Here is a 115343-nt window from a genome sequence, read left to right on the forward strand (position 1 = left end):
TCATCTTGGTTGTAGACGCCATCCGCACCCATGCCTTGGAACTCAACCGTTGGCGTCGGCGCATCCACGTTATCCACCAGATAATCACGCTCACCCGAGCCGCTAAACGGATTACCCGCCCAGTCGTCTCCCGTTACAGTAGCGGTAACTTTGTCGTCCTGAGCTAAGTCAGATCCTGAAACAGACACTTCCCATGTTTTATTACTCAATACCGAAGTAGTGTAGGTTACACCATTCACCACAACGGTCACTTGATCACCAGGCCTTGCATCGCCTCCAACGGAGCCAGTTACTTTTACTAGGCCTTCGCTTTCTGCTTTATTGACCACATTGTCATCTGTGATTAGGTCGATCTTGATCGTTCCACGTGCAAACGTATCAACTAGGTAGAATTCCGTAGAAGTCGCTGAGCCAATATTACCCGCCGTGTTTACAACATCTACTTTGGCATCGACGACATTATCTGAATCTGCGCTTAAATCTGAGCCCTTAACTTCTATACTGTATTTACCGTCGACAACTTCACCAGTGTATTCAACGCCATTGATAGTGAGAGTAACAACGCCCGACGAGAAAGATTCACCAGTTACCGTACCGGTCACTGTGACTAAGGAGTTTACTTCTTGGGCATTAATCACAGAATCAGAGGTGATTGGATCAATGTCGATGTTCACGTTAATTGGCGTGTCATCAAATCTATGAACTGACTCACCTTTAGACGTGACTTCGTTACCTGCTGCATCAGTTGAATTAACGGTAACTTCAAAAGCTGTGTCGACAGCAAGGTCTGAACCGCTTACTGATAGCTCCCACGAGCCGTCTTCAGAAACGCTACCTTTGTATTCGTTACCGTTAATGATTGCGGTAACAATATCTCCAGTTTTGATGTCACCACCCATCGCTGAACCAGTCACTGTAATAGTCTGATTTTTCTCTGTTTCTGTAATCGCATCATCTGAAGTAATTGGATCAACAGAAACCGTACCAGCCTGAGCTGTAGTATCAAGAGTAAACGTCAGTGTGCTGCTGCCAGAAGTGTTGCCTGCTGCATCGGTTTGACGAACGATGATCGTATTGTCGCCTTCCACTGGTGTTGGCGCGGTGGTTGTCCATTCACCATTAACAAAGTACTCCACCGTCGCACCTTCTTCGGTGCCTGCAACAGTGAAATCACCTTTATTGGTCAGGAAATCGTCGGCTAAGCTGCCGCTGTCTGTATCGAGCGAAATCCGCGGCGCATCTGGCGCTGTGGTATCGAGAGTAAACGTCAGTGTGCTGCTGCCAGAAGTGTTGCCTGCTGCATCTGTCTGGCGAACGATGATCGTATTATCGCCTTCCACTGGTGTTGGCGCGGTAGTTGTCCATTCACCATTAACAAAGTACTCCACCGTCGCACCTTCTTCAGTACCCGCAACGGTGAAATCGCCTTTATTGGTCAGGAAGTCGTCGGCCAAGCTGCCACTGTCAATATCGAGCGAAATCTGCGGTGCATCTGGCGCTGTGGTATCAAGAGTAAACGTCAGTGTGCTGCTGCCAGAACTGTTGCCTGCTGCATCGGTCTGACGAACGATGATCGTATTATCGCCCTCCACTGGTGTTGGCGCGGTGGTTGTCCATTCACCATTGACAAAGTACTCCACCGTCGCGCCTTCTTCGGTGCCTGTAACGGTGAAATCACCTTTATTGGTCAGGAAGTCGTCGGCTAAGCTGCCGCTGTCAGTTTCGAGCGAAATCTGCGGTGCATCTGGCGCTGTGGTATCGAGAGTAAACGTCAGCGTGCTGCTGCCAGAAGTGTTGCCTGCTGCATCGGTTTGACGAACGATGATCGTATTATCGCCTTCCACTGGTATTGGCGCGGTGGTTGTCCATTCACCATTGACAAAGTACTCCACCGTCGCACCTTCTTCGGTGCCTGCAACGGTGAAATCGCCTTTATTGGTCAGGAAGTCGTCGGCTAAGCTGCCGCTGTCGGTATCGAGCGAAATCTGCGGCGCATCTGGCGCTGTAGTATCGAGAGTAAACGTCAGCGTGCTGCTCTCAGATGAATTTCCTGCATCATCGGTTTGGCGAATAATAATGGTATTTTCACCTTCAACAGCGACAGGTTCAGTTGTTGTCCATTCACCATCCACAAAATATTCAACAGTTGCGCCATCTTCGATATCTGTGACCGTGTATGAACCATCATTTGTTAAAAAGTCATCAGCTTTGGAGCCACTGTCCGTATCTAGTGTGATAGTCGGCGCCGATGGTGCAACGGAGTCAATGTCTTGTAATGCTGTGTTAGCATCATTTAGTAGATCAAATAGAGAGAGGCTTTGTGCTTCGTTTAAGCCCAGCGCTTGTAATCCTTGAGTGCTAAAGTCCGTACTCGCCAAAGATTCTGCACCAATACGCGAAATCGTTCCGCCAGCCACTAAGCTTGAACCACCTGTTTCGCCTGCGGCCGTCGCAAAATCGTCACCCAGTTGCGTCGGGTCCTGTCCTTCTTCTAACGCAGCAAAAATCTGTTGAATGTCATCAGTGATGTTGGTTTCACCAGCATCGGTTGCAATGCGAAATTGGGGTACATCTGTTTCTTCCAGCGTTTCAATAACTAATTCGCCCGGAGCAATGGCTTGTCCTGGCGCAAGAATTTTAATGTTGCCGTTTAAATCCAGAACAACAATACGACCAGCAGTGAGAGACGCTCCTGCAAGGAAGGCTGTGAAATCCATAAATAACCTCTGAGATGACTGTAGTACTTTCGTCAATTTTTTGACTGGCAGACTAGTTCTATTTTCTTACCCTATAATATATCAAAGCGACATAGATGTGACATCTCAAAATCCCGTCCAATTTACATTTACGTCACTTATTGGCGACTTTGATCACGCAGTCTCATTTTTGAAGCAGAATCACAGTTTGATTCGCTTCGTTAAAAAAGCCAAAACGCTATATAATTCAATTTCAATAAGTTAGAATTTGATCAATAAATCCACTACAATGTCAGAAAATGAGACTTTTCATCTCTTTTGGCACATTCACACAAGTAATACTAGTGTTAAAAAATTGACGATTTGCCTTAACAATCTCAAAATTAAGACAGTTAATGCTTTAGAATTAGTACAAGTTAATGCTTTAGAATTAGTACAAATAGATTAGTAGGAGAAACACAGTGAAGTGGACCCAAATAAATGCATTTGCCTTAGGTGCAATGCTGACACTTCCTGCTACAGGGCAAACTCTGGAGCAAGCTATCTCGATTACATTAGCGACCAATCCTGAGTTAAAAAGTGCATTTAACGAGTTTGTGAGTAAACGCTATGCCAATGAAGCCTCATCCGGCGCGTACTTACCTCGAATCGACTTAGACGCTGGTATTGGTTATGAATCCATCAATCCAGCAGAGGGAGAATCTACCGATCTCACTCGAAAAGAAGCCTCTTTAACCTTCACCCAGTTGATTTGGGATGGTTCGTCGACGCTAAACGATATGGATCGCACTGCGGCCGAAGCCGAGTCTCTTCGTTACCAGTTACTCGCAGATGCTCAAAACAAAGCGCTTGAAGTAACAAAGGTTTACTTAGATTCTGTTAAAGCGTATGAAATTCTTTCCCTTTCAGAAAGTAACCTCGCTACCCACAAACGTATCTATAGTGATATTAAAAAGCGCGTGAATTCTGGTATTGGCTCTACTGCCGATCTGTCACAAGTTGAAGCTCGACTAGCAAAGGCACACGGAAACTTGGCAGCAGCTCAAAATAACTTATTTGACTCACACACCATGTTCACGCGTCTTGTTGGTCAAACGCCGCAATCGCTTATTTTTCCGCGCGCCGACCAAACTCAAATTCCATTCACTTTGGATGAAGCGGTCAGTCAAGCGTTTAATCAACACCCTGTGATTAAAGTTTCGCAAGTAGATGTCGATTCTGCTCGTTATCAGTACAAGCAGACCAAAGGTCGCAACTACCCAACGTTTTCTTTTGAAGCCTCACAAACTTGGCGTGATGACGCCGGCGGCGTAGAAGGAAACAGCGATGAGTTAACCGCAATGTTGCGCATGCGTTACAACCTATATAACGGCGGAACTGACTCTGCAAACTCTGAAAGTGCAGCTTACCAACTCAACAAAGCGAAAGATTTACGTGAACGCACATTTCGTAGTGTTGAAGAAGGTTTGCGTCTCGCGTGGAGTGCCTTGGATTTAACTCTGCAACAAAAAGAGTTCTTATCTGATCACGTGGACTCCGCGTCAGATACTGTTATTGCTTATGAGAAACAGTACCGCATTGGTAAACGAACATTGCTGGACTTGCTCAATACTGAAAACGAGCTATTTGAAGCACGTAAAGGTTACTTGGATGCGAAGTATGCCGAGCAATACGCTAAGTTCCGTGTGATGAATGCAACTGGCCAACTGTTAAATGCACTGCGTGTGGATATTCCTAAAGAATGGGTTGAAGGGGTGGAGTACTAATATGAAAGCATTTATTTTGCCTCTCGCTTGTTTAACATTTGCGGCAACGCCCGTGATTGCAAGCGATAAAGCTGATGAGTACGACTACTTGGCGACACCACGCGCCGATCAACTTGCCGATCTGCAAGACCAAGATCGAGACGGCGTGATCAACGCGAGAGACTTGTGCCCTGATACACCAAGTACTGCTGAAATTGATAATGACGGTTGTGGTACTTACGTTAAAACCTCGCAGCAGATGCAAATCCGAGTTTTGTTTGCGAATGACTCAGATAAAATTAATCCTGTTTTCCGTAAACAGATTAAAGAGATGTCAGAGTTTTTGAAGCTTTACCCATCAACTTCAATCGAATTACAAGGCTACGCAAGCCGCACAGGTAATGCAGAACATAACTTAGATCTCTCAAAGCGCCGAGCTAATAACGTACGTGAAATGTTGATTGGTTATGGTATTGCTCAAAGCCGAGTACGTATCGTCGGCTTCGGTGATAGTGCCTTAGCCAATGAAGGGACAGATGAAGTCAGTCACGCACTTAACCGACGTGTCGTCGCCTCTGTTGTAGGATACAAAGGGGATGTGAAAGAAGAGTGGACTATTTTTACTAGCATACCGAAAGCGAAGAAGTAGTTTTTCACGTAAGGGGCATTTCGCCCCTTTTCTTTTACCCAGAAATTAATCTCGCATTGGTAACTCTTGGATTAAGTGATACTCTTAGCGACGGTTATTCATAACGAGATTTTACAATGAGCAAATTGACCGCAGATACCCAAGCAAACCTAGAATTATTTATTGAAGAGACTCAAAGCACCAAGTTGGTTTGGGGTTTGCGTAACGAAGAAGGATGGCTAGCTTGTGACTCAACAGAGTTTGAGCAAAGCGAAGTTATGCCTTTCTGGTCAACCAAAGAAGACGCTATGGCACATAACGTTGAAGAGTGGGCTGACTTTGAAGTGTTAGAAATTCCTCTAGACATCTTCGTTGAAGATTGGTTGATCACCTTAGATGAAGACGGTGTTCTTGTTGGTGTTAACTGGAATGCTCAACTTGAAGGTAAAGAAATCGAACCGTCAGAATTGGCAAAAATGTACCTGTAATCTTCAGATTCGTTTCATTTATCTATTTCAGACCAGCATTACAATGCTGGTCTTTGTACATTGGAACATTAAATCTCTTCGCTCTATCGAAAAACATTGAAATCATATGCATATTTTATTGTTAGTTATCGAGTGGATCACACCGTTCTCCGTACGTAAAAGATAAGATAGACGACTGGCTTCCCCTTTCTAGCACCATGTTTATACGTAAATTACTTTTATGGATCGTTCTGCTGTTTTGTTCCGTACCCGCTTTCGCGGAAAGCAGCAGTTTTCATCATTGGTATCAGTTCTATCAACAGAAACTAAAAGCCGATGACGGCGCAGCCTTTGACTTGCTACAAGAGCGTTACTCAGCACTATTGCCGAGCGCCGAGAAGCTCTACGTCAGCGGGCTACTGTTTGATTACCTTTCAAATAGAGATCAGCCCTACTATGGTGCAAGTCAGCATCGAGATAGCCACTTTGCTCGCCAAGAAGCTCTCTATGTGGATGCAATGTATTTGCGCAAAGAGGGGCAATACGATTCTGCCGTTGAGAAATTCCGAGCCGTATTGAATCATGCCGCTCAACTCGATGAAAAAAACACCAAAGAACTCATTTACTATCAGCTTTGCTACACGCTGAACGAGCAAGGTGAACTCCACAAAGCGAAACACTTCTGTTCAAAGCTGCAACAGCAGATAGATAGCAATGACAGTACATTACTGCCGAAATACCTGAGCTATCGTATCATCGCCAACAATTTCAGCTACCGAGGCGAGCCCCATCTTGCGCTAGCAAACTACCAGAAGATGCTGCGCACCCTACCCGCTAACGCCGATCGTTCAGGCGCTTTTAATGATATTGGCAACCAGTTGCGTGAAGTCAGCCAATTTCAACAATCAGAAAACTACCTTCTCGATGCTTTGGCAATTAGACGAAATGCAAGCACGCCAACAGAGCTCGCTCAAGTGTTACACAGCCTCGCGCAACTCTATGCTGATTGGCATAAACACGAGCAAGCGGAGAGTTATTATCAACAAGCACTTGCCCTATTACGTAAAGACCAGCATACCTTCGGTCTCGCGATGACCTATTCCGGACTTGGCTCTCTGTATATTGAACAAGGGGAATTCGCTAAAGGGAAGGAACTGCTTAATCAAGCGCTAAATGAAGCCAACTTAGGTCAAAATCACCGTTTAAGCGCGGAAATTCATTATCGCTTTAGCCTTGCCTACTTACAGGCAGGGGAACTTCAGGCGTCACTTTCTCATGCCGACCAAGCGTATCAGTCTGCGGTTTCAATGGATTTTCTTTCGCTTCAGGCAAAAGCATCACTACAACTTTCTGAGACTTATAAGGCACTGGCTGATTTTCCCCGAGCCTACGAGTGTTACCACCGATATGCCGAGATCGAGTTTCGATTAAGAGACAAAGACACTACCAGTGCACTTGAAGCGTTGGATCTTGCTCAGCAGCAGTTTGAATACCAGTTGCGCATTGCACAGTTGCAAAGTGACAACGACAAAAAACTGATTGAGCTGCAAAACTACCAACAGAAAAAATCACTGTATAGCTTATTGATCGCGGCAGCGCTTATCGTTGTTGGGTTATTTTTTCTCACCAGTCAGCAAAAAAGAAAGCAATCTCAGCTCGATATGATGACGGGAGCATTGAATCGTGGCTCAGCGATCAAAGCAATTAAGCAAGCCAGCTCAGCAAAGCGTCCACACAGCAAAAACGTTTTGATTCTGTTTGATCTCGATAACTTCAAATGGGTCAATGATCAGTTTGGTCATCCAACGGGAGACAAGCTGTTAATCACTATTTGCAAAACTTTGCTTGGTGAGCTGCAAAGAGGCGATATTCTTGGCAGATTAGGTGGTGAGGAATTTATCTTGTTGCTGCGAGAAGTCGAAGATATCGATGTGCAATTTCGCGTTGAAAAGTTACATGACCTGATTAGCGAGTGTCGTGTCGCTTCTCCATCGAATACCGCAGTGTCTGCTAGTGCTAGTTTCTCTTTTCTCGCTACTCCTAGAGCGCTTTCAGATTTCGATGAGCTCTATTCTATCCTGGATCAAGCGCTTTATCAGGTGAAGAAAAACGGCCGTAACACCATCATTGATGCCTACAACGCCGCGATTTAAACCCATATTTGATCGAACAGAAAATGAAAAAGCGATAATTCCTGTGCGCTAAAGCACCAGAGAATTATCGCGACTCAACAGCAATGCCGTCATCTTGTGTTTCGTTTATTAAGATTCGGCGTGCTGCTTTTCAACTAGAGAAGCCATGATCGCCTCACGGTTGTCTAAATAGTCATTGAGACCCACTTTACGTAAGTGACAAGAAGGACAATCACCACAACCATCACCAACGATGCCGTTGTAACACGTTAAGGTTTTTTCTCTGACCAATTGCAAAGCGTTATTTTGATCCGCAAGCGCCCACGTCTCTGCTTTGTTGAGCCACATGAGTGGTGTTTGGATCACTAATGGCTTATCCATGCCCTTCACAAGCGCACTGTTCATCGCTTTGACAAAGTCATCACGACAATCTGGATAGCCAGAAAAATCGGTTTCACACACTCCAGTAATGATCGTCTGTGCGCCAATTTGATAAGCGTAAATGCCCGCCAAAGTGAGGAAAAGAATGTTACGACCAGGAACAAACGAGTTAGGTAAACCATTCTCCTGCAGTTCATGAGATACAGGAATATCGTCGCGAGTCAGTGAACTGATGGCCAACTCATTGAGCAGCGTCACATCCATCACTTTGTGTGCAGCCACACCCAGTTCTTTCGCCAGATTTTGCGCCACTTCGATTTCAAGACGGTGACGTTGGCCATAATCAAACGTGATGGCATGCACTTCATCAAATTCATTGAGTGCTTTGACTAAACAGGTCGTCGAATCCTGACCACCACTAAAAACCACAACGGCTTTGTTCATAAACAATCCCTCTTACGCGATACTCAGGTACTTATGTGTTTGAATCGACAAACGCCAATTGCGCTTAATACAGGTGTCGATGCACAACTGAGTGGCTCTCTCTTTTTGACTAATAGGTTGCAGTGCGATCACCGTTGTTGCAGGCACTTGAGCACGAAGCAGTAAAGCGTCTAACTGGTCGATGTCTTTCTGGGTACCGACCGGATGTTTGATCTCGTTGGCTCGTTGTAATGCACTGTCTAAGATCGGCAACTTACCTTTCATCGCGACTTTAGGCGATACCGTCACCCAAGTGTTTTCGCTTGCTTTGACTTCGTAAGTACCACTGGTCTCTATCTGACATTGGCAGCCAATGGCTTCAAATGCTTGTGTCAGCTCGGTGAGATCGTACAAACAAGGTTCACCACCAGTAATGACGATGTGCTTGGCGCTGTAACCTTGACGTTGGTACTGCTCAACAATAGCTGCAGCATCCGCTTGACACCAAGTCGGACTGTCCCCTGTTTTAACGATGATCTCAGCAAAGCTTTGTTCATCTTGCTCTGCTGCTTCCCACGTTTGCTTGGTATCACACCAAGAGCACCCTACAGGACAAATCTGCAAGCGCACGAAAACCGCTGGAACACCAGTAAACACACCTTCGCCCTGAATGGTTTCAAACATCTCGTTAACTTTGTACAACGTCACTACAACCCTAAAAATTTTTGCAAGGCGCAGACCTTAAATGAGACTCGCCCCGAGGTCAAATGAATCTCTTCTCAACGAAAAAATTCATTGTTAATTTGACTCATTTTATAGTTTCATACGCCTCAGTATTCTTTTCTCTTTTTCATTTTCATTAAGTGTAGGTAAGCATGTACAAGTTGATTGCGCTGGATATGGACGGCACATTACTCAATAGTGACAAACAGATCTCTGAACCCAATAAGGAAGCGATTCGCCAAGCTCGCGCCGCAGGCGTGACCGTGGTACTTGCTTCAGGCCGCCCGTTAGAGGGGATGCAAAGCAAACTGGAAGAATTACAGATCGACTCAGACAAAGACTTTGTTCTTTTTTACAATGGTTCGATGGTTAAGAACGTGGCAACGGGTGAGATCATCCATGAGCAGATCATCGATGGCAAAGCTGCGAAAAAAATCGCTCGTTTGGCTGATAAACTGGGGGTATTTGTACACGCGTTCAGCAAAGAATTTGGCCTGATTACTCCGCAAAACAATCCTTACACCGATATTGAAGCCAACATCAATGGTCTCAATATTATCGAAATGAATTTTGATGCCTTAGCGGATGACCACCCAATCATCAAAACCATGATTGTGGCTGAGCCCTCAGAGCTCACCAAAGCCATCGCCGCCCTACCCGCCACATTGCATGATGAGTTCACCATTGTTCAAAGCGCACCATTCTTCCTAGAGTTTTTAAACCCAGCCAGTAATAAAGGAATTGGCGTGGCGGCGATTGCGGAATATCTGGGTATTCGCGCGGAAGAAGTGATTTGTATGGGAGACGCCGAAAACGATCATCACATGTTGAAATACGCAGGTCTTGGCATTGCTATGGCTAACGCGATGGAAGAGACCAAGCAAATCGCAGATTACATCACTGACAGCAATAATGACCATGGCGTCGCAACGGCGATTGAGAAGTTTGTCCTCAATGCCTGACGCTCCTACCGGAGGGCTCATGCCCTCTGGTCTATCTCACATTTTGGGACCGAGTTAAAACTTTATCTTGCTCAACCAAATTTTACCGTACAAGACACTGCCAAGATGATAGCATTAGTGTGATTACTTTAATCTCAACAAAGTGAGCACTAAATGTTTGTTAATCTTTCAATAAAACAAAAAATCATCTTCCCTGTTTTTCTTATTATTTCTCTATTCGCCGTTAGCTCTGTGTTGAATATTCTCGCTTCTCAAAAGCAAACCGAGCTAACTCACACCCTTCGTGATGACATCATGCCAACGCTCTTCACCATTGAAGATGCGTATCGTGATATGTATCAGGCGACTTCCGCGATCCAAGGTTTGGTTCTTTCTGATACCAAACAAGAAATTGAACGCGAGCAGTTTGAATACAAAGACAACGCGCACAAAGCTATTCCTCGTATGAAAGCGGCGCAAAAGTTAATCGATTCAGGACTTTTGCCTTCCAGCGCGCAACGTGAGCTCGACGTGTTAGTCACACTGGCCAATAGCTGGCTAAAGGATTACGAAACGCTACTCAGCCTACCTGAGGATCAGTGGTTTACGTATTACGATGAAAACAAGGGCACATTCGATAAGAAGTTTTCAGCAACTCGTAAACAACTCAATGTCGTGAAAGAGCTGATTGAAGCATCACAACAAGAGTTACAAAAGCAAGTTAATGATGCCTCCGCACAAGCCGAACGCACTTTGGAACTAGGCACTCTATTTGTTATTGTCCTTGCGACTGCGATGTGTTGGTTCCTTATTAAAGCCATCGTGACGCCAATTGAACATATTCGTACCGCCATGGATGAAATTGCCTCTGGTGATGGCGATTTGCGTCAACGCATCAAAATGGATAGCAATGATGAAATCGGCCAACTTGCTGGCGCGTTTAACGTGTTTGTCAGCAAAATCCAAGCAACCATTGAGCAGGTAGTGAACACGGCCAATAATGTCCGTAGTGAAATGAACCAGCTAACGGAAATCACTCGCTCTGTTGCAGATTCAACCTATCGCCAACAGCAAGAAAGCGAAGTGGTGGCCGCTGCCGTGCATGAAATGCAAGCAACCAGTCAAAGCGTGAGTGACAACGCAACGGATGCCGCAACAGAAAGCCACAACGCTGATCAAGAAGTGCAAAACACCAGTCAAATTGTTGATAGCACTGTGGACGCGATCCGCCGCCTTGCTGACGATATCAACAACGCAAGTCATGTGATCCACACACTTGACGATGATGTGAGTAACATCGCTTCTATTTTGGACGTGATTCGTGGCATCGCAGAACAAACCAACCTTCTGGCGCTAAACGCAGCCATCGAAGCGGCACGTGCAGGTGAGCAAGGCCGTGGATTTGCTGTTGTCGCAGATGAAGTACGTTCACTCGCGAGCCGCACTCAGCAAAGTACAGGTGAAATCCAAACCATGATTGAACGCTTACAAAGCGGCGCTCGCCAAGCGGTATCGGTAATGGAATCAAGCAAACGCAGCAGTGACTCCACGATTGAGTCCGCGCAATCTGCAACCCATTCTCTGCAAGAGATTTTGCGCGCTATCGCCAATATGAGTGAGATGAACACACAAATCGCCACCGCAGCGAATCAACAAAGCAGCGTAAGTGAAGAAGTCAACGCCAACGTTCAACGCATTGCAGACAACAGCAGCGCGATCGTGAGCGTGGTTCAAAATGCCGAGACCGCTATCCAACGTCTATCACAGCAATGTGGCCAGTTGGATCGCCTTGTGTCGCAGTTCAAATGCTAATTTGCCAAGAGTAAAAAAACGCCTCGGACAAAAAGCCGAGGCGTTTTTATTTCTTCACTTAATTCTGTTGATTGAAACGCTTTGCTAAAACTGCAAACAATAAGGCGATGAGTGGATAACGAAGAGTCTCGACAATGAAAGAATAGAGACCACTGTAAGCGATAACACCTTGAGCCAAAGTGACGATCAAGTTGAAGGAAAGCAACGCCACAACAATGATCAACGTATGACCTTGAGAGAGTGATACCTGTGAGGTTTTGAAAAACACCACCAACAGTGAAATCACAATTAATGTGGCTAACCAAGCGGAAAACACCGGTAATGGCCACATGGCGGTTAACACTGCTGCCAACACGGCCATCGCAATCCAAACGCTTTTTGCGCCAAGCAACTGAGCGACGTTCACATTCGGTTTGCTATCCAAACGAATGATGTGCCACGCCACTAAGCCACCGAGTAAACCACCAATCATCATATCGGCGATAAACGCGGCGCCAGAGTAGAATTTGCCAAACATCACCACGCTGATCACTAACGAAGTCAATCTTAGTGCTCGTCCACTTCGCAACCAGCCTAGTCGGTGTAAAATCAAAGCAGATAAACACGCCCAAACCGCAATAGGTAAGCTCGGAAAACCGAAACCATAACTTTGCGTCATCTCAAGCACTGGCCAATAGACATGTGGCCTAGGAAGAGCAAACCCTTGTTGAGCAACCAAGCAAAGCAGTGACGTAGCAACAACGGCAAAAAACAATTGATAGGTGAAATCACGGCCAAAACGCCACATAGCTAATGGCATTACCACTAAAAGTATTTCAGGCGAAGTCAGATAAATCGCGAAGTAGCTGAGCAACAAACCCAATGCGCTCAGCGCTGGAGACGATGCAACAAACGCTTGCAGTTGCATTAACCAACCCAACTCCACTTGATGATAACTTGGCGCTGATTCAACCAAATCATTGACGTAGGCCACCGCTTGATCCGTCGCTTGCCCAAACATCTGTTGCACCATTGGCCATTGTTGCGGATAACGGTATTGACTCGCTTCAAGCGCCAAAGGAGACAGTAGCATTGCAGAGGCAATTTCGACGCCGTAGTGTGGGGCGAACCAAACCGGAAGCTCATTGCCATCTAAACTATTGTTGAAGTTAAACGCCACTACCGATGAATCAGAAATACAGTCATAGAATACCGCCTGTTCATTGTAGCCAAGCACTTTACCTACGGTAACCACCAGCCCGGTTTCTTCCCAAGTTTCTCTTTGCGCGGTAAGCGCAGGGTCCTCACCCGCAATGATCGTTCCTCCAGGAAGAGAAATTTGATGAGTTAAGATCTCATTGACTAAAACCAACTTGTCATCTGCACGGACGATACACAGCGCCCCTTTCAATCCCTCAGGTAATGAGGTTGAAGAAGTCGCAAAAGAGAAAGTGGAATACACCAATGAAATAATGAGACTGAATACAACGAAAAATGACCGCTTATACACGCCAGACAACCTTTACTTTACCTATTGTTTTATTTGTATCTTTTGAGAACGAAGCCATCGATTCCTACACCGAGATCTCTTTACTCAAAAGAGTTGGCGCAATAATGACAGGAAACTCGATATTTTTCGACCTAAATTAACTTCAATCTGCGAGATGAAAGCCGTATTGAACGTCGTATCTATCGTCCCAAACCATAGCCACGTCTCTCGGTTGACACCCTACTTCACTCCTCTGTGTCTTTAGCCGATAAAAAGAAACAAGCCTCGCAAACGAGGCTTGTGGGTAAGTTAAAGTTTTGTCCAAGCTTGTTGCCAATTAGTGCCCACGCCTGGCTCATAGGCACTCGGGGTTGAACCACACCATAGGTTATAAGGCCATGACTTACACTGGTATGTCGAGCCTACATTAGTCACAACGTCACCCGCACTGTAGTTTGTCCCCGCCACATAAGCATTGGCATCGGTTGGCGGTGTTGGCTCTGGTGTTGTTGGCGGTTCGGGCGTCGTTGGAGGCTCTGTTGGTGTGGTGCCAGAGCCCGAACAATCTGAGCTACCGACAACTTGCCATACTCCCCACGGGCCAGAGTCAGACGGGTTATCCCCTTGAGTCCACCAGCCGGCTTTCCAAGATTGACCAGCCCAGCTCACCACGTCCCCCGTGTTGTAGACTTTGCTTGCCTGTCATTCGTTAGCGCACGTGCCATCTGGTGGTGTGGTGGTATCTTTCGCGCTTGCCGAGACTTCCGCGCGATAGATCGTTGAGGTTTTGTCGATTTCAAATGATAACGCCGCTTTGGCCGTACCCGCGGAGCTTGCCCCGAACTCAATAGAGACACGACAGGTTTGGCCATTAGAAAGCGTCGATAATGTACAGAGATCACTACTGATCACTGGCTTAGTAGCAACGCCAGATCCGGTCACACTCAAGCGGTCAACCGTAAAGCTGCCTGTGCCTGTGTTTTTGATCGTGAAAGTGTGATTTTTCAACTCACCAACATTGAATGCCGTGAGTGTTTGAGAAGGCGTATAGCCAACTGAAACGGTCTCTGAAGGCGGTGTAACATTACCGACAATGCCATCGACAAAGCTGCGAAGCGCAGCAATATCACTGTAAACGCCGTATTTACCTGGGCGAGCGCAGCCAATGCCCCAACTGACGATGCCAAGTTGCGTGATGGAACCTGCGCGATTGATGACAATCGGCCCGCCACTGTCACCTTGGCAAGAATCGATGCCACCTTGTGGCACGCCAGCACAAAATGCTACATCCCCCACATTGGCGTAACTTCCCCCCGCTTGGCGGCACGTGGCATCCGATATCAATGGAACATCCACTTCTTGCAATACCGTTGGTGAGCTGCCTCCTTCTGTCGTACGACCTAGCCCCGCCACCGTCAGCCAGTCACCCACCGCAGCGTATTGACTCAAACTGCCCGCCGCAATATCAACCGCCGTCACACCCTGCGGTATTTGACTAAGTTTGAGTAGTGCAATGTCATTTTCAAAGGTCGATTTGTTGTAGGCGGGATGCATGTAGATTTGGCTGACGTTGGATCGCACCCCATCCGTACCGTTGTAAACCACGCCACCGATTTTGACGGCGATCTGGCTTGGTAAATCGCCATCAACACAGTGAGCAGCCGTCAGCACATAACCATTGCCAATGTAACTTGCCCCACAATAAGAGCGGTTGCTGTTACGGCTGACAATTTGCGTGTAGAACTTCCATTCACTGGCATTGGCGGGGGTTCCACCAACGATACGGGGCTGAATGTCATTCTGTTGAAAAACGTTTGTTTGCGTCTGTGAAAGAACCTCTGCGCTAACCGATGCAGACAACATCATCAAGCTAAGCAGAGTAAGTTTCCCTGTCGATTTCAATGTCATTTCCTCTTGTTTAATCGGGCGCTTATTGCGCCACATATTAGACAAGCAGATAAAAACCGACCTCCCAACTCGATTTATAAATTATTTATAGAGCTTGCGAGAGACGTGCAACATTCGAGCTAAACATCTTGTTACATTCACACAACAAAATGATCCGTTTCACATATTTATCTTACAAATCAATCGGTAATAGTCTTTTCATAAGCGAGACTGTTGCAATAACAGCGCAAAATGAGTTGATCTCACCCAGAGTAACCACTCAGTTTTTCAGCGATTTTCTCAACCAGTGGATATGCGGCTGAAAGCCATTCTTCTCGTACAAGGCAATCGCGGTTTGGTTGAAATCCCACACTTCAACAAACACTTGTTCAACACCATAATCACGGAAAGTTTGTTCGATTTTGGCTAATAGCGCCTCAGCAATCCCTTGTTGGCGAAACGGCTTACCAACGTATAACTCATCGACACTGCCCATAGGTAAAGGGCGGCTCACTGTCGAAATCAGCTCGCAAAAATGCCCTGACACAAACCCCACCACTTCCTCATCTACTTTGGCGACAAACACCAAACATTCAGGGTCATCGAGATAGCGAGCAATGCTTTTCTCTTGCTCGATCTCTTCTGCGCTTTTAAAAAATTCAGGGCACTGTAGATGATGCTCATCATGCAAATCGAACATCAAATCATTAAGGGCTTCAAGGTCTGAAGGACGTGCCGCTGATAAGACGACTTTATTCATGGCTTATCTGCTACATATTCATAAAGTCTACATTGTAGTGAAACTGAGCGTAAAAATCCTTCTTAAGCACTTGAACTGTTTGCTTGTAGCCTGCCTTGCAACCGTTTTTCGAATCTTCAGTCGCGTTATCAATCTATCCAGCGATGAACATCATTTAAACCTTCGCTTGATGGCAGATTAACGAATAGATCTTGTGCTCGCTTTTGATAAACAACGCACAGTTCCGCTTAGGATCGAGTAAAGACAAATATAATCACGAAAACTGAAAAATCGTGAATTGCTCAAAAAGTCCTATCTCTCGTAAAAATATACAAGCATCGCCACCTTATAAAGTAATTTTATAATCAGATAATATTGACAAATGCAACACTAACCATTTGTGTTGTTTTTTCGAGCTTGAGGCCAATTAACAATTAAGTCATTTAACAACTTACCTTTATATTGATAATTTCATTTCGTTGTCCATTCAGATTCAAATAATAAGACAAAAATTAAAACAATACTGTTGCAATAAATAATGTCGAAAATTAAACAAGTCAAATGCAAGCTATTAAGTAAACGTAAATTTTACATAGCAATACATTTGAACGATTAAAATCAATTTATTTAATCTTAATAGGAAACTAAAATGAAGAGTTCATTTTGTTACACGACGTTATCTTTGATAATATCAGGATGCCTTTTCTCAACCGCATCTTATGCTCAAAAGCCCGTAGAAGAAACAGCCACATCAACAACTATTCGTGCCGTCAATAAGGTAGGTGGATTTGTCGCTAATATCAGCGCCTATACAAGTAATATCACACCCTATAAAGTTTCGTTTATTTCAGGAAAAGCCGGAGCGTTGGGTGCATCGTTAGGCGTTGTTAATACACTGACTAAAATCATTGTCGAGGCGTCGATTGAAGCTCAATGCCAATCAACTGAAAGTAATGACCAACTTGAAAATTATTGTGAAACACCACCAAGTTTCGTTCAAGATAAATTCTGCATCGCGAATACAGACAATGTTAATAAAAGCGATATTCAGGTTTTAATCACTGATATTATTGTTCCCCGCTCAAATAATGGCATTCAGCCTCAACAAAGCATCAACGTCCCCCATGGCTCAGAAGCTTGCATCAGCATTCCTAAAGAAGTGGGCAATGTCTCAGTGGTAAATGGCAAAAATCAGATGGTCGTTGACAGAGTGCTACCGATAGACTTTTTCTCTGGTAATTACGGTATGGTGATAAAAAACGGAAAACCATGGTTGAAAAAGAAAGCACCGAGAGCTTTCTATAATATGACTCTTGCTCATAAGGCTTGCTACAGCATCATGCTCAACAGCTCATTTGATCTCGATGGCGGCGTGAGAAAATGCATGGATAAACTCGCAAATGGCGACCGAGCCAAGCGCGCAGAGTTAGAAAAAATCTTCACCATCACAATGGACCACGCAGATTATCAAGAAGTAACCCGCACTTTGAAAAAGCGTGAATTGAATGATTTTTTACGTCATGCAGTCTATCATCAGAAACACCCATCTAATCCGGATATCTTTGTGCTAAGTGGTACTCTGATGATCGACGATAATACATACGCGACAATTGAGCCTATGGATATCTTCCGCGAAAATGGAGAACTCCTGCTTCCTGATAGCATTGCGGTATACAAAATTAATACCACACCGAGAAATGCACCGAATCTTTTAGGTGAATCATCTGCACCCGATCCAGCAGTAATTGTTGATACAAATAGTGGACCGCTTGATTTTGCCACAGCAACCCCAGTGGAAAATAATATCCCTGGTAGAGTTGAATCTATCGATTTTTAATTTTTTCACTTGCAAAGCAGCACACTCGTGCTGCTTTAATTTAGTTAATCATCTTAAACATTAAAAGAATAATATTATTTTCTACACACCCCGTTCATTTAACATTTTTAACAAAGTCATAAGTACGTATTTTTACAATCTCAAAAATTTAATAACACCAACAAACCCAGCAATTATAATTTAAAAACATCTCAATTTGGCAATAAAAACTCAAACACGAACCAATATAAATCGAACAAAAATCATATGGCAATCATAAATTAGTTTTATCACACGATAAGCCCCACCCAATATCGCTATAAATATTGGGTGGGAATCGTTTATTTTTCTGGAAATAATCTGATCAACTCATTAAGACTGGTTGGATCGTCAATGGTGGATGGCACAGCGTATTGTTCACCATCGGCAATTTGACGGATGGTACGGCGCAAGATCTTACCTGAGCGCGTCTTAGGTAAACGCTCCACCACCAAGGCTTGTTTAAAGCAGGCAACGGCGCCGATTTCATTACGCACTTTGCCGACGAGTTCTTGCTCCAGCTCGGTTGGGTCGATTTTCACCCCATCTTTGAGCACCACAAACCCCAGTGGCAACTGCCCTTTGAGCTCATCGTGCACGCCAACCACCGCACATTCCGCAACGGCAGGGTGCGCGCCAACAATCTCTTCCATTTCGCCGGTAGAGAGACGATGCCCAGCCACGTTAATCACATCATCGATGCGACCCATGATAAAGAGATACCCCTCTTCATCCAGATAACCGCCATCACCCGACACATAGTAACCTGGGAACTGGCTCAGATAACCCGATTCAAATCGATCATGATTGCGCCACACGGTTGGTAAGCAGCTTGGCGGCAAAGGTCTTTTCAGTGCGACAAAACCTTGCTGCATCGGCCCCGCTCTTAACCCCATTTCATCGAGAATGTCCACTTGATAACCCGGAATAGGCATGGTGGCCGACCCCGCTTTGACGGACATTAGCTCAATACCCACCATGTTGCCTGCAATCGCCCAGCCGGTTTCCGTTTGCCACCAGTGGTCAATCACCGGCTTGGCCGTTTGGCTTTGAACCCATTCCAAGGTTGGCGGATCAAGCCTTTCTCCCGCCATAAAAATCGTATCAAGCTTGGAAAGGTCATAGTTCTTTAGATGCTCACCTTGTGGATCTTCTTTTTTAATCGCTCGGAACGCGGTTGGCGCAGAGAAAAGGACGTTAACCCCATACTCTTCGCATACGCGCCAAAAGGCGCCAGGATCCGGCGTGCGTACTGGCTTCCCTTCAAACAAGATCGTGGTGCAACCATGAATTAAAGGGGCATAGACGATATAAGAGTGCCCGACAACCCAACCCACGTCAGAGGCGGCCCAAAACACGCCATCCTGCGGCATATTGTAAATGGCGCTCATTGAATACTTCATGGCCACGGCATGGCCACCGTTGTCACGCACCACCCCTTTCGGCTTGCCCGTCGTGCCTGAGGTGTAGAGGATATACAGAGGGTCCGTTGCCAATACCGGAACACAAGCGTGCGGTAGCGCGTTTTCAACCGCTTGATGCCAATCAAGATCGCGTTCGCTGTTGAGCTGGGCATCACACTGAGGACGTTGCAGTACCACCACTTTTTCCGGTTTCCAGCGGCTATCCATGATCGCTTTATCCACCAAAGGCTTATAGGCGATGACTTTGTTGATTTCGATACCACAAGACGCTGTCAGCACCACTTTGGGCTCTGCATCTTCAATGCGCACCGCCAGCTCATTTGGGGCAAAGCCACCAAACACCACGGAGTGAATCGCCCCTAATCGCGCACAGGCAAGCATCGCCATCGCCGCTTCTGGGATCATCGGCATGTAAATCACCACGCGATCACCTTTCGTCACGCCTTGGTCAGCCAACATGCCAGCGATACGAGCCACGCGATCTCGCATTTCGAAATAGCTGTAAACCTGCTTAGTTTCGGTCACAGGTGAATCATAGATCAACGCCGCTTTATCGCCTCGACCTTGTTCACAGTGGTAATCGAGTGCCAACCATGAAGTATTGAGCAGTCCATCGGGGTACCAACGCTCAATACCATTGGGATCATTGGCAAGAATGGTTTTAGGGAACTCAAACCAATCGATATTCTTTGCTTGGGCTTGCCAAAAGCTTTCCGGTTGCTGCTTCGCCCATTGATATTCTTTCTGATAAGCAGACATAGTGCTTCCTCCAGTATGTCTTAACGGTCCTTTTCACCTTGCTCTTTGAACAAGTAAGCTAAGATTTATTCAAAGAGATCGGAGGGAACACGCACAAAGCCCTCCATCAGTATGCGAGCGCTGCGGCTCATAATAGCTTTTTCTACCACCCAACCTTGTTCAGTGGCTTTTGCTTGAGCACCGACTTTGAGCGTTCCAGACGGATGGCCAAAGGTGACGGCTTGTTTCTCGCCACCACCGGCAGCCAAGTTCACTAAAGTGCCCGGCACGCAAGCGGCTGCTCCAATCGCGACCGCTGCGGTCCCCATCATGGCGTGATGCAGCTTGCCCATTGAAAGGGCGCGAACCAGCAGATCAACCTCTCCTGCCTCCACCACTTTGCCACTTGAGGCTTGGTAACTTTTCGGCTTCGCGACAAACGCCACTTTTGGGGTGTGCTGGCGACCTTCTGCTTCTTCAATCGAAGTAATCAAACCCATTTTTAGCGCGCCATAAGCACGAATGGTTTCAAACTTCGCTAACGCTTGCTCATCATTATTGATCTGCTCTTGCAGTTCCGTCCCCAAATACCCCAACGCCTCAGCATCAAGGAAAATGGTGGGAATGCCCGCATTAATGAGCGTGGCGTTAAAGGTGCCAATACCCGGTACGACAAGATCATCCATCAAATTGCCAGTGGGAAACATGCTCCCCTCGCCATCGGCTGGGTCAACGAAATCCACTTGGATCTCTGCAGCAGGAAATGTCACGCCATCAAGAGAAAACTCGCCCGTTTCCTGCACCAAACCATGTTGAATGGGCACGTGCACTTCAATGGTTTTGCCAATGTTGGCTTGCCACACTTTCACCGTCACCACGCCATTTTGAGGAATGCGTTTTTCGTCAATCAAGCCAGCATGGATGGCAAATGGGCCAACCGCAGCAGACAAGTTGCCACAGTTACCGCTCCAATCGACAAACGGTTTGTCGATAGAGACTTGACCAAACAGGTAATCAACATCGTGATCGGCGCGGCTACTTTTGCTCACAATCACCGTTTTGCTGGTGCTGGATGTCGCCCCGCCCATGCCGTCAATCTGTTTGCCGTAAGGATCTGGGCTGCCGATCACGCGCAGCAGCAGTTGGTCACGTTTTTCCCCGGCAACTTGTGCCTCTGGCGGTAAATCCGCAAGGTTGAAAAACACCCCCTTGCTGGTGCCGCCTCGCATATACGTGGCAGGCACTTTCATTTGGCTCATCCGCGCATCGCGTTGCGGGGAGCTTTTGGTGGAGCTATGCGTAGAGGATTGTCTAGAAGGTTTCATCGTTACGCTCCTTGCTCGGAGAGAAAATCTTGCGCGAACCGCTGCAACACGCCGCCAGCTTGATAGACATGCACTTCATCTTCGGTATCAAGACGACACGTCACCGCGACATCGATTTTTTCCCCAATGGTACGAGTGATGACCAGTGCGAGGTCGGCTCCGGGTTTGATTTCCCCCATCACGTCATAGAGCTCGGTGCCATCCAGTTGCAGGCTGTTACGATTCACACCCGCTTTAAACTGCAGCGGCAATACGCCCATACCGACGAGGTTGGTGCGGTGAATGCGCTCAAAACCTTCCGCAACGATCGCTTCTACGCCAGCAAGTCGAACCCCTTTTGCCGCCCAATCGCGAGAGGAGCCTTGTCCGTAATCCGCCCCTGCGACAATGATCAATGGCTGCTTGCGCTGCATGTAGGTTTCAATCGCTTCCCACATGCGAGTAACTTTCCCCTCTGGCTCCACTCGAGCGAGCGATCCTTGCACCACTTGGCCCTTTTCTTTCACCATTTCATTAAACAGTTTCGGGTTAGCGAACGTTGCACGTTGCGCGGTTAAGTGATCGCCGCGATGGGTGGCGTAGGAGTTAAAGTCCTCCTCTGGCACGCCCATTTTTGCCAAGTATTCGCCCGCCGCCGAGCTGGCCAAAATCGCATTCGATGGCGAAAGGTGATCGGTGGTAATGTTGTCCCCCAAAATGGCCAAAGGCCGCATGCCTGAAAGCGTACGCTCACCAGCGAGTGCGCCCTCCCAATAAGGTGGCCGGCGAATATAAGTGCTCATCGGACGCCAATCGTAAAGCGGCGATTCACTACGTTCACTTTCATCCAGTTTGAACATTTGAATGTAGACTTGGCGGAACTGTTCAGGCTTCACTGAGCTGCCCACGACCTCGTCGATCTCTTCGTCGCTTGGCCAAATATCGCGCAGATAAATCGCTTTGCCGCTGCTATCCATCCCCAGCACATCGCGCTCAATATCAAAACGCATCGTGCCAGCAATCGCATACGCCACCACCAAAGGCGGAGAGGCAAGAAACGCTTGTTTGGCATAGGGGTGAATACGGCCGTCAAAGTTGCGGTTACCCGACAACACCGCAGTCGCGTAGAGATCGCGGTCGATGATCTCTTGCTGAATCTTAGGGTCGAGCGCGCCACTCATGCCATTACAGGTGGTACAAGCATACGCGACGATGCCAAATCCGAGCTTTTCGAGCTCGGGCAATAACCCCGCTTCTTCAAGATAAAGCTTGGCCACTTTTGAGCCGGGTGCAAAGGAGGATTTCACCCAAGGTTTACGAATGAGACCCAACTGGTTGGCTTTCTTCGCCAACAACCCTGCCGCGACAACATTGCGAGGGTTACTGGTGTTGGTGCACGAGGTAATGGCGGCGATGATCACTGCGCCATCTGGCAGTTCACCTTCTTTTTCTTGGTATTGCCCGGCAATGCCACGGCTGGCCAATTCAGAGGTGGGCAAACGGCGATGAGGGTTAGACGGCCCAGCAAGATTGCGCGTGACCTGAGACAAGTCAAACTCCAGCACACGCTCATAATCGACCTGATGCAAATCGTCGGCCCATAATCCGGTGTGTTTGGCGTAGTTTTCCACCAAAGCCACTTGCTCTGGCTCGCGCCCTGTTAAGCGTAGGTAGTTGATTGTCTGCTCGTCGATGTAGAACATGCCCGCGGTCGCACCATATTCCGGCGTCATGTTAGAAATGGTCGCGCGATCGCCAATCGTCAGTGCTTTCGCCCCTTCGCCAAAGAATTCAAGATAAGCGGAAACCACCCGTTCTTGACGCAGAAATTCAGTAATGGCTAACACAATATCGGTGGCGGTAATGCCCGGTTGACGCTGACCTACCAGCTTCACACCGACGATATCGGGCAAACGCATCATTGATGGGCGGCCGAGCATCACGGTTTCCGCTTCTAAGCCACCGACGCCAATGGCAATCACGCCAAGGGCATCGACATGTGGCGTATGGCTGTCGGTACCAACACAGGTATCAGGAAAGGCGATGCCCTCTTTTACCTGCACCACTGGCGACATTTTTTCCAAATTGATTTGGTGCATGATGCCGTTACCCGCCGGAATCACACTGACGTTTTCAAACGCGGTTTTACACCACTCGATGAAGTGGAATCGGTCTTCGTTACGACGCTCCTCGATGGCGCGATTTTTCTCAAACGCCTCTGGGTCAAAACCGCCATATTCCACCGCCAACGAGTGATCGACAATCAGTTGGGTTTCCACCACAGGATTGACGTTCGCTGGATTACCACCTTGCTCGGCGATCGCGTCACGCAGACCGGCAAGGTCGACTAATGCGGTTTGGCCCAAAATATCGTGGCAAACCACGCGTGCTGGATACCAAGGAAAATCAAGATCGCGACGTCGTTCAATCAACTGTTTCAGACTGTCGGTGAGCACGCTAGGTTCACAGCGGCGCACCAGTTGTTCTGCCAATACGCGCGAAGTGTATGGCAAACGCGCGTACGCGCCTGGAAATATCGCCTCGACCGCTTCACGCGCATCAAAGTAATCCAGCGAACTGCCCGGTAGAGGTTTGCGATATAAGGTATTGTTTTTATTGCTCATGGACTTGCTTCCCATGCAAAAGGGCGGAAAACCTCCCCTCGCGACGAGGAGAGGTCAATCTCTAGGCGCTAGCGCTGTTCAATCGGTACCCAATCTTGGTGATCTGGGCCAATATAATCAGCACTTGGACGGATGATTCGGTTATTGGCGCGCTGCTCAAACACGTGCGCCGTCCAGCCTGTTAAGCGACTCATGACGAAAATCGGCGTAAACAGCTTGGTGGGAATGTCCATGAAGTGATAGGCCGAGGCATGGAAGAAATCGGCGTTACAAAACAGATCTTTCTCGCGTTTCATCACCGCTTCCACACGTTCTGAGACGGCGTAAAGATGGGTATCGCCCACCGCTTCTGCCAAGGCTTTTGACCAACGTTTGATCAGAGCATTACGTGGGTCGCTTTCGCGATAAATCGCATGACCAAAGCCCATGATTTTCTCTTTGTTGGCCAACATGCGCAGGATGTTGCTTTCCGCCTCTTCTGGTGTTTGCCAGTTTTCGATCATCTCCATCGCGGCCTCATTAGCACCACCATGCAAAGGACCACGCAAAGTGCCAATCGCCGCGGTTACACAAGAATGAATATCAGACAGCGTTGAGGCGCACACACGAGCGGCAAAGGTAGAGGCATTAAACTCGTGCTCTGCATACAAAATCAGCGAACAATGCATCACCTGTTTATGCAGTTCACTGGGCTCTTTGCCCGTGAGCATTTTGAGGAAGTAACCACCGATGCAATCTTGCGATTGGTCTTGCGTATCGATGCGCACGCCATCGTGGCTAAAGCGATACCAGTAACAAATGATCGCTGGGAACAGCGCCAACATGCGCTCTGTCGCGTCAAGCTGCTGCGAAAAATCGGTTTCTTGTTCTAAGTTCCCCAGCACAGAGCAGCCTGTACGCATCACATCCATAGGATGCGCAGAAGCAGGGATCAGCTCCAGCGCTTGCTTCAACTCTGCCGGTAAGCCACGCAGGCCAATCAGGCGAGTTTTGTAAGCATCCAACTCTTGCTGCGTTGGTAAGTGACCGCGTAACAGCAAGTGCGCCACTTCTTCAAATTGCGCATGGTTGGCCAAGTCTGTGATGTCATAACCACGATAGGTTAACCCTGTCCCCGTTTTACCGACAGTACATAAAGCGGTGCTTCCAGCGCTTTGACCACGCAGGCCTGCGCCACCTAACTCACCTTTCTTCGTTAAAGAACTAGGCATTTTGAACTCCTTTTCTGTCTGACGTTGCTCTCTAGTGGAGCGTTTATCATCAGACGGTTTCACGTTATTGGATTAAGTTAATTCCGACGGTATTCTTCTTGAACTTCCGTTTTTTGTTTTTCTTATCTTGGGCTTCCCCACTTTGCTCTCATCTAAAAAGCGCGTTGGGATTATTTTCCTTCTGAAAACAGCTGATCGAGCTTGTCTTCGTACGCGTGATAGTTGAGATAGTCATAGAGCTCTTTACGCGTCTGCATGGAGTCGATTAACGCCTCTTGATTGCCCACTTCCAACAAGTGGCGATAGACCATTTCCGCCGCTTTGTTCATCGCGCGGAAGGCACTCAACGGATACAGCACCATATCCACGTTGGATTTGGCCAATTCTTCACAACCATACAAGGGGGTTTGGCCAAATTCGGTAATGTTGGCCAATATCGGCACGTGCTTGCCCGTGGCTTGCGCCAAAGCAGCAGAAAATTGCTGATACTGCTCAAGTTTGTTCATTGCTTCGGGGAAAATCATGTCCGCGCCCGCTTCTACACAGGCAATCGCACGCTCAATTGCACTATCAATCCCTTCCACCGCCAGCGCATCGGTACGCGCCATAATCACAAAGTTGTCATCGACTCGTGCATCCACCGCCGCTTTAACGCGATCGACCATTTCTTGCTGAGAAACAATCGCTTTGTTTGGGCGGTGGCCACAACGTTTTTGCGCCACTTGATCTTCCATGTGAACCGCGGCTGCGCCAGCTTTTTCCATCGCTTTGATGGTGCGCGCGATGTTGAATGCGCCGCCAAAACCAGTGTCAATGTCCACCAGCAGAGGCAAATCACAGGCGTTGGTGATGCGCTCTACGTCCACCAGCACGTCGTTAAGTGTGGTGATGCCTAAGTCCGGCAAGCCGTAAGACGCATTAGCGATACCGCCGCCAGAAAGGTAAATGGCTTGATGGCCGAGGCGTTTGGCCATCATGGCGCAATAAGGGTTGATGGTGCCGACGATTTGCAGCGGATCGTTTTGTTGTACGGCGAGTCTGAACTTCGCCCCCGGAGTTAAGCTCATAACACGTTTCCTCTAATCCTTTAGGATCTGTTGTTCGATTAATTTTCGGCTGCCGGAGATGTGTCTTCTCATCAACATTTCCGACAACTCTTCATCTCGATTGCGAATCGCTTGCAGAATGAATTTGTGCTCTTCCAACGCTTCTTTGGGTCGTGATTGGGCACGCGGTGATTGATAGCGATACATGCGCAGTAAGTGGTACAGCTCGTCACACAGCAGCGCGATCAATTCGCGGTTGCGACTGGCTTTGATGATGCGGTAGTGAAAGTCGAAATCACCGTGTTGATGGAAGTAAGAGGAACCTTCTACTTCATCAATGTGTTTCGAATGTGTCGACAATAGCAGTTCAAGGCTCAACAGCTCTTCTTGGCTGATGTAGCGAGCGGCAAGCCTCGCGGCCATGCCTTCTAGTGCTTCACGCACCGCATACAGCTCCACCAATTTTTCAGGTGAAAGAGTTATCACACGCGCCCCAACATGAGGAACACGTTCGATCAAGCCAAGCCCTTCTAGTCGCATCATCGCCTCACGCAGTGGGCCTCGGCTCACGTGATAATGCTTGGCTAACTCGGGTTCCGAGATTTTGCTTCCCGGTGCGATTTGTCCATTCACAATCGCTTCAACCAAGGATTCGGTCAGCGATTCGGATTTGGTGTTTTCCTTGTCGCTGCCCGCAAGTTTGCCAATGGCTTTGGTGTCTACATTCATATTCAAATACGTTTCCTGACTGCAATCTGTCAACAATGTCTGTCTCTGAATATAAAATAGTCGATCAAATTGTCGACAATCAAGTAAATTGTCGACAATTTAGACTAAGGTATAAGCGCTCACCATCTCTTCTAATTCGCCATTACGCCGCCAGAGTGGCATTAATGTATTTATTGATATCAACGCTATCTATCTGTTTCTCACGCAAAAACATCTGTGCGTATTCAAGGTAAGTTCCGCTTTTCAAGAACAGTAAGAACAAATCCATGTCCAAATGCTCATCAAGGGCCATTTTGTACATAATGTCGACAGCTACACTGAGTGGTTTGGCTTTCTTATAAGGGCGATCAGCCGCCGTCAGCGCCTCAAAAATATCGGCAATCACAAGGATACGCTCCGGAATGGAGAGCTGATCGGCACTCAGTTTGCGCGGATACCCCGTGCCTTTGAGCGTTTCATGGTGAGTCGAGGCGTAGCGTGGCACTCGCGCAAGTTCCTCGGGGAATGGCAAAGATTCCAACATCTTAATGCCACTGATCATGTGCTCATTGATTTTGAAGCGATCTTCACGTGTTAATGTCCCTGCGCGAATCGAGAGGTTGTAAATCTCCCCTAAATTGTAGAGGTGCTCTGGCACGTCGATGTTGATGCCATATTTGGCATCAAACTGCATCGGTCTGTCGCGCTCAATGATGTGATCAACCCTATCCACCAATAGTGGCTCAATGGCTGGTAGTGGCGCAGACGGTGTGGTGAGTCGGGATTCTTCCAACGGAGACAAACCTAAGCGATCGTCAAAATGCCGCAACCAAGTTTGCGCTGCGATTTGCTCAATTCGCTCAATCGCCTCTTGTTGCATGAATTCACCACCGACATTACAACGGGCAATAAACGCAAACTCTTCTTGTAACTTTTCTCTGCGTTGTAAGAGTTGCGCTTCGGCCTGCTCTTTTGGAGCGCTTCCCGCAATCAGGCGATTGAGATATTCAATCTCTGCATCACGCCACAACACTTCAAAGCGAGTGCGAATTTCATGAATACGGTTGTAGTTGGCTTCGAGCTTAGAACCTTTGTCGACAACATGCTCTGGGGTCGTTATTTTGCCGCAATCGTGCAACCAAGCCGCAATTCTAAACTCTCTACGCTCGGCATTGTTTTTGAATTTAAACGCTTTGAATTTACCTTCTTGACACTCTTCCGCCACTTTCGCCAACATCAGCCCCAACTCGGGAACACGGTTACAGTGACCCGCGGTATAGGGTGACTTATCATCGATGGCTCCAGCGATGAGTTGGATAAAAGCTTCAACAAATTCCTCCTGCGCTTTTTGATGCTTTTTGATTTCCGCCACCATGTCCATCATCGCTTGAGATAACTGCGAGACCTCTTTGATGCGCGTTTCAACCGGCACTACCTCATCAAAACGTCGTTGTTTGATCTTGCGTGTTTGCGCAATCAAAGCAGAAATCGGGCGAACAATTGGCGAGCCAAAAATCCACGATGTTGGCAATAGAATCACCATCGCAGCGATCGTGATCGCCAGTGAGCGCCATAACTGCTGCATCACTTGGCCCATCACCACATCCTCTGGGACCACAACAGCAAGAAATTCTTGGTTGCTGTTGATGGGTACCAAATAGACATAGCGTGTCGCACCGCCAATTTCGACAACGTTCATCTCGCCGTGTAAATCTGGCTGAGCCGCCATTTCAAGTAGCTCACTGTAAGGGACAAAGCTGTTGTCGCGATAATGGTTGAGCCATTTCTGTGCGAGCCACGCTTTTTGCGCCTCACTGAGCTCGCTTAATGCCTTATTAATCACCTCTAGCAACGCAGGTTGCGTCTGGTTGAGATAAAGAAATACCGGGACCTTCTCTGCCATCGGCATTTTTTCTAACTGGATGGTTCGAGCTAAGCTACTTTCTTTACGCTGTTTCAAAGAGTGATAGCTGTGCACCACACTCCCCACCTCGCCTTGCAGCAACCCGTTTAATGCCAAGGTCAAATCGGCATAGGTACGAATCTCTGTTGACGACTTTTGCAGCGCAAAGTTCTGCCCTTGTACCATGCCGACGCGCACCTTGGCATCCGAGATTGAATGTCCGCTTTGATTGGTTTCACGATTGAGCGTCGCCACCGCTGGCTCAAGGTAAAACAACGGTTGGCTGGTTAAGCCATTTAACGATTCGGACGCAAACACTGCGTTTAAAATGTCCACCTCACCATCGTGATAACGCTGCTTAAGCTCTGCCGAACTGAAACCGTTAGTGAACTCAAATTGCAACCCCGTCATCGTGGCAATCATTTTCAAAAGATCGACCGCGTAACCTCTTGGCTCACCCGATTGGCTAAAATCAAACGGCATCCAGTTGAGTTGGTTCGAGACTTTAAGCACCCCAGCCGCGACAATGGCCTCTTTTTGCTCGGCGGTCAGTGCAATCGGCGATATGGCTGGCATTCGTTGTTCATCACGTTGCTCTTGACGGCTTTCTGCAATGATTTCGCCTTTGCGATTGAATAAAAACGCCGAAATACCTTGCCCTTCGCTAAGCCCCATCGCTTCTGGCGTCATGTGAGAAGCAACAGCGGAAAGCACGATATCAATACCAATCACCGAATGGCTACTGCGGATGGAATAGGTCTGCCCTGTGATCTTCAAATGCTGGAACAGATACGGTTCTGTCTTGGTAATGCGATCCGCCTGCGCCGCATCATACCAAGGGCGCTCCGTTGGCAAGTATCGGCTCGGCTCACGAATGGTGCGAGTCACGGCACGATTCACGTCATAGTATCGGGTGACACGAGTGCGCTTAATGCCCTCACCTCGGATATCCATCACCACCCAACGTTCATTCTCCGTTGCCGACATTTTTTCTCGCACAATGGGGGACGAATTCAGATTGATGATTTGATAGAAATCCTCGTTTTCTTTGCCATAGTAGATGCTGTAGAACATCGGATTGTCCTCGAGCACCTCGGTGATCAAAGTTTGGATTTCTTGCTGAGTGAATTTGTTCTCCGTGGCCATCGCAACGCTTTTTAAGATCCGCGCGCTGTTACTGGCACTCAGTTCAATTTCTTTGACATAGTCACTAACATCGGCAGAAGCCAGCGTCAATTTCGACATCACTTGTTCTTGGGACATGGCTTTACCGAAGTGGTACTGCAAAGAAATGGCGACAAGTGCCGTCATCATGGTCGCAATCAAAAACATGCTACCAACGGTAAAACGTATGGAAAACTTTCTAGCCTGACGCAATGAACTCTTCATAATTGCTGCCCTCCATTGGCAAATATGCGAGTTTTAAGCCTATTTATCGTTATTCAACCTAATGCATTAGGTTGCATTTTAGTATTTACTCCACCTCATATAACCACAAGTGCATATTGGTTTTTTTGCCAAAGTTTCCGTGAACTTTATGAACAAAATCGACTTTATGACCGTTATTTTTTTTAACTGCCTATTAGAGACAATTCGTTAACACCTTTTTAACCTTTCATCATTCCTAACCCGCCACAGCGAGTAGGAAGCACTGATAACAAGAACCACAGATAACAGTAAGTTCGCTTCATCACCGAAGCGCCGACATAAGGAACGTGAAACATGTTTAAGGCACTCAAACCTACACTGGCCGCATCGATCATCGCCGCCTCTTTTTCTTTTAACGCTTTCGCGGCAGAGATCGAAAAAATCCACTTTCTCATCCCCGGGGGTGCAGGTGGTGGCTGGGACATGACCGCTCGTGGTACGGGTGATGTTCTACAAAAAACCAATTTGGTGGAGAATGTCTCATACCAAAACCTATCTGGTGGTGGCGGTGGTAAAGCCATTGCACACCTGATCGAGACGGCAAAACGTCAAGAAGACACGCTGATGATCAACTCAACACCGATCGTTGTGCGTTCACTGAGCGGTGTTTTCCCACAATCCTTCCGCGATTTAACGCCTGTCGCTGCCACCGTGGCTGATTACGGTGCCATCGTGGTTGCGGCGGATTCCAAATACAATAGCTGGGAAGAAGTGGTCAAAGATTTCGAAGCAAACCCACTGCAAGTGAAAATCGCGGGCGGCTCGGCGCGCGGTTCTATGGATCACCTCGTTGCTGCGGCGGCATTTAAAGGCCAAGGTTTTGATGCGAAAAAAGTACGCTACATCGCCTATGACGCAGGTGGTAAAGCGATGGCCGCACTGCTTTCTGGCGAGACACAACTGCTTTCGACGGGTTTAGGCGAAGTGCTTGAAATGTCGAAATCAGGACAAGTAAAAGTGCTGGCGATCACCGCACCAAAACGCATCGAAGCGGCGCCAAACATTCCTACTCTAACTGAATACGGCAACCCAACCGTCTTTGCTAACTGGCGTGGTTTCTTTGCCGCACCAGGGGCGAGCCAAGAGAAGATCAACGAATGGAACGCGGCTCTGACCAAGATGTACAACACCGATGAGTGGAAAGTGGTTCGTGACCGTAATGGTTGGATCGACAACTACAAAGCGGACAAAGAGTTCTACGCCTTCCTAGAAGAGCAAGAGAAGCAGATGGGTGACCTGATGCGTGAGCTCGGCTTCCTCAAGTAAGCTCGCAACACCTCATATGGGGTTAGACAGGCTCATTCCATGTACTAACCCCATCCAGTTTCGCCGTTATTGAGGAGCTGCCACGAGCAGTAGAACTACTCCTTTGTTTATTGAAAGTCCTGCTTGCTACTGTGTCCCTGTTATCACGAGTAGCACGCCTTGTTGATGACCCTCTTTTTCATTGACGCTTCAATAACGGCTTTTTCCTCTTTTGTCTTTGCCTCAATGATTGGAGTTGGATATGTCGGATTTACCAACCAGTTCGTTTAAAAGCAATAAGCTGCTCTCAACAGAGTTTCTCCTTAGTCGCGACCGTGTCGGGGCGTTGATTTTTCTTCTACTCTGCTTGGGCTATGGCTACCAAACCTATCAAATCCCATTATTCCCGGGGGATGAATACGAGCCGTTCAACGCTCGCACCCTGCCCTTCATTCTTACCGTGATTGGTATTGGGCTTTCGTTGCTGCTGTTAGTGACGGGCGAACCAGACAGCAAAAGTGGTGCTGTGACCAAGTTTGACTGGAAGCTGTTGATCGCTTTCTTGGTGCTGATGGCACTGTATGGCTTCGGCTTGACCTATATTGGCTTCGTCTTAGCCACCGGATTTTTCCTGTTGGCGGGGTTCTACCTACTTGGCGAACGACGCAAAAGCGTTTTGTTTGGTGCTTCTTTCCCATTCGTATTGGCGTTCTATCTACTGCTCACCAAGGGGCTGGATGTTTACCTCGAACCGGGCCTGATTTTTACCCTTTGGTAATTGGCATAAGGAACTGATTTTATGTTAGACGGAATTTTACAAGGTCTATCGACCGCAGTGATGCCAATGAACCTGATGATGGTGATCATTGGTTGTTTTGTCGGTACCTTTATCGGCATGTTACCGGGTTTAGGCCCAATCTCGGCCATTGCGCTGATGATCCCAATCACCTATGGCCTAGAGCCCTCTTCGGGCATGATTTTGATGGCGGGTGTTTACTATGGCGCGATTTTTGGCGGCTCAACCTCTTCTATTTTGATCAACGCTCCGGGCTGTTCTTCAACCGTAGTCACCGCGTTTGATGGCTACCCAATGGCGCAAAAAGGCCAAGCGGGTAAGGCGCTTGCTTTGGCCGCTTACGCCTCGTTTACTGGCGGTACACTATCGGCTATCATGCTGTTAGTGGCGGCACCTGCACTGGCCACCGTGTCACTCAGTTTCCAATCCTCAGACTATTTCGCGCTGATGTTGGTTGGGCTTTCTGCGGTAGCGGCTTTTGCGGGCAAAGGACAAGTGATCAAAGCATGGATGATGACCATCCTTGGCTTGATGCTCTCAACCGTCGGCATTGATAAAGGCGTTGGTGTAGAACGATTTACGTTCGGCCTGACTGATTTAATGGATGGCTTCAGCTTCTTGCTATTGGCGATGGCGACCTTCGCTTTGGGCGAAACATTGATGGGCATTCTCAAGCCGGATCAAGACAACAGCGCCGAAGAGCAAGAGCGCATGAGCAACATTGGCTCGATGAAAGTGACTCGTGAAGAGATCAAAGAAGCGGCTCCCGTCTCCATTCGTTCTTCTATTCTGGGCTTTTTTACCGGTGTTCTACCGGGTGCAGGCGCAACCATCGCGGCTTTCCTCAGCTACGGCATGGAGCGCAATTTGGCACCGAAAGAGAAACGCGAAGAGTTTGGTAAAGGCAGCATCCGTGGCCTTGTCGCGCCTGAGTCGGCCAACAACGCAGCCTCAAGCGGTTCATTTGTGCCACTGCTAACGCTAGGTATTCCTGGCTCGGGCACCACAGCCATCATGCTTGGCGCGTTGATCGCTTATGGTATTCAACCGGGTCCTCGCTTGTTTGTTGACCATCCGGATGTGTTTTGGTCGGTGATCATCTCCATGTACGTCGGCAACATCGTACTGCTGATCCTGAACTTGCCGCTGATCCCGTACATCTCGCGCTTGCTGGCAGTACCAAGAACCGTACTGTTACCGATGATTCTGTTCTTCTCTATCACCGGCGTTTATTTGGTTTCATTTAACACCATGGATGTGTTTGTGATGCTGCTGGTGGCGATGGGAGCGATTGCGCTTCGTCTTGCCAACTTCCCACTCGCCCCTCTGCTGCTTGGCTTTATTTTGGGTGGCTTGATGGAAGAAAACTTACGCCGCGCATTGATGATTTCAGATGGACAGATCAGCTTCTTGTGGGAACGTCCGTTAACACTGGCCTTCACCGTGATTGCGATTTTGATGGTTAGCAGCCCGCTATTAGGTGCGATCTACCAGAAAATCAAGCCCAACACGGCAAAGTCGAACGTCCCCCAAGCAACCAAATAACAATAACCATCTCCATATTGCACTACGTTATACCGCCTCGATTGAGGCGGTTTTTTTGTTCGCGTTCGGCCTCAAACATGACGACTCAAAAAGCCGTCAGCATGATGGTCATTTCATCCTCATAGAGCCCTTCTCTTGCCGATGGCATAGGCGTATTTTCGAACTGTAAGCGAAAGCGTGTTTCACGCTGCTGATGAGGACGCAAGTAATGTGGTGCGTTTAATCTTAGCGGCTGACCATTAAGAGAAGTGGCATACGGAATTTTATAGCGTGCATTTTTAACGTTGACCATGTCACCTTGGTTTAGCGAGTCCAGTTCCAATTTGACACTGCCATTGCTCACCACAATCACATCGAGTTGACGTTGATTCTTTTCGGTTAAGTTGCCCATATCAATACTGACGTTGGTGCCAGACACCGAGACATGTGCTCCCTGACGGCTTTCCACTCGCGCCCTTACAAAAGGTTTAACTTGGTAATTGAGAGACACGGCTCGACCAAACTCGTTACCAGCCGCCTTGACTTTAAACTCAAAATCACTTTGATATAGCCCAGAAAGTAGCACTTTTCCTTGAGGAATATGTACCCAAAACTCACTTCTCTTTCGACCATGGAGTGGTAAAATAAAATTGCCTTGCTGATCACGATGCAGGCTTTTTCTTTGCCCATCCAATAGGCTAGACGCCACTGCGCCTTGAGGCCCAACAATCGGCGCCTTCCAGCCGTTTTTGGCGTGAATCACCAATTGAGGAGAGCAAGCGAGCAGCGCCCCTTCCAACTCAACATAGCCTTGGAACCACAATGCATTATCGGAACTGCTTGCGTTGTCCACAGGATGACTGGACAACTGCACAACAAATTCGCCTTGGCAGGCTTGCGTTGCAGGCTCTGCCGCTGCCAGAGGCTGGGAAACAAAACAGATCAGAGTGCCAAACAACACCCGTGTGATGCGCCGAGTGAGAGAGTTATCCATCTTCTCCTCCTTACCAATTTAATGTGCTGATTTGTCCATCAGCACCACGTTAATCTGACCAAGATTGATCAAGCTGTTGTCTGACTCAGGGATCACAATCCACAAAGTTTCAGCGCTTAAACCTGATAGTTCTAAACGATACTCTCCGGGAGCGATGCCTTGAATGTAGAATCGACCTTGTTGATTGGTAAAAAACGCCATTCGTTTGTCGTCCACTATCAGGCTCGCTTGACGATAGGCGATCGCTTCACCTTCGGTTGTCGTCAAAAAACCCGTTACCGTGTACGAGGCATCCGAGCCCATGATGAGTCGATACCCTGTCGCAGCCCCTGGCGACACATCGACTTTTCCCGAACCCCAGTCATAACCCAGCGGGGCGTTGTGCACGTTGTACTCGATGATATTGATGCCATAAGGCTGCGAAATCGAAATCAAACCGTTAATACGTGGTGTGGCCAGCGCGGTGGCTCTCCCTTCGCTATCCACATCCAAATACGCGGTCGCATCCGTCAAAGCGGGATGCATGCTCGCCACCATAAAAGGCCCAGAAAGCGCTCGGCCCCATCCCCATTCACCGTCCACCATACCAAGACTGGTCGCGAGCCTGACGGAACCTTGATACTGCGCTTGGTCATCGAGGCGGTTTTGTTTTCGAACAAGCTCGCTTTCCACTCGAAAACGGTTGGCCGTATAACTGAGCATGGCTTTTTGACTCTTGATGCTTTGGTCCTGCTCCGTTTCAATACGCACGCCAATGTCATCGACATAGTTGAGCCCTTCGTTGTTGAAGTAGAGTCGGCTTCGCTCCGTCAAACTGTTGTACGACGCCCCAATACGGTGGCTCTCTTGTTCTGAATACCAGTTGTATTCAAACGTAAACAACAGACGGTTATCGCCCTCAACATATCGCGCTGACTCTTCATACTCTGAACCAAGGCCAACGGTAAGCCCTTTGTGACGCCAGTTAAGCAGCACAGAGGTCTGCACTTCGTCCTCTTTTTCGTCAAAAAGGGTGTAGCGACCTGTCAACGTGAGATCGACAGCGTCGCTGATTTGCCAAAAATAGCTGCCCAAAATCTGAGAATACTGATTCCCCTCTTCCCCCACTCTCCACGGTTTGCTTTGAAATTGCTCGGAATACTCATACGCCAGGCGCAAATTGGGAGATTGACTCTCGCCATTACCAATCACGCTATTTTCATAGTCCAGAGAAGCTATCCAACCTTGCTCTTGAGTGTGGCTCCACGAAAAACGACTGGTGATATTTCCCAAGCCACTGCTGACCGTGGCCAGCATTCCGATCACGCCGCCCTCTTTTGCCCACAGTGCATTGCTGCCCAAAGTGAGCCAATCTGCCACCCCATACTCTAAATAGCCAGTCGCCAGCCATGCGTCTTCATATTTAATGCCTTGCTCTTGGTAAACAATCGGTCGGCCAACCGAAAAGGCGTAATCCAGCAAACCTTGTTGCAAAAGGCGCGCATTGTAGAACTGAGTAAAGGTCAGTACCTCTTGGCGGCCAGAAAGGTAATTCACCACGACGGTGATCTCGTTCGCACCATTATCTAAAATCAAGTTCTGCAAGTTGTACCTTCCAGCCTCTAAGCGGCCAGAGGAGACTCGCTCTCCATTCACATACACTTCAACTTCTGCCGATTCTTGCAGCAACAACTGTTGGCTGCTTTGCGGGCTGATCGAGCGTTCAGGCTGTAAATCGGCGTAACGGCTTTCTACGGTAAATCCCCCCAATGCCAATCCATAAAGATGGCCGGACTCACCACTGAACACATCGCCTACCGATGCGCGAAGTGGCAGATCAGGATCGTCGTAAAACGCCAGCCATTCTCCGCGAACGTAGTCGTGACTCTCCTCATCCATTTGCAGGTGATTGGCCAGTTGAAGATTAATGCCAGAGACGCCACCCACGTTCATTTGGCTTAGCCAGTCGATGCTCGAATACCAGCTTTCACTCTCATTTTGCCAATGGCGGTTGTAAGCAAAATTGAAGCTGTTGAGCCAGCTGACACTGCCACTCGCCGATGCTTGAAAAGACGGATATTGTTGTGAAGCATTCAAGGTGCGTTCGCTTAAAGCCTCTTGCGGCAGCATGAGGTCAATGGTGAGTGACTCTAAGTTGAGGTGAAAATTAACGCCAAGCGCGCGCCATTTGTCGACGTGGATAAAATCACCACTTTGGTGTGCAAATCGCTCACGCCACCAAGCGTCGGAAATTCTGTCTGCCAATAGCACATTTAGCGCCTCTGCTGACACAGATTTCAGCGTCATGCCTTCAATTTCAATCGGCAATTCGCCCAATTGCGTCTCGGAATACCAAACTGGCAATGAAAGCCGATATTCCGCACAAAACCCGCTCACCGGGCATAAACAGAGAAATAGGAATGCATACCACCATCGCTGCATGATCGACCTACTTGGCCCCTAAGGCCGTGATTACTTGACCAGCAAAGATTGCACATTAACGACAACACTTTGATTTGGAACCAAATATTGCATTGGCAATAGCGGTTCTAACTCAACCCAAGACCAGTTCATCTTCTGATTGTGCCAAGTGACTTCATGGCTCAGTTTGGTCAGCTCAAGCACACTGGTGCCTTCATTACGAATGGTTAACTGTGCCGCGTCATTCTCGCCTTGAGTCAAATGGCTTGAATAGTCAGTTCGAACATCCTGAGGTGAGACAAAAATCAGTGCGCCAATGCGGAAAAGCATTTGAATGCTGTCGTTACTGGATTCATTTTTTAGTGGCAGTTGACTGGCGATTAAACGATAGGACGCCGCGCTTTGCTTCGGCTCCCCAATGTATTGCACTTTAATGCTCTGCGATTTGCCAGGTTGAATCAGCACTTGTGGTGGAAACACCATTAGCTCATCGGTTTCTGACAAGGTTTCATTGTTGTTGAGCGAGACTTCTCTTTTGATTGGAATGAGTTCCACTGGTAGTGGAGCAAGAGAGGTATTGGTGATTTTGAAAAAAACCGTGGTTCCTTTACCGGCATCGTCCAAAAACTGCACCATAGGGAACAGCTCAAATGCCAGTGTTTGACCATGAAAGAATGAGAACAATATCGTCAATAAGCAAATCCGTTTCATACGACACCTCAATTAAAGGGGGACATGTCGTCCCCCACAAAGTGAATTACATATGGTAGAGCGATACCCACATGTAGCCTTCGTATTTACCCCAACGAGCGCCTTTATGAGGAAGCGATCGGATGGTCAATTTGTGTTTGGATGACATTTGCTTGTCAAGACTGTTGCTGACATCAATGGTGTCGACGATACGTGCTGCCATGGTTTCCGTTTCTGCATCTTTCACTGACACTTTGTCGTTGAATGAATATTCCATTGGAATTTCATCGCCGTTGCCGTTCTTAAACGCATATGGATCTACCAGCAAAGTGCCTTTTGTTCCGTAAGAGTTGCACCAAGCTTTAAACGCGAAAGTTTTTTTATCTGACTTTTGCGTCAAATCGAAATTTAGCGTTTCGAGCTCTTCACTTGCTCTCATTTCACAGCGCTTAGGCACTTCACCGCTAAACTTCACCAAAAAGTCAGCGCGTGCTTCGTCACTCACAACCCAAGAATTAGCGGCTGCGCCTGCGGAATAAAGAAGGGTTAACGCGACACAAGTTGCTAAACGTTTCATGATTGTTCTCCTTTACATAGTGTTCCTGCGGTGTAGTTCGTTCGTTGCAAGTTAAATTTACGCACATACGACGTTTTTACCATCGGTCATCTGACCAGTTAGAAACACGCAAAGGGATGAGGAAGGGCTAATTAGAAGGAAAAATTGATTTAAAACAAACAATATACAAAGAACTTGGCAGGAACTCGTCATTCCACTGCATTCTCTTTCTTGGACTGAATCAGAATATGAAGCTCTGAATCCTAGAAATTGAGTCATTTGGGTATATAGAACTACTCAATCATTAATGTCGCTAATTGCGATCGGCTTTGTTTTCCTGTTTTACATAAAATATGTGATACATGACTTTTGACTGTACTTAAACTGACATTCAATTGTTCTGATATTTCTTTATTGGAATACCCCTGAAGCAAATAAAGAAATACTTTTTGCTCTTTGCCTGACAGTTCATATTTGCTGCCAATCACATCCACTGAACAACTGGATGTAGCTTGAGTACGAACAATATTACGCAGCGCATAAGACATGGCTTCTCGACTGAACCACAATTGACCCGACGCCACCATTCGAATGGCTTTATGTAAGTTTTCCAGCGTTTTTTCTGCCTCTAAAAAGCCAAACCAGCCAAGTGAAATCAGCCCTTTCACGCCATCCAAGTCTTGCTGCGTCGCGTTGGCTAAGATCCACGCGCCACCGCGTGTAGTGGGAGAAATTAAATATTGAGAAGGATTTCCTAAGGTGAGGCGATCATAAATCACCAGCGTATTGTCACTTAATTGCCAAAGCGACTCTAGTGACGACTGCACCAAAAACTCATAATGGATAAAGGTATGTGATAATCCAGCAACCACTAACGCCGCCCACTCCGGATCTTTTGAAATAACCCATACCTTATGTGATTCCTTCATCGTAAATCCTTCCTGGAAATGAAAATAAAGTACTATCGAACTATAAGCCGTCTTTATGCATACTACTTTATTAGCAGATTTTGTTTTTGATTATCCTCACAATCCTTTTTTATTTATATAGAACTCATTTGTCATATCGCTTTATTTAAATGAAATTTAATAAAATCGGTTGTAACCCATATTTTTCTCGTATAAATAAAAACGCCCCCAAACAAGTCGCGTAAATAAAGAGCAGAGTTAAAAAATAAGAGTTAAGAGATAAGAGTTAGAAGATAAAGATACGTGATAACAAAAGACGTTCGATGACATCATTTTTGATGTCATCGACGAAAGAGGTCACTTTACTCATCAACAAGCAAAGCAAAAGAATAGGTGACGTTCATTCACATGCTTTTCGACGAGCGCGCCAAAAGAGCAATAAACCTAAAAGGCTAACCCAATTGACGCTGCCGCTACTTTCCGATCCTGCACAGCCTAGACCCACCTCTCCACCGCCAACACTGGCAGACGTATTACTCGAACACTCGTTGGTTTGGCCTCCACTCTCAGTGGTATTGTCATCTGGCGTTTCTTGGCTAGCCGTCGTCATAAACGTGGGTTTAGTGATTTGCTGATCGGGGGGTGTTGCCGAATCAGTGTAAGCACTTATCCAATCGAGATAGGTCACCACATTGGTATACCAAGTGGGATAAGTGACCGAGCTACAAACGGTATTGATCAAAGGCGATGCACTGATGATACCCACTTGGAACTGATTTCCCACACCATCCGACCACACTAGTGGCCCACCAGAATCCCCCAAACACGCACCGTGACCGTAGGTTTCATTGCCAATATGAATTAGCTGCTTTGGCAGCGTACACAGTTTGGTCACATCGGCTGAAGAGGCAATATAGAGCGGCAACGTGTTGGCTTGCTCCAACATATCGAAGCAATCCGCAATGGGAACCATCGCGATATCGGCCTGTTTAAGTGGAATCACCTCAGGAATGGGCGGTGGCGTGTCAACACTTGGCGAGTTAGGAATATCAGTCCCCCATCCTAATACCAGCGCGTTTTCGTTTCGTATGGCATCGTCCCAGCTTGCCACTTGCGTCAAAAAATCTTGATAACTGGTTGTATTAATTAAGGTGACTGGTGTGGCTGGTAAGTCCCGTTTCACTCTAATAAGCGCTAGGTCATTCTGATAAGCCGTACTGACTAGCTCCTCTCCTTGAGCCGTTTGCTTGGTGGTTCTTAAAGGCATGTAATCTGGATGGATCACCACATGGGAGACATCATAAATGTGTTCCACTTGTGACTGAAACAGGTCGAGAATGCCTGCTCTCACGGTGACTTCTTTTAACGCCACGATCTCGTAATTAGTAAATGACTCGGGGTTACTATCTGACGTTTCTTGAGTCGATTTGGACTGAATTAAGCAGTGAGCCGCGGTTAAGACCCAACGCGAGTTAATGATGGTGCCTCCGCATCTGGATTGCTCCGCAAACGAGCTGGCATCCACACTCACCACATAGTTTTCACTGGAATCGATACCCGCCACAATCGCTTGCGCCATCATAGGCAAGCACAGCGCTATGACACCAACTGACAGTTTTGTTTTCATCGCATTGCTTCCATATGCATCTTTATCCATAAAAGAATAAGACAAGGTTGGAAAATTCGCCTGTTGAGATCACTGTTTTTCATAATATTAATGTCTGTTATGTAATCAGTTTGTTAACTTGAGGAAAGCAGAACGTCGACAACGACTCTACAACGTCAGGGATAAAGGGATAGAAGGATCGCTCACAACACATGGACATCATTTTGCTTTTCTTTGCCGGGGTTTTTGGTGGCATGCTCAACTCTATCGCGGGAGGTGGCAGCTTCATCACGTTCCCAGCGCTTATGGCGGTGGGAATTCCCCCAGTGGTGGCCAATGCAACCAATACGTTCGCTAGTTGTGCTGGTTACATTAGCGGTGCATGGGGATATCGTCGTGAGCTCTATGCGCAAAAAAACATTCTGCTCAAAACCATCGTCTGTAGCCTTCTCGGCGGCATGCTCGGTGCCTTTCTATTGCTCAATACCAGTGAGTCAGACTTCTTAAAAGCCATCCCTTGGCTATTACTGTTTGCGACCATACTGTTTGTGTTTGGCGGTAGAATAAACCAAGCAATCGGTCATCGTGCCGACCGCCCTAAGCACCCAATCATTCTTTGGCTGCCCGCGCTCTTTTTGGTCCTTGTTTCCGCGTATGGTGGATTCTTTAACGCAGGGTTGGGCATTGTCACGTTGAGTTACCTTACGCTTTCTGGACACCGCGATATCATTACGATGAACGGTTTAAAACTGCTGATTTCCACCAGTGTTTCGTTGATCGCCGTGATCATCTTTATCTTCGATGGTTCAATTGATTGGTGGAATGGCTTCATTGTCATGCTGGGCAGTTTACTCGGTGGCTATGTTTCTGCGGTTGTCGCGCGACGCCTCAATAAACTTTGGGTCCATCGTTTTGTTACCGTGACTTCTTTTGCCATCACGGGCTACTTCTTTGTAAAAATCTATGCATAGCGACCATTAATCCTTACACAGCTCCAAGTTATCTCTGCAAACGAATGCAACTTATTTGCAACAATGGCACAGCTCACTTAATATTGAGCCAATTATTAAATTGAACAGCCACTCTACGACGCAGGAATGCTTCGTTTTCATTAATCACTTTTAAGGATGTAAAGTGTTATGACTCCGCTTTCTTTTAAGAACAAGATAATTGCGCTGATTATTGCCATTATCTCGCTCACCATCATCACCTCTTACTTTAGCGCTAACTATTTTATTAGCCGTTACATCCAAGACACTGACAGTAAAAACATCACGCATAATGTGGATCTGATTCAGCGCAAGCTGGAAAACGAACTGAACGGTAAATTGGCGCTGGCAAACAGTCTCAATTTCAGCATGATGGACATCAGTGAAACCAAGGAAAGCTCTGGTTTTGACAAGATCATTAAAATCGTCAATGGCTACGCATTCGATGACAGTGGAAACATGAGCGAGGAAGATGCCCAACAGTACATCAACCTGGCCGAGTCGCATGGTGATGCCACGGTAGTGAGCCCCGTGAGTATGCTCAATGGAGAACCTTCCATTACCTTTTCACTCAAACGTATTGATGATTCGGTTGATTTCTTTGTTCTCAATCTGGGTCAGTTTAGTCAAGTCATCGCCGATTATGCGGCAGAAGGCAGCTACGCTGAATTGCTCGCCAATGGCAGCGTTATTTTTAGCAATAAACAAGGCAGCAACTTAACCCCCATCGCCCGACCAGTGGAATTTGCAGGCCAACGCTGGGAACTTATCGGCTACATCGATCTGGATAACATTCAGTCGAATACTGACCAACTCAACTGGATGATCACCCTCGCGCTCTTGGTGTGTGCCGCGGTCATCATCGTCTCCAGCGTCATTCTTTTGCAGGTTTCCTTTAAACCGCTTAGCCGCCTCAACTCGGTGGTGGCTGATCTTTCTCAAGGCAACGGCGACCTAACCCAACGTTTGGCCATTGAATCCAAAGACGAAATTGGCCAAATCTCTCACTCAATTAACCTGTTTATTGAAAAATTACAGCAGATGTTCATTGAAGTGGCCGATTCCTCCAAAGAAATCGACCACGCCGTCGTGAATTTAAGTGAACAGTCGCGATCAAACCTTCACACGCTTAATCAGCATACCCAAGAGACAGAACAGGCCATTACCGCGATTGAAGAGATGAGCGCCAGCGCTAATTCCATTGCGCAAAGCGCCGACAACGCCGCGCACCTGACAGAGACCACCACCCGTTATGCTGATGAGTCAAAACAAACGGTGACGGGTGCAGTGGAGAGCGTGAACGGATTGGTGACTCAAGTGGTGGCAATGTCAGACACCATTACGCGCATGAGTGATGATACCAAGCAAATTAGCACTGTCCTTCAGGTGATTGGTGATATCGCCGAGCAAACCAACCTACTCGCGCTCAACGCAGCGATCGAAGCGGCTCGCGCTGGTGAGCAAGGCCGAGGATTTGCTGTTGTCGCAGATGAAGTACGCGCATTAGCCGCGAGAACGCAGCAAAGTACCGCTCAAATTAACGAAATGCTGGCGAAGTTGAAAAGCACAACCGAAAACGTGGTTAACGAGATGGGCTCCACTCGGACTCGTTGTGAAGAGACCGCAGAGCGAACCAACCATGTGATGGATTCGCTGAATGTGGTCACCGACTCAGTCGCAGAGATCAACAACCTCAATACTTTGATGGCAACATCGGCCATGGAGCAACGACAGGTGACACAAGAAGTGAGCAAAAACATGGCAGCGATTCAGGAAATCGTTCGCCTGCTCAACGAAAATGCCGCGCAATCGACCTCCATCAGCGATGAGTTGCAAAACACCTCTCATGCGTTAACCGATGTAGTCGGCCGCTTTCGCGTACAGTAGCGTCTCCCTCTCTTTCTTAAAGCCCCCTCTACCCGCATTAATGGTGGAGGGGGATTTTTCTAATTTCCTGATTTCAAAGAAACTGTGCAGAGGTGCACATCATTTTGCATCTCCGTTCTCATTAACCACATTTTCTATGATGAAATTCTAACTTCATGATATTTTTCGTTAATCACATGTAGCATTTTTGATACATTTTCAGCTGTTAGTTGCGAGGCAGGTTCCATTTTTATTTGGAACAGCCTGTAAAAGGAACAGAAGCCCCATGTTAGATTATCTCGCGATGAACAGCATCGCCGCTCAAGATAAAGACATCGTCACCATACTCGATGAACTCTTCCTGCATTGTGTCGAGCGCTATCCCACATTCAGTCGTTTTTCGGTGGCGCTCCTCGGTGACAAAAAAGCCTCCAACTATTATGTGCAGGATCGCCTGCTCTCTAAGCAAACGTCCCAGCAGTTGGATTATGTCGATCATGAGTTAAGGATTGACTCTGCACTCACGGGTCTTGCCTACAACAACAGCATTCGCATCGTGGATAATTTAAGCACCATGGTGCAAACTGAGCGTGTCTCTCGTTTATTGAGCATCGGCCACCGTAGTAGCTATACCGTTCCACTGAACTACCGCAATAAAACTCTCGGCTTTATTTTTTACAACGCGGCGACATCAAGCTTCTTTTCAAACGACAATATTCAAAAAGATTTTGCCTTTCTTTCCAATCTTGTCGCGCACCTTTTTATTCATTTACATGAAAACCAAAAGCACTTTCAATCGGCCCTCTCCATTGCGCTGAACATGGGCCATGCTCGCGATCCTGAAACCAAAGAACACCTCATTCGCATGGGTAAGATCAGTGAATTGCTGGCACGATTACTGGCCCATCAGAAACCCGAGATTACCCACCAATTCATCCATCGCATTCGCCTTTACGCGCCATTTCACGATATTGGTAAGTATAAAATTCCCGATCACATTCTCTTTAGCGATAAACGTTTTACTGCCGAAGAGCGTCAGATCATGAATATGCACACTATTTATGGGGAAGAGATGATTGAAGAAGTCATCCATTTGGCCAACGCTGAACTGGTTTCTGATGACGAAGTGGCTTTTATCAAACACATTGTTCGTCACCATCACGAAGCCTTTAATGGTGAAGGGTTGCCCGATCAACTCGCAGAACAATCCATTCCACTAGAAGCACGAATTGTCACGCTGGCCGACGTGTTTGACGCACTACTGAGTCGCCGCGCCTATAAGCCCGCGTGGTCGGTGGATGCGGTTATGGACTACATAAGAGCCAACACTGGTCGTCTGTTTGATCCTGAATGCGTTAGTGCCTTAATCGATAATTTGGAACAGTTCCTCGCTATTCGCGATAGGTATCTCGATCAAGAAGAACTCCCTAAAGGATGTGTGGCTTAACCTTGTGTTAAGCCATTTTCTCTCCATGTAAAAGCGTATTTTCCCTCACTTTTTGTTTCTTTCTTCTTTCAGTTTTCTCTCTCACTTCATTAAAGCTTCATTTTTCTGCCATCTAGTTTGCACGTTTTTGCAACATTTCTCCGCCAGCATAGCTTCAAACGAAACAACATTAGTCTCGTACGAAAGCAAAAGGAACATTCAAATGAACAAGGTATGGGTTAACGGACTTCTCTGCGCTGCGGTGTCTGGCGGTTTTTCTGCAACAGCGTTTGCGACCACGGAAATTACTTGGTGGCACGCGATGGGCGGCCAACTGGGTGAAACGGTCAATCATTTAGCGACTGAGTTCAACGCCTCACAAAATGAATACAAACTGACACCGGTTTACAAAGGTTCGTACACCGAAACACTCACCGCGGGCATTGCCGCGTTTCGTGCGGGCCAAGCACCCAACATTCTGCAAGTGTTCGATGCGGGTGCCGCGACCATCATCAACAGCAAAGGGGTAGCCAAACCTGTCCAAACGCTAATGATTGAGTCAGGCTACCCATTCAGCGCACAAGATTACATTGCTGGCGTACGTAACTTTTATGCTGATAGCCAAGGTAAAATGATTGGTATGCCTTTCAACAGCTCAACCCCTGTGCTGTATTACAACAAAGACATGCTGGCCGAAGTAAACGCCAAAGCACCGCAAACTTATGAACAGCTTGAGCAAGTCGCCGCGAAGTTGGCTTCTAAAGGCAAAGCTGGCTTTTCTCAATCTCTCACGCCTTGGATCATGTTTGAGAACTTCAAGTCTCGCCATAACTTGCCTCTGTCCGATAAACAAAACGGCTACCAAGCCCTTTCTACCAAGATCATGTTCAGCACCGACGACATGCTGATGCACGTGAAGAAGTTGAAAGAGTGGTCAGACAAAGGCTACTACAAGTATTACGGCAGTGATTGGGATGCGAACCAAACCCCATTTGAGCGTGGTGAAGTGGCAATGTGGATGGGCTCTTCTGGTTCATTTGGTGGCTTGCGTAATCGCGTGAAGTTTAACTTGGGCACAACGTATCTGCCTTACTGGGAATCCATCACACAAAAGCCGACTCACACCTTTATTGGAGGCGCCGCGCTGTTTGCCTTAAACGGCCATAGCTCCAAACAAGATAAAGGCGTCGCCGCTTTCTTTGATTACCTCACCAAGCCAGAAACACAAATGTACTGGCACAAAACCACCGGTTACGTACCTGTTACGCAAGCCGCCTATGAACTGACGAAGCAATCTGGCTACTACCAAGAAAACCCAGATGCAGAAGTGGGGGTAAAACAGCTTAGCCTGCCCGATGGCGAGTGGACCAAAGGTTACCGTTTAGGCTACTACCCACAAGTTCGTGAAGTGATGCACCGTGAATTTGACAACATTTTCTCTGGCCGCTCGACGGTAGAAAATAGCTTAAACAAAGTGGAAAACGAAAGCGAAAAACTGCTTAACCGCTTTGCTCGTACCGTGCAATAACCCCTTTGCCGCCGGCTCTCTGGAGTCGGCGGCATTTTTTTATTTCCGTTTTACATAGAGAATTACCGTGGAACGCCGACAACACTTTTCCCACACTCCGCTCCCCTATCTGCTGCTGGCGCCGCAGATAGTGATCATCGGGGTGTTCTTTATCTACCCCGCCGCACAAGCCATTTACCTCTCGTTTATGTTGGAAGACCCATGGGGCCTCTCTTCCACTTTTGTTTGGTTTGAAAACTATCAACTGCTGTTCACCTCGAGTGATTATTTGGAATCCTTAGGCTTTACCTTACTGTTTTCCGTGTTGGTTTCGTTTCTTTCGCTCGCGCTCGCGTTGTTGTTGGCGGTGAAAGCAGACAACATCATTCATGGCCAAGGCCCTTATCGCATCACCTTAACGTGGGTTTACGCTGTCGCCCCTGCCGTCGCGGGGATCATTGGCGGCTTTCTGTTTAACCCTCATATTGGCGTGTTAACGGATCTCTTCGAGCGCCTTGGTTGGCAGTTTAGTTTTCAAACCGATCCGGTCGACGCCACGATTGCATTGGTGCTGGTTTCGGTGTGGAAACAGGTTTCCGTCAACTTTGTCTACTTCTTAGCGGGGCTTCAGTCCATCTCTTACGCCGTGCGAGAAGCCGCACTGTTGGACTGCCAAAGCGACAACAAACGTTTTTGGACCATCACCTTTCCGCTGCTTGCGCCAACGGGCTTTTTCCTTTTGGTGATCAACCTAACCTATGCCTTCTTCGAAACCTTTGGCGTAATTGACACCATGACCAATGGTGGTCCGGGCGGCAGCACCACATCATTGGTGTACAAGGTGTATCGCGATGGTTTTGTCGGTGCAGACCTTGGCGGTAGCTCCGCACAATCGGTCGTACTGCTGGTATTGGTGCTGCTGCTGACATGGCTGCAATTTCGTTTTGTCGAAAAACGCGTTCATTACTAGGGAGCAAGTATGAAAAGTAATCGACTCTCTGATCACTTAATTTTGATCGCTGGCGCACTCTTTATGTTGCTGCCACTTTGGCTGATCTTCGCCAGCTCCACCCACAACCCAAACACCATCGTCTCGGAAGGATTGCAATGGACGCTAGGAGACAATCTGCAAGCGGTTTACGCCGAGGCATGGAACAAAAGTTTGGGCTTTGCTGGTAATGTGACCGCTCATACCATGATCGTCAATTCCATGATCATGGGGCTGGGTTTCGCGATTGGTAAAATTATCATCTCGATGATGGCAGCGTACGCACTGGTTTATTTTCGTCTACCCTATTCGACCGCGTGGTTTTGGCTGATCTTCATCACACTGCTGCTGCCGCTGGAAGTGCGTATCATCCCTTCTTATGAGGTGGTTTCTCGCTTAGGCATGCTCAATAGCTACACCGGTTTAGTGTTGCCTCTTATCGCCTCCGCCACTGCCACGTTTTTCTTTCGTCAGTTTTTTAAAACCATTCCTGATGAACTGCTTGAAGCGGCACAACTCGACAACGCAGGGCCGATACGATTTTTTATCGATATTTTGTTCCCTCTGTCCAAAACCATGATGGCCGCTATCTTTATCATCATGTTTGTCGTGGGTTGGAATCAATATCTCTGGCCAATCATGATGACCACCGATGAGCAGTACAACACCATCGTCATGGGCATCAAACAGATTCTCAATAACATCAATGAAACCAGCTTACCTCGTTATGACTACGCCTTTGCCATGGTGATCCTCGCCATGTTGCCACCTGTTTTGGTGGTGGTCATCTTCCAGCGTTGGTTTGTTAAAGGATTAGTAGAAAGTGAAAAATAATCAGAACTCCAATATTCATCCGATTCGCCGCTCAATTTCTGCGGAGCCAATAATGCTAGACATTCAACAACTGGTAAAAACATATGAAAATGGCCACCAAGCGGTAAAAGGTGTCGACCTGGCGATCCATCAAGGCGAATTTATTGTCTTAGTCGGCCCATCGGGATGTGGAAAATCGTCAATCTTGCGCTCTATCGCTGGGCTAGAAGCGATCACCTCGGGAGAAATTCACCTTGCAGGTCGACGCGTCGATAACGAAAAGCCCGCCAATCGTGATATCGCCATGGTGTTTCAAAACTATGCACTCTATCCGCATATGAGTGTGTACGACAACTTGGCGTATGGGCTGAAAAATCGTGGCGTCAATAAAGCCACCATCGCGGAAAAAATTGTCAAAGTCGCCAAAACGCTCAAGATTGAAGAGTATCTCGATCGTAAGCCCGCCAAACTCTCTGGCGGCCAACGTCAGCGTGTGGCGATGGGACGAGCGATTGTTCGCGATCCGCAACTGTTCCTATTTGACGAGCCCCTCTCCAACCTCGACGCGGCCTTGCGTGCTCACATGCGGCTGGAAATCAAAAAATTGCAGCGAGAGCTTGGCGTCACTAGCGTCTACGTCACCCATGATCAGGTGGAGGCAATGACCCTTGCCGACCGTATCGTGGTTCTCAAACAAGGTGAAATTGAACAAATTGGCACGCCCGCAGAAGTGTATCACCAACCTGCGAGCACCTTTGTCGCCAGTTTCATTGGTAGCCCTGCGATGAACTTCCTAGCTGCCTCAATCCGTGACGGGAAATTGCAATTGGCGGGAAAACAGTGGTCAGTACCATACGATGCCAACTTAAACTGCAACACACTCACGTTGGGCATTCGCCCCGAACACGCCTCACTACAACCCGTCGATGATGCCATCGAGCTGAGTCTCAACATCCAAGTGGTTGAACCCTTGGGCCCAAATCAATTGGTGCATGGCAAAATTAATGGTGAGTATGGTGACGAAGACTTTATTGCGGTTACCGCAGAAATGCCGCTGACCATCGGTGACAATCTGCCAATTTGGGTGCGCGTTGAACAGTTGCATCTCTTTGATGAACAAGAAAAACGCATTCCGATCTCAGCTCAATCGTCGTCTGTCGATGCGCGTCAGCAACAGAGACAACAGCAATGAGGCTGGCAGTGAGCTTATCCACTCGACAAAAACAGATCCTCGCGTATTTGCAGCAAACCCATGGGGTACTTTCCAGTGCCCTGCTTTCTGAGCGTTTTGATGTGTCGGTGCAAACCATTCGCAAAGATATGAATGACTTGAGCGATAAAGGCATGGTGCGTCGTGTGCATGGAGGCATCTCACTTCCCAGCGCTAATGACAATCTCTCTTTTACCAATCGCGATCTAATCAATCTCTCCGCCAAGCAGCGTATCGCGCAAAAAGTGGCGCTTGAATTGCCAGAAGGCAGCAGCATTTTCTTAGGCATTGGCACCACACCTAAACAGGTTGCGCAGGCCTTATTGGATCACCCAGGTTTAACGGTGGTGACCAACAATCTCAACGCCGCACTGACACTCAGTCGCAACCCCAACATCACCTTGCATCTAGCTGGAGGGCTGGTGCGACACTCTGACGAAGATACGGTTGGCGAAGTGACCACACGTTTTTATCGCCGCTTCAACATTAAAATTGGCATCTTCGGCGTCGGTGGCATGACACACAATGGGCAACTGCTCGACTTCACCCCCGAAGAAGCGAATCTCACTCGCGCTATTATTGAATGCAGCGAGCAATGCTGGTTGGTTGCAGACAAAAGCAAATTAGGGCGCTATGCTCCGGTAGTAAGCGGTGAACTGTCTGAAATGCAAAAGCTTTTTGTGGATGAAATCACACCCGAGTTTCTTCAGCTGTGTCAGGATCACCAAGTTACGCTCATCCCTTCTCGATGAGGTGTGATTGAATTAAGGAAACCCAATGCCTCCAATGATTGTCGGCCACCGTGGTGTGGCTGGTTCTTACCCTGAAAATACCCGAGTTAGCGTCCAAGCCGCGATTGATCTTGGCCTAAGCTGGGTTGAAATAGATGTACAACCGACCAAAGATAATGTGTTGGTCGTCTGCCACGATCATACGATTGATCGCTGCAGTAACGGCAAAGGCCGTGTCGATGCTTACAGTTTGAAGGAACTGCAAGCGTTCGATTTTGGAGGATGGTTCGATGAAGCATTTACTAGCGAACCAATCATGACCTTGGAATCGTTGCTCAATCTGGCGGCAGAATACGATTTAGGGCTCAATATCGAAGTGAAAGTCGACAACCACGATGTGGCTGAAGTGGCTTTGAATCTGAAAAACCTTTTGGATAAAAGCCCCCTGACCGCCGATAAAATTCTGCTCTCGAGTTTTAGTCACGACATCATCTTACAGCTTCATCAGCACTGCCCTGGTTACAAGCTCGGCGTGCTCAGTGAGCGATTGTCCCAACGAGACCGGCAAGTGCTCAAAGAAGTCAACGCATTTAGTTGCAACCTCAACTACCGCTGGATCACAGAAAAACACATTCGCGATTTAAAAACAGGCGGATATCAAATTTGGTGCTATACCGTTAATCAGGCAGATAAGTTCCGCTATCTCGACAAAGTGGATGCCATCTTCTCTGACTATCCCGAACGTTTTATCTAGCGTTCTCCCCTATCGAACCACTCGTTTTCGGATGAGTGGTTTCAAAACATGACCTTACTGTGAATGTTTAAACAGAATTTACCTATCAAAGGAATAGAGACAACGAATTAGATAAAACCCTACATAAGACATAGGATTAGTTTCATCAAGGTGCAGCACTCGTCGTCAACTGATTCTTCGGCGTTCTGACACCTCCCTTAGAATAATGCGACCGACAAGGAGCAACACATGGAACACAAACCTACCCACACCAGCGGCCAATGCCCAGTAATGCATGGCGGCGCCACTTCTTCAAACTCATCCAATGTCGCTTGGTGGCCAAAGGCCCTCAATCTCGACATCCTTCATCAACATGACCGTAAATCCAACCCAATGGGGGCTGATTTCAGTTACCGTGAAGAGCTCAAAAAACTGGATGTTGAAGCACTGAAACGCGATCTCAAAGCGCTGATGACTGACAGCCAAGATTGGTGGCCAGCAGACTGGGGACACTACGGCGGTTTGATGATCCGTATGGCGTGGCACTCAGCTGGCTCTTATCGTGTGGGTGATGGCCGTGGTGGTGCGGATACCGGTAACCAACGTTTTGCTCCGTTGAACTCTTGGCCTGATAACGCCAACCTTGATAAAGCGCGACGTCTACTTTGGCCAATTAAGCAAAAGTACGGCAACAAAATTAGCTGGGCTGATTTGATGATCCTTGCCGGTAACATGGCGTACGAATCAATGGGTCTGAAAACCTTTGGCTTTGCCTTTGGTCGTGAAGACATCTGGCATCCAGAAAAAGACATTTACTGGGGTGCAGAGCAAGAATGGTTAGCGCCATCTGGTGCAGAAAACAGCCGCTACTCTGGTGAACGCGACCTAGAAAACCCGCTTGCTGCTGTGATGATGGGCCTTATTTACGTTAACCCTGAAGGTGTGAATGGTAATCCTGACCCACTAAAAACAGCCAAAGACATGCGTGTGACTTTTGCTCGCATGGGGATGAATGATGAAGAAACGGTCGCGCTGACGGCGGGTGGTCACACGGTTGGTAAAGCACACGGTAACGGCAACGCAGCAAACTTAGGTGCCGATCCAGAAAGTGCGGATTTGGAAGAGCAAGGCCTAGGTTGGAACAACCATAAGTCGCGCGGTATTGGTCGAGACACGGTGACCAGTGGTATTGAAGGCGCATGGACGACAAACCCAACACAATGGGATAACGGCTTCTTCCATCTGCTATTTAGCTACGATTGGTGGTTACAGAAGAGCCCAGCAGGTGCTTGGCAATGGGAACCAGTGAACATCAAAGAGGAAGACAAACCGGTTGATGTGGAAGATCCAACGATTCGCCACAACCCCATCATGACCGATGCAGACATGGCGCTGAAACTGGACCCAGAGTACCGTAAGATTTCTGAGCGATTCCACAAAGATCCCGCTTACTTCTCTGAAACCTTCGCTCGCGCCTGGTTTAAGCTGACTCACCGCGACATGGGACCAAAAGCTCGCTACTTTGGCCCAGATGTCCCTGCAGAAACGTTGATTTGGCAAGATCCAGTTCCGACTGGTCGTAAAGACTACGACGTAGATGCAGTGAAAGCGAAAATCATCGCCAGTGGTTTGAGCATCGGCGAAATGGTTTCAACCGCATGGGATAGCGCACGCACTTTCCGCAACTCAGATAAACGTGGTGGTGCCAACGGTGCTCGTATTCGACTTGCGCCACAGAAAGATTGGTTAGGCAACGAACCAGAAAAACTCGCGAAAGTGCTTAATGTCCTTGAAGCAATTGCCTCTGAGTTCAACATCAGTGTTGCAGACACCATCGTGCTTGCAGGTAATGTGGGTGTTGAGCAAGCCGCGAAAGCCGCTGGTATTGCAATCACCGTTCCGTTTGCAGCAGGTCGCGGCGATGCCACCATTGAGCAAACCGATGTGGAATCTTTCGAAGTCCTTGAGCCGATTGCAGATGGCTTCCGCAACTGGCAGAAACAACACTATGCGGTCAACCCTGAAGAATTGCTGCTGGATCGAGCTCAATTGTTAGGTTTAAGCGCCCCAGAGATGACGGTATTGATTGGTGGTTTACGTGTACTAGGTACAAACCATGGCGGTACTAAGCACGGTGTGTTTACCGACAATGTCGGTGCACTAAGTAATGACTTCTTTGTGAACTTGACAGACATGCGTTACACCTGGAAGCCAACCGGTCGCAACTCTTACGACATCGTCGAGCGTAACAGCGGCAATGTGAAATGGACAGCTACTCGTGTTGACTTAGTATTTGGTTCCAACTCTATCTTGCGTGCTTACGCTGAAGTGTACGCTCAAGATGACAACAAAGAGAAGTTCGTGAAAGACTTTGTGGCCGCTTGGACTAAAGTAATGAACGCGGATCGCTTCGATATCTAATCGAATCACTTATCAGACTTGCACTCAAAGCCCCCTAGCTTACATGCTCGCTAGGGGGCTTTTTTTTATGAAAACTTACTGCGAAACGCAAAATAGACGGCGCCAACCAAACACAAACCAGCCCACAGGTAATCTAGTTTCAGTGGTTCACGTAAATAGAACACAGAGAACGGCACAAAAACCATCAAGGTAATCACTTCTTGTAGAATTTTAAGCTGGCCTACATTGAGTGCAGTGTATCCAATGCGGTTCGCGGGTACTTGGAGAAGGTATTCAAAAAGTGCGATCCCCCAACTCACCAATGCTGCAATAATCCATGGTTTATTGTTCAACTCTTTGAGATGGGCATACCAAGCAAATGTCATAAAAACATTGCTACAAATTAATAAGCCAACACTAACAACAATAGGGTTCACTTCTACTCTCGCCCACAAAAAATTCGTTTAGATAAACTTTCTCTAAATACCAACGAAAAACGGGTGCTCTTTCGAGCACCCGTTTAGTATTCTTCTCGTGGTTAAACCACAAGTAAAATAAGCTTAGATAACTGTAACGTTAGAAGCTTGTGGGCCTTTTTGACCTTCTTCAACGTTGAAGCTTACTTTCTGACCTTCAGCAAGAGTTTTGAAGCCTTCAGAAACGATAGCACGGAAGTGTACGAATACATCTTTGCCGCCGTTGTCTTGAGAAATAAAACCAAAACCTTTAGTCTCGTTGAACCATTTTACTGTACCAGTCATTTTACCAGACATAGTGACCTCTATTAAAAATTTACATTAAACATTTCTGGCTATTACAAGTGCATGAATGGTCTATCGAGAGAAAGTTTACGCAGGTTTAACGAGGTATATCGAGAACTAACTGAGAAGGAACTTTTACTTAATCTAACACATGCACTCTTTGTAAGAGCTGAGCAACACTATACTTGGTTCTTGGAAAAGAACAAGTGTTTTTAACAAAAAGAATGAAATCGTTTACCTTTGGCTATCTTACCGCCAGATAAGAAAATTATTTTTTCTGTAATTACTGTCGTTTTGTCTCGTTACAATCTCATTTTTGCTTCAAACCAAAAGGCCATATCTATTTATTCCTTTGAAAACAGCATGATAATGAATGACATATGAGTTTAAACTTCACTAGAGTGCAAGTTAAATAGGAGCGAACACAAGCAATAGAACATTCTTTCTTCAATTTGGTCACTTAAACAACACATAGAAGATTTAAGATCACTAAATAGAACATATCACCCTCATTAACTTGCCGCTAACTGGGCGATAACATAAAATCTTTTGACTGCTTTAAGAGGAATATGTCAGGGAATGACTTTCGTACTTGATCTCAGAACTTTGTGTGTGATCACAGCGGCTATTTGTTTGTCTTATGGCGTTGGCCTCGCGCTGTTCAATCGCGCCCACATTAAACGCCACAATCTTATGACGTTTGTTTGTGCCTTAACGCTCATTGGCATGGCCACGGCTTTGATTGGCTTGCGAGGGGTCGTTAGCGACTTTTTCTCAATCGTCGCGGCTAATGTGATGCTGTATACCGGTTTTTCGTTTTTTCTGTATGGATTCAGTCAGTTTAGGCAAATCAACAATCGCTTCAGTGCCCTTTCCTTTGCCCTCATTGTTCCACTCACTTTATCGTTTATTTACTTTACTTATCTTGCCCCATCACTCAATGCTCGGCTGATTATCATCTCATCATTTTTATCTTTGACGCTTTATATGACGGCGTACAATGTACATCGAGGCTCTGCCAATGACACTCGCTTGCCCGTGAATGTGATTGTCACGTCTTTTTGCATTGTCGGCACTATTGAGCTCATCCGAGCGATCAACTTTATTCTTGTTCCAGAGGATCGTTTCTTTAATGCATCTCTGCCCAGTATTTACATTCTCCAGTTGTCGTACCTACTCGGTACGCTGAATGTCACCATCACGGCCTTTAGCTTAGTTTGGATAATCAACGAACGTTTGCTGACGTCATTACAAGAAATGTCGCTCAAAGACAACCTCACTGGATTCTTTAATCGTCACGGGCTTGAACAAAAACTGCCAGCACTGATTTCGTCTGCACAACATCGGCAGCAGCCATTGATTGCGATGATGTGCGATATTGACCACTTCAAACTGGTTAATGACACTTATGGCCATCAAGAAGGCGATATTATTTTGCAACGCTGCGCCGAAGCAATTCGAGCGCAACTACCACAACAGCATTTAGCGTTTCGATATGGTGGCGAAGAGTTTCTGATCATTTTGTCGCAATACGAACTGGTCCGTGCTAAGCAGCTCGCTGAAACGATTCGAATGACGATAGAACAAAGCCAGTTTGTGCAACTCCCAGAAAGGCACTTAACCATGAGTTTTGGCCTAACAGAGCTCAGTACACTGGATAATGTAGAAAGCATGGTAAAAAGAGCGGATCAAGCGCTCTATATGGCGAAGTCTCAAGGTAGAAACCAAGTAGTGGTTCATCAGTAGGCAGCAATTTATTAAGCGGAAGCTTACGGGGCAGTAAGAAATAAACCTAAAGCAGGCAATTGAAATGCTTATCACGCTATGGAACGCAGAAACGACAAAGCCCGCTCATTTGAGCGGGCTTTGTGTTTGTTCTAAAAGAACGAATATGGTGCGTCCAAGTGGACTCGAACCACCGACCCCTACCATGTCAAGGTAGTACTCTAACCAACTGAGCTATGGACGCTTTACGCACTGTTCTCGACTAACCATTCTTTTGAATGGTGCGTCCGAGTGGACTCGAACCACCGACCCCCGCCATGTCAAGGCGATACTCTAACCAACTGAGCTACGGACGCATCTCGTGAGAACGAGGAGGATATTACCCAGTGACGGTGTTAGGCGCAAGCATATTTTTTCCCTTTTAGTGCCGTTTGCTCTATTCCTAATCTTTTTGCTCTGTTTTTAGCCTTTTTCACTTTTAGTGATTTGATCTAATTCACATTTCATGGCGTGACAAGCTTGAGCACTTTGCGTTTATTCAATTGGAGCTGGGTAATCTCTGTCGCCCAATATAGATCGATCAACCGCTGCAATAAGCCACTTTGCTCCGCTTTGAGCAGTGCTCTCTCCAGCAATACTTTGTGCTGCTTTGCTCCTTCACTTAAGTAAAAACGAAAATCACGCTGATAAATAAGCAGCAAGTGCTGTTCGATTTCCAACTGAGGATTGAGTCTCGATTCGGCCATTACCTCGTTTACACCACGCGGGAAATAGTTAATGGCCCCTTGAGTTGAGAGTTTGTTATACAGCATTCGCCACTCACCATCTTGCTCATAAAATGGCAAATCATTGTGCAACCACACATCGGCATCGTACCACGCATAACCAAGCCCAGCCGTTAACCCACTTTGACGTAACTCATCAAGGCTATTGATTGAGTCATATTGGGGCTGAGCGCCTTTGGGAATAAGCAAAACGCGTTTACCAATCAAGCCATTGGTGACGGGCGCATTTACATAAGTGTATTGTGCATCTCTCTCTTTTGTTTGCAGTAACCACATCAAAGAAAGCTGGTTATTCTCCACCATCTTGACTAAGCGTTTTTGTGGAATGTGCTCAAAAGGCGTTTTGATGGTTAGCTTTACGCCAATGCTATCGAGCGATTGGCGCAATAACTCATGGTAAAAAAGATGGGAGCCATCGAGTTGGGTGGGAAGAACTAAAGTCAAGGTTTTGGGCTGAGCGGCCACGGCTGAAAAGTGAAACACGAACAACGCTATCGCAAACCATCTCATAGAACGCCCTCATTCTTATCCTTATATACAATATAGGCCGTTTTGGACGGTATAGGGATGAAAGATCAATCATCCTCATCCACATCGAACACCACATTGTAGTTTTCGGTGTAGGTACAATTTGGCTGACGGCTACAGGTGAAAAAGCGGCGACCTTTGAATTCTCCCTGGGAAGCAATTTTAATGATCATCGGACTGCCGCACTTTTTACAAAAGCGCACTTCTTTGTCTGGTTCAATCAAGTCGATATGCGCGGCGAGCAAACGTCTTAATCGTCCCACTTGATAACTGTGCTTAATCGACGTACCAATCAGTGGGATATTGGCGGTTTTGCACACTTGCATCAGTAACTTTTCCCGCTCAACTTTGACTTTGTTGAGCTCTTTACCGTTATCCAATTCAATGATCACACGTGGCTCAAACGTGCGCGGATCGCAAATCACATAGTCAAAATACATACGTGAAATACGGTTGCTGGCGATAAACAACTGCTTTTTGCTATTGATATCGCGTGGCGCAACCACATTACTCATATTCACTTTGGCAAACACAACACCATGTTCGCCAACCGCGGTTTTCAATGCATTGAAAAATGCCACTTCATGCCCTTTCAACACCGAGCCTTTCGAACGATAGGCATATTCCTTGGTATCATCCTGTTTGACGACGTATTTCTGTATTACGAAAAAAAACAAAATCAGTAGCGCGACAATAATAAAGATATTCGTCATCGGTTAATTACACTCAAAACATAGCCTTACTTGTTAAATACACTATGTGTAAACCGGATTGATGACAAGTGAAAACCCACCCAAGCTAGGCTCGCTTGTTACTACTTTGGTAGAGTTCACGTTTCAGATTGATTTAGATCAAACAATCACGGCGCAGCACTGATTACAGTGAATTTGGTTAATGAATTGTTAACCAAAGACATGTTCAGATAAAAGACAGGGATGTAGGAGATAAATCATGGAGTTGAAACAAGATCCACGCTGTTACACCGATGTGTGTATCGAAGGAAAGTGGTATCACTACGATCATTGCGGCACCACAGCGTATATGTTGAAAGGTGGTTGTTCAGAAGAGATTCAGCTCTCGCGCGAACCCAGCACCGAAAGTGAGTTGATTGAGCTACTAATGATGAGATGATTGAACGACGCCTATGCTGGGCGTCGTTAAACATTGGCCAATAAACACGAATCCCACTTTGCTAGCGATATTTACCCACGATGCTTTGATAGAAGGTTTGATTTTCATCATTGCTGGTGTGTTTTAGTGCATCAATGGCTTGCTGCAATGCTCTCACTGAGGCGCCATCAACGTCTTTGTTAAACGCATAATAGAGCTCCCCTTCTTGCAGAACATACACAGGTTCAAAATCCGCAGAGTTGAATCCACCTTTGGATATCCACCATTTCGCGACATTTTCTTCATAAGCCCAAAGATCGATCCGCCCTTTGTAAAGTTGCTCCGCCAAAGTAGAGGCATAGGAGCTCTCTTGCATTGAGTTACGCGGAACGCCCAGTTCAAGCAGGAGCTGTTCACCAACATCATCACGAATCACACCGATACGATATTGAATCAGGTCATTGGGGCGCTTAATGGAAATCTGCGCGCTTTTCTTAGCCATGACAACAATACGAGTGGCACTGATCGGCCCTACCCAATTGAACAAGTTTTCTCTCAATTTGGTGCGCGTGGTCGAAAAAAGCACCGTGTCTTTATTGATCAGCACGGTACGGTATGCTCTAGCCCAAGGTTGGACGGAAATGTCTTCTTTAGCGACAGGTTGCGTTGCCCTTGCCGTTGCAGCAACCAACAAGTCCACAGCGATGCCGTGCAGTTCACCATTTTCGGTAAAGTTATAAGGCGGGTATTCTTCTGTCAGATAAGTGATCGATTGAAGATCCGATTTCGCTATCGCGACTGCTGCCAACAAGGATGCAAATAGAAACAAAATTGAACGGAACATAACGCCCCCTAATTGTGATCCCTTGCAAGTAAATGTAGCCCCGAATTGACACATCTACCAACAAGGAATCACACCGCCACCTGTAAATTCAAAGTTGAGCGTCAGGCTGATTTTCGGGTTTGGCGAGATCGAATGCGGGCAGTTGATTGCAAGCGGCAACGACGGCATTGATGGTGGGATACGGTGTCATGTTTACGCCAAAACGGAGAGCGTTATACACCTGAGGGACCAAACATATATCGACGATACTTGGACTAGAACTGACGCTAAAAACACACTCGCCATAGTGTTTACGGTGAGCCAATAGCTTCTCTTCCACCGCTTTAAAACCCATATGAATCCAATGACGCACCCACAAGCGTTTTTGCTCTTCATCCACCTCCAAGCTGCCTTCAAGATACTGCAGGACCCGAAGATTATTCAGAGGATGGACATCAATCGCGATGTCTTGCGCCAACGCCAACGCTTGATACTTGAGTGGCCCCATAGACGGGATCACTTGAGTCGATGAATAGTTATCATCGAGATACTGAATGATAGCCAACGACTGATTGAGTACCAGATCCCCATCCACCAACACGGGCACCAGCTCATTGGGGTTCAGAGCATGGTAATGCGCGAGATGCTGCTCTCCGCCATTTTTCACTAAATGAATCGAGTGGTTTTCATAGCGGAGCTGCTTCAGGTTTAAGCAGATCCTCACGCGATAGGCGGCAGACGATCGCCAATAACCATAGAGTTTAAGACTTGTCTCCATACCAACCTCATTTATGCTGATAACGACTCACTTGTTGTTCAATCGCACCAAAAATAGATTGCCCTCGCGCATCAAACATTTCTAAGCGAATAGAATCGCCAAAACGCATAAATGACGTGCTGGCTTGACCATCACGAATTGTTTCAATCATACGAATTTCGGCAATGCACGAGTAACCAACACCACCTTCTTCAATCGACGTGCCGTGATCGGTTCCTTGCTTATTCGACACCGTACCAGACCCGATGATGGCCCCTGCAGACAGCGGACGCGTCTTTGCCGCGTGCACAATCAGATCGGCAAAATCAAAGGTCATATCTACGCCGGCATTCGGTTTGCCAAACGGTTTATGGTTGTAGGTTGAGATCAGCGGCAGATGAAGTTTGTTTTCATACCAGGCTTCACCCAGTTCATCCAAAGTAACGGCGACGGGAGAAAACGCAGAAGAGGGTTTGGATTGAAAGAAGCCAAAGCCTTTGGCGAGTTCAGCAGGGATCAGGCCACGCAACGAAACATCATTCACCAGCATCACGAGACGAATCGCGTCTTCTGCTTGTGCAAAACTGGCCCCCATTGGCACGTCACCTGTGATCACCGCCACTTCACCTTCAAAATCAATGCCCCACTCTTCACTGGCAAATTCAATGTTGTCACGTGGTGCGATAAAGGCGTCGGAGCCCCCTTGGTACATGAGTGGGTCTGTCCAAAAACTTTCTGGCATTTCAGCACCGCGGGCTTTGCGCACTAATTCCACGTGATTGACGTATGCAGAGCCATCGGCCCACTGATAAGCACGCGGTAACGGTGAATGGACCAAGGTCTCTTCGAACGGCAAGCTTCCCGTCACCTCGCCTTGATTGAGCGCTTGATAAAGCTCTTTCAGCTTTGGCTCGCACACAGACCAATGATCCAGTGCAAGCTGCAATGTCGGCGCAATGTCAGCCGCGGAAACATAACGGCTCAAATCGCGACTGACGACGATCAACTCACCATCGCGATGCTCATTCTTCTTGGTTGCTAATTTCATCTCTCTTCCCTTCTCAAATCTTGCTGTTCTGTCGTCCGTGTTATTTTTGATTTTCACGCCAACTGTAGACGTATTCTTTGTTTTCTACACTGTCGAGTTCTTGTGCAAACGTTAATGCATGGCGCGTATCAATCATCACCGCGACTTCGTCGGTGAACTTTTTCTTATACTCTTGGCCAGCTTTGAATGCCTTAGGATGCGGCCCGTGGGTAAAGCCTGCCGGGTGAAACGTCACCATGCCTGCTTCAATGTTGTCGCGGCTGAAAAAATCCCCCGCATGATAGAACAACACTTCATCATAATCGTCGTTGTTGTGATAAAACGGCACTTTCAACGCGCCTGGGTCACTTTCGATAGGACGCGGCACGAAGGTGCAAACAACAAAGCCGTTCCCAACAAAGGTGGTGTGTGCCGACGGAGGCAAGTGATAACGATGAGACATCAATGGGCGTATATCGCGCCAGTTCAGTTTCACTACAGAGAGATCACCATGCCAGCCAATGGCATCCAATGGATTAAACGGATAGGTAATCACGCTCACCTTGTCGTGGCGTTTCACTTCCACACGCGTCTCTTGCTCTGAGTATTGCGCTTTGAACTGGTCGTTGATCGACGGCGTTTCAAGTACCGCAGGGTCAAATACCGCATGATTACCAACTAACCCTTTCTCTGGCAGTGAATACGCCGCATCGGTGTTTTCAATCATCAAAATAAACATCGCCTCTGACGGCTCCAAGCGCCAGTTGGTTGAACGCGGGATCATCACGTAATCCCCTTCTTCTACTGACAAATGGCCATAGTCACAGTAAAGGTCGGCCTTACCTTGATGGATAAAGAGCAGCTCGTCGCCATCGGCGTTTCGCGCCAGAAATTCCATTTTAGTTTGGGTTTTCCAGACTCGAACTTTACATTCGTGATTGTGAAGCAAATGCGGCACACTCCAAGGAGAGGCTTGATTGGCGCTGGTCACGCGAGTGAAATCAAACGCTCTCGGTCTTAAATCGCCTTGCCAATCGGTCCAGCCTGTTGGGGCATGTTGATGATGAAAATGCGCAGCGGGGCCAAAGAACCCACTACGCCCCGCTTCACGTTCGTAAATTGCCTCTTCGGGGAAATCGGCATGTGCCTGCTTGGAGCAGACACCTTCCCGATGAGGAAAGGTGATCCATTTATGCATTATTGAGTACTCCACGGCGAATTTGATCTTCTTCTATCGATTCGAATAGCGCTTTGAAGTTACCTTCGCCAAAACCTTCATTGCCTTTACGCTGAATGATTTCAAAGAAGACAGGCCCGATAACCGTCTGGGTAAAGATCTGTAGCAAAATGCCATCTTTTAGCGGTGCACCATCGATCAGGATGCGTAAATCACGCAATCGAGACACATCTTCTTTGTGTCCTTCAACACGGCTATCTACTTTGTCGTAATAGGTATCCGGCGTGGGCATAAAGTCCATACCTCGGTCGCGCAGCGTTTGAACCGTTTGGTAGATGTCGTCCGTGGTGAGCGCGATGTGTTGAATGCCTTCACCATTGTACTCACGAATGAACTCTTCGATTTGTGACTTATCGTCCGAAGATTCATTGATTGGGATACGAATTTTGCCACATGGTGCGGTCATCGCTCGGCTCACCAGACCGGTGAGTTTCCCTTCAATATCGAAATAACGAATTTCACGGAAATTGCCAATACGCTCATAGAATCCCGCCCAAGTATCCATGTTGCCGCGTTTTACGTTGTGGGTAAGGTGGTCAATTTCATATAGGCCAACATCCGACTTCGCTAGGCGCTGAGCGGCGTCATCATAAAAACGAAAATCGACATCGTAGATACTCTGCTTACCGTAGCGATCGACAAAATAGAGCAAGCTGCCACCAATGCCATACACAGCAGGGATACTCAGTTCCATCGGCCCGATTTCTGTTTTGTATTCTTCTGCGCCATTGGTCAATGCGTGCTTAAGTGCTGACGCTGCATCCTGCACTCGAAATGCCATCCCACATACTGAAGGTCCATGAACTTTTGCAAACTCCTCAGCCTGACTGTGCGGCTGAGCATTAACGACAAAGTTGATATCGCCCTGGCGATATAGCCAAGCTTCTTTCGAGCGATGCTTGGCGACTTCTGCAAAGCCCAGCGAGGAAAACAAATGCTTAAGCTGCTCGATACCTGTGTTATCTGCGGCGGTGTATTCGACAAACTCAAATCCGTCTGTGCCCAGTGGGTTGATTGCATCCACCATGACTTTCTCCTTTTAGACTGCTTTTTATTTTGGTTAACACTTTGTTAACTTGAACCAGAGTCAGAAGAATTGGAATAGCGCCTGTCTACTCAAGAAAAACTCAATCCCCCCGCAAAAATGTAAAGCATTTGTTACACTACAAGCCAATAACCATAATTTGACTCAAAAGCGTGTCATTCCTTCTTCGATTACCCCTTTGCGTTGTACGAGGCAATTTACACACCCATCGCAAATGTAAACATTATGTTAACCAATGACTGATGGTTATTTTTTCGCTGTTTAAAACGTCATTATTGTGTCAGTCAGTCCGTTTATTTGATTCAACGCAGTTTTATTGTCTGCCAACTATGCACAATGGAGCATTCTGTTCCTACACGGGCGCTGCCCACAGCAAAAGAGAGATCAGCCGAATGATTCCAGTAAACCAAGAACGTCTTATCGAGCATTTTTGTCAGTTAGTGCGCATCGACAGTGAGTCGATGAATGAAAAAGCGATTGCCGAAGCGCTGGCAGAACAGTTGGGCGACATGGGTTTTACCGTGCACAAACTGCCTGTGCCAGAGCACATCTCCAATGGCTTTAACGTCTATGCACGCCTAGAGGGTGAGCTTGAAGGTTCCATCTTGTTAAGTTGTCACATGGATACCGTGGCGCCGGGAAATGGCATTGAGCCTGTGATTGAAGATGGCATTATCCGTTCAAAAGGAAACACCATTCTTGGTGGTGATGACAAATCGGGCATCGCCGCCATTATGGAAGCGGTCCGTCTGTTGAAAGAGCAGAATCAACAGCACAAAACCATTGAGCTTGCCTTTACTGTGCATGAAGAAGGCGGCCTGTTTGGTTCCGAATATTTTGATATGAGCTACGTCACTGCTCAGCAAGCGATTGTACTGGATACTGGTGGCCCAATTGGCTCTATTGTCACGGCGGCACCTGGCCAACAGAAAATCGTCGCCACGATTAAAGGCCGCCCAGCCCACGCAGGTTTGGCACCAGAAGAAGGCATCAGCGCCATTATGGTTGCCGCCGATGCCATCAATCAAATGAAGTTGTTGCGTATTGACGCGGAAACGACCGCCAACATTGGCACGGTTCACGGAGGTCAGGCGACAAACATCGTCATGCCAGAGTTGAAAATTGTCGCGGAAGCTCGCTCACTCAATGCAGAAAAGCTCGATGCGCAAGTCGAGCACATGATCACGACTTTTGAGCGTGTCGCCGAAAAACATGGTGCGGAAGTGGAGATTGAGTCCAGCCGTGCGTACAACGCGTTTGTGCTTAGCGATGACCATCCTCACGTCGTGGAGATTAAGCAAGCTTTTGCGGACATTGGTGTGGACGCGATGACCAAAGGCACTGGAGGTGGTAGTGATGCCAATAACTTCAATGCCAAGGGTTTAACGACGGTCAATCTTTCCACCGGCATGTCAAAAGTACACACCACGGAAGAGTTCATTGCCATTACGGACATGGTCAAAATCACCGAATTTTTGACTCACTACTTAGCCAAGTAACCCCTTCGACGCACTGGCCTCGCCAGTGCGTTTTCTCTGTTGTTTGTTTCCTCTCCTATTTTTCTCTCGGATCCAAGTTCTGATCACCCATTGCGTTGAAAGTTCTTTAGATCTCGCAAAGCAATGAAACGAGAGCTTATCTTTCATAGATTTATCGATAATCATCACATTTAGTTGCTATTCAAATGATTACTATGCATTTGGTTTTAATTAATAACGTGATAATCAAATGAAAAAGACCCTGTTAACCAGTGCAATAGCGCTCTCCCTGACTTTTCCAGCCCTCGCCGCGAATGGCGATATCCATAACGTTACTATTCTCGGCACATCCGATCTTCACGGCCATTTTATGCCTTGGGACTACGCTGCGGACAAACTCAATATGAGCGGCAGCCTGAGCCAAATCGCCACCAAAGTAAAAGCGATTCGCCAAGAACAAAATAACGTCATCTTGGTCGACGCTGGTGACACCATTCAAGGCAACTTTGTCGAAACGTTTAAAGAAGAGCCGATCGATCCGATGATGCTCGGCTTCAATGAGATGAACTATGACGTTTGGGTATTAGGCAATCATGAGTTTGATTTTGGCTTGAACGTGCTTAATCGCTCTCTCACCCAATTCAAAGGCACCTCTCTGGCAGGCAACATTCAACGCCCTGATGGCAACCCGTTTTTGCCGGGTTACACCATCATTGAGCGTGGTGGGATAAAAATCGGCGTGATCGGAATGGACACCCCCATGACGCAAGTCTTCGCTGAAGGAACCAATCGCCTTGAAGGGATGACCTTCACCAACCCGACGCTGGAAGTGAAAAAAATCGTCAAGCAGATTGAGGGCAAAGTTGATGCGATTGTGCTAGTTGCCCACATGGGCCTCGACAATGAAAACGACATCGCAGACACCGGTGTCACCGACATTGCCAACGGCAACCCTGAGCTCGATGCCATTGTGGCCGGCCACATGCATACGCGCATTGATAAAGCCGTGGTCAATGGCGTCATCATCACCGAGCCCGACAAATATGGCCGCGCGCTGTCACGCATTGACTTGCAGTTTGAAGAACAAAATGGCCAATTTACCTTGATCAACAAAGACAGCTACACCTACAAGATCAAAGGCGTCGATTCGGATGACAAGATGGAATCACTCTACGAACCGTATCACAAGCGTCTGCGTGAAATGGCCAACCGCGAAGTGGCGCAGCTTACTGGTGTTAATTTAGTACCAGAAAACGACATTCGTGGTATCCCGCAAGTGCATGTTCAAGACACAGGGATCAGTGCACTTTTCCAAGAAGCGAGTTTTTTCTACGCACCTCAAGCCAACGTCATTGCACTGCAAATTGACAATGACAACGCCAAGTTGGACGTAGGCCCCATCAAAGCTAAAGACATCGCATACAACTACCAATATGCGGGTGGCGAAATCACGGTTTATCAAATGACGGGCAAAGAGTTGAAGCAGTACATGGAGTGGTCTGCTGGTTACTTCAATTCTGTGCAACCGGGGGATGTGACATACAGCTTTAATCCTGAAAGACGCGCCTCAAAGTACTCAACCAACGACTTCTTCGCGGGCGTCACCTACACCATCGACTTAACTCAGCAAGCAGGCCAACGCATTACTGATCTCAAGTTTGCCGATGGCAAACCCGTGTTAGACGACAGCGAGATTCGTATTGGCATGAATAGCTACCGTATGGGTCATTTGACCAAAAAAGGCGGCGTATTAGAGGGTCAAACCTTCCCTGTGCTGTTTGATACCGAAGCAAAATACGGTGAAGAACAAGGCACCATCCGAAATCTCACCATTCGCTACCTCACCGAGCAGAAACAGGGACAATACGTCGGCCAACCGATGCAACGTTGGAAACTCTTTGGTTTGCAGGGGTTTGAGAAAGAAGGTGCGATCGTCAAACAGTTGATCAACGAAGGCAAAATCGATGTACCTGCCAGTGAAGATGGTCGCTACACCAACATAGCTTCAATTAATGTCAAAGCACTGGTGTTCACCAATCCACAGGCTAAAAACGAAGCCATTACTTCCCGCCTTGCCAAAATTGAGGAAGCGAATCCTACAGAGAAACAACATCTTAAGCGCGAGTTGATCCTCATCGAAGCACTGAACCCATAAACCACGTCTGTGCACCTCTTGGTAGGTGCACATTTTTTCTCTCGCAAAATTGTCACAATAAAATTCCCTTCCGCGCGCTTTTGCCTGTCGACATCACAAAAAAAATAGGATAGGTTTAGATGTATAGACGTCTAAAAGAGATTAGCTTAGGGAGAAAGCTGTGCCTATTCGTATTCCAGATCAATTACCAGCCGCCGATGTTTTGCGTACTGAAAACATCTTCGTAATGAGTGAAACCCGTGCAGCAAGCCAAGAGATTCGTCCACTAAGGGTGCTGATTCTCAATTTGATGCCGAAAAAAATAGAGACAGAAACTCAGTTTTTACGCCTGCTTTCCAACAGCCCACTTCAGGTTAACGTTGAGTTGCTGCGTATTGACGATCGCCCGAGCAAAAATACCCCAACCGAACATCTCGATAATTTTTATCGTCAGTTTGAGATGGTGAAAAACCGTAACTTCGACGGCCTGATCATCACCGGCGCGCCGCTTGGTTTGGTGCAGTTTGAAGATGTCATTTACTGGGATCACCTCAAAACCATTATGGAATGGGCCAAATCCCATGTGACTTCCACCCTCTATGTTTGTTGGGCAGCACAAGCTGGGCTCAAACTGCTCTACGATTTGCCGAAGAAAACGCGTAAAGAGAAGCTCTCTGGCGTATATCACCACCGTATTCACAAACCTTACCATCCGGTTTTGCGTGGTTTTGATGATTCTTTCTTAGCGCCCCATTCTCGCTACGCCGATTTTTCGCCAGAGTATCTCGCAGAACACACCGATTTGGATATTCTCGCGACGTCTGACGATGCAGGTGTTTACCTAGCCACCACCAAAGACAAGCGCAACGTCTTTGTTACTGGCCATCCAGAATATGACCCGCACACGCTGCACAATGAATACATTCGCGATTTGGGTGAAGGCATGGAGCCGGCAATTCCGGTTAACTACTACCCCAACGACAACCCAGATAATCCGCCAATTGCAAGCTGGCGTAGCCACGGCCATCTGCTTTTCTCGAACTGGTTGAACTACTGCGTTTACCAACAAACGCCTTACGATCTCGATCATTTCAGCGAAGAAGCGTTTACTAAGGACGAATAGCGCCACACGAAATCAAACCGTTCTTTTACAACAGGCCGCCTTTCACGCGGCCTGTTGTCGTTTATACCCGTTAATCGTTTATGCAAAGTGACTCGCATTGTCGATGTCGATTGGTAGGCAATAGACCCCAAGGATTTATCATCTCTTCAGGCCACATTAAAAAGAACGAAAACGATGAAAAAACAAACTCTTCTTTTGCCGCAATTGGTAGCACTTACCCTTTTGACTGGGTGTGTCACAGTCACTGAAGGCCAAGCACAAAAAGATCCGGACCCAATTGGCATGGCAGAATCTCGCATTGCCTTGGGGCTTGGCTATCTAGAAAATGGCGCGATGATCAAAGCCCATGACAACTTACAACAAGCCCTGACTCACGCTCCTGATTATTACCGAGCGCAACTTTCCATGGCCCACTACTACGAGCGCGTTGGTGAAAACGGCAAGGCCGAGGATATTTATCAAAAATCGGCTCGTCAGCACCCAAAAAACGGCAACGTATTGAACAACTACGGCACGTTTTTATGCAAAAAGGGCGAGTATGACAAAGCGGATCGTTTGTTTAATCGTGCCATCGAGCAACCTTACTACTACTTGATTCCTGCCAGTTATGAAAACGCCGCGTTTTGCGCTCTGAAGGCGGGCGACAATGTAAAAGCGCAAACCTATTTCACTCGTGCGATTGACTACGACCCACACCGCCCCAAATCGGTGCTCAACCTCGCTAAGTTGGAAATCGATACCGGTAACTACCCCCAAGCGCGCCTACGCTTGATGCGCTTCCACCAAAGCTATGGGTTGCAAATTCCCTCGCTTAAACTGATGATCGATTTAGAAGGCAAAGCAGGCAATGTGGCGCTGGTGAAGAAGTATCAGAGTGAATTGGACAAATTGACTGCCCGCCAAAGCTAGCGATTGCTGGCGGATGAATTCAAAAGACGCGACTAACAAAAAACCTCTACCCAAAAAGCAGAGGTTTTTTATGGTTTTACCGCCCACATGACTCAACGTCTTGAGGTTGAGTTGCGGATTTTGTAGCGATCTTTTCGGTGCGTATTGCGTAACTTACGCACCTTCGTTTTTCTCTTAATCGTCAGATATTCACGGTAAATAATCCGAATAAACGCAATTAAGCCAATGATGAGCAGAATGGTAAAAACGCTCAGGAAGCTTTCACACAGCCAATCTGGCTGACAGGGTAGATAAATTTCAAAATCCATCGCATGCCCTCCTATTACGCAACCTATTCGTTTTTAACTCGGGATGATTGTCTCCATCACTCTCGCAGTTTGATCCACTCTCCTCTTTGTTGTTTGTCCATAAATGACCAAGCAACAAAGCGACTGACCTTTTGTCCTTGGCTCATTTCGACGACACGAATACTGCGTACACCTAATTTTTCCAACTGTTTACGTAGAGGTCTTACGTTGTCTTTCTTCGAAACGAGCGTACTGAACCACAAAACCTGATGGGCAAAACGCTCACTTTCGTTCGCCATGCGCTTCAAGAAGGAGGATTCTCCACCTTGACACCACAACTCAGAATTTTGACCTCCGAAGTTAAGTATAGGTTTGTTTTTCGAGATTTTTTGTGAACCAGCTTTTGCTGTTACACCTTTTTTCAAACGGTTGGCGGCGAGGTTGTCTAATTTTCGTTGCGTGCCAAACGCCGCTTCCTGTGCCGAAGCGTGAAATGGCGGGTTGCATGTCGTCACATGAAAGTAGTCTGTGGGGCCAATAATGCCTTGGAAAATATGCTGTGACTGGTCTTGCAATTTGAGCTCAAGCTGCCCCTGCAGCACTGGGTTAGAGTCAGCAATGCGCTGCGCTGACTCAATCGATTTAGGGTCAACGTCACTACCCGTGTAGCGCCAACGATAGTCACAAATCGCAATAATGGGATAGATCGCATTGGCACCGACACCGATGTCCAACGCCTGAACTTTCTCATGAGGAAATGTACCTTTCACCTCTCCTTCCAAGAGCTCCGCTAGACGATGGATATAATCCGCACGCCCGGGGATTGGCGGGCACAAATAGCCTGCTGGGATGTCCCAATTTGCCACTTGGTAGTAAGCACTGAGCAGCGCTTTATTGAGCATTTTTACTGCCATTGAATCTGAAAAAGAAATACTCGCCTCACCTTTAGGATTTTTGATCACAAAAGGAGCAAGCGATGGCAGCGCCTGCGTTAACTTAGCAAAATCGTAACGCCCTTGATGTTTGTTGCGCGAATGCAGCCCAGCACGCGTAACTTTGACAAAATCACAACTCGATTCAGACGCACTGAGATCACGACTCTTTTTCGTGCGCGGTTTTGGGGCTCGTTTCGCAGGCTCTAATGGCTTGGCGGATTTTCGTTTGTTCGTCATTATTTTTTTGCTTCCTGAGCTTTTAAATCGAGGTAAATCATAAACAGACGAGCATCCAGCTCTAGTTGGTGATAGTCCGGCTCCATGTAGCAGCAAAGAGAGTAAAAGGCTTTATCATGCTCTTTCTCTTTAATGTGCGCCAACTCGTGCACAACCAACATGCGCAGCAAAGGCTCCGGCGCGTCTTTAAACACATTGGCAATGCGAATCTCATTTTTCGATTTGAGTTTACCGCCGTGGTTGCGAGAGACGACACTGTGCAAGCCGAGCGCGTTGTTAATCAGATGAATTTTCCCGTCGTACACCACTTTACTGATGGGGCCCGTTTTCTTCATAAACTGGTTCTTGATCTGCATCGCGTAGTCAAACAACGCTTTTTCACTGCGAATGTCGTGACGCACAGGGTAGCGTTTATCAAACCAAGGAATTAAACGTTGTGACTCAATCAATTGGGCCACTTGCTGCACGATATGCTGCGGGTATCCCTGAATGTAGCGAAGTGACGGATGCATCATGGAATCGGACCTGATCATTTTTCAAAGCGCGCTAGTTTACCTGACTCCGCCCCTTGATTCATCGCTTTTTCTTTTCGTCCGCAGCGAAATTGGCTACACTTGCGCCCCTTTTCATTACATGGCAAGACAAGATGAAACGTGTCGTCCTCTATATCAAAGACAAATGTCCACATTGCAAAGATGCGCAGCGCTATCTGGATAGCAAAGGCATTCAATACCGCTTGTGTAATGCCAAGATGCATCGCGGTCGTAAAGAGCTCGACGCGATTGGTGCGCGCTCTGTGCCTGTACTTAAAATCGGTGACCGTTTGATGATTGGTTGGAACCCGAAGAACTTTGAACGCATGTATGGCGATAAGTGATTACAGCTAAACATACTGCTTTATAAATTCGATAAAGGTGCGATCCGCCACCGACAGATAGCCGCCACGTCGCCAAGCCAATGCTAGGTTCAGAGTGACGGGCGGAGAAAATGGCACGCCGACCACGCCACTCTCATTCTCGGTCACCAATTGAAGCAGCGCAGTAATGGCAAACTCTCGCTTTACGATCTTCAAAATCAATGGCAATAGATTGGTTTCAAAAGAATACTGCATTTCAATGCCATGCTGCTGGCTAAAGTGATCGAGAAAATCGCGGTGGAAATAACCCGATTTGAACATCACCAGTTCATGTTGAAAAAACTCTTCAAAAGTGAGGGATGCTCGTTGCGATAACGGATGCTCACTGCCGACAACCGCCATCATCTGGCTAGAGAATAGGTGGTCGATTTCTAAATCGTCCGGTACGTCGTTTTCCGTGATCACACCAATGTCCAAATCCCCATCAAGCAGCATCTTACGAATCGACTGCGTCCCCGCTTCAATCAGTGTCAATTTTAGATTGGGATAGTGACTTTTAAACGCCATTAAAATTTCTGGAAAGAAGTAGCTGCCCATCATGCTTGGCGCACCAAGGCGCACCTCACCTTTCTCAAGCCCTTTCAGTTCATTCATCGCCAACTCGGCATCATGCAGTTGCTGCACGACACGTTTGGCATGCTCATACAAGGTTTGCCCTTCCGTTGTCAGTGCGATCTGTTTGTCATCACGCTTAAATAGCGTCACGCCGAGGCTTTGTTCGAGCTTTTTGATTGAGACACTCAAGGCAGGCTGCGCGATATGCAAAGACTGCGCAGCACGAGTGAAATTTTTCTCTTCGGCCACCGCCAAAAATTGTTTGAGTTGTTTCGATTCCATCTAGATCAAAAATATATCGTCATCATATTTTTAATATATTTTGTTTATCACGACGTGACTGATACTGTGCTCACAAATCAGTAGGAGAATTAAGATGTACGAACTCGGCAGCTCTCAGTATCGCCATATCACCATTGCCTTGGCACTCGGTTCGTTTTTAGTTTTCTGTAATCTTTACCTCTTTCAACCCATGCTGCCTAAATTGGCGTTGGAATACGCGGTATCGGAAACACAGGTAAACTGGGTATTTGCCGCCACCACACTGGGTTTATCCCTTAGCCTTGTCCCCATGGCGGTGTTGTCTGAAAAAATTGGCCGACGCACGGTCATGTTGGCGGGTTTGTTCGCCATTCCACTGTGCAGTGCCGCTCTGCTGCTTAACGACTCTTTCTTGTTTATCGTCATTTGCCGAGCGCTCCTTGGGGTGGCGTTGGCGGCCTTTGCGGCAGTTGCCGTGGCGTACATGGCGGAAGAGTTGCACCCCAAAGCGTTTAGCCACGCCATCGGCGGTTACATTGCGGCCAATTCACTCGGCGGTATTAGCGGACGAATCAGTGGCGGTTTGATGTCCGATTGGTTTGGTACCACGGTCGCAATTGAGGTGATGCTGGTCTTCACGCTACTGGGCGTGATTGCGGTGAGTTTTTTGCTGCCCAAGCAGAAACATTTCTCCCCCAGCACTCACAGCTTATGGCAACACAATCAGACCATCGTCCAGCACCTGCGTCACACCCGAGTTTGGTTGGCGATGGTGATCGGCGGACTCAATTTTGCCCTTTTTGTGAACCTCTATTCCGTGATGGGATTTCGCCTGGTGGCAGAACCGCACGGCCTGCCCGTTGGCCTCGCTTCATTGATTTTTTTGTGTTACCTCGGCGGTACCATCAGCTCCAAATACACCGGAAAGTGGAATCAACATTTTCATCCGGTCAGCGGTATGTTGCTGGGCGCAACGATCAGTTTGTTTGGCATGCTAATCACTTCGATTGAACATTTAGCCGCCATGTTTATCGGTTTAGTACTGATTTCCTTCGGCGCTTTTTTCACGCACACTTTGGCGTATGGATGGGTCGGGCAAAAAGCCACTCACGCAAAAGCAACGGCAACCGCGATGTATCTGGTGCACTACTATGTAGGCGGTAGCCTTGGCGGATTCTTCTTGCTCTATTGCTGGCAACATTGGCAATGGAATGGTGTGATCATCGCAGCGCTGAGTATGTATGTGTTGCTGTTTGCCGTGATACTGCAACTGAAAAAACCCAAATACGCGCGCATGGAAGAGGCCTTGGTCAAACATCCTTGAGTCGTCAAAGGGGATAGGATTGAACTCCACGAGTGGTTATACTGCCCCCTCAACACGCAATAGAATAAGATCATGACTCAAAGCTCAACACAACAAACCATTCATCAAGAAGTGAACCAATGGCTCAACGATGTGGTGATTGGTTTAAATCTCTGCCCATTTGCCGCCAAACCGCAACGCAATCAGCAAATCAAAATCCACGTCAGTGATGCCGATAACGAAGAGTTGTTGCTGCAAGATATTCTCAGCTTGCTGATGGAGCTCGATCAAACGGAGCCCAGTGAGTTAGAAACCACGCTGGTTGTTATCCCTAACATGCTCAGTGATTTTTGGGATTACAATCTTTTCATCGATTGGGTGGAAGCCTTGATCAGACAACAAGATTGGGAAGGCGTTTTCCAAGTGGCCACCTTCCATCCGGACTACTGTTTTGGTGGTGCCGAGCCAGAAGACGATGAAAACCTCACCAATCGATCGCCTTATCCGATTTTTCATCTCATTCGAGAAGAAAGCATGGAAAAGGTACTGCGCCATTACCCTGACCCAGAATCGATCCCTGACACCAACATTGCTCGTGTTTCAGCGCTCAATGAAGAAGAACGTAAAAAGCTATTCCCTTATCTTTTTCGCTAAACAGCATAGGGCAAAGAACATCAACCAAATCTGAGGCAGCGACCATGCGCACTGAGCCACAAGTGCCGCTGCTTCAATTGGCAAGGGGATAGAGCTTACCTCTAGGCTCTGGTATCATTCGCCCTTACGTAAAACTATTGGAAAAACACATGCAATTGTCTCAACTTACCCAAGACATTTTTGATCACCTTTACCGTGACATCACTGAGTTCCGTAGCACGTTTGATTTGCCTGTGGCTGCACCAGAAAGCCTAGATGAAAAAGCGGATACGCTACACACTTCTTTGATCATCGAAGAGATGACGGAGTTGGCGGAAGCGGATAGCAAAACAGAACAAGCAGATGCGATTGTTGATTCGGTCTACGTGCTTATGGGTCGCCTAGTCCACCTTGGCGCGGCAAACGTTGAAGACAATCTTGCTATCAGCTACTTGATTGATCTGCTGCTAAACGTCGCAAAAAATCGTGGTATCGACTTTATTCCATGCTGGGACGAAGTGCACTCAAGCAACATGAGCAAAGTGTGCCGCAATGAACAAGAATATGCCGACACTGAGAAGTTCTACGCAGAGCAAGGTGTTAAGTTGATGGCGGTGCAAAAAGGTGATTACCTGATTGCAAAATGTGCCGAAGATTTCGAAGGCGAAGGTAAAACGATTCGTGCTGGTAAGGTATTGAAATCGGTTTACTACCGCCCTGCAGACTTGGTTCCGCTGACTCAGTAAGCCATCTGTTCTCAGTTGGCCATCCGTTTTTAGCAAACCAACCGTTTGATGAAGCTAGCCCGCCTAAGTGCGGGCTTTTTATCGGCTTTCAATAAAAGCTAAGTGAAAATCAAATACGGCTGCCCCTCAACGGCCACTTTTTTCACTGGCGTTTCAAATACCTGTTGTAGATTTTCCACACTCATCACTTCGTCTGCGGAGCCATAAGCGGTTAACACGCCTTGGTTGAGCAACAACACCTTGTCCGCATGTTGATAAACACGATTGAGATCATGATTGGCGACAATCACCACCAAGCCTTGCGCAGCCATTTCATCGATAAGTTGATACAACCACTTCGCTTGGGCAACATCCAGTGGCGCGGCAGGCTCATCCAAGATCAGTAATTGCGAGTAAGGATTTAACGAGCGCCACACTTGCAAGCACACCGCAGCTAGACGCACGCGTTGCCATTCACCACCCGAGAGGGCCTGCACACTGCGATGCAACTTGTCTTGCAGCTGCACCAACTCCACCACTCTACGCACAGCCGCTTGAACCTCTGGCTCAGTCACATGCCTTCCAGCCGGTAACGAAAGCGCCAACATCTGAAACACGTCGACATTAAACGCCGGTCTCGATTGCTGGCACAGGTAAGCCCGATAAATCGCTTGTTCCGCTAAAGGCAGCGTGAGTAAAGAGGTCTCGTTGATCAACACTTCCCCTTTGGCGCCTTCGCGCGAGCTCAGTGTGCCCGCGATGGCTGACAATAAGGTACTTTTTCCAGAACCGTTTGGGCCCGCCACATACACTTTTTCACCTGCAGCGCATTGAAAAGACAGGGGTAAAAGCCGATTGCCGACACTAATATGATTAATGTGCATCGTGGCTCCTTATCAGCATCCAGATAAAGATGGGTGCGCCAATGGTGGTGGTCATCACCCCCAGCGGCAGCTCTGCCGAATCCAATAAAGTTCTTGCCCAAATGTCAGAAAAGACCAATAACGTCGCCCCGGCAAACGCCGACAGCGGCAACAAGAATCGGTTTTCGGAACCAAACGCCATGCGTAGCAAATGAGGCACGACCAAACCAACAAAACTGATTATGCCGCCAAGGGCCACCGCACAGCCAATCAAGATGGAGATCGCCAAAATCAGCCGCCAACGTACCTTGTGCACATCAACGCCCAGTTGCACGGCGTGCGTTTCACCGAGCATCAGTTTGTCCAAAGTTTTGCCCTGCAGACAGAGCCAAACCAAGACCGGAAGCAACACGAGTGTCACCAGATGATGATGCCAACTTGCCCCGCCAATGCTCCCCATTAACCAATACATCAGTTGACGTAAGCTGAGGTCGTCACTGAAATAAAAGGCCCAAGTGACAAACGCGCCCGATAAAATACCGAGCGCCACCCCCACGAGGAGCATTCTAGAGGTCGACAAGTGCATCGCTCTTGCCATCCCCACCAAAATCAACGTAAAAACCAAGGCACCAATGATCGCTGCTAGCATAAACACCGTTGGCGTCGGCATCACAGGCAATAAAAAGAGCGCAATCACCATGGCCAAACTGGCCCCACCGGAGATGCCTAACACACCAGGTTCAGCAAGCACATTGCCAAGCAAGACTTGTAACGTTGCCCCCGAGACCGCTAATGCCGCGCCAATCACCATTGCCGCCACCAGTCGCGGCAGGCGCAGATCAACCAACAGCTTGTGTTCAAAGCTGCTCAAGGAAGAAAACGGAGAAAGAAAGACTTCACCTACCATCAAATAGAGAGCAGAGAGAACCAAAAGCACAGCCAACATCACCAATAAGGTGGCTCGCCATCGCTTCTCTTTGTGGGCTATCAGTTGGTGCAGTTCCATGGGCAATGATTCAATTCGCTCGCTAAACAAAAGGCTTAACTCTAACGTTAAGCCTTTCAGAAATAAACTATTAAACTCGCTCTCTTAGTGCTCTTAAGCAGCCTGAGAGCAAAAGAGCTTAATCGTAAACCAGTTGATCGTCTTCAAAGCGGGCTTTGATCTCACAAACCATTAGTGCGGCGCGTTGACCAATCGCCACGTTACGGTTAGGGAACACAATCGCTTCATTGTCATTCTTCGCCATCAAAGGCTTATCACCATCGTGGCCAAACACTTCACCGTGCATAAACGAGGTAAAGTTTTCCACTTGATCGTCAAATCTGAAATCGAAGTCTTGATGCAAACGAACAATGGTGCGGCTAACACGATAAGTAATGGCCGGCTTAGGCAAATGCTCTGGGGTCACTTCCGCGATCAAATCACGCATGGTTAAATCCAGTGCGGTAAATCTGCTTAAATCATTTTCACCAATGCGAGCGACTCGGCCTAACTCCATCGTCAGTGCTTGAGCAGAATAGTATTCTGCACTGAACCAGCTAAACGTGCTGGATGGTGAATTAGAGAGCAGCAACGCTTCGACGTGGCTGTGGTTGACAAAATCGACCAACGCTTTTGAACGTGTCGGATGGCGCGTTTTCGGACTGATCGCAAACGAATAGTGCTTCGACGCTCGTATCGCGCAATGCAAATCTAAGTGCCAACGGCTCTCTACGGGCGTGTTATCGAAAAACGCTTTCACCAATAACTTCAGTTGATCGGCAATCACCAACTCTTTGCTTGGCTGATGCTCTTTTTCATCAAACAGACGGTTGAGGTTTTCTTCAATAAAACGCGTGTGCGCATTGGTCGCTTCTGGATGAGCAATGATAAATAAACAACGCGCTTGCACATCTTGAAAGCCCGTTTCGATATCGTGAACAATCTTGTCAATCAGTTCCATCGGTGCAGTTTCATCACCGTGGATCCCTGACGATAAAATGATATTTTTCGTTTCCGCGCTGTTGTTTGCCGGAATGACTTCTAACACACCACGCTGATGCAGCTGCAATCTTACCCCATTGCTTAACGTCGTCGCTTTCGCCTCGACAGATTGCTGCATATTGAGGGTGTCTGACAAAAACGATTGGCGAAAGAGAGAATTCGTCATGCGTTACTCCTTAATTGCACGGCGGTATGTTAATAAAATGTACACAACATTTATGTTGCTAGGATCTCACTTATCAAGAGAAATCGAAGTTTTCACCGCAAAAAGCCAAGAATTGCGTTCATTCTGGACGATTTGCTGACTGAGATCACCGTCGCCGAACACTTCTTAAACAATAACAGTATGTTAGGGAGTGAACTCTACCACATCCCTAACCATTTCCGTTATAACAAGATCACGGAATTTTATTTTCCGATCTGCACCAATAGTTGTTCAAATTCATCCACTTTTTCACGGATACGTTCGATGCTCTGTTGCCAGAAATCCGCTTGCGTCAGATCCATTTGCAGATGCTGCGCGACCACCTCTTCCGCCATCATCGCCCCTGTATCTCGCAGCAAAGCGACGTAATCACGATAGAAAGACTCTCCCTTTGCCGCACGCTGAGCGTAGATGCCTTTCGAGAAAAGGTAACCAAACAAATAGGGGTAGTTGTAGAAACTGATTTCTGAAATCGAGAAATGAAGTTTACTGGCCCAGAAATAGGGATCGGATTCTGACATTGAATCGCCATACCACGCTTGCCAAGTTTCACTCATCAACTGACAAATATCATCCGCCGACAATTCACCGCTGGCACGACGCTCATAGAACGCTTTTTCAAATTCGTAACGTACAGGAATGTTGATGGTGAGCGCGTAAGCAGAAGAGAGCTCTTCCCACAACATTTCTAGTTTCTCTTCAGCGGTGACGGCTTGTGCAATCAGGTAATCCTGAACAATGTTCTCCGCAAAAATAGACGCCGTTTCTGCCAGCGTCATTGGGTAACGCGTTTGACAAAGGGGCATGTCTTTCATCACCCAGTTGTGGAACGCGTGCCCGAGTTCATGGGCCAAAGTCAGCAAATCCGAACGGCTGCCCGACCAAGTCATAAACACCAGCGGTGTGCGGGTGGCCGCTAATTTAGTGCAATACGCACCGAGACGTTTATTTTCCGAAGGCGCAGCATCAATCCAGCCATTTTCCACCATGAGATCAACAAAGCTTGCCATCTCTGGGTTGACTTGTGCAAACGCATTGCGGATCAGCTCAATCGCTTCATCAAAGCCATACACTTTGGCCTCGCCATCAAACGCTGGCATTGCGGCCAAGTGATTCCAAGGCTTCATTGCCTCTAAGCCATGCACACGCGCCATTAGCTTCCCCGCCTTCTGGCCAACCGAGCGACTTTCCTTTGCCACAGAGATCATGGTTTCTAAGGTCTGAGCCTCAATACGGCTCTCATAAAGGCTTGGCTCTAAGAAGTGGATATTGCGTTGGTGCGAGCGCTTTTGGTATTCGGTTAAACGCCAGCCAGAAAGCGCATTCAAAATTGCCGCAAAGGTTTCACGATGTGTTGCCATTGCGTTTTGAATCCCACGCCACGCTGGCTCTTGACGAGAGAACTCGGCCCCATAAAGCAGACTGGCGGCTTGAGAAAATCCAAGCGTTTCTTGTGTGCCGTCTTCGGCATCTAAGGTGATTTTTAAGGTGCCAGTCAGGTTGTCGTAGAGACGGCCCCAACCATCGCGCCCGTCCACCTGCATCGCAGAAAGCAGTTGTTCCTCAGACACACTCAAGCTTTGGTCCGCCAGCTTGCGCAGTTGCGCAATGGAGAATACCTGACCAGCCACATCGGGATTGTTGCTCTCTAAAACGTCGGCGATGAAATCGTCATCTGCGTGCATTAGCGCCAGTTGGTATGGGCTAAATGCCTGTTCCATTTCAGAACTAAGCTTGGCCATGCGTCCAACCAAAACTTTGGCTTGAGGATGAGTCACATCCACCGAGGTATAACAGTTGGCAAAGGTGTAAACCGTCGAAAGTAAACGCCCTGCGGCTTCTCGGGTGACGATGGCATTTTGCATCACGCTCACCACTTCACGCTGTGACGCTTGTGTATTGAGCAGTTTGATGCACTGCTCGATCAGTTCGATATCTTGTTCGATACGAACATCGGTTAAATCTGCATAGGCAATAGAAAGATCCCAGCTTGGCGCGGTCATTCTGTGTTCCTTATGAATCTGTGACTAATCGACTGGATGATTCGTCTGTTCTTCCCTGATAGAGAGAGGCATCCCGATCATTTTGACTGTCGGAAACTGCGTTTGGTCACTATCGGTAAAAATCGTTATGTGTGTCAGACTTGCGTTCTCAATGGCCAAGTTTTGATACCAGTGAGGGCTTTGCCAGTCTACACCCAAAAGGTGAGCTAAGATAAGTCGAATTACACCACCATGAGTGATGATTAACACTTTGCGATGTTCTGTGCTGATGATTTGCGACCAGCACTGCACTACCCTTTGCTGAAATTCAGCCAACGTCTCGCCCTCTGGCAAAGAGGCATTGGCAGGGTCTTGCCAAAAGGCGTTGAGGAGAGGCCACGGATAGTCCTGAGTATCAAAAGGCACTCCGTCTAACAAACCAAAGTCCATCTCTTGTAGGTCTGCTTGCAATTGAATTGGCCAATGGTGTTGTTGACCCAGCAACTCAGCCAACTCATGGCATCGAGAGAGAGGCGAGCTCACGATGAGTTCAACATCGTCATGCTGAGCGAACAACGCTTCGGCAATCGCTTGCTGACGATCCGCCGGTACCTTGGCATCGGTTCGGCCAAATAAACCCGCTTCCGCTGCTGTTTTGCCATGACGCAGTAAGATCACTTCCATCGCTTTTCCCTATTGATGACCACTCGATTTCAATACAAGGGGTAACCCCGCTGCGATTAGGGTGACGTTGTCACACACCTGAGCAAGTGATTGATTCATACGACCTGCATTATCCACAAATAGGCGGCTGATTTGCCCTAAAGGCACCACGCCTAACCCCACTTCATTGGAGACCAAAATGATCTGCGCTGTGCTTTCTTTCACAACGGATACCAACTGGGCAACCTTTTGCTCCAGTTTTTCGTTGCTCGCTTGCTCACCAAACTCAAACAGCCAGTTATTGAGCCACACCGTTAAGCAGTCCACCAGCACCACATCATCTGCACCAAACAGCGAGAGTCGCTCCGCTAAGTGCAGCGGCACCTCATGTTCACACCAACCTTGTCCACGTTGCTGTTGGTGATGGTGAATGCGCTCTGCCATTTCTTGATCAAAAGGCACCGCCGTGGCGACGTAGTGACATTTTGCATCATGTTGTTGAGACCATTGCCGCACAAACTGTTCAGCAAAACGAGATTTACCCGAGCGAGCCCCACCCAACACCAGCGCTTTGTTGGTTGAATAACTCATCGTCACTGCACCACCGCAATCAGAACCAAATAGATGCCGAGTTCCATCAATTGTTGAGCGCCGCCCAAGCAATCTCCGGTAAACCCGCCCAAACGCGCCAGCAGCCAACGTTTGAATGCCCAGCGGAAGAGGATCGCAAATAAAATCAATAGCAAACCGACCCCCAGCCCTAAGCTGATTGCCGCTAATACCCCAGTGAGGATCAGTATCGCCAGCTCCGTGGAGGATTGTGCATTCGCCAATGGCTTGCTTTTACTGGTATCGCTGTCAGAGACATAGGGCATGTCGTAAATCAGTGTGGCGGCAACGGCTCGGCTCAAGGTGTAGGCGACAACAATCATCAAGCCAAAATCAGGTTGACGTGCCAACGTGGTGAGAAAAACGAACTTACCTATCAGCGCCATGGTTAATGTGGCGCTGCCATAGGTTCCGATACGACTGTCCTTCATGATGGTGAGGCGTTTGTCGAGCGTCATCCCCCCACCAATGCCATCCGCCATGTCAGTGAGTCCATCTTCATGGAAGGCGCCTGTCAGCAGTAAGCTAAACGCCATCATCAGGACAATCGCCACCTGATAAGGGAAAAACAGCGATGCAAACGCATAAACCAGTACGCACAGCACGCCAAGCAATGTACCGACTAAAGCAAAGTAACGCCCAGCCTGATTCATTCTTTCATCACTATACGGTGTTGATTTGGGCACAGGCAAACGGCTAAAAAAGCTCACCGCCAAACAAAACAATTGGTACTGATACTGCCAGGTTTTCATATCAAACCGTTACTCCTGCGCTTTCGAAGCTTGCCATATTGTTATAAAACTGCGCCGCTGCTTTTAATAGTGGGTACGCCAGCGCGGCTCCTGTTCCTTCACCAAGACGCAGCCCCAAATCCAGCAAAGGCTTCGCTTCAAGGAGTGACAACACAATTTGGTGCCCTTGTTCTTCAGAGCGATGAGCGAACAACAAGTAGTCTCTCACCTCCGGTTTCAGCAACGTCGCGATATAGGCCGCGACCGAAACAATAAAACCGTCCACCAGCACTGGGGTTTTATGCTCAGCCGCAGCGATAAACGCGCCAGCCATGGTCACGATCTCAAACCCGCCGACTTCAGCGAGGATCGCATTAACCGATAGACCTTCACAGCGCCCTACGCCTTGCGCCACGACTTTAATTTTGTGCGACAGTTGCTCTTCATTAATGCCCGTACCTCTGCCGACACAGTGATCCACTTCGTGGCCAGATAACGCACTGAGCAGCGCCGCGGCAGAGCTGGTGTTGGCAATGCCCATCTCGCCAAACATCAATAAATCTGCGCCTTGAACGATTTTCTCTGCCGCTATTTGTTGACCATTGCGCAAAGCTTGTTCGACTTGCTCAATCGTCATGGCTGACTCAATGGCAAAGTTGGCGGTGCGTGAGCCCAAACGACGTAAGATGAGATTCGGAGCGTCACTGTCGACACGCAACAAAATGCCACAATCAACCACCGTCAGGTCGATGTTATGAAGTGCGCAAAAGCAGTTTATCGCCGCACCACCTGCGAGAAAATTCAATACCATTTGTTGCGTCACCGCACTCGGTGCGATGCTCACCCCTTCATCGGCGACACCGTGGTCACCAGCAAAAAGCAGCATCTGCGGCTGCTTGAGCTCAATATGCGTCGCCGCTTGCTCTTTACCTTGGCTTTGGATGAGTGCTAATTGTAAGGCGACTTGCTCGAGTTGCCCCAGTGCGCCTAGCGGTTTGGTTTTGTTGTCGATGATGTGCTGGATCTCAGCGGCAAATTGTTGCTCTAACATAACGGTCCCTGTTGGTGTCGAAATGGCGTAAAAACAAGAAGTTCTCTAGTGTACAGGCGAAGGGATCGTGGAGAAAGAGTCAAGATACGCTTCATCGACGGAAATGGTGGTCGAGAACCATTTTCTGCTGAGCGCCCATTTTACTGATCACGACTTAACCGTGGCCATCTGTGCGCATCGATTTTCTCAAATTGCAAATCAAAACCGCATTTTTGCAAAAAGCGCGCGGTTTCAGCGCTCAACGCCCCCTAAACGGTGTTCAGATAATGGCATAGGATATGCAGGGATTATCCTGTCTCCAACACACTGAGGTACCTGTTATGTTTGCCAATCAAAGTCGTAAACCGAAGAAATCGGGTGGCAATGCGAAGCGCCCTCAGAGCAATCGACAAGTTCCATTGTCGATGACCTAACTCCCACACAGGGCCCTTTCGGGCCTTTTCTTTTGTTACCGCCATCAAACCCTCGAACGCTTTCCATTGCTAAACTCAAGAGAGTTCAACAAGATAACCCTCTTGATGGTTTTAGGAGCAACACGATGACGATTCGTGGTGAGAACACAGCAGTCATAGTCGCTGGCGGAACAGGCCTGGTGGGGTCACAATTGATTGAACAGATCTTACCGCATGAAGCAATCAGTACACTTTACGCCTTAACTCGCCGCCAAATTACCGTCAACATTCCCCAAGCGATCAAACTTGTTAATCTGATCGAGCCCGATTTGCTCATCTCCGATTGGCCAGATGAAAGAGCGAGGCCCACGGTAGGCTTCATCTGTTTAGGAACAACCAAAAAGCAAGCCGGAAGCCAAGAGCAATTGCGTCAGATTGATGTTGAACTGGTGTGCCAAGTCGCTCAAACCATGAAATTGCTTGGTGTTACGCGAGTCGCCGTGGTATCAAGCCTCGGCGCAGACGCACAATCGCGCTTCCATTACCTCAAATGTAAAGGACAGATGGAGCGTGCTCTCATGAACATGGGCTTTGAACAGCTCGTCATCGTTCGCCCCGGCCCACTCAAGGGCCAACGCCACGCCTCGCGCAGTGATGAAAAATGGTTGCAACGCCTGATGCGCCCGTTTATTCCCTTAATGCGCGGCAAGCTCCGCAATTACACCCCTATCGATGCCAAAGAGGTCGCGCTAGCCATGCTCTATCGTGTTTTTGCACCTCATCCACAGAAAGTGGAAATTTTGCATAAAAACGAGATGGTTAAATTGCTCGAACAATACCGCTAAACACGGGAACTCATTGCCAGCAAGGGCTCACAATGGTCTAATACACGCTTCGTTTGAACGCTAGGTAAGCCGAATGCAGCAAGACAATCAGCCCTCTTTCTTCTTTTTTGACTATGAGACTTGGGGAACCAGTCCAGCAAAAGATCGCCCATCGCAATTTGCTGGCGTTCGTACCGATGAAAACTTCAATATCATCGGCGAACCATTGGTGATTTATTGTCGCCCACCTGCCGATTATTTACCGGCCCCCGAAGCCGCACTCATTACCGGAATTACGCCGCAAAAAGCGCAGAAAGAAGGCTTACCCGAGCCAGAATTTATCGCAAAAATCCACGCAGAGTTGTCGCGTCCGAACACCACTAGCCTCGGCTACAACAGTATTCGCTTCGATGACGAAGTCACGCGTTACACCTGCTATCGCAATTTCCTCGATCCCTATTCATGGAGCTGGCAAAACGGCAATTCACGCTGGGATCTGCTTGATGTGATGCGAGCTTGTCACGCATTAAGACCGGAAGGGGTGGAATGGCCGGAAAATGAAGAAGGCTTTACCAGCTTTAAACTGGAGCACCTTTCTGTGGCCAATGGCATTGAACACAGTAACGCCCATGATGCGATGGCCGATGTGATCGCCACCATCGAAATGGCGAAAAAAGTCAAAGCCGCGCAACCCAAATTGTTTGATTACTTCTTTAGCATGCGCCATAAGCGTAAGCTCAATGAGTTGATCGATATTGTTAACATGACCCCTTTGATGCATGTCTCTGGCATGTTAGGCCGAGAATGCCAATACACCAGTTGGATTGTGCCAATAGCTTGGCACCCGACCAACAACAATGCGGTGATTGTGGTCGACTTAGCCAAAGATCCTCAACCCCTCTTTGATTTGGATGCCGATGCGCTGCATGAGCGTCTTTACACTCGTCATGATGAGCTCGGCGATTTATTGCCTGTGCCAGTTAAACTGGTGCATTTGAATAAGTGCCCAATTTTAGCACCAGCCAAAACCCTCACTGCGGAGAATGCCGCCAATATCGGCATCGACCGAGAACAATGTTTGGCAAACTTAGCCCTTATTCGCCAGCACCCAGAAGTGCGAGAAAAGTTGGTGCAGCTGTTCTCAATTGAACGCGAGTTCGAGAAAAGTCATGATGTCGATACCCTGTTGTACGACGGTTTCTTCTCGCCTGCCGACAAAGCCTCGATGGACATTATCCGCCAAACCGATCCAACGCACCTTGCCGCTTTGGACATCACGTTTAACGATAAACGCATCGAGCCGCTGCTGTTTCGCTACCGTGCGCGCAATTACCCATGGACGTTGGATGAGAACGAACAGCGCCGTTGGGCGAATCATTGCCGCGAATACTTCGAAAGTCGAATTGAAGAGTACATGCTTAATTTGGAAAACTTAGTTCACGAACATGAAAGTGACGAAAAGAAAATGGCGATATTAAAATCCGTGTACCGCTATACTGAGAGCTTGATCTCATAATTGCTGGGAGCCAAAGGGCTCCCATTATAAAAATGACTCCCTAACTATGAAATTCTCCCCCAAAGATTTGTTTGGCCTTGTTCTATCATTTGGCCTTATTTTCCTAGCCCTGACGATTGGATCAGGCATTCAGCACTGGACAGGAACCTCAGTGCCAGGAAGTGTAATAGGGATGTTGGTGCTGTTCGTATCGATGGCGATTGGCTTGGTCAAAGTCGAATGGGTCAAACCGGGCGCAAGCTTATTGATTCGCTACATGATTTTGCTTTTTGTGCCCATCAGTGTCGGGCTGATGGAGCATTTTGACATGCTCATCGCCAATGCTTTACCTATTATTGCCAGCGCGATTGGTGGTTCACTCATCGTATTAGTCAGCCTTGGTTGGCTGCTGCAGCGCATTCTTGGTAAGGAGGCGTAATCATGTGGTTACTCGTTACTATTGCCGTCTTCTTATTTGCCCGTTGGCTTGCCATCAAAATCAACAATCCTTTGGCTAACCCACTACTGATCAGTATCGCTATTTTGATTCCGATGTTGACGGTGTTAAAGATCCCGTTTGAAACCTATTACGCGGACAATCAATGGATCAGCTACATGTTGCAACCTGCGGTGGTCGCCCTTGCTTACCCTTTATATGAGCAGTTGCCACAAATTAAAGCCAATTGGCGAATCATTGCCTTAGCATGCACTTTAGGCAGTGTGATGTCGATGCTCACCGCCATGCTCATTGCCGTCGCCTTCAAGGCAGACATTAGCTTGATCGCTAGCCTGCTTGGTAAGTCAGTCACCACACCGATTGCAATGGAAATCTCAAGCCACTTAGGGGGCGAAGCCGCCGTGGCTGCTATTCTGGTGCTGCTCGTTGGGCTGTTTGGGGCAATCCTTGCCTACCCAATCTATAACTTGCTTGGCATTAAGCACCCTATCGCACGTGGACTCACCATGGGGACAGTTTCGCATGCACTCGGAACAGCGACCTGCGTGGAGAAAGCACCGGGTGACGCCGCCTTTTCTTCTTTAGCGTTAGTACTGTGTGGCATCATTACTTCTATTCTCGCACCAAGCTTTTTCGCCCTCGCGGTTTGGCTATACGGTTAACACCGACTTCTGACTAAGACGCCCTCTTGCTTATGCTGAGGGCGTTTTTTTATTCACGCTTTTATACAGTGCTATACAGTAGTTTTACTGTTCATCTTACCAATCGACTCAGCTACCAGTGATATTCGTCACAAATCCTCATACTTATCACTACGTACCAAACGAAATATAAACCAATAAAAATCAAACAGATAACAACATATCTTTTTCACCAGACAATCAGTTTAGGTGAAAAATCCAACAAAAAGAGTTGATCAATCGCCTTAAAAAAACTACTGTATACACATACAGCATGTATAAAGGAACAGTAAGATGCAGATTCAAACTCAAACTCGACCATATTCTCGTTTTAACGTGTTAGCTCAGCCAACCGTACCTATGAATGTTTCTGATCAGTTGTTGCAAAAGCTGGCTAATCTTTCCGCTCAAAACCAGTGGATTTTGTTTACAGCCGAGTGCCCAAGACCTGACTTTGCACAACTTACTGCTTCCAATATCCGCTGCCAGAACGTCATCCAGATGAAAGCTTCTCAGACAATGACTGAAATGGAGATCGTGATGAAAGCAATTCGCTCTGGCAATGCCGCTGCGGTTGTCGCATCCGATCAAATCGATTTGATTAACCAATCTTTGCTTAACGATCTCGCTCGCGAGTATGGCTGTGAAGTGTTTTTCGTTGAAGGCAGAGCACACAAGTATCACTAACAAGTTCAACGTTATCCATCCTGCATCTCGCCTCCCAAATGGGAGGCATTTTTTGTTTGGCAAAAACAAGGCAAACGTTTGCTTTTTTCTCTGGCGACTTCAAATAGTTCTGGTATCATGCCCCGGTAATCGATGAATCCGTTAGATTTTGTTGTCCGATTCATTTCCCGCATGACGTTTGAAATTATGATAGGAATGTCAAAATGAGCCTTGCTGACCAAGTACTTGCCGTCAACGATGACCTACCCATCCGCACCGATAAACCTGTACACAGTGGAAAAGTTCGTTCTGTTTACTGGTTGACCGAAGAAGACAGTGCCCGACTGATTAAAGAGAAAGGATACAATGTTGCCCCTGACGCCCCATTGGCGATCATGGTGATCAGCGATCGTATTTCCGCTTTTGATTGCATTTGGCATGGAGAGCACGGGTTGAATGGCGTACCGGGTAAAGGCGCTGCGCTCAATGCCATTTCAAACCATTGGTTTGGCTTGTTCAAAGAAAATGGCCTTGCTGACAGCCACATTCTGGATATTCCGCATCCTTTTGTCTGGATCGTACAGAAAGCCAAACCGGTGAAAATCGAAGCGATTTGCCGCAAGTACATTACTGGTTCAATGTGGCGTGCTTACGAAAAGGGTGAGCGTGAATTCTGTGGTATTCAGCTACCAGAAGGCTTGGAAAAAGACAAAGCACTGCCGGATCTGCTCATGACGCCATCAACAAAAGGCATTTTGAAAGGCATTCCAGGCGTTCCGGAAGCAGACGACGTTAATATCACCCGCCAAAATATCGCTGACAACTTTGCCGCGTTTAATTTCTCTAGTGCCGACGATATCGCGCTTTACGAAAAACTGCTGAAAGACGGCTTTGGTGTGATCAGTGAAGCATTAGCAAACGTGGGGCAAATCTTTGTCGATACCAAATTTGAATTTGGTTACGTCACGGATGCGGCTGGAAATGAAAAACTGATTTACATGGATGAAGTGGGTACACCAGACTCATCACGAATTTGGGATGCCCAAGAGTATCAAGCAGGCAAAATTGTTGAGAATTCAAAAGAAGGCTTTAGACAATTCTTGCTTAACTACTTCCCTGACCCAGATATTTTACTGAATAAAGATCGTATGCCTGAGCGTGAAGCGCTCGCTCGCGACAACGAACTGCCTGAAGAAGCGCTGATGGCAGTGTCTCATACTTACATCAACATCGCAGAGAAAATTACCGGCAGCGCGATCGTCTTAAGCGATAATCCAAAGCAAGAAATCATCGATATCCTTGGTCGCGAATACGGTTTGATTGACTAAGTCATCGCCAACGATTCAAAACAAAAAAACGCCTGCATCGCTGCAGGCGTTTTTTCTCGTCACTTGACATTACTTAATCAAACTGAGACTCACTGAGATCTTTCAAGCGGATCACGAACACATCTTGTTCTCGGCAGTCAATTTTGCTTTCGCTGCGATTTTGAATGAAGTCGATCTGGGTGGGCTCTAGCGCATACGGCATCACCACCGTCAGCTCGTCTATCCCCTCCAGTTTTGCCAGTTTGAGTAGCGTCACCAAGTTGGATTCATCGCTACGGCGTGAAGACATGCTCTTTAAGGCGGCGTCCCACAATCGATCTTCTGGTTCTGAAAGCTCTGCAATACTGTTCTTCCACATCACACCAAAAACTGGAGCAAAGGTGGTTAAGGCTTCTAAAAACGTCCATTTTTTACTGCATGAAGCCCCTAGAAAACTGGTGTAGTCGAATTCGACGTGTCTCTTTCCCTGTTTTTCCATTTTGTCCCCCGACAGATTGGCAACACAACATACTCAATATCAGTCAAGTGTTTTGATATAGCAATAGGATATAAAACAATGGTCTTTTATGCCCTAGTTTCGAGAGGAAAAGAAATATTAAAACCAGAGTTGTAACAATCGTCACTCAGACCCTTTAACGATATGCGTCGGATTGATTAATATTTTGCGTTTAAAACAAATACCCTCCCATTTAAGAGAGGGAGAGCATCGTTTTTACTTACCAGCGTACCAGCTTGAAACCGGCACCGATCCGAGTTTGATTGTGGTCATAATCGATCAGAGTTTCACCATAACCATGGTACGCCTGAATGTAGATGCCAATCAGATCATTAAAGTAAAAGGTATAGCCCACTTCTACGCCACCACGGCTGTCATCCCAATTGTAGAATCCTCGAGCATTAAATATGCCTGCCGCGCTGTAAAGCTTCATCCAAATTTCATACGGTGCGTAGTAATCTTCAATATCTCGGTTTTCTGATGTATCCCCCACCACAGACCAAAGGTGCACACCGTACTCCAACGGCCCATCCAAACGCTCTGCAGCAAGGTAGAGACGATCCCAACTACGAGATAACGCCGATGAACGACCATTAGACTCGTGCTTATAGCCCGCCTCCAAATGGTTAAAGATCAGCATATTGCTTTGATGAGCAATAAACAGCTGGGGCTTATAGTTGGTTTCTCTAAAGGGAGAAGAGATATCAGAATTGGCCAATTGCCAAAGGGATTTTTGCGTATAGGAACCCACGACGGCAGTGGCTTTATTAAATCGATAGAGGGGAACCGAAACCGAGAGCTGAAACTTCACTTCGAAGTGCTGCAAATTATCCATGCCGGAACCACTGGCTTCATAGGCTTCATCATTGATATCGGAGGTATAAGTGCCAAGCGCATAGTTATCTTCATAACTGGAAATGGTATTGAGGCTTTTCGCCTGAGCAAACAAAGGGGCGGTTAAGAGCAGTGCGAGCGCTTTAAACTTCATTGTGTTCCTTCAGTGATAGATGCTTAGCCATTTATTCGAGAACGGTTATTTCTCTTTCAAACACTAAATAAGGGCTTGAGCAAGTTGCCATAAAGCGGCAAATGAAAACATTCATCGCTCAATAAAGCAAATATTATTCCAAGCCAATCATTTCAAAACAAAATATTTCTCACCCACCATTAACACAATGAAACCCTTGTTTTAACGAACATCAATCACTCGACTCGCTTTACGATATTGCACTCGCCAGCCGGAAAAACGAGGCAATTCCCAACGCTTAGGATCGCCTTTGCGGTTGCCGCCAGCGAAGACCACTTGCACCAACTTGCCAGCAGGAAAATATTCCACCGTCAGCTGTAAATCAGGCAAAGAGAGCGATAACGGAAATTGCTCAGCAAAATCCTTGTATTGCCAATCTGGGATCCCTCGATACGGGAAATCATGGCTTTCAAACAGTGCCATTTCATCCACTTCGTTCACTCCCATGGCATCAAGCTGCTCGCGTAACCATTGGTCAAAGTCCAGTAATCCGATGGGGCGTTGCTCTTCATTCAAGCCTAACGCACAATACAAGTGCCAATGCGTCATTTGTGTCGTGACAAACGCATAGAGATCCGGCAGCAACTGGCCTTTTTTTACCAGAGCAACGATGGTTTCAATGGCATCCTCTCCTTGAGGTTGTTCAAGCCTGCTCTCCACCACTCGACCAGCGTAAACCAGTTGCATCTCCACTTCGACCGCATCGTTTGATGGGCGCGTTTCCCCTTGTCGCCACTCCCCTAACTCGAGTTCGTTAATCAAGGTCAACGGAGCGGGCATGATCACGCTGGCTAAGTTGAGCGTCTGTTTCACACCTTTCCCCGGCAAGCTATGGCTATCTAACACAAGAGCAAGCTCGTGTTTGTCAGAGAAACGGCTTTGGCGACCGACCATCATTTCCATCTTTCCATTCCCCAACGCCTCACGTCGTTTGGTTCGGCGGATAAAGACCAACTCTGGATGCAAACGAGCGATCGCCTTAACCAGTTCAACCCGCGTGTATCTCGAACTCACTTCAAGATCGGGCAGTTCAAACAGATCGCGCATTTGTTGAGACAAGCCTCGCGCTTCCTCTAACGCCCCTTCATCCACGATCACACCACTAAAGCGCTGACCACGAATGAGTTGAATCATTAACGTGGCGTCGCACTGTTGCGGCTCTTGTTCAAGTAGTATCTCAACCTCTTCGCCACCCTTGATTTGATACAGCGCCGCAGGGACAGAGAGACCAGCGGCGAGATCAATCATCGCCTCTTTGAGTGCCTTGGTTGGCATGCGAGTGACAAGGTCGGCGTAAAGCGTGTCAACAGGTAAGGGATAGAGCTTTTGTCCGTGCTCGGTCACTTTGCCTTCGGCTGTGATGGCCTGCATGCCATTGAGTATCTTGTGTGCCTGCACAAGAGATTTCTCTGGCAAACCATCTAAAAACTCAAGCTCGGCCAAGCGATAGCCACAACACGCCGCTGCCAACATCGGCTCGCTGAGTTCTTCTCGCTGCAGTTCGGGGGGCGTGGCAAGTTCAAGTGGCGCGTGTTCACCGTACAGACGCAAACATTGGCCAGCCATAACACGACCAGCACGCCCTGCTCTTTGTGCCGCACTGGCCTTGGAAATATGGGAAAGGATCAAGGTTGTTCGACCATTTCGTTGTATGGTGCGTCGCTCTAAGCCACTGTCAATCACGGTGGTGATGTTCGGTATCGTCAGCGAGGTTTCCGCCACATTGGTCGCTAACACAACTTTGCGCTGGGCTTGCACGCTTAAAGCAATGCGTTTCTCTTCCTCTGACACTGAGGCATGCAGCTTTGCCACAACCAAAGAGGGTTGTGCTTGCAACTGACTGGCAAGGTTTGAAATCTCTTTCCTTCCGGGTAAGAAAACTAAGATATCTTGCCCATCGGTTTGTAACACTTCATTGATCGCGGCCATCACGTCATGCTCACACTGTTTCTTGCTGGGCAAAAGGTGACTCTCTTTGGCTCTATATTCGATGCTGACTGGGTAGCAGCGACCTCGAGATTGCAAACGTTCGGCGTTGAGATATTTCGCCAGCTTTTCACCCGCCAACGTCGCTGAGGTTAAAACCAGCCTATGACTATTTTGCGCTTTGAGCATCGCGGTGAGGAGATCCATGTCCCATCGACGCTCATGAAATTCATCAATGATAATGATATCAAACGCACCCAGACCATCTTCCGCTAACCAACGTAACGCTACACCCGGCGTAACAAACACGATATTGGTCTGCGCGTCATAAGCGGCCTGAAGTTTGATCGCATACCCGACTTTACTCCCCAATGGCTGACCAGATTGCTCAGCCAAAAACTCAGCCAATGACGTACAAGCAATTCGCCTTGGTTCAATCACCAGCACTCGACCATGCTCTGCCGCCCACAATGGCAAGCGAGTGGATTTTCCTGAACCAGTTTCAGCTTCCACCACAAGATGCGTGTGGCCAAGGTGATGATCAAATTGCGCTTTGATGATGTCGATAGGGAGTGTGGACATAAAATTTCACTGCGTTTAAATGTGTTTCGGAGTATACCCTTAAACTTTCATCACAGGGGCGTACTCTGGTCATTTCTCTGTGATTCAGTATTAAAACGCTCGGACGTGGATGTTTGAATGCTGATATTTCGCGCATAAAGCAACTTTTTTTGTGCGTTTGATTTGATGTATATCAAGCGCTATTTACAACCAATTAGTGAAGCCGTTATCATTTTTAGCGTTTCCTCAAAAACCCTACTAAGGCACCCAATGAATAACGATAAACGCCCACTCTACATCCCGTTCGCGGGTCCGGCGCTACTGAGTACCCCATTACTAAACAAAGGCAGCGCTTTTTCAGCGGAAGAACGCATCTCTTTTAACCTTGAAGGTCTGCTTCCTGAAACCACGGAAACGATTCAAGAGCAGGTTGAACGCGCATACATGCAGTACAAAGCGTTCGAGAGTGACATGGATAAGCACATCTACCTGCGCAATATCCAAGATACTAACGAAACCTTGTTCTATCGCTTGGTGCAAAATCACATCACTGAGATGATGCCGATCATTTACACCCCGACCGTGGGCGCGGCATGTGAAAACTTCTCCAATATTTACCGCCGTGGCCGTGGGTTATTCGTTTCTTACGCAAACCGTGATCGTATTGACGATATTCTGAACAATGCCTCTAACCACAACGTAAAAGTGATTGTGGTGACTGATGGTGAGCGTATTCTTGGTCTGGGTGACCAAGGTATCGGCGGCATGGGCATTCCTATCGGTAAGCTTTCTCTTTACACCGCTTGTGGCGGGATCAGCCCAGCTTACACCTTGCCTATCGTGTTGGATGTCGGTACCAACAACCCACAACGCCTTGCTGATCCAATGTACATGGGCTGGCGTCACCCGCGTATTACCGGTGCAGATTACGACGCGTTTGTTGAAGAGTTCATTCAAGCGGTTCAACGCCGCTGGCCAGATGCACTTATTCAGTTTGAAGACTTCGCACAGAAAAACGCGATGCCGCTACTTGAGCGTTACAAAAACCGCATTTGTTGCTTCAATGATGATATCCAAGGCACCGCGGCAGTAACGGTTGGCTCCTTGATGGCAGCGTGTCAAGCAGCTGGCAGCAAGCTCTCTGAGCAACGCATTACTTTCCTCGGCGCAGGTTCTGCCGGCTGTGGTATTGCCGAAGCGATCATTGCACAAATGGTCTCGGAAGGTATTTCGGATAAGAAAGCGCGCTCTCAAGTTTTCATGGTTGACCGTTGGGGTTTATTGCAAGAAGGCATGCCGAACCTGCTCGATTTCCAACAACGTCTGGTACAAAAACACAGCGTGACGGCGAAATGGGAAACCGAAGCCAATGGCTTCTCGCTACTTGATGTGGTGAAGAACGCAAAACCAACTGTATTGATCGGGGTTTCTGGTGCTCCTGGCTTGTTTACTCAAGAAGTCATTCAAGAGATGCACAAGCACTGCCCTCGTCCAATCGTCTTCCCACTGTCTAACCCAACTAGCCGAGTAGAAGCGGTACCTGCGGATATCATTCGCTGGACAAACGGTGACGCATTGGTAGCCACTGGCAGCCCGTTCGATCCTGTGATTCATGAAGGCAAAACCTACCCAATCGTACAGTGCAATAACAGTTACATCTTCCCGGGTATCGGTTTGGGTGTCTTGGCAGTTAACGCCAAACGCGTCACAGACGAAATGTTGATGGAATCCAGCCGCGCATTGGCGACGTGTTCTCCGTTGGCAATCAATGGTAAAGGCGCGCTCCTGCCACCACTTGAAGAGATCCACACAGTATCAAAACGCATTGCCTACGCAGTGGCGAAAAAAGCCATCGAACAAGGTGTGGCGTTGGAAATTGCTGACGATGCGCTGCAAGTCGCTATTGAACAACATTTCTGGCAACCGGTATACCGCCGTTACAAACGCACAGCGTTTTAATCCTAGTCAAAACAGCCCTCTTCGCGAGGGCTTTTTTGACAGCAAAAATGCGAGATTTCACCAGAAATTGACTTCAACTCTTCTGTGACTTTCCGTTAAGATGTGGACTTAGAAAGATATGGAGTGATATGTCGTGTTTCATCGCCTAGCCGGTTTGAAAAGTTGGATAAGTTTAAAACGGCTGATTGGGGGATCACTCGTTGCAATACTCTGCGCGATATTATTTGTCATTATCGTAGACCGCTGGGTAAGCTTGCAGGCCTCCGACAAAATCATCACCAGCTATGATCAAGTGGAAGGTTTTGATGTTGCCGTGGTGCTAGGAACCAGTAAATACATCGGTCGCACACTCAATACTTACTACACACATCGCATTGATGCCGCCATTGAGCTTTACCGACAAAACAAAGTGCAACACTTGCTGCTGAGTGGCGATAACGCCCATCGCTCATACAATGAGCCGTGGACCATGAAACGAGATCTCCTCAAAGCAGGCGTACCCGAAACGAACATCCACCTCGACTACGCAGGTTTTCGTACCTTAGACTCCATTGTTCGCGCAAAGAAAATTTTTGCCTCCGATCATTTCCTCATCGTCACGCAACGTTTTCACTGTGAACGAGCCCTGTTTATTGCCAATGCTTATCAGATCAATGCTCGCTGTTTGGCCGTTTCCGGCCCAAGTAACAGCAAGCAAATTTGGTCGATGCGCAGTCGAGAAGTACTGGCTCGCGTCAAAGCGTTTATCGATCTTTACGTCATTAACACGCAACCTCGCTTCCTTGGTCCACAAGAACCCATTGCACTCGAACCATTAGAAACGCCTCTTTCTCAACCACCAGCAGAAGGGTCCGATTCCCTTTCTCAATAAATGGGTAGAAATCTACACCTTTTACTTTTTAAACCTCACAGTTTGTTATTACAACGTTAATTATCACCAACACAAGCCCTACAAAACTCATAACATTCACGTAACGCAAGTCAGTATTTACGCCTCACATCTTTTTAAGTGGCATAGCCACTCAAGAAAAACAAAACAATAACCCTACAGAGGCGAAGCAAAAGGAGCACATGCTATGACCGCACTCGCTGTTACGTTAAAGAACTGGTTACTCACCAGAAACAGCATGATATTTATCGCCAATATCTTACTGTTCATTACTTTGATGACCACCTTACCTTTTGATCCTAAAGTGGTCGTTGGACTCAGTATCCTTGCTTTTGTCGCGGTACTTTGGCTTACAGAAGCCATTCACGTTAGCATCACCGCGCTGCTCGTCCCGATGCTCGCCGTCTTCATGGACGTTTTTGATACACAAGCTGCGCTGAATAACTTCTCCAACTCAATCATTTTCTTGTTTTTGGGTGGTTTTGCGCTTGCCGCAGCGCTACATAAACAGAAATTGGATCAAGCCATCGCAGATAAAGTGCTGATCCTAGCGAAAGGCAAGATGTCGACTGCGGTGTTTATGCTTTTTGGGGTTAGCGCCGGGCTTTCGATGTGGATTTCGAACACCGCGACTACCGCCATGATGTTACCGCTTGTATTAGGGGTAATGAGCAAACTCGATAGAGAGAAAAGTCACAGCACTTACCTATTCGTTTTACTTGGTATTGCTTACTGCGCCTCGATTGGTGGTATCGCCACACTAGTAGGTAGCCCACCAAACGCCATTGCCGCAGCGGAAGTTGGCCTTGATTTCACTGGCTGGATGAAACTTGGTCTCCCTATCACCATCTTGTTACTGCCAATTGCATTGATTGTGCTTTATTCAATGACCAAGCCAAACCTTAAGCACTCTTTTGAACTGGACCACACGCCAGTGGAATGGACCAACGGTAAGAAAATCACCCTTGCGATTTTCCTTGTAACGGTGTCACTGTGGATTTTCTCTAAACCAGTCAATGCGATGTTAGGTGGCTTCAAGAGCTTTGATACCCTTGTGGCTATCGGCGCTATTGTCGCGCTGGGTGTTTCGCGTGCGGTGGAATGGAAAGACATCGAAAAAACAACCGATTGGGGCGTACTCATTCTGTTTGGTGGTGGCCTCTGTTTGAGCAACGTGTTAAAAGCGACAGGCACCAGTGTATTCCTTGCAGAAGGCTTAGGTGCATTCCTTGAGCAAGCTGGCATCTTGTTGACCATTCTTGCTGTTGTCACCTTTGTGGTTTTCCTGACAGAGTTTGCAAGTAACACCGCCAGCGCTGCGCTTCTGGTACCTGTATTTGCCACGATTGCAGAAGCACTAGGGCTATCACCTGTTGTACTTTCTGCTTTGATCGCCATCTCTGCGTCTTGTGCCTTTATGTTGCCAGTGGCGACACCGCCGAACGCCATTGTTTTTGCAACAGGACATATCAAGCAAAAAGAGATGATGCGTATTGGTATGGTACTAAACATCGTATGTATCGCCGCTCTGACTCTATTCGCAACGATGTTCTGGTAAACATCAATGAGCACTACAACTGCAGGTTAGAGAATACTCTGCACCCTCACTTCCCCCGGGTGAATCTGTAGTTTCACGTTGGTGGCCTTTCGGCCACCTTTTTTTTATAGCTCGAATGTTAGCTCTCTAGAGGGTGTCTCACTCGTTGCCGAGCACAGTAAGCGCTATCTATGCGCACTCAGATCCTCAATTTCAATTTCAATGCGAACTTTAGAAAAACATCACTATGACACGTTTGCTAAGCAACAATAAGCGATACAAAAACAAGCAACAAAAAAGCCACCCGAATCTGGATGGCTTAGTCTGTTCAAGGCAATTGCCGAGATCTAACCGCATTCGCTGGTTATCTTCTGCATACCGTAATTCACTTCGACTCGGTTACGGCCGCGATGTTTGGCTTGATAGAGTGCGTCATCAGCACGAGCAAGAAACTCCGTTACCCGTTCTTCCTGCATCTGCGCCACGCCGATACTGCAAGTAAGCATGCCACCATGCACCCAAAGATGATTCGAAACATTTTTACGAATCATTTCTGCTTTTTCTACTGCTTGTTGCAGCGTTGTTTCTGGAAGAAAGACGATAAACTCCTCACCGCCCCATCGAACTAAGCGTTCACCTTCTTCTAAAGAACTGGCGACCACCAGCACGAATTCACGTAAGATGTCGTCTCCCATTTGATGGCCATAACGGTCATTGACACGCTTGAACTTATCCAGATCCAGATAGAGAACTGAAAGCTGTTCTTGCCCCCAACGTACGGTACGCGCTTTTTTCTCCAACCAAGTTCGAACCGCATGACGGTTCATCGCGCCCGTCAGTGCATCGCGGTGAGCAAGTTCAGCAAACTCGTAATTCTGCGCGCGAAGATCCGCATTCATCTTTTTTAAATGCTCTTGGCGAAAGCGAGACTCAGCTAGGGTGTGTTTACTTTTACGTAGTTCATTCAAAGAAAACGCCAGTCCCAATAATACCCAAGAAAGCAACAAAGCAAACAACAGGGTTTCCTGAGCTAAATACGCACCTTCAAACTCAATGCGCTCAATACGGATATGATGCTCTCCATTTGCCGCTCCTGAGCCTGTCGCCAACTCAATTCGTGTCACGTTGGAATATTCTGGTGCAGAATGTTCAATCGGAATCTTATTGTCGGCTAGCCACCAGGTCATGACTTGCAAGTTCGCCAACGGGATCTCAATGGTTTCCATGCTGGCACTCGGTGTGAACTCCATGCCGTTGTATTTGTAAGTGTACTCATTATCTGCGGTGGAATAAGCCGGATTAAAATTGCGCAAATAGAAGCGTAATCGACCATTGGATTCGCCCGTTTTGTCGTAGCTGAGTTTGAGCCGGATGGTGTGGTAGTTGGAAAGGTCGATACCTTTCGTCGCTTCAAGTGTGTCAGTAAAAATCGAAATGCCACAGTAAGGCCACGGGTAGTTAGCCGTTTGCATGTTACAGCTTAAATCTATCGTTTGGCCATCAATCGCCATTTCCGTCGTCGTAATACCGCCTGCTGCCCGATCATCGGTGGCAAAATAAGCAAAACGTTCTGGTGTGATGACAAGTTTTCTCGTGTCACCTAACACACTATAAAGCGCGACTAAACTGATGGTACATATTGCGAGAGCAAAAATAAGTTTATGTATCCATTTCATCATCAGCCTCCAAAAAACAACTCAACTCACTAGTTAATATTTAATGTCAATCTTTTTATTGTTATTTTTTTACCTTTCTCAATAGCGACACACTATACCATGCGGAATAAGTGTGATGTTAATTCCAACGTAAATTAGCGTTCAGTTATGTAAGCAAATGCGACCTGGTTCACGCTGTTAAATAAGTTTTATAACAATAACGAAACCACTGGATAACCACTATCACCTCAATGGGGGATGGTAATCGCGATAACGCGAACCGACTCGCAACCTGCATTTTGTTACCGTTTGGGTATATACTTCCGCAAAAACAAATAATGAGTAATGTCATGACTACAAATGCGAAAGGCACGCTGGATAAAATGCGTGCAACTTTAGAGGGTGTGGTGCAATACCGATTGCCTGTTGGAGACACTGAAATCGAGTTGACGCCGTTTATCGGCCAGAACATCACCCTTACCCACACAGGCAACATCTTTTGTTGTTCATGCGGTAAAAAAACCAAGAAGAGCTATGCGCAAGGTCACTGCTATGTTTGCATGAGTAAATTGGCAAGTTGTGATATGTGCATCATGAAGCCAGAAACCTGCCATTACGATCAAGGTACCTGTCGTGAACCCGAATGGGCAGACACACACTGCATGGTTGATCACTATGTTTATCTTTCGAATACCTCTAGCCTTAAGGTTGGCATTACACGCCATACACAGATCCCAACCCGCTGGATCGATCAAGGTGCGACGCAAGGCTTACCGATTCTGAAAGTGAAGACTCGCCAAATCTCCGGCCTGATTGAAGTCGAGCTGGCGAAGCACATTGCGGATAAAACCAATTGGCAAGCGTTACTCAAAGGGGATGGCACGCCCCTTCCGCTTGAAGAGCGAGCGCAACAACTGCTGCCATTGATTGAAGAGAAAATCTGTGAAATTCGCGCCAAGTACGGCGATGACAGTATCGAGATTCTTCAGGACGTAACCACCAGCATCCAATACCCAGTGGAGCAACATCCAAGCAAAATCAAGTCGCACAACTTTGATAAAAATCCGCTGGTGAGTGGTGTACTTCAAGGCATTAAGGGGCAGTATCTGATTTTGGATACGGGCGTGATTAATGTTCGCAAATTCACCTCTTATGAAGTGGAATTTGAAGCCTAATGATACAAAAGAGCCAGCATTCGCTGGCTCTTTCGTTACTATGCACTCGGTTGATCGACAATACTCTCCAAAACATTAAACAACAAGTCGACCTCTTCGACCGTGTTGTAATGCATGCAACCAATCCGAATCACTCCGCCGCTGAACTCCAACCCTAATTGCCGAATCAGGCCAAGGGCATAAAAGTGACCATTCCAGACACAGATGTTGTGCTCACCCAGTGTTTTTGCCATGAACTCTGGAGAATAGCCCTTCACTGTTATCGCAAATGTCGGGGTACGTTTATCACTTGATGCGTCGTTGATGCCGTATAACGTGACCCCATCCAGTGCCGACAAACGCTGCAAGAAATGCTGACTTAATGTTTGCTCATGTTGAGCATAAAGCGCGTAACTTTGCTCTAGTCGCTGGCGCAAACTAGCACCTTCTTCTCCGAACTGAGCGAGGTACTCAATGGCTGCAGACACACCCGCTAAGCCTTCAAAGCTTTGCGTACCTGTTTCAAAACGGCCCGGCCCAATGTTCGTGGCAGGCTCCACTTTATAAGGGCGCAGCGTCTCCAACCAAGGGGAAGCGACATAAGCAATGCCCACATGAGGACCAAAAAACTTGTATGCCGAGCAGGCAAGAAAGTCACAACCCAAGGCTTGCACATCCACTAAGTGGTGCGGCAAATAGTGCACCGCATCGACATACACCAAAGCGCCCACACTTCGAGCTAACTTCACCACTGACGCAATATCAACAATGGTGCCCGTGGTATTCGAGGCAAAGGTGACGGCCACTAATTTTGTGCGAGCATTGAGCAACTGTTTGAAGTGTTCCATATCCAAAGTGCAATCTTCAGGGTTAACCCGCACTTGGTGAACGGTCACGCCTTTGTCTTCTGCTGCCTGCTCCCAGCTCGAGACATTGGAATAGTGATCCAACGCGGTGACAATAACTTCATCCCCCGCCTGCCAATCTCGGCTAATGGCTCGACTTAACTGAAACGTCAAAGAGGTCATATTCGCACCGAAGACAATATTGTCTTGCGATGGCGCATTGAGTAATGCTTGCGCAGATTGGCGCGCTTGCTTCATTACCTCAACCGTCTTGTGACTGGAAAAATAGTGCCCGCCTAAGTTCGAGTTAAAATGCCCGAGGTAGCCGACCATGGCATCCAACACAGATTGCGGTACTTGAGATCCGCCCGGCCCGTCAAAAAACGTTACTGGTCTTTGGTTATGATACTGTGCCAACGCAGGAAACTGCGCTCGAACTTGATTAGGCGACCAATTCATGTGCCATTCCTTTTGCCGTCAACACAAACACATCCATATGACCTTCTCGTTCTTGTTCAATAGCGCGAATGGGTTTGGCGTTGTGCCACAACTTGTTGTCTGCCAGCATCGCGATTTCGCCATTATTCAACACTTTTCTAAAAAACGGCTCAGAGTGAAAATCACTGTACAGCATGATATCCCCCCCTTCGATGTTATTGCGGCCAACACCAACAATCGCAATATGATCAAATCCATCTTGGTGCACGCCTTCAGGGGCGACTTGCGTCTCGTCATATATTGCGGTAATGCGGATTTGATGCACTTCGATTTCCTGTCCATCTCTCAGGTCATTTTTCACCGCAAACAACTGACACATTTCACGAAAACCTTCGCTGTTTAGTGTGCTCTTTTCAATCGGAGAAAACTGTCGAACCACATCACCTTGGAAACGGTTGATATCTGAAGTCTGTACAAAGTCATGCTTGTCCAACTCAATCACGCTACCTTGATGCAAGGAGACGACGGAATAGCGTCTTAAACGGAATTTGCCATCCGCATGCTCCGTGTGGGGTAACTTGGAAAAAGATGGCGACAACTGTTCAATTGCGCGACGGCTGAGTTGAGTTAAATGTAGGGTACTCTCGTGCGAATGTAGCATCATTCACTCCTTTGATTGATACATTTGTTATTTTATTGTTAAACACAACTCAGACAGAATAATGCCAAATATCGCAAGATCAACTTTACACCACAAAAAATTCCAACCAAGAACAAAATAAAGCATTTAATTCCAGAATATAAGAAAAGACCAACACACAACACCAAAACAAAAACTTAACATTTTCAAAAAGCAGTTCAGTATTCTGCTAGGAAGAACTGAAGCTTAAAAATCAATCAGATAGAGTATTTCTCTTTATAATCGAAACCCTTATCCGTCGCTCCCTCTACAGATGAAGCTAGCTATATATACCTAAGTGACTTTACGATGCAGGATTCAGAGCTTCATAATCTGGTTCAGTTCAAGGAAGAGAACGCAGCGGAATGGCGAGTCCTTTCCAAGTTCTTTGACGCAGAAATGAGACAGAACACGCGCTCCAAAAGGCGAGTTTAACTGGCCTCCATACTGCGTTATCGATTCTCGATGTAGAATGACGAGACCGTCAAATCAATGCCTTGTCTAAAGACCAGTTAACTCTCGCTGAAACTCGCATCTCGAGGTGACTTGGGTATAACCTATAACCAGAAATTCGTTATAACCTATTGGTTTATTCTTTTATTGACCGTGACTTTTCCATACAATCTGAAGAAACTTAACTGCCCGCTAGGGAGTGCAAATGAGCGATATGAAACACAGTAAATTACTAATTCTTGGTTCTGGCCCAGCTGGTTATACAGCGGCGGTTTACGCGGCGAGAGCAAATCTAAATCCTGTATTGATTACAGGTATGCAGCAAGGCGGCCAACTAACCACGACAACCGAAGTTGAAAACTGGCCTGGCGATCCAGAAGGTCTGACTGGCCCTGGGCTCATGGACCGCATGAAAGAGCATGCAGAGCGTTTCGAAACCGAGATTATTTTCGACCACATTAACGAAGTGGATTTCTCCACACGCCCATTTGTGCTTAAAGGTGACGCGGCCAGTTACAGCTGTGATGCACTGATCATTTCTACGGGCGCGTCTGCAAAATACCTTGGTTTGGAGTCTGAAGAAGCATTCAAAGGGCGTGGCGTGTCAGCGTGTGCAACCTGCGATGGCTTTTTCTACCGTAATCAAAAAGTGGCGGTTGTAGGCGGCGGCAACACCGCAGTGGAAGAAGCACTCTATCTTTCTAACATCGCGGCTGAAGTTCATCTGATTCACCGTCGCGACAGCTTCCGCGCGGAAAAAATTCTCATCAACCGTTTAATGGATAAAGTCCAAAACGGCAATATTGTTTTGCACACTGATCGTGTTCTGGATGAAGTCTTAGGTGATGAGATGGGCGTAACGGGTGTACGCCTGAAAGATGTCAAAACGGGTGGCACAGAAGAGCTAGACGTTATGGGTGCATTCATTGCGATTGGTCACTCACCCAACACCCAGATTTTCCAAGGTCAGCTTGATATGAAAGATGGCTACATCTTGGTCAAATCAGGCTTGGAAGGTAACGCCACACAAACCAGTGTCGAAGGCATCTTCGCTGCGGGTGATGTGATGGACCACAATTATCGTCAAGCGATCACGTCGGCCGGCACGGGCTGTATGGCGGCCCTTGATGCAGAGCGTTACCTAGACTCGTTGAACGACAAATAACTTTTCACATTTGTGTCATATCCTTACAGCCCGGCGGTATTCCCGCCGGGCTTTCTTTTGTATACTAGGCCCCCTCTTAATAAAACAATTATCATTAAGCCTTCAAGATGGATAAAAAGAAACAACGCAGCTTGAATCTGTGGCTCAAACAGCAAAGCAAACTAGCCAAACGCTGGTTAATGATTGCCGTTGGCCTTGGCGTACTATCAAGTGTGTTTTTGTTGGCACAAGCCGCCTTGCTCGCCACCATTCTTCATCAATTAATCATTGAGAAAGTCGACAAACATCAGCTCATTACTCACTTCATCGCTCTTGTAGCACTGATTGGCCTGCGTGCCCTTTGCTCATGGGGCCGCGAGATTGCTGGCTACCGTTGCGGCGAGCAAATTCGTATCTACATCCGCCAGTTGATTTTCGACAAGCTGCGAGAGCTCGGCCCGGCGTACATCAAAGGCAAGCCTGCTGGAGCATGGGCAACCTTGGTTCTTGAACAGGTTGAGAATATGCAGGATTTCTTTGCTCGCTATCTGCCGCAAATGTCCTTAGCCGTGCTGGTGCCGTTTGTGATTCTTATTGTTGTTTTTCCTGTCAACTGGGCTGCGGGGCTCATTTTCTTGATTACCGCGCCATTGGTCCCTCTATTTATGGCGATGGTCGGCATTAAAGCTGCCGACGCCAACAGAAAAAATTTCAAAGCGCTTCAACGTTTGTCTGGTCATTTTTATGATCGCTTACAAGCAATGACGACGATTCGCCTTTTTGATCGTACTCACGCTGAAGTCGAAGTGATGCGTGGAGCATCCGAAGTGTTCCGTACTCGAACGATGGACGTATTGAAAATTGCTTTTTTGTCTTCAGCGGTTCTCGAATTCTTTACTTCGATCTCGATTGCTCTCACTGCCGTTTACTTTGGTTTTGCTTTTATCGGCGAACTTAACTTTGGCGACTATGGGGCAGGCGTCACTCTGTTTTCGGGTTTGTTTATTTTGATCCTCGCTCCAGAGTTTTATCAGCCCCTTCGTGACCTGGGTACTTTCTACCACGCCAAGCAACAAGCGGTAGGTGCAGCAGAGAGCATCGTTGAGTTCTTGGAAACTGACGTCAGCACAGTGCGCAGCGGCGAGCAACAAATTGAACAAGGTCAACCTATCACCATCAAAGCGGAACACTTAGAAGTGTTTTCACCGGAAGGGAAAAAGCTACTTGGTCCAGTGAGCTTTAACATTGCCGCTCAACAAACCACGGCGCTTGTCGGTCCCAGTGGTGCAGGGAAAACCAGCTTGATTAACGCATTATTGGGATTCTTGCCTTATCAAGGGTCATTAACCATCAATGGCATCGAAAGAACGGAGCTTGACCTTGCTCAGTGGCGCAGCCAGATCAGTTGGGTGGGACAAAATCCGCTGCTACTCCATGGAACTATTCGCGACAACGTCAGTTTAGGCAAGTCGGATATCAGCGATACCGATATCCAAGTGGCACTTGAAAATGCATTTGCTGCCGAGTTTGTCAGCCAGCACGGATTGGATTACGCCATTTCTGATCGTTCTGGGGGCTTATCCGTCGGCCAAGCACAACGTCTTGCTCTTGCTCGAGCTATGGTACAAAACGGCCAGTTTTGGCTACTCGATGAGCCCACAGCTAGTCTCGATGCTCGCAGCGAACGTTTGGTGATGCAAGGCCTCGAAGGACAAATAGCGGGTAAAACAGCGCTCATGGTCACTCACCAATTAACACCGCTTAAACAAGTCGATTCCATCCTTGTGATGCGTGCTGGTGACATCGTTCAAGCAGGCAGTTATGACGAACTTGCTCATCAAGAAGGCTTGTTCCAAGAAATGTTATTGGCTAACCAAGCCCTCAAGCAACTTGATAAGGGGAATCTTGATGCGTGATTTAATTCCCTTCCTAAAACTGTATAAGAAACACTGGTTTGGTCTCTCTCTAGGGATGCTACTGGCATTTTTAACGCTGTTCGCTTCTATTGGCCTGCTGACTTTGTCAGGCTGGTTTCTTTCTGCCGCAGCCATTGCCGGATTGACCATTGCTCGTGAAACGTTCAACTACATGCTGCCTGGGGCATTTGTGCGTGGTTTTGCAATGGGACGAACAGCGGGACGTTGGGGTGAAAGAGTAGTCAGCCATAACGCGACCTTCAAGCTCTTGACTGATCTGCGTATTTTCTTTTTCTCTAAGTTAGCGCCGCTGATCCCAGGACGAGTCTCCAATCTTCGTGACGCCGATTTGCTTAACCGCTTGGTAGCAGACATTGACGCAATGGATCATGTTTATTTGCGTTTGATCAGCCCTATGGTCGTCGGCACGCTTGGCATACTGGGCTTAACGGCCGTGCTGTGTTGGTTTGATATGACATTGGGCCTGACACTGGGTGCCATTCTAACTCTGTTACTGCTGCTCTGGCCTGTCCTTTTCTACAAACTAGGGAAAAGCAATGGACAAGCGCTAACCCACAATAAAGCAGAGCTGCGTGTTGCAACGTTGGACTGGTTGCAAGGTTACAGTGAACTGACGCTCTTTGGTGCCGAATCACGCTACCACCACGCTATTTTGCACGCACAAGAGAAATTACTGAAAAACCAATACTTCAATGCCCATTTTTCTGGTTTGGCACAAGCGTTATTGATGCTCGCAAACGGTTGGACCTTGGTATTGATGCTTTGGCTTGCTGCAGATGGCGTTGGTGGTAATGCACCCGATCCTATGATTGCACTAGTGGCCTTTGCCACCATGGCAAGCGTAGAGCTGCTCATGCCAATTGCGGGCGCTTTCCAGCACCTTGGTCAAACCCTAACGTCCGCCCGTCGCCTCAATGAAGTTATTCTGGCTGAACCTGAAGTCCATTTTGCCAAGGAGGATGTGGCTCACTCTAGTGAATACTCTATTGACTATCAGGCCGTATCATTCAAATACCCGGATAGCCAAAGTATGGCATTGAGCAATGTTAGCTTGACGATTCCAGCCCAGCACAAAGTGGCCATTGTCGGCCAAACGGGCTCAGGAAAATCAACCTTGCTGCAACTGCTCAATCGTTATTGGGATGTCAATCAAGGCTCTATCCTGCTCGCAGGAAAACCGATCACCGAGTGGAGTGAAAGCCAGCTGCGCCGCTCCATCAGTGTTGTCAGTCAACGTGTAGATATCTTAAACGGATCGTTACGAGACAATTTATTGATGGCCTCCCCTAGCGCAACCGACGAACAATTGTCTGACATGCTCACCAAAGTCGGGCTAGAAAAACTGCTCGACGATAACGGGCTATCTGCATGGCTTGGCGAAGGTGGTCGCCAGTTATCAGGTGGTGAAAAACGCCGTATCGGCATTGCAAGAGCCTTGCTACACAATGCACCAATCTTACTGCTTGATGAACCAACAGAGGGCTTAGATAAGCAGACGGAACAGCAGATCATGCAGTTACTTGAAGCGCACTTTGACGGAAAAACCGTGCTCTTCATTACACACCGCTTGGTCAACCTCGACAAAATGGACAGCATTTGCCTAATCGAACAAGGTGAGATTGTCGAATATGGTCACCATCAAGCACTTTTAGCCGCTCGTGGTCGCTATTTCGAACTCAACCAAACGCTGTAGACTGCACCGCCAGCGCCTCTTAAATGGCTGGGTAGTATTACTCAGCCATCAATAGGACAATGGCAAACAAGAGAAAGGGAAGTGCTTACGCACTTCCCTTTGTTTTTCTCATCTATCGCACTGAAATTAAGCGTTTTCTTGCTCAAACTGGCGCATGAAATCGACTAACGCCTTCACGCCTTCAATTGGCATTGCGTTGTAAATGGAGGCGCGCATGCCACCCACTACTCGGTGACCTTTTAGTGATTTGAGACCCAATGCTTCAGCTTCTTTCAAGAATTTCGCGTCTAGCTCTGGTTTCACCATTTGGAACGGCACATTCATTAATGAACGGTTATCTGGATGTACATTGTTGATGTAAAAATCGGACTCATCAATGTAGTTATACAAAATCGCCGCTTTCTCACGGTTTACTTGCTCAATCGCTTTTACCCCACCCTGTGCTTTCAACCATTTGAAAACAAGGCCTGATAGGTACCAAGCAAAAGTTGGTGGCGTGTTAAACATCGAGTCTTGCTCTGCCAACACTTTGTAATTGAGGATACTTGGCAATACTTCTTTCGCCAAGCCAAGTAAATCGTCACGTACAATGGCAATCGCAATACCAGAAGGACCGATATTTTTTTGCGCTCCTGCGTAAATCACACCGTATTTTGAGACATCAATTTCACGCGACAAAATGGTCGAAGACATATCGGCAACGATCGGCTTATCCGTCACTGGAAGATCATTGATCTCAATGCCATCAATGGTTTCATTGGGACAAAAATGCACGTAAGCCGCATCAGGATGAATTTGCCATTCTGAGGCAGGTAGTACCGCTTGCTTACCGTCTTTTTCTGCTTTGGCAACAAAGACATCCGGCTGACAGTATTTTTTCGCTTCTTCGACAGCACTTTCTGCCCAATAGCCCGCATCAATGTAGGTCGCCGTCGTCGCGTCACCTAGCAGATTCAGCGGCACGGCCGCAAATTGAGCGCGCGCACCACCTTGGCAGAAAAGAACTTTGTAATTATCAGGGATATTCAGTAAATCGCGGAGATCTTGCTCAGATTGCTCTGCGACTGCAATAAACTCTTTGCTACGGTGGCTGATTTCCATAACGGAAGTGCCTAGCCCTTGCCAGTTCAACAATTCTTGTTGCGCCTGCTGCATAACAGGCTTCGGTAGTGCTGCTGGTCCGGCACTAAAGTTAAATACGTTATCCGTATTTTGTTCCATGACGCTCTTTGCTCCTGCTAGATGTAATAAAAACTCTGCAAGTAATATCACGTTTTTCGCTGTTGAAAAACAAGAAAAGAGGTCTTAAGACCTCTTTTTTATTCTAAGCAAATGAATCCGCAATTATTGCATTAGCGCAGGCATCAATAGCGCGAGTAGTGGGAACTGTTGTCCGTTATCAAACATCAATTTACCTTCAGCGATTTTGGCTTTCAAGGTATAGCCACCTTCGACTTGTTGCAGAATTTCCATCACCATCAACTCATCCACTCCTTCTTGGATAAATGGGTATTCCGCCACCAGCTCATCACTGAAATAGGTACTGAGATCACCCGTCATTGATGTCATGATTTGCATTGGATCTTGCGTCACTTGCGCAGTGCCTTGAGGCATTGACAGATTCCAGGTGTTCTCAAATATCCCCTCACCCAATTTTAGAGATAAGTTTTTCACTGCCACATCAAAGCCCTTCTCAAACAAGGTATCGATATGTGGCATCAGTGATTGCACTTCTTCTTGCGTAAGAGACGCAGCGTTTTGATACACATCCATCAACTTATCGAAAGATTGCATATCCAGATTCGTTAGAGAGAAGTCCAGATTAAGATCTTTGACTTCACTGCCGTCAGACATCAATAGCTTTTTCGACTTAAAAGTGAACACGCTCGCCAAACGCTCCCCTTTGGTGTCCGGCTTAGTCTCACCAAGATATTGAGCGTCATACAAGCCAAACAAAGGTTGAGCAGAGGCATCTGCGACTTGAAACTCGCCCAATCGAATATCTTGTTGCCCTAACCAGTAACCGTTTTTGTGTTTGCCCTTGCCATTTCCTGTCAGATTGCCAACATGCAGCGATTCACCACTACTGAAGTCAAACTGAATCGACGGTACATCAAGCACAAAATCGACATCCCCCAACACCGTGGCATTGCCAGACAGCTTCATCGGTGCGGTAGAAACCGCAACCCCTTCACTGTCACTGACAAAATTCCAACTATCAATCGTGGCAACAAAATCTGTGTTTCCATTCAATTGTGTGGTGGCTTCAATATGCAGAGGTAGCGCCTGCTCCCCCATCAAGTCAGAAACCGAGTCAAGCGAGGTAAGCCCATGCGTTAATCTCGATTGCATTTCGTAAACCAAAGGAAGCCCGTCCGTTTCAAATTGCTCAACTAACACAGGGTCAACAATGGTGTAACGCGTGGTGACTTCCGATGTGCGATAACCTCGGTCGTACTTGACAATTTCCGCTTGCAGTTGAGCACTATTTAGTTTGGCAACAGCATCTTCAATTACATTTTGACCAATCTGCCCCACCGCCAATGGCCAACACAATGCCAATGAGATAGCACCACCAACTGCACCGATTTTCTTTAAGTTGTTCATAATGTCACTTATTTGTGAATGTTTTGAGTGAGTCTACCCTATCTATACTCAGGTGAAAACATTGAGATAAATCAGACTATTGCTAAGTACACCAGAATGACTCACGAAATTGAAACTTAGCTCTCAACCAGATCTCGCGCTTCCTGTTACCTTATCTTAGTCGTTGTTTATGCTAAAAGATGAGGCTTTGTGAACCGTTACGCTATTTTGTGTTTGGACAACAATCCGATAAGTATCGAGCAATTTCGCCAAGAATTGGCGACGTTTTCTCATAAATTTGATGTATTTACTGCAGACTCAGTTGAAGAAGCACATCACGCGATCGACTATTTAGAGCAGGCGAACCAAACCATGGCGCTGGTCATCGCAAGCCATCACAGTGAATTGAACGGCGTTGACTTCTTGATTGGCTTAGACCACAACCCCAGAACAGAAGATGCCCGACGCATTCTAATTAGCTGCTCAACGGACATTGCCGCGATCATCACTGCGGTCAATGAAGGCCGATTGGATCACTGTTTAACCAAGCCCCTCCCTGATCACGTCCTTTTTCAAACCGTTCAAAAAGAGCTGACTCAGTTTATTCTTAAGTTTGAAAAAGAAGATTTGCTTGGCTTTAGCAGCGTGCTTGATCAAAATCGTTTGCTACGTGCACATATTGAAAATCAGATGCGTCACTACCAAGCAGGCTTTATCCACGATTATCACACCTTGTCTGACGCTGAACTAACGGAACGTTTCACCAATGCACTGCAAACTTTTTTCCAAGAAAAAGACGAAACAAGAGCCTGTAGAACGTATTCACCAGAACATCTGTTGACGGTCGAAGGTGAGGCGAACAAGTTCCTCTGGTTCATTACCTCTGGAGAAGTCGCGCTGTATAAACGCGATGAATTGGGCATGCAACGTGAAGTGGTCCGACATAAGAAAGGCAATCTCGTTGGGGGCATGTCATTTGTTACCGGAGAAAAATCGTTCTCAACCGCTCTCACTCTCACCAAGACGGAAGTGATCAAATTAGATCGCAACGTTTTTGCCCAAGTGATGCAATCCGATTCTAACCTTTTGCCTCTGTTTACCAACCTGTTGCTACGACACTTTAACCGGCGTTTGCAACGCAGTATCAATACAAAACTGCAGTTACAGAAAACCCTTGAATCGCTTGAATCTGCCCATCAACAATTGATCGAAAAAGAAAAAATGGCCATGCTCGGTCAGTTAGTCGCAGGGGTTGCCCATGAACTCAATAATCCCATCGCAGCAATTCTAAGAGGCATTGAAAACCTCAACCAAAATTTGGCAATGGTACTTTCAACCAGCGGCGCGCCAAATCAAACCACGAAAGGGATAGCCGTGTTGGAAAGTGCCAAAGCAAGTAAACCGATGTCAACCGCGGAGCTTAGAGAGCGCTCAAACCAACTTTTATCATGCGTTGACAACCGAAACATCGCGAGAAAATTAGTCGCCCTAGGTTTGGAACAGGACGACGAACTGCTTACGCAACTCAAGCAGCACCCAACGGAAGGTGCCCGTCAACTAGAACACCTTGAACACTACTTTTTGATTGGCAACGCGCTGCGATCGATTGACGTTTGTGCCAGTCGGATTGCTGATATGGTCAAGAGCTTAAAAGGCTATGCTCGTGCAGATGATGAAAAAACGCATATTGCCGATATCCACGAAGGCATCGAAGATACGTTAGTGATTTTCGAAAATCGCCTCAAACTGCACAAACTGACCACACATTACTGTTCTTTGCCCCCTATTTATTGCCAGCCAATCGCGCTGCAACAAGTGTGGACCAATATGATTTCAAATGCGCTCGACGCCATGCCAGAACATGGTACTCTCGAAATCACCACTCAAATTGAATCACGCAATGACAAACCTTATGTTACGGTTTCATTTAGAGACAATGGCTGTGGCATACCAGCAGAGCAACAAGCCACGATTTTTGAACTGAACTACACCACCAAAAAAGAGGGAAATTTTGGTCTTGGTATTGGTTTGTCTATTTGCCATCAAATCATCCATAGTCACGGAGGATGGATCGAAGTGGATTCGATTCCAGCGCAGTACACCTGTATGACTATCTGGTTACCACTGGTTTCTGAAGGAGCATCCCATGAATAAATACTTGATTTTGTGTGTTGATGACGAACGAGAAGTGCTCGATAGCGTACTTCAAGATTTATCGCCATTTGAAGATCATTTTGTGCTCGAGGGCGCAGAGTCAGTAGCAGAAGCCAAAAATGTCATTGAAGAGTATGACGACGAAGGCGTTCCATTGGCATTAATTCTGTGCGACCACATCATGCCAGAACAAACGGGGATCAGTTTTCTCATTGAACTCAGCCGCGGCGAAACGACGCGCAAAGCGAGAAAAGTACTCTTGACGGGGCAAGCTGGTTTGGAAGATACCGTTGAAGCGGTGAATCATGCGAGCCTTGATTTTTATATCGCCAAACCTTGGTACGGCGACGAGCTGAGAAACGCGATAAAAAACCAGTTGACCTCCTACGTGATCGCAAATGACGACAATTTATTGTCATGGACATCGGTATTAGATCCAGAGAGAATTCTCAACGCAATGGCGGAGAAACGAAGTTCTTTCGGCGAATAACTGACTCATTACCAAGCACTTGTTAACTCGAATCGACTCACATTAAATGGCATCAGAATTGCTTAATTATTGGCTAGACGACAAAACAATGGCATTTTTTGTTGGTGACTTGTCTACAAGTTGATTAATATGTCGCAATGAAATGAATGGGTTGAGCAGCCCAGACTCAACCGGGAAGTAACAAAATAAAGAAGGTTTACCATAGTTATGCGTAAGACAATTCTAGCTGCAGCTCTGCTGATTGCCTCTAGCCAAGTGATGGCCAAGGAAGACCCAAACCGTCCAGCAACCATGAGCAACTTTAGTTACGACTACATCGAAGCTCGTATCGGCGCTAGCCCAATGACTTTTGGTGCAGCCTACAGCAAGTCTGTTCACCCAAATGCGCACATTATTGCCCGTATCGATTCCGAATTTGAAAGTGACTTCGACGCTGCTGCAGGTTTTGGTTTCCACTCACCTATCAATAACTGGGCAGACCTAACTGGTGCAATGCTTATGCGTGTTGTAGAGCCAGCAAAAGCAAGCAGTGCTGATATCGGTATGGAACTTAACTTGGGTATCCGCCAATGGCTTGGTCCTCAACTTGAAGTTGGTGGTAAAGTTGGTTACGTCTCCATTGATAACGACGATGACTGGATTGGCTCTGTGTACGCTCGCTTCCATTCAACTGAGCTTTTCTCGCTGGGTGTTGAAGCGCGTATCAATGACTTCTACGATGATCAATTGATGTTTACAACGCGTTTTAAATTCTAAAAAACGATGAAGTTCAAGCTCTCATAGAACGAGTGGCTTGAACCTTTAACGTAGATATATACGTAAACGATTTGACGCAGCAGGTCGGTAAAAGTGATAGCTGATACTATCACTGCTTTAAGTAGAACAAGTACAAATGAAAAAACCGAGGCAGCATTGTCTCGGTTTTTTATTTCGTGTCATTTATAGACAAGAAGATTTCTCTCCCGCTTTCAAGATGTATCACAACAAGAATGAGCGTACTTCGAACCAAACCTATGCGCTTTAAACCACCATTTGATTTCAGCGTTATCATTCAGCGGTTTAGTTCGAGAGCAAAATGATGACTAGCAGCATGCAGCCAACAGTTGTTTACGACGGGGCTCTTGAAGTAATTTCCAATGAATACCTTCTACCGCGCCAGCAAATTTCCATAGCAATTTGACATCAACGTCATTACCGTAAGCTTGCTTAACTCGATTAAAGACTTCAATCGCTCCTAATTCCATAAAGGTTTCAACGTCATCAATCCCTGCTTTTTTCACCATGCGTTCAAGTGTTAATTGCATGTTCGGTAAATCTCTTAAACGACGGCTGGCAGATGATTTTTGGAAATTACGTTGCTTTACAGAGCACGCTATAGACTGCTTTACCAAACGATCCAACTGACCATCTCGATTATCAAGTAGATTAGATACTTCGTAGTAATTTACAGTAGCAGTGGTTTGCTTTTTGACATGACGATACTTCTCACAGCCCAATTGGCAAAAAGTATCATCCAAACTGTCTCCACCACGAAGGTAGTAGCAACCATTACTCACCAATGCAAACATGGCATCTTCCGCAAACAGGCCGATACCACCGAACATTGAACGTTTCTGAAAATCACCAAATTGGTTGATGTAGTCAAAAAAAGCTTGTTCTGTCATATCCATTGACTCCTAATTCAAAGATTAACCCCGATTAGTTATGTCACCAGATAGCAGCATTTTATAATTAAGCGAAAATGATAGAGAAAGGTATTTAAATTATTTATAAGTAATTTTTATCAGCAACCCGAATCATACTTAATGAAAAAAAATAAGTCGGGATTCGCATCACAAATAAAGTTTCCTCTCCATTATTGATGAGATCCAATTCACATTATCAAACAATAGCGCATGTTGTACTTTTCGTTGCATTAAGCACTACGGACGAAAAAGCAGCAATTAAACTATTGTCATGATGGCAATTTCTTGCACTGATCAACTCGCTACTAGTACACTGTACGAAAGCACTTTGGCTCAAAATATCTATGGAACACTTATCTTTTTTCTGGTTGCCGAATAATAAGGACTTACTGATTCAAGCGTTGGAAACTGAGTTCGCTCAACTGGTCGAGCAGTCGCTTGCTACTGGTAAAGTCACTCTACCTCCAATCCCTGATGTTGTCTTAAAAATTCAACAACTTTGCACCCAAGAATCCACTGGCATCAACGATGTCGCTGAATGTCTTTTAGAAGACCCCGGGCTAGCCGCCATTGTCATTAGAGTGGCAAACTCAGTCATTTTTAATCGCCGCAATATCACCTGTACCGATTTGACCACAGCAGTATCTCGACTCGGCATTCTAAGAGTCAGAGACATTGTCACCGCTCAGGCCATCGAACAGTTGAAGCATTCTGTCAATCTCAACAAAGAGTGCAATGCGGTACTGATTAACAGCGCCGCCGTTTCTCGCCAATTGGGCGCTGTAATGGTGATGGTCGTCAATGCCTTTAGAAAACATGCGGCAGCAAAGTATGACTATTTAGAGCCAGAAAAAGCCTTGTTGGTTGGCCTACTTGCAGATATTGGTCTGTTTTGCTTGGTCAATGAATACCACCTCTATCTGGATAAAGGAAACTACCTTGACCAACAAATCGCGCTACAAATATTCCAAACTCGTTGTGCTGCGACCAGTAAATTAGTCTTGGAAAACTGGGAGTTTGATAGTGACTTCGTCGAAGTATCTTCCAATCAAGCTTATCGCTCTCAGCGTCAGGAAGTGACTTATCTCGATATTGCGCGTATCGCAAACCACTTATTAATGTTTAGAAACCAAGATGAACGAA

General features: G+C 47.2%; 95 protein-coding genes, 2 tRNA genes and 1 pseudogene (1 of these 98 running past the window's edge). 47 read left to right on the forward strand and 51 right to left on the reverse strand.

Annotation, left to right across the window (positions count from 1 at the left end; genetic code table 11):
• Window positions 1-2717 (reverse strand): Ig-like domain-containing protein (locus PQQ36_RS10085; protein ID WP_273661128.1); only part of this gene is annotated, 2717 nt, incomplete at its 3' end.
• Between the two features lie 440 nt (window positions 2718-3157).
• Between PQQ36_RS10085 and PQQ36_RS10090 the strand changes: the two genes are divergently transcribed.
• From PQQ36_RS10090 to PQQ36_RS10105, 4 genes are all read left to right on the forward strand, one after another.
• Window positions 3158-4462: a TolC family outer membrane protein gene (locus PQQ36_RS10090; protein WP_011080556.1), complete on the forward strand. Its 1305-nt coding sequence runs from the start codon at window positions 3158-3160 to the stop codon at window positions 4460-4462.
• Window position 4463: 1 nt separating this feature from the next.
• Complete coding sequence (locus PQQ36_RS10095) at window positions 4464-5090, forward strand: OmpA family protein (protein WP_043877153.1); 627 nt, start codon at window positions 4464-4466, stop codon at window positions 5088-5090.
• Between the two features lie 116 nt (window positions 5091-5206).
• Window positions 5207-5557, forward strand: coding sequence for a DUF2750 domain-containing protein (locus PQQ36_RS10100; protein WP_011080558.1), 351 nt, complete (start codon window positions 5207-5209; stop codon window positions 5555-5557).
• Between the two features lie 197 nt (window positions 5558-5754).
• Window positions 5755-7689, forward strand: coding sequence for a diguanylate cyclase (locus tag PQQ36_RS10105; RefSeq protein WP_130273480.1), 1935 nt, complete (start codon window positions 5755-5757; stop codon window positions 7687-7689).
• Window positions 7690-7797: 108 nt separating this feature from the next.
• Here PQQ36_RS10105 and queC read toward each other — a convergent pair whose 3' ends face one another.
• Complete coding sequence (gene queC / locus PQQ36_RS10110; RefSeq protein WP_130273481.1) at window positions 7798-8493, reverse strand: 7-cyano-7-deazaguanine synthase QueC; 696 nt, start codon at window positions 8491-8493, stop codon at window positions 7798-7800.
• 12 nt (window positions 8494-8505) lie between these two features.
• Entirely contained in the window at window positions 8506-9156 is a 651-nt protein-coding gene (queE, locus tag PQQ36_RS10115; protein ID WP_043877152.1) for a 7-carboxy-7-deazaguanine synthase QueE, read from the reverse strand.
• 191 nt (window positions 9157-9347) lie between these two features.
• Between queE and PQQ36_RS10120 the strand changes: the two genes are divergently transcribed.
• Together PQQ36_RS10120 and PQQ36_RS10125 are read left to right on the forward strand one after the other, a co-directional pair.
• Window positions 9348-10157 (forward strand): Cof-type HAD-IIB family hydrolase, encoded by an 810-nt coding sequence (locus PQQ36_RS10120; RefSeq protein ID WP_130273482.1) that lies wholly within the window; start codon window positions 9348-9350, stop codon window positions 10155-10157.
• Window positions 10158-10310: 153 nt separating this feature from the next.
• Window positions 10311-11948 carry a methyl-accepting chemotaxis protein gene (locus tag PQQ36_RS10125; protein ID WP_047109166.1) on the forward strand — a complete coding sequence of 546 codons (1638 nt, stop codon included), beginning with the start codon at window positions 10311-10313 and terminating at the stop codon, window positions 11946-11948.
• A gap of 58 nt (window positions 11949-12006) precedes the next feature.
• Here PQQ36_RS10125 and PQQ36_RS10130 read toward each other — a convergent pair whose 3' ends face one another.
• From PQQ36_RS10130 to PQQ36_RS10140, 3 genes and pseudogenes are all read right to left on the reverse strand, one after another.
• Window positions 12007-13437, reverse strand: a complete 1431-nt coding sequence (locus PQQ36_RS10130) for a bifunctional NUDIX hydrolase/phosphatase PAP2 family protein (RefSeq protein ID WP_130273484.1) — start codon at window positions 13435-13437, stop codon at window positions 12007-12009.
• A gap of 288 nt (window positions 13438-13725) precedes the next feature.
• Window positions 13726-15360: pseudogene (locus PQQ36_RS10135) on the reverse strand (trypsin-like serine protease).
• A 223-nt stretch (window positions 15361-15583) separates the two neighbouring features.
• Window positions 15584-16063, reverse strand: coding sequence for a GNAT family N-acetyltransferase (locus tag PQQ36_RS10140; RefSeq protein WP_011080566.1), 480 nt, complete (start codon window positions 16061-16063; stop codon window positions 15584-15586).
• Window positions 16064-16691: 628 nt separating this feature from the next.
• Between PQQ36_RS10140 and PQQ36_RS10145 the strand changes: the two genes are divergently transcribed.
• On the forward strand, window positions 16692-17879 hold the full coding sequence (locus tag PQQ36_RS10145; protein ID WP_130273485.1) for a hypothetical protein: 1188 nt from the start codon (window positions 16692-16694) through the stop codon (window positions 17877-17879).
• 320 nt (window positions 17880-18199) lie between these two features.
• Here PQQ36_RS10145 and PQQ36_RS10150 read toward each other — a convergent pair whose 3' ends face one another.
• The 7 genes from PQQ36_RS10150 to PQQ36_RS10180 all read right to left on the reverse strand — a co-directional run bounded on the left by PQQ36_RS10150 (window position 18200) and on the right by PQQ36_RS10180 (window position 30244).
• Window positions 18200-20080: a propionyl-CoA synthetase gene (locus PQQ36_RS10150; RefSeq protein ID WP_273661135.1), complete on the reverse strand. Its 1881-nt coding sequence runs from the start codon at window positions 20078-20080 to the stop codon at window positions 18200-18202.
• 65 nt (window positions 20081-20145) lie between these two features.
• On the reverse strand, window positions 20146-21318 hold the full coding sequence (gene prpF / locus PQQ36_RS10155) for a 2-methylaconitate cis-trans isomerase PrpF (protein ID WP_130267962.1): 1173 nt from the start codon (window positions 21316-21318) through the stop codon (window positions 20146-20148).
• Between the two features lie 68 nt (window positions 21319-21386).
• A complete protein-coding gene (gene acnD, locus PQQ36_RS10160) occupies window positions 21387-24002 on the reverse strand; it encodes a Fe/S-dependent 2-methylisocitrate dehydratase AcnD (RefSeq protein ID WP_434076419.1) in 2616 nt (871 codons plus the stop codon).
• 53 nt (window positions 24003-24055) lie between these two features.
• On the reverse strand, window positions 24056-25198 hold the full coding sequence (gene prpC / locus PQQ36_RS10165) for a bifunctional 2-methylcitrate synthase/citrate synthase (RefSeq protein ID WP_065090507.1): 1143 nt from the start codon (window positions 25196-25198) through the stop codon (window positions 24056-24058).
• Between the two features lie 170 nt (window positions 25199-25368).
• Window positions 25369-26265 carry a methylisocitrate lyase gene (gene prpB / locus PQQ36_RS10170; protein WP_011080572.1) on the reverse strand — a complete coding sequence of 299 codons (897 nt, stop codon included), beginning with the start codon at window positions 26263-26265 and terminating at the stop codon, window positions 25369-25371.
• Window positions 26266-26277: 12 nt separating this feature from the next.
• A complete protein-coding gene (locus PQQ36_RS10175) occupies window positions 26278-26973 on the reverse strand; it encodes a GntR family transcriptional regulator (protein WP_011080573.1) in 696 nt (231 codons plus the stop codon).
• A gap of 142 nt (window positions 26974-27115) precedes the next feature.
• Window positions 27116-30244: an HD domain-containing phosphohydrolase gene (locus tag PQQ36_RS10180; protein ID WP_273661138.1), complete on the reverse strand. Its 3129-nt coding sequence runs from the start codon at window positions 30242-30244 to the stop codon at window positions 27116-27118.
• 333 nt (window positions 30245-30577) lie between these two features.
• Between PQQ36_RS10180 and PQQ36_RS10185 the strand changes: the two genes are divergently transcribed.
• The 3 genes from PQQ36_RS10185 (at window position 30578) to PQQ36_RS10195 (ending at window position 33869) form a co-directional block, all read left to right on the forward strand.
• Window positions 30578-31549 carry a tripartite tricarboxylate transporter substrate binding protein gene (locus tag PQQ36_RS10185; RefSeq protein ID WP_011080575.1) on the forward strand — a complete coding sequence of 324 codons (972 nt, stop codon included), beginning with the start codon at window positions 30578-30580 and terminating at the stop codon, window positions 31547-31549.
• Between the two features lie 241 nt (window positions 31550-31790).
• Entirely contained in the window at window positions 31791-32306 is a 516-nt protein-coding gene (locus PQQ36_RS10190; RefSeq protein ID WP_263216840.1) for a tripartite tricarboxylate transporter TctB family protein, read from the forward strand.
• A gap of 21 nt (window positions 32307-32327) precedes the next feature.
• Window positions 32328-33869 carry a tripartite tricarboxylate transporter permease gene (locus PQQ36_RS10195; RefSeq protein WP_013571909.1) on the forward strand — a complete coding sequence of 514 codons (1542 nt, stop codon included), beginning with the start codon at window positions 32328-32330 and terminating at the stop codon, window positions 33867-33869.
• A gap of 85 nt (window positions 33870-33954) precedes the next feature.
• On the opposite strand, the gene PQQ36_RS10200 is transcribed toward PQQ36_RS10195, so the two are convergent.
• From PQQ36_RS10200 to PQQ36_RS10225, 6 genes are all read right to left on the reverse strand, one after another.
• Window positions 33955-34842 (reverse strand): hypothetical protein, encoded by an 888-nt coding sequence (locus PQQ36_RS10200; protein WP_263199177.1) that lies wholly within the window; start codon window positions 34840-34842, stop codon window positions 33955-33957.
• Window positions 34843-34860: 18 nt separating this feature from the next.
• Window positions 34861-37263, reverse strand: a complete 2403-nt coding sequence (locus PQQ36_RS10205) for a pilus assembly protein PapC (RefSeq protein WP_263199174.1) — start codon at window positions 37261-37263, stop codon at window positions 34861-34863.
• A 30-nt stretch (window positions 37264-37293) separates the two neighbouring features.
• On the reverse strand, window positions 37294-37953 hold the full coding sequence (locus PQQ36_RS10210) for a fimbria/pilus periplasmic chaperone (RefSeq protein ID WP_038939045.1): 660 nt from the start codon (window positions 37951-37953) through the stop codon (window positions 37294-37296).
• A gap of 46 nt (window positions 37954-37999) precedes the next feature.
• Window positions 38000-38509 carry a hypothetical protein gene (locus tag PQQ36_RS10215; RefSeq protein WP_011080581.1) on the reverse strand — a complete coding sequence of 170 codons (510 nt, stop codon included), beginning with the start codon at window positions 38507-38509 and terminating at the stop codon, window positions 38000-38002.
• A gap of 272 nt (window positions 38510-38781) precedes the next feature.
• A complete protein-coding gene (locus PQQ36_RS10220; protein WP_263216838.1) occupies window positions 38782-39417 on the reverse strand; it encodes a helix-turn-helix transcriptional regulator in 636 nt (211 codons plus the stop codon).
• A 379-nt stretch (window positions 39418-39796) separates the two neighbouring features.
• Window positions 39797-41023, reverse strand: coding sequence for a trypsin-like serine protease (locus tag PQQ36_RS10225; RefSeq protein ID WP_108693888.1), 1227 nt, complete (start codon window positions 41021-41023; stop codon window positions 39797-39799).
• A 191-nt stretch (window positions 41024-41214) separates the two neighbouring features.
• Between PQQ36_RS10225 and PQQ36_RS10230 the strand changes: the two genes are divergently transcribed.
• The 10 genes from PQQ36_RS10230 (at window position 41215) to katG (ending at window position 53686) form a co-directional block, all read left to right on the forward strand.
• Window positions 41215-41973, forward strand: a complete 759-nt coding sequence (locus PQQ36_RS10230; protein WP_039553474.1) for a sulfite exporter TauE/SafE family protein — start codon at window positions 41215-41217, stop codon at window positions 41971-41973.
• A 168-nt stretch (window positions 41974-42141) separates the two neighbouring features.
• Entirely contained in the window at window positions 42142-43878 is a 1737-nt protein-coding gene (locus tag PQQ36_RS10235) for a methyl-accepting chemotaxis protein (protein ID WP_039553471.1), read from the forward strand.
• Window positions 43879-44143: 265 nt separating this feature from the next.
• A complete protein-coding gene (locus tag PQQ36_RS10240; RefSeq protein WP_043877149.1) occupies window positions 44144-45304 on the forward strand; it encodes an HD-GYP domain-containing protein in 1161 nt (386 codons plus the stop codon).
• 202 nt (window positions 45305-45506) lie between these two features.
• Window positions 45507-46811, forward strand: a complete 1305-nt coding sequence (locus PQQ36_RS10245) for an extracellular solute-binding protein (RefSeq protein WP_011150144.1) — start codon at window positions 45507-45509, stop codon at window positions 46809-46811.
• Between the two features lie 67 nt (window positions 46812-46878).
• Window positions 46879-47760 carry an ABC transporter permease subunit gene (locus PQQ36_RS10250; protein WP_103185812.1) on the forward strand — a complete coding sequence of 294 codons (882 nt, stop codon included), beginning with the start codon at window positions 46879-46881 and terminating at the stop codon, window positions 47758-47760.
• A 9-nt stretch (window positions 47761-47769) separates the two neighbouring features.
• Complete coding sequence (gene ugpE / locus PQQ36_RS10255) at window positions 47770-48612, forward strand: sn-glycerol-3-phosphate ABC transporter permease UgpE (protein WP_130341341.1); 843 nt, start codon at window positions 47770-47772, stop codon at window positions 48610-48612.
• Window positions 48602-49783 (forward strand): sn-glycerol-3-phosphate import ATP-binding protein UgpC, encoded by a 1182-nt coding sequence (locus tag PQQ36_RS10260; RefSeq protein ID WP_273661143.1) that lies wholly within the window; start codon window positions 48602-48604, stop codon window positions 49781-49783. The genes ugpE and PQQ36_RS10260 overlap by 11 nt, the downstream gene beginning before the upstream one ends.
• Window positions 49780-50553: a DeoR/GlpR family DNA-binding transcription regulator gene (locus tag PQQ36_RS10265; protein ID WP_011080591.1), complete on the forward strand. Its 774-nt coding sequence runs from the start codon at window positions 49780-49782 to the stop codon at window positions 50551-50553. Before PQQ36_RS10260 ends, PQQ36_RS10265 begins: the two co-directional genes overlap by 4 nt.
• A gap of 25 nt (window positions 50554-50578) precedes the next feature.
• A complete protein-coding gene (locus PQQ36_RS10270) occupies window positions 50579-51286 on the forward strand; it encodes a glycerophosphoryl diester phosphodiesterase (protein WP_085760939.1) in 708 nt (235 codons plus the stop codon).
• A gap of 228 nt (window positions 51287-51514) precedes the next feature.
• Window positions 51515-53686: a catalase/peroxidase HPI gene (gene katG / locus PQQ36_RS10275; protein WP_273661144.1), complete on the forward strand. Its 2172-nt coding sequence runs from the start codon at window positions 51515-51517 to the stop codon at window positions 53684-53686.
• A gap of 65 nt (window positions 53687-53751) precedes the next feature.
• Here the strand turns inward: katG and PQQ36_RS10280 are convergent, their stop codons facing one another.
• The gene (locus tag PQQ36_RS10280) at window positions 53752-54102 is read right to left on the reverse strand and encodes a DMT family protein (RefSeq protein ID WP_011150137.1); all 351 of its coding nucleotides are present in this window, start codon (window positions 54100-54102) and stop codon (window positions 53752-53754) included.
• 123 nt (window positions 54103-54225) lie between these two features.
• Window positions 54226-54438, reverse strand: coding sequence for a transcription antiterminator/RNA stability regulator CspE (gene cspE / locus PQQ36_RS10285; protein ID WP_011080595.1), 213 nt, complete (start codon window positions 54436-54438; stop codon window positions 54226-54228).
• Window positions 54439-55005: 567 nt separating this feature from the next.
• Between cspE and PQQ36_RS10290 the strand changes: the two genes are divergently transcribed.
• Complete coding sequence (locus PQQ36_RS10290; protein WP_225470737.1) at window positions 55006-56172, forward strand: GGDEF domain-containing protein; 1167 nt, start codon at window positions 55006-55008, stop codon at window positions 56170-56172.
• A 146-nt stretch (window positions 56173-56318) separates the two neighbouring features.
• Here PQQ36_RS10290 and PQQ36_RS10295 read toward each other — a convergent pair.
• From PQQ36_RS10295 to PQQ36_RS10310, 4 genes are all read right to left on the reverse strand, one after another.
• Window positions 56319-56395 (reverse strand) — tRNA-Val (locus PQQ36_RS10295).
• Window positions 56396-56430: 35 nt separating this feature from the next.
• Window positions 56431-56507 (reverse strand) — tRNA-Val (locus PQQ36_RS10300).
• Window positions 56508-56654: 147 nt separating this feature from the next.
• Complete coding sequence (locus tag PQQ36_RS10305; RefSeq protein ID WP_103277882.1) at window positions 56655-57446, reverse strand: hypothetical protein; 792 nt, start codon at window positions 57444-57446, stop codon at window positions 56655-56657.
• Window positions 57447-57511: 65 nt separating this feature from the next.
• Window positions 57512-58177, reverse strand: coding sequence for a DUF2726 domain-containing protein (locus tag PQQ36_RS10310; protein WP_011080598.1), 666 nt, complete (start codon window positions 58175-58177; stop codon window positions 57512-57514).
• Window positions 58178-58415: 238 nt separating this feature from the next.
• Between PQQ36_RS10310 and PQQ36_RS10315 the strand changes: the two genes are divergently transcribed.
• Window positions 58416-58595 (forward strand): hypothetical protein, encoded by a 180-nt coding sequence (locus PQQ36_RS10315; RefSeq protein WP_011080599.1) that lies wholly within the window; start codon window positions 58416-58418, stop codon window positions 58593-58595.
• 61 nt (window positions 58596-58656) lie between these two features.
• On the opposite strand, the gene PQQ36_RS10320 is transcribed toward PQQ36_RS10315, so the two are convergent.
• From PQQ36_RS10320 to hppD, 5 genes are read right to left on the reverse strand one after another with little or no spacing between them, the layout of a single operon-like run.
• Window positions 58657-59472: a substrate-binding periplasmic protein gene (locus PQQ36_RS10320; protein WP_225470736.1), complete on the reverse strand. Its 816-nt coding sequence runs from the start codon at window positions 59470-59472 to the stop codon at window positions 58657-58659.
• A 34-nt stretch (window positions 59473-59506) separates the two neighbouring features.
• Window positions 59507-60175, reverse strand: coding sequence for a maleylacetoacetate isomerase (maiA, locus tag PQQ36_RS10325; RefSeq protein ID WP_225470735.1), 669 nt, complete (start codon window positions 60173-60175; stop codon window positions 59507-59509).
• Window positions 60176-60182: 7 nt separating this feature from the next.
• Window positions 60183-61202: a fumarylacetoacetate hydrolase family protein gene (locus tag PQQ36_RS10330; protein ID WP_225470734.1), complete on the reverse strand. Its 1020-nt coding sequence runs from the start codon at window positions 61200-61202 to the stop codon at window positions 60183-60185.
• Between the two features lie 40 nt (window positions 61203-61242).
• Entirely contained in the window at window positions 61243-62379 is a 1137-nt protein-coding gene (locus PQQ36_RS10335) for a homogentisate 1,2-dioxygenase (protein WP_225470733.1), read from the reverse strand.
• A complete protein-coding gene (hppD, locus tag PQQ36_RS10340; protein WP_011080604.1) occupies window positions 62372-63445 on the reverse strand; it encodes a 4-hydroxyphenylpyruvate dioxygenase in 1074 nt (357 codons plus the stop codon). Before hppD ends, PQQ36_RS10335 begins: the two co-directional genes overlap by 8 nt.
• 410 nt (window positions 63446-63855) lie before the next feature.
• Here hppD and PQQ36_RS10345 point away from each other — a divergent pair, with 410 nt between their 5' ends.
• The 4 genes from PQQ36_RS10345 to pilW all read left to right on the forward strand — a co-directional run bounded on the left by PQQ36_RS10345 (window position 63856) and on the right by pilW (window position 69107).
• The gene (locus tag PQQ36_RS10345) at window positions 63856-64962 is read left to right on the forward strand and encodes a M20/M25/M40 family metallo-hydrolase (RefSeq protein ID WP_225470732.1); all 1107 of its coding nucleotides are present in this window, start codon (window positions 63856-63858) and stop codon (window positions 64960-64962) included.
• A gap of 229 nt (window positions 64963-65191) precedes the next feature.
• Window positions 65192-67096: a bifunctional metallophosphatase/5'-nucleotidase gene (locus tag PQQ36_RS10350; RefSeq protein WP_273661145.1), complete on the forward strand. Its 1905-nt coding sequence runs from the start codon at window positions 65192-65194 to the stop codon at window positions 67094-67096.
• Window positions 67097-67256: 160 nt separating this feature from the next.
• Entirely contained in the window at window positions 67257-68198 is a 942-nt protein-coding gene (metA, locus tag PQQ36_RS10355) for a homoserine O-acetyltransferase MetA (RefSeq protein ID WP_011080607.1), read from the forward strand.
• A 174-nt stretch (window positions 68199-68372) separates the two neighbouring features.
• Window positions 68373-69107, forward strand: coding sequence for a type IV pilus biogenesis/stability protein PilW (gene pilW, locus PQQ36_RS10360; RefSeq protein WP_263242006.1), 735 nt, complete (start codon window positions 68373-68375; stop codon window positions 69105-69107).
• A gap of 92 nt (window positions 69108-69199) precedes the next feature.
• Here the strand turns inward: pilW and PQQ36_RS10365 are convergent, their stop codons facing one another.
• Genes PQQ36_RS10365 through PQQ36_RS10375 form a run of 3 tightly spaced genes read right to left on the reverse strand, consistent with a single transcriptional unit; the run spans window position 69200 to window position 71078 of the window.
• Window positions 69200-69415, reverse strand: a complete 216-nt coding sequence (locus PQQ36_RS10365; RefSeq protein WP_011080609.1) for a hypothetical protein — start codon at window positions 69413-69415, stop codon at window positions 69200-69202.
• A 56-nt stretch (window positions 69416-69471) separates the two neighbouring features.
• On the reverse strand, window positions 69472-70566 hold the full coding sequence (gene rlmF / locus PQQ36_RS10370) for a 23S rRNA (adenine(1618)-N(6))-methyltransferase RlmF (protein ID WP_263179338.1): 1095 nt from the start codon (window positions 70564-70566) through the stop codon (window positions 69472-69474).
• Window positions 70566-71078, reverse strand: coding sequence for a YgjP-like metallopeptidase domain-containing protein (locus PQQ36_RS10375; protein WP_013571934.1), 513 nt, complete (start codon window positions 71076-71078; stop codon window positions 70566-70568). The genes rlmF and PQQ36_RS10375 overlap by 1 nt, the downstream gene beginning before the upstream one ends.
• Window positions 71079-71212: 134 nt before the next feature.
• On the opposite strand from PQQ36_RS10375, the gene PQQ36_RS10380 reads away from it, so the two are divergent.
• Window positions 71213-71443 (forward strand): glutaredoxin family protein, encoded by a 231-nt coding sequence (locus PQQ36_RS10380; protein ID WP_011080612.1) that lies wholly within the window; start codon window positions 71213-71215, stop codon window positions 71441-71443.
• A 6-nt stretch (window positions 71444-71449) separates the two neighbouring features.
• Here PQQ36_RS10380 and PQQ36_RS10385 read toward each other — a convergent pair whose 3' ends face one another.
• Window positions 71450-72319: a LysR family transcriptional regulator gene (locus tag PQQ36_RS10385; protein ID WP_017422186.1), complete on the reverse strand. Its 870-nt coding sequence runs from the start codon at window positions 72317-72319 to the stop codon at window positions 71450-71452.
• A gap of 94 nt (window positions 72320-72413) precedes the next feature.
• Between PQQ36_RS10385 and PQQ36_RS10390 the strand changes: the two genes are divergently transcribed.
• The 3 genes from PQQ36_RS10390 to PQQ36_RS10400 all read left to right on the forward strand — a co-directional run bounded on the left by PQQ36_RS10390 (window position 72414) and on the right by PQQ36_RS10400 (window position 74980).
• Window positions 72414-73622 (forward strand): MFS transporter, encoded by a 1209-nt coding sequence (locus PQQ36_RS10390; protein WP_238827323.1) that lies wholly within the window; start codon window positions 72414-72416, stop codon window positions 73620-73622.
• 72 nt (window positions 73623-73694) lie between these two features.
• The gene (locus PQQ36_RS10395) at window positions 73695-74255 is read left to right on the forward strand and encodes a DUF1415 domain-containing protein (protein ID WP_011150122.1); all 561 of its coding nucleotides are present in this window, start codon (window positions 73695-73697) and stop codon (window positions 74253-74255) included.
• Between the two features lie 149 nt (window positions 74256-74404).
• Entirely contained in the window at window positions 74405-74980 is a 576-nt protein-coding gene (locus PQQ36_RS10400; protein ID WP_013571938.1) for a nucleoside triphosphate pyrophosphohydrolase family protein, read from the forward strand.
• A gap of 98 nt (window positions 74981-75078) precedes the next feature.
• On the opposite strand, the gene btuD is transcribed toward PQQ36_RS10400, so the two are convergent.
• From btuD to cobT, 8 genes are all read right to left on the reverse strand, one after another.
• The gene (gene btuD, locus PQQ36_RS10405) at window positions 75079-75843 is read right to left on the reverse strand and encodes a vitamin B12 ABC transporter ATP-binding protein BtuD (protein WP_273661148.1); all 765 of its coding nucleotides are present in this window, start codon (window positions 75841-75843) and stop codon (window positions 75079-75081) included.
• Window positions 75833-76828 carry a vitamin B12 ABC transporter permease BtuC gene (gene btuC / locus PQQ36_RS10410; RefSeq protein ID WP_273661149.1) on the reverse strand — a complete coding sequence of 332 codons (996 nt, stop codon included), beginning with the start codon at window positions 76826-76828 and terminating at the stop codon, window positions 75833-75835. The genes btuD and btuC overlap by 11 nt, the downstream gene beginning before the upstream one ends.
• 118 nt (window positions 76829-76946) lie before the next feature.
• A complete protein-coding gene (locus tag PQQ36_RS10415; RefSeq protein WP_011150118.1) occupies window positions 76947-77975 on the reverse strand; it encodes a succinylglutamate desuccinylase in 1029 nt (342 codons plus the stop codon).
• Window positions 77976-78217: 242 nt separating this feature from the next.
• Window positions 78218-80017 (reverse strand): M3 family oligoendopeptidase, encoded by a 1800-nt coding sequence (locus PQQ36_RS10420; protein WP_263199157.1) that lies wholly within the window; start codon window positions 80015-80017, stop codon window positions 78218-78220.
• Window positions 80018-80041: 24 nt separating this feature from the next.
• A complete protein-coding gene (gene cobC / locus PQQ36_RS10425; protein ID WP_176297650.1) occupies window positions 80042-80680 on the reverse strand; it encodes an alpha-ribazole phosphatase in 639 nt (212 codons plus the stop codon).
• 9 nt (window positions 80681-80689) lie between these two features.
• Window positions 80690-81250 carry a bifunctional adenosylcobinamide kinase/adenosylcobinamide-phosphate guanylyltransferase gene (gene cobU / locus PQQ36_RS10430; protein WP_273661151.1) on the reverse strand — a complete coding sequence of 187 codons (561 nt, stop codon included), beginning with the start codon at window positions 81248-81250 and terminating at the stop codon, window positions 80690-80692.
• 2 nt (window positions 81251-81252) lie between these two features.
• The gene (locus PQQ36_RS10435; protein ID WP_263220387.1) at window positions 81253-82020 is read right to left on the reverse strand and encodes an adenosylcobinamide-GDP ribazoletransferase; all 768 of its coding nucleotides are present in this window, start codon (window positions 82018-82020) and stop codon (window positions 81253-81255) included.
• A gap of 1 nt (window position 82021) precedes the next feature.
• Window positions 82022-83050, reverse strand: a complete 1029-nt coding sequence (cobT, locus tag PQQ36_RS10440) for a nicotinate-nucleotide--dimethylbenzimidazole phosphoribosyltransferase (RefSeq protein WP_273661152.1) — start codon at window positions 83048-83050, stop codon at window positions 82022-82024.
• A 538-nt stretch (window positions 83051-83588) separates the two neighbouring features.
• Between cobT and PQQ36_RS10445 the strand changes: the two genes are divergently transcribed.
• The 6 genes from PQQ36_RS10445 (at window position 83589) to PQQ36_RS10470 (ending at window position 88892) form a co-directional block, all read left to right on the forward strand.
• Complete coding sequence (locus tag PQQ36_RS10445; RefSeq protein ID WP_013571948.1) at window positions 83589-84287, forward strand: oxidoreductase; 699 nt, start codon at window positions 83589-83591, stop codon at window positions 84285-84287.
• A 73-nt stretch (window positions 84288-84360) separates the two neighbouring features.
• Entirely contained in the window at window positions 84361-85782 is a 1422-nt protein-coding gene (gene sbcB, locus PQQ36_RS10450; RefSeq protein ID WP_072603076.1) for an exodeoxyribonuclease I, read from the forward strand.
• 46 nt (window positions 85783-85828) lie between these two features.
• Complete coding sequence (locus tag PQQ36_RS10455) at window positions 85829-86200, forward strand: CidA/LrgA family protein (protein WP_011080627.1); 372 nt, start codon at window positions 85829-85831, stop codon at window positions 86198-86200.
• 2 nt (window positions 86201-86202) lie between these two features.
• On the forward strand, window positions 86203-86880 hold the full coding sequence (locus PQQ36_RS10460) for an LrgB family protein (protein ID WP_011080628.1): 678 nt from the start codon (window positions 86203-86205) through the stop codon (window positions 86878-86880).
• Between the two features lie 312 nt (window positions 86881-87192).
• The gene (locus PQQ36_RS10465) at window positions 87193-87585 is read left to right on the forward strand and encodes a SulA-like leucine-rich domain-containing protein (protein ID WP_273661154.1); all 393 of its coding nucleotides are present in this window, start codon (window positions 87193-87195) and stop codon (window positions 87583-87585) included.
• Between the two features lie 203 nt (window positions 87586-87788).
• Complete coding sequence (locus PQQ36_RS10470; protein ID WP_103175236.1) at window positions 87789-88892, forward strand: phosphoribosylaminoimidazolesuccinocarboxamide synthase; 1104 nt, start codon at window positions 87789-87791, stop codon at window positions 88890-88892.
• Between the two features lie 73 nt (window positions 88893-88965).
• Here the strand turns inward: PQQ36_RS10470 and PQQ36_RS10475 are convergent, their stop codons facing one another.
• The 3 genes from PQQ36_RS10475 to PQQ36_RS10485 all read right to left on the reverse strand — a co-directional run bounded on the left by PQQ36_RS10475 (window position 88966) and on the right by PQQ36_RS10485 (window position 92923).
• Entirely contained in the window at window positions 88966-89370 is a 405-nt protein-coding gene (locus PQQ36_RS10475; protein ID WP_011080631.1) for a hypothetical protein, read from the reverse strand.
• Between the two features lie 238 nt (window positions 89371-89608).
• Complete coding sequence (locus PQQ36_RS10480; RefSeq protein ID WP_011080632.1) at window positions 89609-90376, reverse strand: phospholipase A; 768 nt, start codon at window positions 90374-90376, stop codon at window positions 89609-89611.
• A 201-nt stretch (window positions 90377-90577) separates the two neighbouring features.
• On the reverse strand, window positions 90578-92923 hold the full coding sequence (locus PQQ36_RS10485; protein WP_185890972.1) for a helicase-related protein: 2346 nt from the start codon (window positions 92921-92923) through the stop codon (window positions 90578-90580).
• A 249-nt stretch (window positions 92924-93172) separates the two neighbouring features.
• Between PQQ36_RS10485 and PQQ36_RS10490 the strand changes: the two genes are divergently transcribed.
• The 3 genes from PQQ36_RS10490 (at window position 93173) to PQQ36_RS10500 (ending at window position 97308) form a co-directional block, all read left to right on the forward strand.
• Window positions 93173-94861 carry an NAD-dependent malic enzyme gene (locus PQQ36_RS10490; RefSeq protein WP_011080634.1) on the forward strand — a complete coding sequence of 563 codons (1689 nt, stop codon included), beginning with the start codon at window positions 93173-93175 and terminating at the stop codon, window positions 94859-94861.
• A gap of 133 nt (window positions 94862-94994) precedes the next feature.
• Window positions 94995-95732 carry a SanA/YdcF family protein gene (locus PQQ36_RS10495; protein WP_011150108.1) on the forward strand — a complete coding sequence of 246 codons (738 nt, stop codon included), beginning with the start codon at window positions 94995-94997 and terminating at the stop codon, window positions 95730-95732.
• 205 nt (window positions 95733-95937) lie between these two features.
• The gene (locus tag PQQ36_RS10500; RefSeq protein WP_263132222.1) at window positions 95938-97308 is read left to right on the forward strand and encodes an SLC13 family permease; all 1371 of its coding nucleotides are present in this window, start codon (window positions 95938-95940) and stop codon (window positions 97306-97308) included.
• A 326-nt stretch (window positions 97309-97634) separates the two neighbouring features.
• Here the strand turns inward: PQQ36_RS10500 and PQQ36_RS10505 are convergent, their stop codons facing one another.
• On the reverse strand, window positions 97635-98963 hold the full coding sequence (locus PQQ36_RS10505) for a GGDEF domain-containing protein (RefSeq protein ID WP_011080637.1): 1329 nt from the start codon (window positions 98961-98963) through the stop codon (window positions 97635-97637).
• A gap of 329 nt (window positions 98964-99292) precedes the next feature.
• Between PQQ36_RS10505 and PQQ36_RS10510 the strand changes: the two genes are divergently transcribed.
• Window positions 99293-100117, forward strand: a complete 825-nt coding sequence (locus tag PQQ36_RS10510) for a DUF2797 domain-containing protein (protein WP_013571954.1) — start codon at window positions 99293-99295, stop codon at window positions 100115-100117.
• 38 nt (window positions 100118-100155) lie between these two features.
• Here PQQ36_RS10510 and PQQ36_RS10515 read toward each other — a convergent pair whose 3' ends face one another.
• Both PQQ36_RS10515 and PQQ36_RS10520 read right to left on the reverse strand, forming a co-directional pair.
• A complete protein-coding gene (locus PQQ36_RS10515) occupies window positions 100156-101400 on the reverse strand; it encodes a cysteine desulfurase-like protein (RefSeq protein WP_225471742.1) in 1245 nt (414 codons plus the stop codon).
• Window positions 101384-102043, reverse strand: coding sequence for a 2OG-Fe dioxygenase family protein (locus tag PQQ36_RS10520; RefSeq protein WP_011080640.1), 660 nt, complete (start codon window positions 102041-102043; stop codon window positions 101384-101386). The genes PQQ36_RS10515 and PQQ36_RS10520 overlap by 17 nt, the downstream gene beginning before the upstream one ends.
• 673 nt (window positions 102044-102716) lie before the next feature.
• Here PQQ36_RS10520 and trxB point away from each other — a divergent pair.
• The 3 genes from trxB to cydC all read left to right on the forward strand — a co-directional run bounded on the left by trxB (window position 102717) and on the right by cydC (window position 107285).
• On the forward strand, window positions 102717-103676 hold the full coding sequence (gene trxB, locus PQQ36_RS10525) for a thioredoxin-disulfide reductase (RefSeq protein ID WP_011080641.1): 960 nt from the start codon (window positions 102717-102719) through the stop codon (window positions 103674-103676).
• 107 nt (window positions 103677-103783) lie between these two features.
• A complete protein-coding gene (cydD, locus tag PQQ36_RS10530) occupies window positions 103784-105571 on the forward strand; it encodes a heme ABC transporter permease/ATP-binding protein CydD (protein ID WP_011080642.1) in 1788 nt (595 codons plus the stop codon).
• Window positions 105564-107285, forward strand: a complete 1722-nt coding sequence (gene cydC / locus PQQ36_RS10535; protein ID WP_013571958.1) for a heme ABC transporter ATP-binding protein/permease CydC — start codon at window positions 105564-105566, stop codon at window positions 107283-107285. The genes cydD and cydC overlap by 8 nt, the downstream gene beginning before the upstream one ends.
• A gap of 126 nt (window positions 107286-107411) precedes the next feature.
• On the opposite strand, the gene serC is transcribed toward cydC, so the two are convergent.
• Together serC and PQQ36_RS10545 are read right to left on the reverse strand one after the other, a co-directional pair.
• Complete coding sequence (gene serC, locus PQQ36_RS10540) at window positions 107412-108506, reverse strand: 3-phosphoserine/phosphohydroxythreonine transaminase (RefSeq protein ID WP_013571959.1); 1095 nt, start codon at window positions 108504-108506, stop codon at window positions 107412-107414.
• A gap of 123 nt (window positions 108507-108629) precedes the next feature.
• Window positions 108630-109892, reverse strand: coding sequence for a DUF945 family protein (locus PQQ36_RS10545; protein WP_273661157.1), 1263 nt, complete (start codon window positions 109890-109892; stop codon window positions 108630-108632).
• Between the two features lie 189 nt (window positions 109893-110081).
• Between PQQ36_RS10545 and PQQ36_RS10550 the strand changes: the two genes are divergently transcribed.
• The 3 genes from PQQ36_RS10550 (at window position 110082) to PQQ36_RS10560 (ending at window position 113271) form a co-directional block, all read left to right on the forward strand.
• Entirely contained in the window at window positions 110082-112025 is a 1944-nt protein-coding gene (locus PQQ36_RS10550; RefSeq protein WP_011080646.1) for an ATP-binding protein, read from the forward strand.
• Window positions 112018-112515, forward strand: a complete 498-nt coding sequence (locus PQQ36_RS10555; protein ID WP_011150095.1) for a response regulator — start codon at window positions 112018-112020, stop codon at window positions 112513-112515. Before PQQ36_RS10550 ends, PQQ36_RS10555 begins: the two co-directional genes overlap by 8 nt.
• 207 nt (window positions 112516-112722) lie before the next feature.
• Complete coding sequence (locus PQQ36_RS10560) at window positions 112723-113271, forward strand: hypothetical protein (RefSeq protein WP_011080648.1); 549 nt, start codon at window positions 112723-112725, stop codon at window positions 113269-113271.
• 326 nt (window positions 113272-113597) lie between these two features.
• On the opposite strand, the gene PQQ36_RS10565 is transcribed toward PQQ36_RS10560, so the two are convergent.
• Entirely contained in the window at window positions 113598-114185 is a 588-nt protein-coding gene (locus tag PQQ36_RS10565; protein WP_011080649.1) for a TfoX/Sxy family DNA transformation protein, read from the reverse strand.
• A 359-nt stretch (window positions 114186-114544) separates the two neighbouring features.
• Between PQQ36_RS10565 and PQQ36_RS10570 the strand changes: the two genes are divergently transcribed.
• Window positions 114545-115343, forward strand: partial view of an HDOD domain-containing protein gene (locus PQQ36_RS10570; RefSeq protein WP_011150094.1) — the 5' portion only. It continues 122 nt past the right edge of the window; only the first 799 of its 921 coding nucleotides appear in the window; the start codon lies at window positions 114545-114547; its stop codon lies off the right edge, out of view.

It is taken from the genome of Vibrio sp. CCUG 15886, assembly GCF_028570825.1.
GTDB classification, from domain to species: domain Bacteria; phylum Pseudomonadota; class Gammaproteobacteria; order Enterobacterales; family Vibrionaceae; genus Vibrio; species Vibrio vulnificus_B.

Excerpts from the sequence above, each read along its gene's own strand:
- PQQ36_RS10095 (WP_043877153.1), top strand. The coding sequence starts at position 4,464 with ATGAAAGCATTTATTTTGCCTCTCGCTTGTTTAACATTTGCGGCAACG.
- PQQ36_RS10100 (WP_011080558.1), top strand. The coding sequence starts at position 5,207 with ATGAGCAAATTGACCGCAGATACCCAAGCAAACCTAGAATTATTTATT.
- PQQ36_RS10105 (WP_130273480.1), top strand. The coding sequence starts at position 5,755 with ATGTTTATACGTAAATTACTTTTATGGATCGTTCTGCTGTTTTGTTCC.
- queC (WP_130273481.1), bottom strand. The coding sequence starts at position 8,493 with ATGAACAAAGCCGTTGTGGTTTTTAGTGGTGGTCAGGATTCGACGACC.
- queE (WP_043877152.1), bottom strand. The coding sequence starts at position 9,156 with ATGTTTGAAACCATTCAGGGCGAAGGTGTGTTTACTGGTGTTCCAGCG.
- PQQ36_RS10120 (WP_130273482.1), top strand. The coding sequence starts at position 9,348 with ATGTACAAGTTGATTGCGCTGGATATGGACGGCACATTACTCAATAGT.
- PQQ36_RS10125 (WP_047109166.1), top strand. The coding sequence starts at position 10,311 with ATGTTTGTTAATCTTTCAATAAAACAAAAAATCATCTTCCCTGTTTTT.
- PQQ36_RS10140 (WP_011080566.1), bottom strand. The coding sequence starts at position 16,063 with ATGAATAAAGTCGTCTTATCAGCGGCACGTCCTTCAGACCTTGAAGCC.
- PQQ36_RS10145 (WP_130273485.1), top strand. The coding sequence starts at position 16,692 with ATGAAGAGTTCATTTTGTTACACGACGTTATCTTTGATAATATCAGGA.
- PQQ36_RS10150 (WP_273661135.1), bottom strand. The coding sequence starts at position 20,080 with ATGTCTGCTTATCAGAAAGAATATCAATGGGCGAAGCAGCAACCGGAA.
- prpF (WP_130267962.1), bottom strand. The coding sequence starts at position 21,318 with ATGAGCCAAATGAAAGTGCCTGCCACGTATATGCGAGGCGGCACCAGC.
- acnD (WP_434076419.1), bottom strand. The coding sequence starts at position 24,002 with ATGGGAAGCAAGTCCATGAGCAATAAAAACAATACCTTATATCGCAAA.
- prpC (WP_065090507.1), bottom strand. The coding sequence starts at position 25,198 with ATGCCTAGTTCTTTAACGAAGAAAGGTGAGTTAGGTGGCGCAGGCCTG.
- prpB (WP_011080572.1), bottom strand. The coding sequence starts at position 26,265 with ATGAGCTTAACTCCGGGGGCGAAGTTCAGACTCGCCGTACAACAAAAC.
- PQQ36_RS10175 (WP_011080573.1), bottom strand. The coding sequence starts at position 26,973 with ATGAATGTAGACACCAAAGCCATTGGCAAACTTGCGGGCAGCGACAAG.
- PQQ36_RS10180 (WP_273661138.1), bottom strand. The coding sequence starts at position 30,244 with ATGAAGAGTTCATTGCGTCAGGCTAGAAAGTTTTCCATACGTTTTACC.
- PQQ36_RS10185 (WP_011080575.1), top strand. The coding sequence starts at position 30,578 with ATGTTTAAGGCACTCAAACCTACACTGGCCGCATCGATCATCGCCGCC.
- PQQ36_RS10190 (WP_263216840.1), top strand. The coding sequence starts at position 31,791 with ATGTCGGATTTACCAACCAGTTCGTTTAAAAGCAATAAGCTGCTCTCA.
- PQQ36_RS10195 (WP_013571909.1), top strand. The coding sequence starts at position 32,328 with ATGTTAGACGGAATTTTACAAGGTCTATCGACCGCAGTGATGCCAATG.
- PQQ36_RS10200 (WP_263199177.1), bottom strand. The coding sequence starts at position 34,842 with ATGGATAACTCTCTCACTCGGCGCATCACACGGGTGTTGTTTGGCACT.
- PQQ36_RS10205 (WP_263199174.1), bottom strand. The coding sequence starts at position 37,263 with ATGCAGCGATGGTGGTATGCATTCCTATTTCTCTGTTTATGCCCGGTG.
- PQQ36_RS10210 (WP_038939045.1), bottom strand. The coding sequence starts at position 37,953 with ATGAAACGGATTTGCTTATTGACGATATTGTTCTCATTCTTTCATGGT.
- PQQ36_RS10215 (WP_011080581.1), bottom strand. The coding sequence starts at position 38,509 with ATGAAACGTTTAGCAACTTGTGTCGCGTTAACCCTTCTTTATTCCGCA.
- PQQ36_RS10220 (WP_263216838.1), bottom strand. The coding sequence starts at position 39,417 with ATGAAGGAATCACATAAGGTATGGGTTATTTCAAAAGATCCGGAGTGG.
- PQQ36_RS10225 (WP_108693888.1), bottom strand. The coding sequence starts at position 41,023 with ATGAAAACAAAACTGTCAGTTGGTGTCATAGCGCTGTGCTTGCCTATG.
- PQQ36_RS10230 (WP_039553474.1), top strand. The coding sequence starts at position 41,215 with ATGGACATCATTTTGCTTTTCTTTGCCGGGGTTTTTGGTGGCATGCTC.
- PQQ36_RS10235 (WP_039553471.1), top strand. The coding sequence starts at position 42,142 with ATGACTCCGCTTTCTTTTAAGAACAAGATAATTGCGCTGATTATTGCC.
- PQQ36_RS10240 (WP_043877149.1), top strand. The coding sequence starts at position 44,144 with ATGTTAGATTATCTCGCGATGAACAGCATCGCCGCTCAAGATAAAGAC.
- PQQ36_RS10245 (WP_011150144.1), top strand. The coding sequence starts at position 45,507 with ATGAACAAGGTATGGGTTAACGGACTTCTCTGCGCTGCGGTGTCTGGC.
- ugpE (WP_130341341.1), top strand. The coding sequence starts at position 47,770 with ATGAAAAGTAATCGACTCTCTGATCACTTAATTTTGATCGCTGGCGCA.
- PQQ36_RS10265 (WP_011080591.1), top strand. The coding sequence starts at position 49,780 with ATGAGGCTGGCAGTGAGCTTATCCACTCGACAAAAACAGATCCTCGCG.
- PQQ36_RS10270 (WP_085760939.1), top strand. The coding sequence starts at position 50,579 with ATGCCTCCAATGATTGTCGGCCACCGTGGTGTGGCTGGTTCTTACCCT.
- katG (WP_273661144.1), top strand. The coding sequence starts at position 51,515 with ATGGAACACAAACCTACCCACACCAGCGGCCAATGCCCAGTAATGCAT.
- cspE (WP_011080595.1), bottom strand. The coding sequence starts at position 54,438 with ATGTCTGGTAAAATGACTGGTACAGTAAAATGGTTCAACGAGACTAAA.
- PQQ36_RS10290 (WP_225470737.1), top strand. The coding sequence starts at position 55,006 with ATGACTTTCGTACTTGATCTCAGAACTTTGTGTGTGATCACAGCGGCT.
- PQQ36_RS10305 (WP_103277882.1), bottom strand. The coding sequence starts at position 57,446 with ATGAGATGGTTTGCGATAGCGTTGTTCGTGTTTCACTTTTCAGCCGTG.
- PQQ36_RS10310 (WP_011080598.1), bottom strand. The coding sequence starts at position 58,177 with ATGACGAATATCTTTATTATTGTCGCGCTACTGATTTTGTTTTTTTTC.
- PQQ36_RS10315 (WP_011080599.1), top strand. The coding sequence starts at position 58,416 with ATGGAGTTGAAACAAGATCCACGCTGTTACACCGATGTGTGTATCGAA.
- PQQ36_RS10320 (WP_225470736.1), bottom strand. The coding sequence starts at position 59,472 with ATGTGTCAATTCGGGGCTACATTTACTTGCAAGGGATCACAATTAGGG.
- maiA (WP_225470735.1), bottom strand. The coding sequence starts at position 60,175 with ATGGAGACAAGTCTTAAACTCTATGGTTATTGGCGATCGTCTGCCGCC.
- PQQ36_RS10330 (WP_225470734.1), bottom strand. The coding sequence starts at position 61,202 with ATGAAATTAGCAACCAAGAAGAATGAGCATCGCGATGGTGAGTTGATC.
- PQQ36_RS10335 (WP_225470733.1), bottom strand. The coding sequence starts at position 62,379 with ATGCATAAATGGATCACCTTTCCTCATCGGGAAGGTGTCTGCTCCAAG.
- hppD (WP_011080604.1), bottom strand. The coding sequence starts at position 63,445 with ATGGTGGATGCAATCAACCCACTGGGCACAGACGGATTTGAGTTTGTC.
- PQQ36_RS10345 (WP_225470732.1), top strand. The coding sequence starts at position 63,856 with ATGATTCCAGTAAACCAAGAACGTCTTATCGAGCATTTTTGTCAGTTA.
- PQQ36_RS10350 (WP_273661145.1), top strand. The coding sequence starts at position 65,192 with ATGAAAAAGACCCTGTTAACCAGTGCAATAGCGCTCTCCCTGACTTTT.
- pilW (WP_263242006.1), top strand. The coding sequence starts at position 68,373 with ATGAAAAAACAAACTCTTCTTTTGCCGCAATTGGTAGCACTTACCCTT.
- PQQ36_RS10365 (WP_011080609.1), bottom strand. The coding sequence starts at position 69,415 with ATGGATTTTGAAATTTATCTACCCTGTCAGCCAGATTGGCTGTGTGAA.
- rlmF (WP_263179338.1), bottom strand. The coding sequence starts at position 70,566 with ATGACGAACAAACGAAAATCCGCCAAGCCATTAGAGCCTGCGAAACGA.
- PQQ36_RS10375 (WP_013571934.1), bottom strand. The coding sequence starts at position 71,078 with ATGCATCCGTCACTTCGCTACATTCAGGGATACCCGCAGCATATCGTG.
- PQQ36_RS10380 (WP_011080612.1), top strand. The coding sequence starts at position 71,213 with ATGAAACGTGTCGTCCTCTATATCAAAGACAAATGTCCACATTGCAAA.
- PQQ36_RS10385 (WP_017422186.1), bottom strand. The coding sequence starts at position 72,319 with ATGGAATCGAAACAACTCAAACAATTTTTGGCGGTGGCCGAAGAGAAA.
- PQQ36_RS10390 (WP_238827323.1), top strand. The coding sequence starts at position 72,414 with ATGTACGAACTCGGCAGCTCTCAGTATCGCCATATCACCATTGCCTTG.
- PQQ36_RS10395 (WP_011150122.1), top strand. The coding sequence starts at position 73,695 with ATGACTCAAAGCTCAACACAACAAACCATTCATCAAGAAGTGAACCAA.
- PQQ36_RS10400 (WP_013571938.1), top strand. The coding sequence starts at position 74,405 with ATGCAATTGTCTCAACTTACCCAAGACATTTTTGATCACCTTTACCGT.
- btuD (WP_273661148.1), bottom strand. The coding sequence starts at position 75,843 with ATGCACATTAATCATATTAGTGTCGGCAATCGGCTTTTACCCCTGTCT.
- btuC (WP_273661149.1), bottom strand. The coding sequence starts at position 76,828 with ATGGAACTGCACCAACTGATAGCCCACAAAGAGAAGCGATGGCGAGCC.
- PQQ36_RS10415 (WP_011150118.1), bottom strand. The coding sequence starts at position 77,975 with ATGACGAATTCTCTCTTTCGCCAATCGTTTTTGTCAGACACCCTCAAT.
- PQQ36_RS10420 (WP_263199157.1), bottom strand. The coding sequence starts at position 80,017 with ATGACCGCGCCAAGCTGGGATCTTTCTATTGCCTATGCAGATTTAACC.
- cobC (WP_176297650.1), bottom strand. The coding sequence starts at position 80,680 with ATGGAAGTGATCTTACTGCGTCATGGCAAAACAGCAGCGGAAGCGGGT.
- cobU (WP_273661151.1), bottom strand. The coding sequence starts at position 81,250 with ATGAGTTATTCAACCAACAAAGCGCTGGTGTTGGGTGGGGCTCGCTCG.
- PQQ36_RS10435 (WP_263220387.1), bottom strand. The coding sequence starts at position 82,020 with ATGAAAACCTGGCAGTATCAGTACCAATTGTTTTGTTTGGCGGTGAGC.
- cobT (WP_273661152.1), bottom strand. The coding sequence starts at position 83,050 with ATGTTAGAGCAACAATTTGCCGCTGAGATCCAGCACATCATCGACAAC.
- PQQ36_RS10445 (WP_013571948.1), top strand. The coding sequence starts at position 83,589 with ATGACGATTCGTGGTGAGAACACAGCAGTCATAGTCGCTGGCGGAACA.
- sbcB (WP_072603076.1), top strand. The coding sequence starts at position 84,361 with ATGCAGCAAGACAATCAGCCCTCTTTCTTCTTTTTTGACTATGAGACT.
- PQQ36_RS10455 (WP_011080627.1), top strand. The coding sequence starts at position 85,829 with ATGAAATTCTCCCCCAAAGATTTGTTTGGCCTTGTTCTATCATTTGGC.
- PQQ36_RS10460 (WP_011080628.1), top strand. The coding sequence starts at position 86,203 with ATGTGGTTACTCGTTACTATTGCCGTCTTCTTATTTGCCCGTTGGCTT.
- PQQ36_RS10465 (WP_273661154.1), top strand. The coding sequence starts at position 87,193 with ATGCAGATTCAAACTCAAACTCGACCATATTCTCGTTTTAACGTGTTA.
- PQQ36_RS10470 (WP_103175236.1), top strand. The coding sequence starts at position 87,789 with ATGAGCCTTGCTGACCAAGTACTTGCCGTCAACGATGACCTACCCATC.
- PQQ36_RS10475 (WP_011080631.1), bottom strand. The coding sequence starts at position 89,370 with ATGGAAAAACAGGGAAAGAGACACGTCGAATTCGACTACACCAGTTTT.
- PQQ36_RS10480 (WP_011080632.1), bottom strand. The coding sequence starts at position 90,376 with ATGAAGTTTAAAGCGCTCGCACTGCTCTTAACCGCCCCTTTGTTTGCT.
- PQQ36_RS10485 (WP_185890972.1), bottom strand. The coding sequence starts at position 92,923 with ATGTCCACACTCCCTATCGACATCATCAAAGCGCAATTTGATCATCAC.
- PQQ36_RS10490 (WP_011080634.1), top strand. The coding sequence starts at position 93,173 with ATGAATAACGATAAACGCCCACTCTACATCCCGTTCGCGGGTCCGGCG.
- PQQ36_RS10500 (WP_263132222.1), top strand. The coding sequence starts at position 95,938 with ATGACCGCACTCGCTGTTACGTTAAAGAACTGGTTACTCACCAGAAAC.
- PQQ36_RS10505 (WP_011080637.1), bottom strand. The coding sequence starts at position 98,963 with ATGAAATGGATACATAAACTTATTTTTGCTCTCGCAATATGTACCATC.
- PQQ36_RS10510 (WP_013571954.1), top strand. The coding sequence starts at position 99,293 with ATGACTACAAATGCGAAAGGCACGCTGGATAAAATGCGTGCAACTTTA.
- PQQ36_RS10515 (WP_225471742.1), bottom strand. The coding sequence starts at position 101,400 with ATGAATTGGTCGCCTAATCAAGTTCGAGCGCAGTTTCCTGCGTTGGCA.
- PQQ36_RS10520 (WP_011080640.1), bottom strand. The coding sequence starts at position 102,043 with ATGATGCTACATTCGCACGAGAGTACCCTACATTTAACTCAACTCAGC.
- trxB (WP_011080641.1), top strand. The coding sequence starts at position 102,717 with ATGAGCGATATGAAACACAGTAAATTACTAATTCTTGGTTCTGGCCCA.
- cydD (WP_011080642.1), top strand. The coding sequence starts at position 103,784 with ATGGATAAAAAGAAACAACGCAGCTTGAATCTGTGGCTCAAACAGCAA.
- cydC (WP_013571958.1), top strand. The coding sequence starts at position 105,564 with ATGCGTGATTTAATTCCCTTCCTAAAACTGTATAAGAAACACTGGTTT.
- serC (WP_013571959.1), bottom strand. The coding sequence starts at position 108,506 with ATGGAACAAAATACGGATAACGTATTTAACTTTAGTGCCGGACCAGCA.
- PQQ36_RS10545 (WP_273661157.1), bottom strand. The coding sequence starts at position 109,892 with ATGAACAACTTAAAGAAAATCGGTGCAGTTGGTGGTGCTATCTCATTG.
- PQQ36_RS10555 (WP_011150095.1), top strand. The coding sequence starts at position 112,018 with ATGAATAAATACTTGATTTTGTGTGTTGATGACGAACGAGAAGTGCTC.
- PQQ36_RS10560 (WP_011080648.1), top strand. The coding sequence starts at position 112,723 with ATGCGTAAGACAATTCTAGCTGCAGCTCTGCTGATTGCCTCTAGCCAA.
- PQQ36_RS10565 (WP_011080649.1), bottom strand. The coding sequence starts at position 114,185 with ATGGATATGACAGAACAAGCTTTTTTTGACTACATCAACCAATTTGGT.